Source organism: Micrococcales bacterium (genome assembly GCA_016703125.1).
Taxonomy (GTDB): Bacteria; Actinomycetota; Actinomycetes; order S36-B12; family UBA10799; genus JADKAV01.
In genome coordinates, this window is sequence record JADJCR010000002.1 from 228,029 (window position 1) to 341,496 (window position 113,468).

General features: G+C 69.2%; 102 protein-coding genes, 4 tRNA genes, 1 other RNA gene and 11 pseudogenes (2 of these 118 running past the window's edge). 54 read left to right on the plus strand and 64 right to left on the minus strand.

The window, feature by feature from the left end; all coding sequences use genetic code 11:
• Positions 1-2,866: pseudogene (locus IPG68_02760) on the minus strand (DUF3427 domain-containing protein) (it extends 184 nt beyond the left edge of the window).
• A 469-nt stretch (positions 2,867-3,335) separates the two neighbouring features.
• Here IPG68_02760 and IPG68_02765 point away from each other — a divergent pair.
• A complete protein-coding gene (locus IPG68_02765; protein ID MBK6762254.1) occupies positions 3,336-3,836 on the plus strand; it encodes an isoprenylcysteine carboxylmethyltransferase family protein in 501 nt (166 codons plus the stop codon).
• 12 nt (positions 3,837-3,848) lie between these two features.
• Here IPG68_02765 and IPG68_02770 read toward each other — a convergent pair whose 3' ends face one another.
• A complete protein-coding gene (locus tag IPG68_02770) occupies positions 3,849-4,286 on the minus strand; it encodes a hypothetical protein (GenBank protein ID MBK6762255.1) in 438 nt (145 codons plus the stop codon).
• Between IPG68_02770 and IPG68_02775 the strand changes: the two genes are divergently transcribed.
• The 5 genes and pseudogenes from IPG68_02775 (at position 4,285) to IPG68_02795 (ending at position 8,019) form a co-directional block, all read left to right on the plus strand.
• Positions 4,285-4,980, plus strand: a complete 696-nt coding sequence (locus IPG68_02775) for a TetR/AcrR family transcriptional regulator C-terminal domain-containing protein (protein MBK6762256.1) — start codon at positions 4,285-4,287, stop codon at positions 4,978-4,980. The genes IPG68_02770 and IPG68_02775 overlap by 2 nt on opposite strands.
• A 17-nt stretch (positions 4,981-4,997) precedes the next feature.
• Positions 4,998-5,660: a TetR/AcrR family transcriptional regulator C-terminal domain-containing protein gene (locus IPG68_02780; protein ID MBK6762257.1), complete on the plus strand. Its 663-nt coding sequence runs from the start codon at positions 4,998-5,000 to the stop codon at positions 5,658-5,660.
• Positions 5,661-5,720: 60 nt separating this feature from the next.
• On the plus strand, positions 5,721-6,425 hold the full coding sequence (locus IPG68_02785) for a hypothetical protein (protein ID MBK6762258.1): 705 nt from the start codon (positions 5,721-5,723) through the stop codon (positions 6,423-6,425).
• 177 nt (positions 6,426-6,602) lie between these two features.
• Positions 6,603-7,295, plus strand: a complete 693-nt coding sequence (locus tag IPG68_02790) for a DUF4386 family protein (GenBank protein ID MBK6762259.1) — start codon at positions 6,603-6,605, stop codon at positions 7,293-7,295.
• A gap of 192 nt (positions 7,296-7,487) precedes the next feature.
• A pseudogene (locus IPG68_02795) lies at positions 7,488-8,019 on the plus strand (hemolysin III family protein).
• A 307-nt stretch (positions 8,020-8,326) separates the two neighbouring features.
• Here the strand turns inward: IPG68_02795 and IPG68_02800 are convergent.
• The gene (locus tag IPG68_02800; GenBank protein MBK6762260.1) at positions 8,327-8,566 is read right to left on the minus strand and encodes a hypothetical protein; all 240 of its coding nucleotides are present in this window, start codon (positions 8,564-8,566) and stop codon (positions 8,327-8,329) included.
• 212 nt (positions 8,567-8,778) lie between these two features.
• Here IPG68_02800 and IPG68_02805 point away from each other — a divergent pair.
• Positions 8,779-9,311: pseudogene (locus IPG68_02805) on the plus strand (Uma2 family endonuclease).
• Positions 9,312-9,351: 40 nt separating this feature from the next.
• On the opposite strand, the gene IPG68_02810 reads toward IPG68_02805, so the two are convergent.
• Positions 9,352-9,427 (minus strand) — tRNA-Arg (locus tag IPG68_02810).
• 153 nt (positions 9,428-9,580) lie between these two features.
• On the opposite strand from IPG68_02810, the gene IPG68_02815 reads away from it, so the two are divergent.
• The 9 genes and pseudogenes from IPG68_02815 to IPG68_02855 all read left to right on the plus strand — a co-directional run bounded on the left by IPG68_02815 (position 9,581) and on the right by IPG68_02855 (position 19,371).
• Complete coding sequence (locus tag IPG68_02815) at positions 9,581-10,693, plus strand: hypothetical protein (protein ID MBK6762261.1); 1,113 nt, start codon at positions 9,581-9,583, stop codon at positions 10,691-10,693.
• A pseudogene (locus tag IPG68_02820) lies at positions 10,690-13,242 on the plus strand (multicopper oxidase domain-containing protein). Before IPG68_02815 ends, IPG68_02820 begins: the two are co-directional and overlap by 4 nt.
• A 31-nt stretch (positions 13,243-13,273) precedes the next feature.
• Positions 13,274-13,945, plus strand: coding sequence for a TetR family transcriptional regulator (locus tag IPG68_02825; protein MBK6762262.1), 672 nt, complete (start codon positions 13,274-13,276; stop codon positions 13,943-13,945).
• Between the two features lie 73 nt (positions 13,946-14,018).
• The gene (locus tag IPG68_02830) at positions 14,019-15,557 is read left to right on the plus strand and encodes a DHA2 family efflux MFS transporter permease subunit (protein MBK6762263.1); all 1,539 of its coding nucleotides are present in this window, start codon (positions 14,019-14,021) and stop codon (positions 15,555-15,557) included.
• Between the two features lie 140 nt (positions 15,558-15,697).
• Positions 15,698-15,985 (plus strand): hypothetical protein, encoded by a 288-nt coding sequence (locus tag IPG68_02835; protein ID MBK6762264.1) that lies wholly within the window; start codon positions 15,698-15,700, stop codon positions 15,983-15,985.
• A 29-nt stretch (positions 15,986-16,014) separates the two neighbouring features.
• Positions 16,015-16,746 carry a fasciclin domain-containing protein gene (locus tag IPG68_02840; protein MBK6762265.1) on the plus strand — a complete coding sequence of 244 codons (732 nt, stop codon included), beginning with the start codon at positions 16,015-16,017 and terminating at the stop codon, positions 16,744-16,746.
• A 70-nt stretch (positions 16,747-16,816) separates the two neighbouring features.
• Positions 16,817-17,716 (plus strand): ABC transporter ATP-binding protein, encoded by a 900-nt coding sequence (locus IPG68_02845; protein MBK6762266.1) that lies wholly within the window; start codon positions 16,817-16,819, stop codon positions 17,714-17,716.
• Entirely contained in the window at positions 17,713-18,555 is an 843-nt protein-coding gene (locus IPG68_02850; GenBank protein MBK6762267.1) for an ABC transporter permease, read from the plus strand. Before IPG68_02845 ends, IPG68_02850 begins: the two co-directional genes overlap by 4 nt.
• Before the next feature lie 306 nt (positions 18,556-18,861).
• Complete coding sequence (locus IPG68_02855) at positions 18,862-19,371, plus strand: lytic transglycosylase domain-containing protein (GenBank protein ID MBK6762268.1); 510 nt, start codon at positions 18,862-18,864, stop codon at positions 19,369-19,371.
• Here the strand turns inward: IPG68_02855 and IPG68_02860 are convergent.
• The 4 genes from IPG68_02860 to IPG68_02875 form a co-directional block, all read right to left on the minus strand.
• Positions 19,368-20,225: a hypothetical protein gene (locus tag IPG68_02860; protein MBK6762269.1), complete on the minus strand. Its 858-nt coding sequence runs from the start codon at positions 20,223-20,225 to the stop codon at positions 19,368-19,370. The genes IPG68_02855 and IPG68_02860 overlap by 4 nt on opposite strands.
• Positions 20,218-20,667: a YiiD C-terminal domain-containing protein gene (locus IPG68_02865; protein ID MBK6762270.1), complete on the minus strand. Its 450-nt coding sequence runs from the start codon at positions 20,665-20,667 to the stop codon at positions 20,218-20,220. Before IPG68_02865 ends, IPG68_02860 begins: the two co-directional genes overlap by 8 nt.
• A gap of 3 nt (positions 20,668-20,670) precedes the next feature.
• Complete coding sequence (locus tag IPG68_02870; protein ID MBK6762271.1) at positions 20,671-22,107, minus strand: serine hydrolase; 1,437 nt, start codon at positions 22,105-22,107, stop codon at positions 20,671-20,673.
• A gap of 418 nt (positions 22,108-22,525) precedes the next feature.
• Positions 22,526-22,616 (minus strand) — tRNA-Ser (locus tag IPG68_02875).
• Between the two features lie 42 nt (positions 22,617-22,658).
• Between IPG68_02875 and IPG68_02880 the strand changes: the two genes are divergently transcribed.
• Positions 22,659-22,745 (plus strand) — tRNA-Ser (locus tag IPG68_02880).
• 14 nt (positions 22,746-22,759) lie between these two features.
• Here the strand turns inward: IPG68_02880 and IPG68_02885 are convergent.
• The 5 genes from IPG68_02885 to IPG68_02905 form a co-directional block, all read right to left on the minus strand.
• The gene (locus IPG68_02885; GenBank protein ID MBK6762272.1) at positions 22,760-23,176 is read right to left on the minus strand and encodes a DnaJ domain-containing protein; all 417 of its coding nucleotides are present in this window, start codon (positions 23,174-23,176) and stop codon (positions 22,760-22,762) included.
• A 64-nt stretch (positions 23,177-23,240) separates the two neighbouring features.
• Complete coding sequence (locus IPG68_02890) at positions 23,241-24,569, minus strand: bifunctional diguanylate cyclase/phosphodiesterase (GenBank protein MBK6762273.1); 1,329 nt, start codon at positions 24,567-24,569, stop codon at positions 23,241-23,243.
• Positions 24,500-26,518 (minus strand): PAS domain S-box protein, encoded by a 2,019-nt coding sequence (locus tag IPG68_02895; GenBank protein ID MBK6762274.1) that lies wholly within the window; start codon positions 26,516-26,518, stop codon positions 24,500-24,502. The genes IPG68_02890 and IPG68_02895 overlap by 70 nt, the downstream gene beginning before the upstream one ends.
• Positions 26,519-26,668: 150 nt before the next feature.
• Complete coding sequence (locus IPG68_02900; GenBank protein ID MBK6762275.1) at positions 26,669-27,208, minus strand: hypothetical protein; 540 nt, start codon at positions 27,206-27,208, stop codon at positions 26,669-26,671.
• Positions 27,115-27,591, minus strand: a complete 477-nt coding sequence (locus tag IPG68_02905; GenBank protein ID MBK6762276.1) for a hypothetical protein — start codon at positions 27,589-27,591, stop codon at positions 27,115-27,117. The genes IPG68_02900 and IPG68_02905 overlap by 94 nt, the downstream gene beginning before the upstream one ends.
• Positions 27,592-27,660: 69 nt before the next feature.
• Here IPG68_02905 and IPG68_02910 point away from each other — a divergent pair, with 69 nt between their 5' ends.
• The gene (locus IPG68_02910; protein MBK6762277.1) at positions 27,661-27,915 is read left to right on the plus strand and encodes a hypothetical protein; all 255 of its coding nucleotides are present in this window, start codon (positions 27,661-27,663) and stop codon (positions 27,913-27,915) included.
• Here the strand turns inward: IPG68_02910 and IPG68_02915 are convergent.
• Genes IPG68_02915 through IPG68_02925 form a run of 3 tightly spaced genes read right to left on the minus strand, consistent with a single transcriptional unit; the run spans position 27,878 to position 30,610 of the window.
• Positions 27,878-28,393 carry a GNAT family N-acetyltransferase gene (locus IPG68_02915; GenBank protein ID MBK6762278.1) on the minus strand — a complete coding sequence of 172 codons (516 nt, stop codon included), beginning with the start codon at positions 28,391-28,393 and terminating at the stop codon, positions 27,878-27,880. The two genes, IPG68_02910 and IPG68_02915, sit on opposite strands and share 38 nt — an antisense overlap.
• Entirely contained in the window at positions 28,390-29,874 is a 1,485-nt protein-coding gene (locus IPG68_02920; protein MBK6762279.1) for a long-chain fatty acid--CoA ligase, read from the minus strand. The genes IPG68_02915 and IPG68_02920 overlap by 4 nt, the downstream gene beginning before the upstream one ends.
• A gap of 31 nt (positions 29,875-29,905) precedes the next feature.
• Positions 29,906-30,610 (minus strand): hypothetical protein, encoded by a 705-nt coding sequence (locus IPG68_02925; protein ID MBK6762280.1) that lies wholly within the window; start codon positions 30,608-30,610, stop codon positions 29,906-29,908.
• Positions 30,611-30,692: 82 nt separating this feature from the next.
• On the opposite strand from IPG68_02925, the gene IPG68_02930 reads away from it, so the two are divergent.
• Positions 30,693-31,136 carry a GNAT family N-acetyltransferase gene (locus IPG68_02930; GenBank protein ID MBK6762281.1) on the plus strand — a complete coding sequence of 148 codons (444 nt, stop codon included), beginning with the start codon at positions 30,693-30,695 and terminating at the stop codon, positions 31,134-31,136.
• Between the two features lie 11 nt (positions 31,137-31,147).
• Complete coding sequence (locus IPG68_02935; GenBank protein ID MBK6762282.1) at positions 31,148-32,320, plus strand: DUF2183 domain-containing protein; 1,173 nt, start codon at positions 31,148-31,150, stop codon at positions 32,318-32,320.
• Positions 32,321-32,382: 62 nt separating this feature from the next.
• Here IPG68_02935 and IPG68_02940 read toward each other — a convergent pair whose 3' ends face one another.
• From IPG68_02940 to IPG68_02955, 4 genes are read right to left on the minus strand one after another with little or no spacing between them, the layout of a single operon-like run.
• Positions 32,383-33,102: a matrixin family metalloprotease gene (locus tag IPG68_02940; protein ID MBK6762283.1), complete on the minus strand. Its 720-nt coding sequence runs from the start codon at positions 33,100-33,102 to the stop codon at positions 32,383-32,385.
• 25 nt (positions 33,103-33,127) lie between these two features.
• Positions 33,128-33,928, minus strand: coding sequence for an exodeoxyribonuclease III (xth, locus tag IPG68_02945; protein ID MBK6762284.1), 801 nt, complete (start codon positions 33,926-33,928; stop codon positions 33,128-33,130).
• A 44-nt stretch (positions 33,929-33,972) separates the two neighbouring features.
• A complete protein-coding gene (locus tag IPG68_02950) occupies positions 33,973-35,259 on the minus strand; it encodes a DUF3459 domain-containing protein (GenBank protein MBK6762285.1) in 1,287 nt (428 codons plus the stop codon).
• Positions 35,260-35,262: 3 nt separating this feature from the next.
• The gene (locus IPG68_02955) at positions 35,263-35,811 is read right to left on the minus strand and encodes a LemA family protein (GenBank protein ID MBK6762286.1); all 549 of its coding nucleotides are present in this window, start codon (positions 35,809-35,811) and stop codon (positions 35,263-35,265) included.
• Between the two features lie 17 nt (positions 35,812-35,828).
• On the opposite strand from IPG68_02955, the pseudogene IPG68_02960 reads away from it, so the two are divergent.
• The 3 genes and pseudogenes from IPG68_02960 to IPG68_02970 all read left to right on the plus strand — a co-directional run bounded on the left by IPG68_02960 (position 35,829) and on the right by IPG68_02970 (position 40,393).
• Positions 35,829-36,308 (plus strand): annotated as a pseudogene (locus tag IPG68_02960) (DUF2207 domain-containing protein).
• A gap of 34 nt (positions 36,309-36,342) precedes the next feature.
• The gene (locus IPG68_02965; protein ID MBK6762287.1) at positions 36,343-37,587 is read left to right on the plus strand and encodes a DUF2207 domain-containing protein; all 1,245 of its coding nucleotides are present in this window, start codon (positions 36,343-36,345) and stop codon (positions 37,585-37,587) included.
• 127 nt (positions 37,588-37,714) lie between these two features.
• Positions 37,715-40,393 (plus strand): penicillin acylase family protein, encoded by a 2,679-nt coding sequence (locus IPG68_02970; GenBank protein MBK6762288.1) that lies wholly within the window; start codon positions 37,715-37,717, stop codon positions 40,391-40,393.
• A gap of 175 nt (positions 40,394-40,568) precedes the next feature.
• Here IPG68_02970 and IPG68_02975 read toward each other — a convergent pair whose 3' ends face one another.
• On the minus strand, positions 40,569-41,864 hold the full coding sequence (locus tag IPG68_02975) for a fibronectin type III domain-containing protein (protein MBK6762289.1): 1,296 nt from the start codon (positions 41,862-41,864) through the stop codon (positions 40,569-40,571).
• A 189-nt stretch (positions 41,865-42,053) separates the two neighbouring features.
• Positions 42,054-42,142, minus strand: a tRNA-Ser gene (locus tag IPG68_02980).
• Positions 42,143-42,182: 40 nt separating this feature from the next.
• Between IPG68_02980 and ffs the strand changes: the two genes are divergently transcribed.
• Both ffs and IPG68_02990 read left to right on the plus strand, forming a co-directional pair.
• An RNA gene (ffs, locus tag IPG68_02985) (signal recognition particle sRNA small type) lies at positions 42,183-42,279 on the plus strand.
• A gap of 44 nt (positions 42,280-42,323) precedes the next feature.
• Positions 42,324-44,258, plus strand: coding sequence for an FUSC family protein (locus tag IPG68_02990; GenBank protein MBK6762290.1), 1,935 nt, complete (start codon positions 42,324-42,326; stop codon positions 44,256-44,258).
• Between the two features lie 6 nt (positions 44,259-44,264).
• Here IPG68_02990 and IPG68_02995 read toward each other — a convergent pair whose 3' ends face one another.
• Complete coding sequence (locus IPG68_02995; protein ID MBK6762291.1) at positions 44,265-45,215, minus strand: hypothetical protein; 951 nt, start codon at positions 45,213-45,215, stop codon at positions 44,265-44,267.
• Between the two features lie 68 nt (positions 45,216-45,283).
• Between IPG68_02995 and IPG68_03000 the strand changes: the two genes are divergently transcribed.
• From IPG68_03000 to IPG68_03010, 3 genes and pseudogenes are all read left to right on the plus strand, one after another.
• Positions 45,284-47,107 carry a DNA polymerase III subunit gamma and tau gene (locus IPG68_03000; protein ID MBK6762292.1) on the plus strand — a complete coding sequence of 608 codons (1,824 nt, stop codon included), beginning with the start codon at positions 45,284-45,286 and terminating at the stop codon, positions 47,105-47,107.
• A gap of 3 nt (positions 47,108-47,110) precedes the next feature.
• Positions 47,111-47,721, plus strand: a pseudogene (recR, locus tag IPG68_03005) (recombination protein RecR).
• Complete coding sequence (locus IPG68_03010) at positions 47,714-48,286, plus strand: DUF5063 domain-containing protein (protein ID MBK6762293.1); 573 nt, start codon at positions 47,714-47,716, stop codon at positions 48,284-48,286. Before recR ends, IPG68_03010 begins: the two are co-directional and overlap by 8 nt.
• Here IPG68_03010 and IPG68_03015 read toward each other — a convergent pair.
• A complete protein-coding gene (locus IPG68_03015; protein ID MBK6762294.1) occupies positions 48,283-49,212 on the minus strand; it encodes an alpha/beta fold hydrolase in 930 nt (309 codons plus the stop codon). The genes IPG68_03010 and IPG68_03015 overlap by 4 nt on opposite strands.
• Positions 49,213-49,435: 223 nt before the next feature.
• On the opposite strand from IPG68_03015, the gene IPG68_03020 reads away from it, so the two are divergent.
• From IPG68_03020 to IPG68_03030, 3 genes are read left to right on the plus strand one after another with little or no spacing between them, the layout of a single operon-like run.
• Positions 49,436-49,864, plus strand: a complete 429-nt coding sequence (locus IPG68_03020) for an NfeD family protein (GenBank protein MBK6762295.1) — start codon at positions 49,436-49,438, stop codon at positions 49,862-49,864.
• A 21-nt stretch (positions 49,865-49,885) separates the two neighbouring features.
• Entirely contained in the window at positions 49,886-50,761 is an 876-nt protein-coding gene (locus IPG68_03025; GenBank protein ID MBK6762296.1) for an SPFH/Band 7/PHB domain protein, read from the plus strand.
• Entirely contained in the window at positions 50,762-51,457 is a 696-nt protein-coding gene (locus tag IPG68_03030) for a PIG-L family deacetylase (protein MBK6762297.1), read from the plus strand.
• A 13-nt stretch (positions 51,458-51,470) separates the two neighbouring features.
• On the opposite strand, the gene IPG68_03035 is transcribed toward IPG68_03030, so the two are convergent.
• Positions 51,471-52,349, minus strand: coding sequence for a hypothetical protein (locus IPG68_03035; protein MBK6762298.1), 879 nt, complete (start codon positions 52,347-52,349; stop codon positions 51,471-51,473).
• Positions 52,350-52,417: 68 nt separating this feature from the next.
• Here IPG68_03035 and IPG68_03040 point away from each other — a divergent pair, with 68 nt between their 5' ends.
• Together IPG68_03040 and IPG68_03045 are read left to right on the plus strand one after the other, a co-directional pair.
• Positions 52,418-53,377 (plus strand): GNAT family N-acetyltransferase, encoded by a 960-nt coding sequence (locus IPG68_03040; protein ID MBK6762299.1) that lies wholly within the window; start codon positions 52,418-52,420, stop codon positions 53,375-53,377.
• A 46-nt stretch (positions 53,378-53,423) separates the two neighbouring features.
• Complete coding sequence (locus IPG68_03045; GenBank protein MBK6762300.1) at positions 53,424-54,104, plus strand: hypothetical protein; 681 nt, start codon at positions 53,424-53,426, stop codon at positions 54,102-54,104.
• A 6-nt stretch (positions 54,105-54,110) separates the two neighbouring features.
• Here the strand turns inward: IPG68_03045 and glpK are convergent.
• A pseudogene (glpK, locus tag IPG68_03050) lies at positions 54,111-55,600 on the minus strand (glycerol kinase GlpK).
• A 157-nt stretch (positions 55,601-55,757) separates the two neighbouring features.
• Between glpK and IPG68_03055 the strand changes: the two are divergent.
• The 3 genes from IPG68_03055 (at position 55,758) to IPG68_03065 (ending at position 57,835) form a co-directional block, all read left to right on the plus strand.
• Positions 55,758-56,534 carry a VOC family protein gene (locus IPG68_03055; GenBank protein ID MBK6762301.1) on the plus strand — a complete coding sequence of 259 codons (777 nt, stop codon included), beginning with the start codon at positions 55,758-55,760 and terminating at the stop codon, positions 56,532-56,534.
• 17 nt (positions 56,535-56,551) lie between these two features.
• Positions 56,552-57,337 carry a VOC family protein gene (locus IPG68_03060; GenBank protein MBK6762302.1) on the plus strand — a complete coding sequence of 262 codons (786 nt, stop codon included), beginning with the start codon at positions 56,552-56,554 and terminating at the stop codon, positions 57,335-57,337.
• A 75-nt stretch (positions 57,338-57,412) separates the two neighbouring features.
• Positions 57,413-57,835 (plus strand): hypothetical protein, encoded by a 423-nt coding sequence (locus tag IPG68_03065; GenBank protein ID MBK6762303.1) that lies wholly within the window; start codon positions 57,413-57,415, stop codon positions 57,833-57,835.
• Positions 57,836-57,841: 6 nt separating this feature from the next.
• On the opposite strand, the gene IPG68_03070 is transcribed toward IPG68_03065, so the two are convergent.
• The 5 genes from IPG68_03070 to IPG68_03090 form a co-directional block, all read right to left on the minus strand.
• Entirely contained in the window at positions 57,842-58,948 is a 1,107-nt protein-coding gene (locus IPG68_03070; protein MBK6762304.1) for a homoserine O-acetyltransferase, read from the minus strand.
• 3 nt (positions 58,949-58,951) lie between these two features.
• Positions 58,952-60,268, minus strand: coding sequence for a bifunctional o-acetylhomoserine/o-acetylserine sulfhydrylase (locus IPG68_03075; GenBank protein MBK6762305.1), 1,317 nt, complete (start codon positions 60,266-60,268; stop codon positions 58,952-58,954).
• 246 nt (positions 60,269-60,514) lie between these two features.
• Positions 60,515-60,766, minus strand: coding sequence for a hypothetical protein (locus IPG68_03080; GenBank protein ID MBK6762306.1), 252 nt, complete (start codon positions 60,764-60,766; stop codon positions 60,515-60,517).
• A 103-nt stretch (positions 60,767-60,869) separates the two neighbouring features.
• On the minus strand, positions 60,870-61,337 hold the full coding sequence (locus IPG68_03085; GenBank protein MBK6762307.1) for a D-tyrosyl-tRNA(Tyr) deacylase: 468 nt from the start codon (positions 61,335-61,337) through the stop codon (positions 60,870-60,872).
• Complete coding sequence (locus IPG68_03090; GenBank protein MBK6762308.1) at positions 61,337-62,011, minus strand: hypothetical protein; 675 nt, start codon at positions 62,009-62,011, stop codon at positions 61,337-61,339. The genes IPG68_03085 and IPG68_03090 overlap by 1 nt, the downstream gene beginning before the upstream one ends.
• A gap of 715 nt (positions 62,012-62,726) precedes the next feature.
• On the opposite strand from IPG68_03090, the gene IPG68_03095 reads away from it, so the two are divergent.
• Positions 62,727-64,139 carry an MFS transporter gene (locus tag IPG68_03095; GenBank protein MBK6762309.1) on the plus strand — a complete coding sequence of 471 codons (1,413 nt, stop codon included), beginning with the start codon at positions 62,727-62,729 and terminating at the stop codon, positions 64,137-64,139.
• Between the two features lie 19 nt (positions 64,140-64,158).
• On the opposite strand, the gene IPG68_03100 is transcribed toward IPG68_03095, so the two are convergent.
• The 8 genes and pseudogenes from IPG68_03100 to IPG68_03135 form a co-directional block, all read right to left on the minus strand.
• The gene (locus tag IPG68_03100; GenBank protein MBK6762310.1) at positions 64,159-64,536 is read right to left on the minus strand and encodes an SHOCT domain-containing protein; all 378 of its coding nucleotides are present in this window, start codon (positions 64,534-64,536) and stop codon (positions 64,159-64,161) included.
• Between the two features lie 94 nt (positions 64,537-64,630).
• A complete protein-coding gene (locus tag IPG68_03105; protein MBK6762311.1) occupies positions 64,631-64,876 on the minus strand; it encodes a hypothetical protein in 246 nt (81 codons plus the stop codon).
• A 69-nt stretch (positions 64,877-64,945) separates the two neighbouring features.
• The gene (locus IPG68_03110) at positions 64,946-65,611 is read right to left on the minus strand and encodes a uracil-DNA glycosylase (protein ID MBK6762312.1); all 666 of its coding nucleotides are present in this window, start codon (positions 65,609-65,611) and stop codon (positions 64,946-64,948) included.
• The gene (gene cydC / locus IPG68_03115; protein MBK6762313.1) at positions 65,608-67,224 is read right to left on the minus strand and encodes a thiol reductant ABC exporter subunit CydC; all 1,617 of its coding nucleotides are present in this window, start codon (positions 67,222-67,224) and stop codon (positions 65,608-65,610) included. The genes IPG68_03110 and cydC overlap by 4 nt, the downstream gene beginning before the upstream one ends.
• The gene (cydD, locus tag IPG68_03120; protein ID MBK6762314.1) at positions 67,221-68,837 is read right to left on the minus strand and encodes a thiol reductant ABC exporter subunit CydD; all 1,617 of its coding nucleotides are present in this window, start codon (positions 68,835-68,837) and stop codon (positions 67,221-67,223) included. The genes cydC and cydD overlap by 4 nt, the downstream gene beginning before the upstream one ends.
• A gap of 43 nt (positions 68,838-68,880) precedes the next feature.
• Complete coding sequence (locus IPG68_03125) at positions 68,881-69,759, minus strand: hypothetical protein (GenBank protein ID MBK6762315.1); 879 nt, start codon at positions 69,757-69,759, stop codon at positions 68,881-68,883.
• Positions 69,756-70,981: pseudogene (locus IPG68_03130) on the minus strand (aspartate aminotransferase family protein). Before IPG68_03130 ends, IPG68_03125 begins: the two are co-directional and overlap by 4 nt.
• Positions 70,978-72,234 carry a C69 family dipeptidase gene (locus IPG68_03135; protein ID MBK6762316.1) on the minus strand — a complete coding sequence of 419 codons (1,257 nt, stop codon included), beginning with the start codon at positions 72,232-72,234 and terminating at the stop codon, positions 70,978-70,980. Before IPG68_03135 ends, IPG68_03130 begins: the two are co-directional and overlap by 4 nt.
• Positions 72,235-72,411: 177 nt before the next feature.
• Here IPG68_03135 and IPG68_03140 point away from each other — a divergent pair, with 177 nt between their 5' ends.
• Complete coding sequence (locus IPG68_03140; protein ID MBK6762317.1) at positions 72,412-73,047, plus strand: response regulator transcription factor; 636 nt, start codon at positions 72,412-72,414, stop codon at positions 73,045-73,047.
• A 2-nt stretch (positions 73,048-73,049) separates the two neighbouring features.
• On the opposite strand, the gene IPG68_03145 is transcribed toward IPG68_03140, so the two are convergent.
• Both IPG68_03145 and IPG68_03150 read right to left on the minus strand, forming a co-directional pair.
• A complete protein-coding gene (locus IPG68_03145; protein ID MBK6762318.1) occupies positions 73,050-74,216 on the minus strand; it encodes a cation:proton antiporter in 1,167 nt (388 codons plus the stop codon).
• A gap of 90 nt (positions 74,217-74,306) precedes the next feature.
• Positions 74,307-74,882: a hemerythrin domain-containing protein gene (locus tag IPG68_03150; GenBank protein ID MBK6762319.1), complete on the minus strand. Its 576-nt coding sequence runs from the start codon at positions 74,880-74,882 to the stop codon at positions 74,307-74,309.
• Between the two features lie 569 nt (positions 74,883-75,451).
• Here IPG68_03150 and IPG68_03155 point away from each other — a divergent pair.
• Positions 75,452-76,447, plus strand: coding sequence for a SpoIIE family protein phosphatase (locus IPG68_03155; GenBank protein MBK6762320.1), 996 nt, complete (start codon positions 75,452-75,454; stop codon positions 76,445-76,447).
• A 150-nt stretch (positions 76,448-76,597) separates the two neighbouring features.
• On the opposite strand, the gene IPG68_03160 is transcribed toward IPG68_03155, so the two are convergent.
• The 4 genes from IPG68_03160 to IPG68_03175 form a co-directional block, all read right to left on the minus strand.
• On the minus strand, positions 76,598-77,782 hold the full coding sequence (locus IPG68_03160) for an ANTAR domain-containing protein (protein ID MBK6762321.1): 1,185 nt from the start codon (positions 77,780-77,782) through the stop codon (positions 76,598-76,600).
• Complete coding sequence (locus IPG68_03165) at positions 77,779-78,099, minus strand: STAS domain-containing protein (GenBank protein ID MBK6762322.1); 321 nt, start codon at positions 78,097-78,099, stop codon at positions 77,779-77,781. Before IPG68_03165 ends, IPG68_03160 begins: the two co-directional genes overlap by 4 nt.
• 116 nt (positions 78,100-78,215) lie before the next feature.
• Positions 78,216-79,985: a SigB/SigF/SigG family RNA polymerase sigma factor gene (locus IPG68_03170; protein MBK6762323.1), complete on the minus strand. Its 1,770-nt coding sequence runs from the start codon at positions 79,983-79,985 to the stop codon at positions 78,216-78,218.
• Between the two features lie 243 nt (positions 79,986-80,228).
• Positions 80,229-80,735, minus strand: coding sequence for a hypothetical protein (locus tag IPG68_03175; protein MBK6762324.1), 507 nt, complete (start codon positions 80,733-80,735; stop codon positions 80,229-80,231).
• A gap of 99 nt (positions 80,736-80,834) precedes the next feature.
• Here IPG68_03175 and IPG68_03180 point away from each other — a divergent pair, with 99 nt between their 5' ends.
• Positions 80,835-81,299, plus strand: coding sequence for a TIGR00725 family protein (locus tag IPG68_03180; GenBank protein MBK6762325.1), 465 nt, complete (start codon positions 80,835-80,837; stop codon positions 81,297-81,299).
• Between the two features lie 73 nt (positions 81,300-81,372).
• On the opposite strand, the gene cydB is transcribed toward IPG68_03180, so the two are convergent.
• The 3 genes from cydB to hisC all read right to left on the minus strand — a co-directional run bounded on the left by cydB (position 81,373) and on the right by hisC (position 85,132).
• Positions 81,373-82,428, minus strand: a complete 1,056-nt coding sequence (cydB, locus tag IPG68_03185) for a cytochrome d ubiquinol oxidase subunit II (protein ID MBK6762326.1) — start codon at positions 82,426-82,428, stop codon at positions 81,373-81,375.
• Positions 82,429-82,438: 10 nt separating this feature from the next.
• Positions 82,439-83,851: a cytochrome ubiquinol oxidase subunit I gene (locus IPG68_03190; GenBank protein ID MBK6762327.1), complete on the minus strand. Its 1,413-nt coding sequence runs from the start codon at positions 83,849-83,851 to the stop codon at positions 82,439-82,441.
• A gap of 177 nt (positions 83,852-84,028) precedes the next feature.
• Complete coding sequence (gene hisC / locus IPG68_03195) at positions 84,029-85,132, minus strand: histidinol-phosphate transaminase (GenBank protein MBK6762328.1); 1,104 nt, start codon at positions 85,130-85,132, stop codon at positions 84,029-84,031.
• A gap of 37 nt (positions 85,133-85,169) precedes the next feature.
• On the opposite strand from hisC, the gene IPG68_03200 reads away from it, so the two are divergent.
• Complete coding sequence (locus IPG68_03200; GenBank protein MBK6762329.1) at positions 85,170-86,684, plus strand: SpoIIE family protein phosphatase; 1,515 nt, start codon at positions 85,170-85,172, stop codon at positions 86,682-86,684.
• A 2-nt stretch (positions 86,685-86,686) separates the two neighbouring features.
• On the opposite strand, the pseudogene cobA reads toward IPG68_03200, so the two are convergent.
• A pseudogene (gene cobA, locus IPG68_03205) lies at positions 86,687-87,903 on the minus strand (uroporphyrinogen-III C-methyltransferase).
• Between the two features lie 86 nt (positions 87,904-87,989).
• Between cobA and IPG68_03210 the strand changes: the two are divergent.
• Positions 87,990-88,532, plus strand: a complete 543-nt coding sequence (locus tag IPG68_03210; protein ID MBK6762330.1) for a DUF4126 domain-containing protein — start codon at positions 87,990-87,992, stop codon at positions 88,530-88,532.
• Here the strand turns inward: IPG68_03210 and IPG68_03215 are convergent.
• Together IPG68_03215 and IPG68_03220 are read right to left on the minus strand one after the other, a co-directional pair.
• Positions 88,529-89,878, minus strand: coding sequence for a protein kinase (locus IPG68_03215; GenBank protein ID MBK6762331.1), 1,350 nt, complete (start codon positions 89,876-89,878; stop codon positions 88,529-88,531). The two genes, IPG68_03210 and IPG68_03215, sit on opposite strands and share 4 nt — an antisense overlap.
• 81 nt (positions 89,879-89,959) lie before the next feature.
• Positions 89,960-90,691 (minus strand): DNA glycosylase, encoded by a 732-nt coding sequence (locus tag IPG68_03220; protein ID MBK6762332.1) that lies wholly within the window; start codon positions 90,689-90,691, stop codon positions 89,960-89,962.
• 211 nt (positions 90,692-90,902) lie between these two features.
• On the opposite strand from IPG68_03220, the gene IPG68_03225 reads away from it, so the two are divergent.
• The gene (locus IPG68_03225) at positions 90,903-92,924 is read left to right on the plus strand and encodes an NADPH-dependent 2,4-dienoyl-CoA reductase (GenBank protein MBK6762333.1); all 2,022 of its coding nucleotides are present in this window, start codon (positions 90,903-90,905) and stop codon (positions 92,922-92,924) included.
• Positions 92,925-92,961: 37 nt separating this feature from the next.
• Here the strand turns inward: IPG68_03225 and IPG68_03230 are convergent, their stop codons facing one another.
• The gene (locus tag IPG68_03230; protein ID MBK6762334.1) at positions 92,962-93,702 is read right to left on the minus strand and encodes a hypothetical protein; all 741 of its coding nucleotides are present in this window, start codon (positions 93,700-93,702) and stop codon (positions 92,962-92,964) included.
• A 157-nt stretch (positions 93,703-93,859) separates the two neighbouring features.
• The gene (locus IPG68_03235; GenBank protein ID MBK6762335.1) at positions 93,860-94,168 is read right to left on the minus strand and encodes an antibiotic biosynthesis monooxygenase; all 309 of its coding nucleotides are present in this window, start codon (positions 94,166-94,168) and stop codon (positions 93,860-93,862) included.
• Positions 94,169-94,208: 40 nt separating this feature from the next.
• Between IPG68_03235 and IPG68_03240 the strand changes: the two genes are divergently transcribed.
• From IPG68_03240 to IPG68_03250, 3 genes are read left to right on the plus strand one after another with little or no spacing between them, the layout of a single operon-like run.
• Positions 94,209-94,793, plus strand: a complete 585-nt coding sequence (locus IPG68_03240; GenBank protein MBK6762336.1) for a helix-turn-helix transcriptional regulator — start codon at positions 94,209-94,211, stop codon at positions 94,791-94,793.
• Positions 94,790-95,476: a hypothetical protein gene (locus IPG68_03245; GenBank protein MBK6762337.1), complete on the plus strand. Its 687-nt coding sequence runs from the start codon at positions 94,790-94,792 to the stop codon at positions 95,474-95,476. The genes IPG68_03240 and IPG68_03245 overlap by 4 nt, the downstream gene beginning before the upstream one ends.
• 44 nt (positions 95,477-95,520) lie before the next feature.
• Positions 95,521-96,342, plus strand: coding sequence for an EamA family transporter (locus tag IPG68_03250; GenBank protein ID MBK6762338.1), 822 nt, complete (start codon positions 95,521-95,523; stop codon positions 96,340-96,342).
• A 410-nt stretch (positions 96,343-96,752) separates the two neighbouring features.
• Here IPG68_03250 and IPG68_03255 read toward each other — a convergent pair whose 3' ends face one another.
• Positions 96,753-97,265, minus strand: coding sequence for a hypothetical protein (locus IPG68_03255; GenBank protein ID MBK6762339.1), 513 nt, complete (start codon positions 97,263-97,265; stop codon positions 96,753-96,755).
• Positions 97,266-97,333: 68 nt separating this feature from the next.
• Between IPG68_03255 and IPG68_03260 the strand changes: the two genes are divergently transcribed.
• Positions 97,334-98,791 carry an NAD(P)/FAD-dependent oxidoreductase gene (locus IPG68_03260; protein MBK6762340.1) on the plus strand — a complete coding sequence of 486 codons (1,458 nt, stop codon included), beginning with the start codon at positions 97,334-97,336 and terminating at the stop codon, positions 98,789-98,791.
• Between the two features lie 8 nt (positions 98,792-98,799).
• Entirely contained in the window at positions 98,800-98,943 is a 144-nt protein-coding gene (locus tag IPG68_03265; GenBank protein ID MBK6762341.1) for a hypothetical protein, read from the plus strand.
• A 9-nt stretch (positions 98,944-98,952) separates the two neighbouring features.
• Here the strand turns inward: IPG68_03265 and IPG68_03270 are convergent, their stop codons facing one another.
• Positions 98,953-99,531 carry a DUF2889 domain-containing protein gene (locus IPG68_03270; GenBank protein ID MBK6762342.1) on the minus strand — a complete coding sequence of 193 codons (579 nt, stop codon included), beginning with the start codon at positions 99,529-99,531 and terminating at the stop codon, positions 98,953-98,955.
• 114 nt (positions 99,532-99,645) lie between these two features.
• Here IPG68_03270 and IPG68_03275 point away from each other — a divergent pair, with 114 nt between their 5' ends.
• The 3 genes from IPG68_03275 to IPG68_03285 are packed head-to-tail and all read left to right on the plus strand — an operon-like array spanning position 99,646 to position 102,380.
• Positions 99,646-100,173, plus strand: coding sequence for a hypothetical protein (locus IPG68_03275; GenBank protein MBK6762343.1), 528 nt, complete (start codon positions 99,646-99,648; stop codon positions 100,171-100,173).
• 50 nt (positions 100,174-100,223) lie between these two features.
• Positions 100,224-101,462, plus strand: a complete 1,239-nt coding sequence (locus IPG68_03280) for a glycosyltransferase family 4 protein (protein MBK6762344.1) — start codon at positions 100,224-100,226, stop codon at positions 101,460-101,462.
• 9 nt (positions 101,463-101,471) lie between these two features.
• Positions 101,472-102,380, plus strand: a complete 909-nt coding sequence (locus IPG68_03285) for a hypothetical protein (GenBank protein ID MBK6762345.1) — start codon at positions 101,472-101,474, stop codon at positions 102,378-102,380.
• A 109-nt stretch (positions 102,381-102,489) separates the two neighbouring features.
• Here the strand turns inward: IPG68_03285 and IPG68_03290 are convergent, their stop codons facing one another.
• Both IPG68_03290 and IPG68_03295 read right to left on the minus strand, forming a co-directional pair.
• Positions 102,490-105,672, minus strand: coding sequence for a hypothetical protein (locus IPG68_03290; GenBank protein MBK6762346.1), 3,183 nt, complete (start codon positions 105,670-105,672; stop codon positions 102,490-102,492).
• A 174-nt stretch (positions 105,673-105,846) separates the two neighbouring features.
• The gene (locus IPG68_03295) at positions 105,847-106,185 is read right to left on the minus strand and encodes a helix-turn-helix transcriptional regulator (protein MBK6762347.1); all 339 of its coding nucleotides are present in this window, start codon (positions 106,183-106,185) and stop codon (positions 105,847-105,849) included.
• Positions 106,186-106,405: 220 nt separating this feature from the next.
• On the opposite strand from IPG68_03295, the gene arsM reads away from it, so the two are divergent.
• Positions 106,406-107,260, plus strand: coding sequence for an arsenite methyltransferase (arsM, locus tag IPG68_03300; GenBank protein ID MBK6762348.1), 855 nt, complete (start codon positions 106,406-106,408; stop codon positions 107,258-107,260).
• Between the two features lie 29 nt (positions 107,261-107,289).
• Here the strand turns inward: arsM and IPG68_03305 are convergent, their stop codons facing one another.
• The 7 genes and pseudogenes from IPG68_03305 to rpsF all read right to left on the minus strand — a co-directional run bounded on the left by IPG68_03305 (position 107,290) and on the right by rpsF (position 111,978).
• Complete coding sequence (locus IPG68_03305; protein ID MBK6762349.1) at positions 107,290-108,234, minus strand: pyridoxal-phosphate dependent enzyme; 945 nt, start codon at positions 108,232-108,234, stop codon at positions 107,290-107,292.
• A 77-nt stretch (positions 108,235-108,311) separates the two neighbouring features.
• Positions 108,312-109,663, minus strand: a pseudogene (gene dnaB / locus IPG68_03310) (replicative DNA helicase).
• A 223-nt stretch (positions 109,664-109,886) separates the two neighbouring features.
• Complete coding sequence (locus IPG68_03315; GenBank protein ID MBK6762350.1) at positions 109,887-110,330, minus strand: low molecular weight phosphotyrosine protein phosphatase; 444 nt, start codon at positions 110,328-110,330, stop codon at positions 109,887-109,889.
• 60 nt (positions 110,331-110,390) lie between these two features.
• Positions 110,391-110,836, minus strand: a pseudogene (rplI, locus tag IPG68_03320) (50S ribosomal protein L9).
• A gap of 8 nt (positions 110,837-110,844) precedes the next feature.
• Positions 110,845-111,090, minus strand: a complete 246-nt coding sequence (locus IPG68_03325) for a 30S ribosomal protein S18 (GenBank protein MBK6762351.1) — start codon at positions 111,088-111,090, stop codon at positions 110,845-110,847.
• Positions 111,091-111,153: 63 nt separating this feature from the next.
• A complete protein-coding gene (locus tag IPG68_03330; protein MBK6762352.1) occupies positions 111,154-111,636 on the minus strand; it encodes a single-stranded DNA-binding protein in 483 nt (160 codons plus the stop codon).
• 54 nt (positions 111,637-111,690) lie between these two features.
• Positions 111,691-111,978, minus strand: coding sequence for a 30S ribosomal protein S6 (gene rpsF, locus IPG68_03335; protein MBK6762353.1), 288 nt, complete (start codon positions 111,976-111,978; stop codon positions 111,691-111,693).
• A 269-nt stretch (positions 111,979-112,247) separates the two neighbouring features.
• On the opposite strand from rpsF, the gene IPG68_03340 reads away from it, so the two are divergent.
• Positions 112,248-112,682 carry an aromatic ring-opening dioxygenase LigA gene (locus IPG68_03340; protein ID MBK6762354.1) on the plus strand — a complete coding sequence of 145 codons (435 nt, stop codon included), beginning with the start codon at positions 112,248-112,250 and terminating at the stop codon, positions 112,680-112,682.
• Between the two features lie 64 nt (positions 112,683-112,746).
• On the plus strand, positions 112,747-113,468 hold the 5' portion of the coding sequence (locus tag IPG68_03345; GenBank protein ID MBK6762355.1) for a peptidoglycan bridge formation glycyltransferase FemA/FemB family protein. Its footprint extends 400 nt past the window's final position; only the first 722 of its 1,122 coding nucleotides appear in the window; the start codon lies at positions 112,747-112,749; its stop codon lies off the right edge, out of view.

A 113,468-nucleotide genomic window follows, 5' to 3' on the forward strand; every position in this document is an offset into this window, starting at 1 on the left:
CCTTCGGCGGTGTGGTTGAGGTAGCGCTGTCCTGCTGGGGAATCCACGCGGGTCGTGTTCTGCGACTCCCAGTGGAACTTGTCCGGCGCGACCGCGTAGTCCCGGTACATCGTGCTCGGCGAGAAGTCGGCCTCGCTCTTGCGCAGGTTCACCAGCAGGGCATCCGTGCGCGCGGATTCCGCCCACACCACACCCGTGGCATGACCCCGTGCCGACCGGGTCCACCCGGCCCAGTCCAGTCCCGCGAGGATCTCCTCCCTGCGGTACCGGGCGTGGCTGAACATGGGCACGTCCTGCAGCCCCTCGCCGAGCGGCAGCGGGTTGAGCCGGGCGCGATCCAGGCCGAGATCCAGCACCTCGCGGGCCTCGGCGCAGAAGGCCGGGTGAGCACGCAGGTGCGACAGGCCCGCCGCATAGGACGCGAACCCGCCCCGATCGGGCCAGAGGGTGAAGAACAGCATGCGCGCGAGGCGCTGGTCCCACGGGCTGAGGTCCTCGTAGCGCTCAGCATCTGGCGTCAACAACCTTGCGTACACGCCAGCGCGCGCCGGGTCGTCGACGTGGATGAGTGCCGACAGCCGCTTGAGCACGGCTGATTCATCCGGGCCGGCGGCCGGAGTCGGCAGTCCTGCACCCCTGCGCAATGCCGTCCACGTACCACCGCCGCGATAGATGTCCACCAGGTCGCGCCCCGACTCCTGCAGGAACTGCGCCAGCGGCAGGTCGCCGTACGACCGGACCTCCGCGACCAGACCTTTGGTCGTGAGCCGCAGTTGCTGGCGGACGTTGTCCAGGACGATGTCCTGGGCCACCCGGTCGAGGACCATCTGCGAACCGGAGGGCAGGAAGGGGAAGCCCTGCTCGATCTGGCGTTCCAGAGCCTTGCGCCCGACCCCGACCAGCGCCCGGTACCGCACGTCGAACCGGAACTCCCGGCGCTGCTGGCCGATGAAGTCCAGCGCGGTCAGCACCGCCTTGCCCTGCGACCTTCGCAACCCGCGACCCAACTGCTGCAGGAAGACCGTCGCGCTCTGCGTGGGCCGCAGGAACAGGACGGTGTCGACCTCGGGGATGTCGAGGCCTTCGTTGAACAGATCTGCGGCGAACAGGGCGTTGACCCGCACATGGCGCAGCGCGTCGAGCGCATCCGCCCGGTGATCCTCGCGCGTGCTGCCCGAGACCGCCCGCGCCGGGATGCCGGCCTCGGTGAACACCCGCGCCATGTACTCCGCGTGCGCGACCGACACGCAGAACCCCAGTGCCCGCATCCGGTGGACGTCCGTGACCTTGTCGCGCAACTCCCGCAGCACCTTCAGCGCGCGGGCGTCGTTGCCGGTGTAGACACGGTCGAGGCCGGCGGGGTCGTACGCGCCACGCTTCCACTCGATGCCCGTCAGGTCGACGTCATCGGCCACGCCGAAGTAGTGGAACGGAACCAGCAGATCATCCGAGAGCGCGTCCCACAGGCGCTGCTCGTACGCCGTGCGGTTGTCGAAGAAGCTACGGACGTCCACGCCGTCGGCGCGTTCCGGGGTGGCAGTCAGGCCGAGCAACTCGCGTGGGCGCAAGTGGTCCAGCAACCGCCGGTACGTGGCCGCCTCCGCGTGGTGGAACTCGTCCACCACCACCACGTCGAAGTGATCCGGGGGGATGGTCTCCACGCCGAGGGACGACAGCGACTGAACGCTGGCGAAGACATGCCGCCACTGCTCGGGGCGGCGGCCCGCGACGAAGGGCTCGCCGAACGTGGCATCAGCCAGCACCTCGCGGTAGGTGTGCAGGGACTGCTCGAGGATCTCCTTCCGGTGGGCGACGAACAGCAGGCTGGGTCGCCGGCCGGGATCATCGACGAGCCCGCGGTAGTCCAGCGCGGCGACAACTGTCTTGCCGGTGCCCGTCGCTGCCACGACCAGGTTGCGGTGCCGGTCGTGGATCCGCCGCTCGGTCTCCAGGGCTTCGAGGATCTGCTCCTGGTGGGGGTACGGCCGGACCTCCAGCCCGGACAGCATGATCCGGGAGTGCCCCGTCCCGCCGCCCCCGGCGCGTGCCAGGGCCTGGGACAGGTGGTCACCGTCTGCGTCCGGATCGTAGTCGGTGAAAGCCGGGTCGGACCAGTAGGTGTCGAACGTGGCCCCGAACTTCCGGATCAGCTGCGGGGTTGCGACCCCGGAGAGCCTCACGTTCCACTCCAGCCCGTCCACCAGCGCCGACCGCGACAGATTCGAACTACCGACGAAGGCCGTGTCAAATCCGGAGTGGCGGCCGAACAGCCAGGCCTTGGCGTGCAGGCGGGTGGAGGCCTCCTCGTAGGTGATCCGCACCTGTGCCCCGAAGCGCCGGACCAGTTCGTCGAGGGCGCGCCTCTCCGTGGCACCCATGTACGTCGTGGTGATGACCCGCAGCGGCACACCCCGGTCACGCAACGCGGCCAACTGCTCCTCGATGACCCGCAACCCGTGCCACTTGATGAACGCGCAGAGCAGATCCACACGGTCGGCGCTGGCGAGTTCCGACCGCAGTTCGGACCCGAGAGTGGGTTCCTCGGGGGCATTGGTGAGCAGCGCCGCGTCCGACAGCGGCGTGATGGGCCGGACGATCTGTCTGTCGCCCAATCCCCACTGCGGGTCAAGGCGATCAACTGCCGCAACCGCTGCGCCACGACCGCCTCGTCGTCGTTCAGCAGCGCCAGAACCTCGTTGACCATGCGGACTCGCAACTGCTCATCCGGGGTGTCCGCGAGCGAGCGGCGGATCAGATCCGCGACGTGCCGGGCCAGCACCTCCGGGGCATCAGCGGGATCGATGAGTGGGAAGGCGGGTTCCAGGTCGATGCCCGACAACCTCCGCGTCAGCCCGGCGGTCTCCAAGGAGTCGTCGACCCCTCAGGCAGCTCCCCCATGGGCCGAAGCTTCCCAGAACCCGCGGTCACGCGTCCACGTGGAGACGCCCCAGCGCGGGCTGCCGAGGCGCGTTCCACTGCGAGGTTGGAGAACGGCCACTAGGTTGGACAATCCCGCATCGCGTGTCTCCTCCAACGCGGTGAACGGAGCCAACCTCGTGCGCCGGCGGCGATCCCCGACTGCCAAGGCCGGCGCCAGACGGGGCAACACGCACCGCCGCCGTCCCGGGGACGCGGGGGGCGGAGCCGGGGCCGGGTCCCGGGGGGGGAGGGGAACAGGGGCGGCCCGAAGCCCCCGGGGGGGGCCCCCCGGGCCCCGCCCCGGCTGGGGGCGGGGGGCCCCCCGGGAGGGGGGGGGTGCGGCGGCGCGGCGGCGCCGAGGCCGCGCCCGGGCGCGGGCCCGGGCGCCCCCGGGGGGATGCCAGGATGGAACCGCGATGACCCATCACCCCTCCCCGTGGCGTCATGTCCGGGCGATCCTGCAATTGCCCTTCGTGGTCACGGTGCTGGTGCCGCTCTGCCTGTTACTGCTCGGTCCCGCATCCGGGTCGACCTCGTGGATCTGGCGACTGCTGGGCCTGGCCCTGATCCTCGCCGGTCTCACGCTGATCGTGACAACGGTCCGGTTGTTGGCGCGCTCGGGCGGCGGGACCCTCGCGCCCTGGGACCACACCGTCCGGCTCGTGGTGGCGGGGCCCTACCGGTACGTCCGCAACCCGATGATCACGGGAGTGTTCGCGGTGCTGCTCGGGGAATCACTGCTGTTCGGCAGTACTGCGCTGCTCCTCTGGTTCGGCGGGTTCGTCCTCGTGAACGTCGTCTACATCCGCTTGTCGGAGGAGCCAGGCCTGCGCCGACGTTTCGGTAAGGACTACGACGTCTACGCCGCCAACGTGCCGGCCTGGTTCCCCCGCCCGACGGCCTGGGACCGGGGGTGAGGTGGCGCCACGTCACGACCGCGCGACGTGCCAGGTCCAGGCGTGCACAGCGACACCGACCAGCAGGGCCACCTCGACGGCGCTGCCCAGCAGGTAGTAGTGGTTCGCCTCGCCGACTGCGCTGCCCACGATCGTCAGAGCGTAGCCGACGGCCAGCACGAGGTTGGTCATGCGCGAGATGCGTGCCGGCAGGGCGAGGCTGAGGTACACCATCAGGGCGGGCAGCACGATGTATGCGGTGGTGGCCAGCAGGAACGGCTGGTTGATCGCGAAGCCGCTCAGCCGGCCTGCTTCGATGTCGGCGCGGACATCGGCGCGGTACAGGCTGAAGAGGTCGACGTAGACGAACACGAACAGCATGGACGTCCACAGTGCGGAGATCTTGAGCCGGACGCTCACGGCAGCTGGTGCGGCAACGGCACTCGGTGGGGTCTTGATCTGGGTGGACATGGTGACTCTCCTTCTGGCTTACTTAGTAATCCTACTCCTACTTAGTAAGCTTGTCCATGTGGATACCGGATCGCGCAAGCCTCTGACCCGGGAGCGGATCTTGCGCGCCGCGGTGGACGTGGCCGATCGCGAAGGGCTCGGCGCCCTCACAATGCGACGCCTGGGCACCGAACTCGGCGTCGAGGCGATGTCGCTGTACAAGCACGTGGCCAACAAGGACGCCATTCTCGACGGGGTCGTCGAGCTCATCGGCGGTGAGATCGAGACACCCAGCGACGCGACCGACTGGAAGGACGCCATGCGCCGGCGTGCAGTCTCGGCGCGGGCGGTCTTCGCCAGCCACTCGTGGGCGATAGGCCTGCTCGAGGCACGCGGCTCGATGGGTCCGGCAACCATGCGCTCCCTGGACGTGATGCTCGGCGTCCTGCGCTCGGGCGGGTTCGCCATCGACGACGCCGCCCACGCCATCTGGATGCTCGACAGTTTCGTGTACGGACACGTCATCCAGGAGGCCAGTCTCGCGGCGCAATCGGCGGCCCAGCTGCCGGCCGGGGAGGACCACCCGAATCTGGAGGCGTTGCTGGTACGGGCGCGGGCATCGGAGTTCAGCGTGGATGCTGAATTCGACTACGGCCTGGAACGCATCCTCGCGGCACTCGAACTCCCCCGACGGCGGTCTAGACTTACGCCATAAGTCGAAGGAGTACGCAGATGGCCGACGGCGACCAGGCGGACCGCCTCCCGCTCACCCGCACCCGCATACTGCACGAAGCCGTGAGGCTGGCCGACGAGGACGGCCTCTCCGGACTGTCGATGCGACGGCTGGGGCAACGCCTCCAGGTGGAGGCCATGTCGCTGTACAACCACGTGGCCAACAAGGACGACCTGCTTGACGGCATGGCCGACCTCGTGTCCGCCGACTTCGCCGTCCCGACGCCCGGTGACCACTGGCGCACAGCGCTGCAGCGCAGCGCCACCTCGGCCCACGACGTCCTTGTGCGCCACCGATGGGCCGGCACTGTGCTGGAGTCCCGGTCCAACCCCGGGCCCGCCCGGCTGCACTACCTCAACGGGGTGGTGGGGGTCCTGGTCGACGCAGGCTTCCCGATCCAGATGGCCTATCACGCCTTCCTCACGCTCGACAGTTACATCTACGGCTTCGCGTTGCAGGAGGTGGCGGCACCGGCCGCACCCGAGCATGCGGCCCAGGCCGCCGAGGACTTCGTCGCCGGGCTGCCTGACGGCGAGTACCCGCACCTGGTGGCCATGGCGGAACTGGTGATGGCCCCCTCATATGACGCGAGTTCGGACTTCGACGTGGGACTGACGATGATCCTGGACGCCATCGAGCTGCGACGATCCCAGACGGGTTGACGTACTTACGCCGTAAGTGTCATACTTACGGCGTAAGGCAATACCGCTTGGAGGTGCGAAATGATCACTCACAAATCCGCATCACGCTCCACCGGCTTCGCTGCTCTCTATCTGGCTGCAGCGCTGGTGGCCGCGATGATCTACTTCCTCGTCGGCACCGACTACCCGTCGGTGACAGATCCTGTGGCCAAGGTCGACCTGCTGCTGAAGAACCAGTTCGGCATCTACGTCATGTACCTCATCGCGTACGTCGGGTTCGGTCTCGCGCTGTCCGTCCTCGCGCTGGGGCTGCAGACGAAGCTGGCGGCGACGTCCCACGCGGCCGCTCGCGTTGGCGCGGCGATCGGTCTGATCTGGGCAGGCATGCTCATCGCCAGTGGCGTGGTCTACATCGTCGGCATGGCCTCAGTGGTCGATCTGCACGCCACCGACCCGGCAGCGGCCGTCACCGCCTGGCAGGCCATCGAACCGGTCGCGCTCGGTCTCGGCGGCGCCGGCGGCGAGGTTCTCGGTGGGACCTGGGTGCTGCTGGTGAGTCTGGTCGCACTGCGTGGACACCAACTGCCCACCTGGCTGACCTGGCTGGGCCTGGTCGTCGGCGCTGCAGGGATCGTCTCCACGGTGCCGGGTCTGGCTGGCGTGGCGGTCGGCTTCGGACTGCTGGTCATCGTGTGGTTCGCGGGACTCGGCATGACCCTGCTGCGGGAGCGTTCCGGGACCAGCCCACAGGCGCACTCCGCGTCGCTGGTCGGCGCAGCCAACTGACCCCAGCCACCATCCTCGCGGACCCCGGTGAGCATCACCTCGGCGTGACGCTCACCGGGGTCCGGCACTTCCGCGCCGCCAAAGCGGCATGATCGGTGGTAGCGGCCCGTGCGGTGGAGGACAACGATCCAGACGCCGCCGGTTCGGATGAATCGCCCCGACTGCAAGAGGTGTGACATGGACGTCCGTACCCAGCCCGACCCCGGACTGCAACGCACGGGCGGCCTCGCTGCCCTCTACATTTCCGCCGCCTACCTGGTGGCGATCCCCTACTTCGTCCTGATCGTGGACTACCCCAGCGTCACCGACTCGGCGAGCAAGGTGGACCTGCTCGTGGCCAACACCACCAGCCTGCAATGGATGCACGTCGTGTGCTTCGAACTCGTCGCACTCGCAGTGGTCGTCGTGACGGTGGCGCTCTACCGCCGGCTCGCGCCCGCCGCCCGCCCACTGGCCCAGTTGGGGGCGGCCGTGGGATTGGCGTACGCTGCACTGCTGCTGGCCAGCGTGCAGGTCTACATCTTCGGAATGAACGCTGTCGTCAGCCTGCATGCCACGTCCCCCGAACAGGCCGTGGCCGCGTGGCAGGCGATCGAGCCGGTCGCAGAAGGCCTCGGCGGCTCCGGCGGCCAGATCGCCGGTGGCGTCTGGGTGCTGGTCGTCAGCGTGACCGCTAATCGCGCCGGGGCGCTGCCAGCGGCGCTGATCTGGCTGGGAGGCGGGACCGCAGTGTTGGGAATTCTGTCGACGGCGCCGGGGCTGGGAGGCCTTGAGGCCGCGTTCGGATTGCTGCAGATCGTGTGGTTCCTCTGGCTCGGGATCGCGCTTCTGCGGGCGCCGACGGCCGCGCGCCACGTCACCTCCGAGTGAACTGACCGGCCCCGCACGCCCTACGGTCTGCGGCCTGGAAAACCCGCCTCCCGAACCTACGGTATCGTAGGTTTCGTGGCCGCAGCCCTGAACACCTCTGAGGTCAAACCGCGTCTGCGCGGCTGGCTGCACTTCGGGGCGGCGCCGCTGTCCTTCGTACTGGGGCTGGGGCTGCTGGCGGTGACGCCCACAATGGCCGAACGGGTCGCCGTGGCCCTATCTATGTGTTCACGACCGTGATGCTCTTCTCAGTGAGCGCGTCGTACCACCTCGGAGCCGGCAGCCCGAAGGTGAACGCCCTTCTGCACCGCCTGGACCACGCCAACATCTACCTGTTCATCGCCGGCAGTTACACCCCCTTCGCCGTGGCCCTCGGCGGAACTCAGGGGTGGGTGATCCTCTCGCTCGTGTGGTCGATCGCCGCGATCGGTCTCATCGCCCGTGTCGCCTGGCGCGCGGCACCGCGCTGGCTGGCGGTCGGCTCGTACATCGGACTCGGCTGGGTGGCGATCTTCTTCCTGCCTGGCCATCGCAGGCGTTCGGAGCGGTGGTGGTCCTACTCATGGCCCTCGGTGGGCTCTTGTACACCGCCGGGGGCGCGGTCTCCGCCCGCCCGACCCCGACCTTCCATGAAAGCTGGTTCGGCTTCCACGAGTTGTTCCACGCGCTGACGATCGCCGCGTTCCTGGCGCAGTTCATCGCTATCGCGCTCACCGTGACCTGAGCACGCCCGCTTCTGCGGCCCTCGTTGGGGTTGCTCACCGCGTTTGAGAACCCACAACTACAACCCCCAACCGGGACGGGATTGGCCCTCCCGTGAAGGTTACGAGCGAACCCACACGACCGGCGGGTGTGAAGTACTGGTGTGGGTGCTCACCCTCAAACCGGTTCGGCAGGCGATCCCCTGCCGAGCCTGCTGCTGGCCACCGACTTGGGCTTTCCGCTGCTTGGTGGTACCCAACCGTAAGACCGCTGGTTCAGGCGCACGGAGTACGCGTGTGCGCTCAGCGATGCGGCCTCGTGACCATCTCTCACGGCCGAGGTGGGGCGCCGTCCTCCGTGGTACGCCGCACATTCTCCTGCCGCTGGCGCTCTTCGACGACGACCTGATGCCCCGGCTGGAAGATCTCAGCCATGGGCCCGAAGGCCGCCGCGGAGGCCGAACCGGACGTGGGCTTGAGTTTTCGGTAGTAGATCCAGCCCCGACGCTCGGCGGCCAGGAGCAACCTGTCCAGGACAAGCGCCACAATGGCCAGAACGACCCACTTCACAACTCCAGGCTAGCCACCGACGCCGCCAGGGTGCGCCGCCAAGCCAGCCTGTGGTGCGTTCTCACGTGCCGAACATGGGGGAACACGCCATCCCACTACATCCTTGCCCGTGGTCGGCCGCGACGAGGATGACTCACCAGCGCCTGTGGACGAGCGCTGACTCGAATCGTCTGATCCCGGCAGTCTGGACGAGTGGAAACGAAGGAGGCACCATGTCAATCATGGCCATCATGCTCACCCGCGACGACCTCGACGCGTTGCCCGACGACGGCCTCCGGCACGAACTCATTGACGGCGCATTCGTCATGACCCCGCCGCCCGGACTGCCACACCAGAGCATGGTCGGAGAACTGTACATCGCACTTGTGAACGCAAGTAGCGGGACCGGCCTCAAGGTCGTCCTCGCACCGTTCGCCGTCGCTCTGGGCCCGAACGTGGTCGAGCCCGACCTTCTCGTCGCACCCAAAGAGGCATTCACCCAGCGGGACCTGCCCACCGCCCCACTGCTTGCCGTCGAGGTGCGTTCCCCGTCCACGGGGTGGCTGGACGAGGGCCGCAAACGCACGCTCTACGAGGAGTACGGGGTCGCGTCCTACTGGCTGGTCGATCCACGACCACCATCACAGTCCTCGAACTGTCGACAGGACGCTACTCGCAGGTGGCGATGGCTACCGGCGACCAGACCATCGGTTTGACCGCCCCGTTCCCGATCAGGCTCAACCCGGCGGAACTCGCGCAGATCTGAGCCAGAACACCGAAACCCCTGGTCATCCCAAGGGACTCCTTGGCGCGCCCGAAGGGATTCGAACCCCTAACCTTCTGATCCGTAGTCAGATGCTCTATCCGTTGAGCTACGGGCGCTCTTGGCCAGTGTATCGCCGTCGGCCGACTGATCCCGATCGGGATGCAGCAAGGACCTCGGCGGCCACCTCCGAACGACGGACAACCGGGTTCTCTGTGGTTAGCAGATATCGCGCTGACGCCGCCGACGAGGGATTTACTACAGTAGATCCTATGGTAATTCGCTCCCGGCTGGCTCTACTCGTGCCCGGTGGGCTGGCGTTGCTCCTGGGGCTGGACGCAGCATTGCTGCTGTTGGATCTCCCGGCCCCGTTGACCTGGGAGCGGCTGCCCGACGCGCACGGCCTACTGCTGACCCTTGGCGCGGTCGGGACCTTGGTATCCCTCGAGCGGGCAGTGGCACTCAACCGCTGGTGGGGCTTCCTTGCCCCCGCGGGGCTGGGGCTCGGTGGGCTGAGCCTCGTGACCCGGGTGCCCATCGCGGTCTGCGGCTCGCTTCTCACCCTCGGCGCAGCCGCTCTGGTGGCCGTGTACGTGGCGTTGTGGCGCCGTCAGCCGGCAGATGCGGTGGTCGTCCAGGCCGGCGGAGCGGTCATGGCCGTGTCGGCCGCGCTGCTCTGGTGGGCGGGGGTCCCGGTGCCGGTGCTGCTGCCATGGCTGGCCGGCTTCCTGATCCTCACGATCCTGGGTGAACGGCTGGAACTGGCGCGGATCGCCATCGACGCGAGGGCGGCGGCCACCACCGCCCTGCTCGCGGGTCTGTTCTGCATCACGACGCTGGCTGCGCTGCTGTGGCCGGTGCCCGGATATTTCGCACTCGGGGCTGCGCTGCTGGCCCTCACCGGATGGATGGCCAGCCACGACGTCGCCCGACGGACGGTGCGGGGAACGGGACTCCCGCGCTATATGGCTGCGTGCCTGGTCGCCGGATACGCCTGGCTGGGGGTCACGGGGGCCATCTGGCTGGTCGGTGGGGCACAGTTCGACGGCCCCGGTTACGACGCCGTCGTGCACACGGTCTTCCTCGGGTTCGTGATGTCGATGGTGATGGCCCATGCGCCAGTGATCCTGCCGGCGGTCCTGCGCGTGCAACTGCCGTACCGCTCTGCCATGTACGTCCCGGTGGTCCTGCTGCACGCGTCGTTGCTGCTGCGGGTCGTTCTGGGCGACGGTTATGGCGTCGCGTGGGCATGGCGGCTGGGCGGTGCGATGAACATCGTGGCGCTGCTGGGATTCGTGGCCGTGGCCGTGTGGTCGGCGATCACTGCCCCCGCGCGCGAACCTGACCGACGGCGCGCCCCGGCATCTGCAGGAACGCAGCCATGAACCGGACTTCCTGGCACCTGCGGGCCAACGCGGTAGTGGTGGTCTGGCTCGTCGCCGTCGTCGTCGTAACGCTGATCCACCCCTTCATCACCTGGTCCGGGTGGCTGCTGGTCCACCTGCTGGGACTGGGAGCGCTCAGCAACGCGATCCTCATCTGGAGTTGGCATTTCACCGCCGCACTGGTTCGCCTCAGCGACGACGTCATGCGCAAGGGGCAGGTGCCGAGGCTGGTGTTGTTCAACGCCGGCGCCGTCGTCGTCATGGCGGGTGTCGTGAGCGCCAGCCCACCCGCCGTCGTGGCCGGCGGGGCGACCGTGGCGCTGGTGGCAGTCTGGCACGCCGTCGCCCTCTGGCGTCGCATGCGGGCGGCCCTGCCTTCACGGTTCCGTCTGACCGTCCGCTACTACGTCGCGGCGGGGGCATGCCTGCCGGTCGGCGCCGTGTTCGGGGTCCTGCTCACCCGCAACCTCGGGGCGGCCTACGAACGGGTCGTGCTCGCCCACGCCCTCGTCAACATCCTGGGCTGGATCGGTCTGACCGTCATCGGCACACTCGTCACGCTGTGGCCGACCATGCTGCGCACGCGCATCGCCGACCGTGCCGAACTCGCGTCCCGCCGGATGCTGCCCGTGCTGATCGGGGGCCTGCTCCTGGCGACCGCCGCCGCGCTGTGGGGGAGTCCTCTATTCACCGCCGCCGGGTTGCTGGTCTACCTCGGCGGCTTCCTGGCCGTCGCGGCGCCCCACCTCGAGGAGGTCCGGCGGAAGGCGCCCCTGGACTTCAGCACCGGTTCCACCCTGGCGGCGGTGGGCTGGTTCGCGGGATCGCTGCTGCTGATGGCTGCGGCCATCGCCACCTCGTCGGACTGGTCGCAGGCGCTGGCCCGCGCGGGCCGGTTCACCGTGCCCGTGCTGGTGGGTTTCGGCGCGCAAGTACTGGTGGGTGCGCTGGCCTACCTTGTGCCTGTCGTGCTGGGCGGCGGCCCGTCGCCGGTGCGCCGCACGACTGCGATCATGGGGCGCGCCGGGTGGGCGCGACTCGTCGCCACCAATCTGGGCCTGGTTCTGTGGCTGCTGCCCGTGCCGAGCCCGGTCGCGGTTCTCGTCTCCGTTGTGGTCCTGGTCAGCCTGGCCGCCACGGTCCCACTCATGGTGTGGGCGGCGGTTTCGGCGCGGCGCACCCGGGGGCCCTCACCGTCGGGCCCGTCGGTGGGCAACCGGCAGCGCGTCGCCTCGGCGGCTGTGGGCCTGGCGGTCGTCCTGCTCGCCGCTGTGGGGGCGTGGCCCTCGACCCGGCGGGGGCCGGCAGCAGCACCGCAGCCAGCGCCGACGCCGGGGTGGCCCCCACCGGGAACACGACCAGCGTCGACGTGCGCATCGAGGGGATGCGGTACGTACCCGCCACCGTCGAGGTCCCTGCCGGCGACCGGCTGCTCATCACCGTGCACAACACCGGCGACGACCGGCACGACCTGGTGCTCGAGACCGGCGCCCGCATCCCCCGCATCGCGCCCGGCGAGCTGGCCATGCTGGACGCCGGCGTCGTGGGCCGGTCCCTGGACGGATGGTGCTCCGTGGCCGGTCACCGGCAGATGGGGATGGTGCTGGAGGTGCAGGTCATCGGCGGCACGGATCACGACCACACGTCACCGGCGACCAGTGCGGTCCGCCAGCGCCGCCGACGGCCTCGACCTGATGGCCGACCCCGGCCCGGGATTCACCCCCCGCGACCCCAGGCTCGCGCCGGCCGACCAGGCGAAGGTCCACCGGCTCACCCTCACCGTGCAGGAGGTCGAACGGGAGGTCTCCCCCGGCGTCACGCAGCGGCTGTGGACGTTCAACGGCGCCACACCCGGGCCGGTGCTGCGCGGGCGCGTGGGGGACGTTTTCGACATCACCCTGGTCAACGACGGCAGCATCGGGCACTCCATCGACTTCCACGCCGGCGCACTCGCCCCCGACCGACCGATGCGAACCATCCAACCCGGGGAGTCCCTGCGCTACCGATTCACCGCGACCCGCGCCGGCATTTGGATGTACCACTGTTCGACAATGCCGATGTCGATGCACATCGCCAACGGCATGTTCGGTGCGGTCATCATCGACCCGCCGGGCCTGCCCGCGGTCGACAAGGAGTACGTGCTGGTGCAGTCGGAGATGTACCTGGGCCCGCAGGGCGAGCCGGCCGACCCTGCGAAGATCGCCGCAGAACGCCCCGATCTCGTGGTCTTCAACGGGTATGCCAACCAGTACGACCACGTGCCGTTGGCCGCCCGGGTGGGACAGCGGGTGCGGATCTGGGTGCTGGCCGCGGGTCCCCAGCGGGGCACGTCGTTCCACGTCGTCGGCGGGCAGTTCGACACCGTCTGGCGGGAAGGCGCGTACGACCTGCGGCGAGGCCGGAGGACGGGCGCTCAGTCGCTGGGACTGACCCCGGCCCAGGGTGGTTTCGTGGAACTGACGTTCCCGCAGCCCGGTCATTACCCGTTCGTCACGCACGCCATGGTGGACGCCGAGCGGGGCGCGCACGGCATCGTGCACGTGCGCTGAGGTTCCCCCCCATTCGCATGGCGCTGAACGAATGTTTAGCATATTGAACGTGCGTTCAGAGTCCGATCTCGTCGCCCCGATTCGTATACGCGACGCCGCCCTCGTGCGCTTCGGCACCGATGGCTTCGCCGCCACGTCGGTCCGCACGATCGCCGCCGACGCCGGCGTCTCACCGGCGCTGATCCTGCACCACTTCGGTTCCAAGGACGGCCTGCGGGAGGCCTGCGACTCCTACGTGTTCGGCTTCTTCCGGCGCATGGCCCAGCACACAGGTCAGGTCCAGCCATCTGACAACGACTTCACCGAGGAGGCCATGGCCATGCTGCGCTACGTGATGCGGCAGGCCAGCGAGGACTCCCCCCGTGGCAACACCCTGATAGCCGACATCATCGAACTGACCAGGCAGTCCCTGGCCGCGCAGACGTCGAGCGGGCACATCCGCCCCAGCGCCGACCCGGACATGCGCGCCGCGGTCCTCGTGATGCTGCGGCTGGGTCCGCTTCTGTTCAGCGGCGCGATGCAGCAGGCCACCGGCGCGGATGTGCTGACCGCCGACGGCCTGCGCCGCATGTACCGCACGATCCTGGAGATCCTCGGCTCTGGCATCTACCTCGGACCCGCTTCCCCTGACGAAGAGCCGCCGCTGGAACTGGCCCAATTCTTGCGCTCCGACCCCCCCACAGAAGGAAGCGACCGTGACTGACACGACCAACCCCCCGGCACTGACCGGCCGCAAGCGCTGGGTAGCGCTGCTGTTCCTGTCCTTGGGCGTGGCCATGATCATCCTCGACGGCACCGTGGTGAACGTCGCGATCCCCACGATCGTCAAGGATCTGCAACTCACCACCACTGACGCCGAATGGGTCAACTCGGTGTACGCGTTGCTGTTCGCGTCGCTGCTGCTACTGTCCGGGCGCCTCTCCGACATCTTCGGCCGGCGCCTCATGTTCGTCGGTGGCGTGACCCTGTTCGCCCTGGCCAGCGTGCTGGTGGCTTCGTCGGGGACCTCCTCCCAGCTGATCGGCGCGCGGGCGCTGCAGGGCGTCGCGGCGGCCATGATCCTGCCCGCGTCCCTCTCGGTGCTCAACGCGGTGTACCGCGGCAAGGACCGGGCCATCGCCTTCGCCGTCTGGGGCGGCACGATCGGCGGCATGGCTGCCCTCGGCCCGCTGGTCGGTGGCTGGCTCACGACCTACGCCAGCTGGCACTGGGCCTTCCTGATCAACGTTCCGATCGCGATCGCGGTCGTCATCGGCGTCCTGCTGCTGGTGCCCGAGACCCGCGACAACCTCGATGCCCGGGGGATCGACCTGCCGGGCGCCCTGCTCGGAACCCTGGGCCTCGCATCGCTGGTGTTCGCATTGATCGAGGGCCAGAACTACGGGTGGCTCACCCCGAAGAAGCAGTTCAGCGCGGCCGGCTGGACATGGCCGTTCGACAACATCTCGGTGGCCGGCGTGGCCCTGCTGCTGGCCGTGATATTGCTCCTGCTCTTCGTGTGGGTTGAGGCCCGTCGTGGGGACGCGGGCAAGGTGGCCCTCGTCGACCTGGGTCTGTTCCGGATCCGGACCTTCGGCACGGGCAACGCCGTGGCCGCCATCGTCAGCCTCGGCGAGTTCGGGCTGCTGTTCATCCTGCCGCTGTTCCTGCAGTCGGTCATCGGCTACGACGCCCTGGAGACCGGGGTGATCCTGCTGGCGCTGGCCGCCGGATCCTTCGTCGCCAGCGGGGCCAGCGCGGGCATGGCCCGGCGGATGGGGCCGGTGCCCGTGCTGCGGATCGGCATGGGCCTGGAGGTCGCCGGTGTGCTCTACCTCGCCGTGGTGCTGTCGCCATCTGTGACTGGCTGGGTGCTGGCGCCGGGGTTGTTCTTCTACGGCATGGGCGTGGGCTTCGCGACCGCCCAACTGACCGGCGTGATCCTGTCGGAGGTGCCGGTGGCGGAGTCGGGCATGGCGTCGGCGATGCAGTCCACCTCCCGGCAGGTGGGTGCGGCGATCGGCACCGCGCTGCTCGGTGCCGTGCTGGTCAGCGGCCTGGGAAGCATCACCTCGGATCTGACCGACCGCGGCGTGCCGCAGGAGGCGGCGCAGCAGGTGACCGAGATCGTGCAGCAGAGTGCTGGGACGGCCGTCACCGCCCTGCCGTCCCAGCCCAACGGGCAGGTCCTGTTCGAGGGTGCCTCCGAGGGATTCGCGGCGGCTGCCAAGCAGGTCGGCTTCGTGGCCGGGTTCCTCATCGCGCTCGGACTGCTCGCCGCGTTCTTCTTGCCGCGGGATGCGGCCCGGACGGAGGCGGCGGGCTACGGCGAATGATGTCCGGATTTGTCTACTGATCAAGCCCTGTCGGCGAGCGCCCCCCACGGAACCGGGTCATCGACCATGATCGCTGAACAAATCCGGACACGAAGCACCCGCTACCCGCCGCATCGCTGCCAGTGATCGACCATAGAGGGGTGCTGGAGGACCTCAAACGCCGGATGAGCAAGGCCGACCTGCCCGATCCCGTGTTCGCCGTGCTCGGCGCCGTAGACATCGCTCTGCGCGCCCCGGGCGCGGCCGGGCGCTACTACGGGCAACTGGTCGAACACGGCCATGCGCGCCTGGTCGAGGTCGGCACCGAGCGCGCCGTGCGCAAGCGGGTCAGCCGAATGGAGCAGGCAGTCACCCCGACGGCTCGCCGCTGGGCGGTCCGGCACTCGCAGCGGCAGCGGCGTTTGCGTCGCACGCGCACATCCGTATGAACGTTTCAGATCCGTTGCATCCATCTGCAGTGGAGATCACGAAGTCCCTGGTGTACGGCTCGGCAGGAGGTCGCGGCCGCTCACGAAGGGAAACCACCATGGGACTACGACGACGCTTCTCCACCGCCGTGGCGGCCTCTGCCGCCGCCGTCGGAATGGGGATCGGCCTCGCTGCACCGGCCCCCGCGCTGACGTCTGACGAGACGAACAACTTCCTCGGGCAACTGACCAAGACGTACAACGACCCCGCCGGCCCTGCGGACAACAACCCGTACGACTTCGACATCGTCACCCAGTTCGCCCTCGACACCGGCGCCACCGGAGTGCTCGCCGGGCTCGACGGGTTCACGCTCTTCGCCCCCAACGACCGCGCCTTCGAGGTGACCGCCAACAACCTCGGTCTGCTGGGCAAGAAGTACCGCTACTCCGCCAAGGTCGATGAGAAGCGCGTCTACGAGGCCCTCAAGCCTCTGGGCAACGACGTGATCACCGAGATCCTGCTCTACCACGTCATCCCGAACGCCAAGGTCACCGGCAAGCAGGTGCTCTCGGGACCGTTCACGCAGCGGGTGGAGATGGCCAACAAGGAGAACCTGCGGATCACCGTGTTGTCCCGCAGCGCCAGGTTCCCGGTGATCGTGCTGGGTGACAAGGACGGCCGCGCGCTCAACGACCTGGTGGTGCGGCCCGATGTGATCCAGACACCCAACACCGTGGTCCACAGCGTGAGCGACGTGCTCCTGCCCGACCTCGAAAACTGACGTCCACGATGCCGGCGGTGGGTGCCACGCCCACCGCCGGCATCGTGCCGTGCGGGCGTACCCTGGAGTTATGGGCGGGCCAGACATGGCCCTGCGGCTCCAGGGCCTGACCAAGTTCTACGGGAGCCAACGTGGTGTCGAGGATCTGACCCTCGACGTGAAGCCCGGTGAGGTGTTCGGATTCCTGGGACCGAACGGCGCCGGCAAGACCACCACGATCCGCATGATCCTCGGGCTCCTGCACCCCACGCGGGGCAGTGGGCAGGCGCTGGGACACGACATCGTCGCCGATTCCGTGGAACTGCGCGTGCAGCTGGGCTACCTGCCGGGCGATCTCGCGCTCTACGACCGTATGCAGGGCCGGGACCTCCTCGCGTTCATCGCGCGGATGCGCGGCGGGGTTCTGCCAGCGAGATATGAGGAACTCGCCGAACGGTTCCAGGTGGACCTGGACCGGCGGGTCAAGGACCTCTCCCGCGGCAACCGGCAGAAGATCGGGGTCGTCCAGGCCTTCATGCACGCGCCCCAGTTGCTGATCCTCGACGAGCCCACCAGCGGCTTGGACCCCGTGGTCCAGCAGGAGTTCCAGCGCCTGGTCCGCGAGACCGTGGAGTCCGGCGCGACGGTGTTCCTGTCCTCGCACGTGCTGGCCGAGGTGGAACTCATGGCCGACCGGGTGGGCATCGTGGTGCAGGGCCGGCTCGTGGTGGTCGACAGCGTGGACATGCTGCGCGAACGCGCAGCCCGGCGGGTGGAACTTGACTTCCCGGCGGTGCCGCCCGATCTCAGCGCAGCACCGGGCGTCCAGCGGTTCGAGGCCCGCGGCGCGACAGCCACGTGCTGGGTGTCCGGGCCGGTCGGACCGTTGCTCAAGGTGGCCGTGGATCACGGCGTGGTCGACATCCACACCCACGACCCCGACCTCGAAGACGCGTTCCTGGGCTTCGTCTCGGGGGGTGAAGGATCATGACTGCCATCACCGTCAGGGCCGTCCCAGCGGCGGTCCCCCAGGTGCTGACCCTCACGATGCGCACGGTGAGTGAGCGGTGGCGCTCCACGTTCGGATGGGGCCTCGGCCTCGTGCTGATGGCGGTGCTGCAACTGGCGGTCTACCCGTCGGTCGCGAAGTCGTCAGCGAGCATGCAGGACTTCGTCAACGAGTGGCCCGAGGCGTTCCGCCAGGCCTTCAACCTCGATGCCTACACGACAGGTGCTGGATTCCTCAACGCCGAGATGTTCTCGATGATGGTCCCGCTCGTGCTCATCGCCGTGGCGGTGAGCGGCGCGGCGGCCGCCACCGCGGGCGAGGAGGAGAGAGGCACCGCCGACCTGCTGCTGTCGCTTCCCGTCAGCCGCGGACGGGTGGTGGTCGCCAAGGTGCTCGCAACCGTGATCGCCGTCCTGCTGGTGGCTGCGGCCACCCTGCTCACGATCGCGGTCGGGGCACCGCTGGTGGACTTGGAGGTGGGGCTCGGCGAGCTTGCGGCGGGTGTGCTGATGACGGTCCTGCTGGCGCTCTTCTTCGGGGCGGTGGCATTGCTCGTGGCGGCGGCGACCGGCAAGCGCATAGTGGCCCTCGGGACCGCCGTCGGCCTCGCGCTCGGAGCCTTCCTCCTGAACGCGCTGGCTCCCATGGCCGACTGGCTGGAGCCCTGGCAGAAGGCCTCGCCGTTCAACTGGGCGCTGGGCGACAACCCGCTGGTCAACGGGGTGGATGCGGTCATGGCCGGAGTGTTGGCGGTGGCTGCCATCGCGCTGGTCGTCATCGCGCACGTCGCGTACCGGCGCCGCGACATCGGCGGGCGTTGAGGCCCAGGGCGGGGGGGGGGGGGGGGGGGGGGGGGGGTTGCGGGGCCGCCCGGCCCGGGCGGGTCAGGATCTACGAGTCGCCGACGGGCCCGAACAGGAGGTACTCCCACCGCTTGAGCAGCGGTGCGGGCTTGGCGCCGATACCTTTCGCCGGCTTCTTCCGGTCGCCGGCGCGAGGGCGCGAGGACGACTGCTCCGCACGACAGCGCCAGGCCTGCGGCCGTCAGAACGCGAAGCGTGGTGAACATCACCCGACTGTACCCGGGGCCGGAGTGCGCGGGCGTGGGCCGAACCTACGATTGAAGGGTGCGACGCGTGGCTGTGGTGTTCGCCGCGGCGCTGGCCCTCGCGGCGTGCTCCGCCGACCCTGACCGGGTGGTCCCCCGCGAGTACCGCAAAGCCATCAAGCAAGCTGCCAAGCAGTGTCCGGAGCTGACCCCCAAACTGCTGGCCGCGCAGATCGACCAGGAGTCGGGGTTCAACCCGGATGCGGTCTCTAGCGCAGGCGCGGAGGGGATCGCGCAGTTCATCCCGGACACGTGGGAGGTCTGGGGGGAGGACCTCGACGGCGACGGCGTGGCATCGCCGTACAACGCCCTGGAGGCCATCGACGCGCAGGCACGCCTGATGTGCTTTCTGGTGTACGAGGCGAACACGTCGGACATCGACGGCGACCCGATCGACCTCGCACTGGCGGCGTACAACGCCGGTTGGAGCCAGGTCGTGCGATACGACGGCATCCCGCCGTTCCGCGAGACCGAGGCGTACGTCGAGCGCATCCGCGACCGCGAGAAGACGTACCGGTTCCGGGGTTAGCCGCCGTCCACCCACCGCAGCACGCGCAGCGCCCGCAGGGTGTTCCACCGGCTCGGCCGCCCTGGCTGCTCCATGTCGAACCATGTGCGGCCCTGGTGCTTGTTCTGCAGGTTCCAGCGCCCGTCACGCTGCTTGGAGCGCACCAGATCGACGGCTTCGGCGAGCCGGTCGTCCCACGGATGCCCGCGCCAGTAGTCCAGCGCCCGCAGGACGTCATAGAACCAGTAGCACGGGAAGGAGAACCTGGTGAACGATGCGCGGATCACCTCGCCGGTCTGGTGGCTGCGGTACAGCCGGTGGCGCAGAAGGAACTCCCGGCCGGCACCTGCGGCCGAAGCCACCTCCGGCCGGTGTTCGAAGGGCGCCAGACTCTCCAGCACGCTCAGGGTCGTGTGCATCGAGGAGTGCCGTTCACCCGATTCGCAGTTCCAGCCGCCGTCGGGCATCTGCGTGGTGAGTAACCGCTCCAGGGCCCCCGGCATGCCCACGCCGGCCTCCGTGGACATGGTGAGCATCATCGCTGTGACACACAGGTCGTCGTGGCTCGCCGCCCAGGGCCGGAAGATCCCGTCCTCCTCCAGCCCGCGGGCCAGCAGTACGCTCACGGACTCAGGCGCGGGCACGCCCAGCAGTTGGAGAACCTGCAGCGAGTAGAACGTCGAGACCCACTTCGGCGAGTACCACCCGGTTGGCCAGGTGCCGCCGGGGCCGCGGTGGCCCAGCAACTGCGCGCCCCAGCCCTGCACCGCGACCAGGTCCCGGGTCTGCTGCCACGGTTCGTCGAGCAAGTCCCGCTGCACCTGCCAGCCGATGGCCGGGTCGCCGTCGAGCAGCCAGGGCAGCGGGTCAGCCACGGTTGGGGCGCAGTTGGTAATGCGCCGTGCTGCTGACCACCGTCCGACCGTCGGCATCCTCCCCGTGCAGGTCGAGGGTGAACTCCGCACGGCCTTCGAGGTCGACCTGCTCGCCGAGCGCCCGCATCTGCGCGGGGTCGAAGCGCGCCTCCAGGGTCACGTCGGTGCGCGCCGCGGCCAGGAAGCGGATGTCCACCCCGGTGACGATGGGCGTGTACTTCATCGGGTCGAGCACACCGAGCGGGATCAAGCCCCCCGGCAACTCGCACAGACCGAACAGAGCACCGGCGTACATGGTCCCGAAGTGGTTGCCGTTGCCCTCGATCGGCACCCGCAGCCGGACCGACCCCGGCCCGACCTCTTCCACCACGACCCCCAGCCGGCCGATCGCCGGGACGGTCTGGTGGACGAACGCGGTGGCCTGCTCCGGCGTGATCTCCATGGGCTACTTCTCCGGCAGTGTCTGCAGCACGTCGCTGACGAACTGGCAGCCGTCGAAGGCGTCCTCGCCGTTGAACGTCCAGCCGAGCCGCACGATCACGGCGTTGTGGGACGGGACCATGGCCACGATCTGCCCCCAGTGCCCCTCCATCGAGACCATGTCCTCCGGCAGCCCGGGCGTGTCCTTGCACTCGCCGCCCACGGGGTTGGCCGGGATCCACGTCTGCGCACCGTAGCCTGCACCCTCCCCCTCGGGCAGCGCCGAGGTCCCGGCGAGTTCCAGCCAGCCTGCGGGGAGCACCTGCTGGCCGTCCCACTGCCCGTCGTTGAGCATCAGTTCTCCGAGCCTGGCCCAGTCGCCGACGCTTGCCCACAGGTATGACGAGCCGACCCACGTGCCGGCCGCATCGGTCTCCAACGTGGCCGTCTTCACGCCGATCGGGTCGAACAGCGCGCTCCTCGAGTAATCCCAGTAGTCGGTGTCGGACGGGAACTGCGCCTGGACGATCTGCGCCAGGATGTTCGACACCGCGCTGAGGTACTCCCAGTACGTTCCGGGCTCGTACTCCGAAGGGTGATCGGCGGCCCACGAGGCCATGTCCGGCTGGTTGTAGAGCATGTCCAGGACGTCGCTGCCGGGGTCGTAGCCCTCGTCGACCTTGAGCCCGGCCCGCATGAACATCAGATCGGCGAGGGTGATCTGGGCGCGCTGGTCCTCGCGCCACTGCGCGACCCAGTCGGGCGCCTTGCCCTCGGGGAAGGCATCGACCACCGGGGTCTCGATGTCGATGCCGGCCTCGGTGAACTTCTTGTAGGCCAGCATCGCGGCCACGGTCTTGGTCATCGACCAGCCGTGCAGCGCAACGTTCTCCTGGATGTCGGTACCGTCGCGGGCGAGCAGGAGTCTGCCGTCCTGCACGATCGCCACGCCGCGGGCATTGGCGCCCTGCGGATCCCCGGAGTCGGCGAACGCGTCGTCCACGACCTTCTTCAGCTCGGCGGTCTTCACGCCAGCTGGCCACTGGGCCTCCGGTACCGCGGCGTCGCCCTGCGGCCAAGGCACGGGGTTGTCCGGCGCTGCCTGGTACGGCACCGCGGTGGGATCGGCCGGGGCGTCGAGGACACAGCCACGCTTGCTCACCAGCGATGCCTGCCGCTTGAACAAGCCCAGGAACTTGCCAGTGACGTAGTGCTCCTCGGTGTTGATGTCCGTGGAGACCAGCCCGAACAGCAGGGGGCTGGCGGGGGTGACGTCCTGCTCCATGAGCTTGTCCACCTCGGCGGGCCGCCCGGCCACGAACGTCGCCGAACACACCGCCTTCGCGGCCATGCCCGCGCCGGTGGTGGGGATCTGCAGGTACCACAGGATTCCCGCGACGGCCAGTATGAGCAGCCCGACGATGATGCCGAGGGTGATCAGGATTCGCTTGACCCACTTCACGGTGGTCATCGTGGCAGAACCGCGGGGGTGGATGCCGGACCGGGGCGGGCGTGCCGGGCCGCGCGCACACAAGGCGGGAGCGAAACGGACACCCGGGAGCGAAGCAACCCGGTTCGATCACTCCCGCCCTGCGGCAACTCTCCCGCCCTGAGGTGAAGCAACGGCGGAGCGTCCCGGCGCCGGCGCGCGGACACCCGGGAGCGAAACGGACACCCGGGAGCGAACCGGACACCCGGGAGCGATGCAACCCGGTTCGATCGCTCCCGCCCTGCGGCAACTCTCCCGCCCTGAGGTGAAGCAACGGCGGGAGCGTGCCGGCGCCGCGCGCCGTCGGAACCGTTCCCCCTCCCAAATCCATGGGCCTGCCTCCGCGCACAGAAGAGGGCCCCGTCGTTTGGACGGAGCCCCTTCTGATGCGCGGAGGCGGCGGGATTTGAACCCGCGATGGGATTTGAGTCCCAAACCCGCTTAGCAGGCGGGCGCCATAGACCGGACTAGGCGACGCCTCCGCCGATCAGTGTACGGGGGAGGCTTTGCCACAATGCGGTGTGGGAGGGCTGTCCGAGTGGCCTAAGGAGACGGTCTTGAAAACCGTTGTGGCGGCAACGTCACCCAGGGTTCGAATCCCTGGCCCTCCGCAACATGTCCCCGCTCAACGGCGGCGGACCAGCCACCCCACGGTGGCGAGCACGGCCATGCCGCCGATGAAGAGCGGCAGGAAGTAGCGACCCGTGGCACCGGCCACCATGAACACCACCCCGGCGACAGGCAGCATCCAGAACAGTGTCCGGTTGAGCAGTCGCGGGGGCGGCAACGGGCTATGCGCGTGGCGGTCGTAGCCGGCCAGCAACACCGTGTGGTCTTCGGTCGGCAGGTAGGGGTTCGGTTCGGCTCCTGAGGCGTAGGCCTGCGCGCGCTCGGCGGCCCGCGTCAGTGCGCGGAACGATTCCTCGTCGCCGCCCGCGTCCGGGTGCAGCCGGCGGGCGGCAGCGCGATAGGCCGCCTTCACCTGCCCCGGACTCGCGGTGGCCGGAAGGCCCAGTTGCGCGAACGGGTCGCCACTGGCCATACCCACCAGCCTCACATGCCGACTGCGTTCGCGACAGCCCCCGGTCAAGCAGGGGAACCTGCCGCTACTTGATCGACGGGCCACTCCCGGGTCTCGGGGCGCCTGGTGCTTCCCGCTCGGCAAGCGCGCCGGCCCTGCCGTACAGCCAACCCTGGGCGAGTTCCCACCCCTGCGCGTGCAGGGCGTCGGCCTGCGCCTGCGTCTCCACACCCTCGGCGATGGTCAGCAGCCCCAGACCACGGGCCATCCCGAGCAGTCCGTGGGCCAGCCGGTGATGGGTGGAGGCGTCGGTCTCGACGCCTGCGGTGAAGGACCGGTCGAGCTTGAGCCCGCCGATGGGCAGGTCGCGCAAGTGGACCAGGGACGAGTAGCCCGTGCCGAAGTCGTCCACCCACCACGTGATCCCCAGTGCGGCCACGGCGCGCATGGCCTCGAGCACGTCGGGCGTGATCCGCAGCAGTGCGGTTTCGGTCACTTCCAGGTGCAGCCGCGCCGGGTCCACGCCGGTCGCGGCCAGCAGGCTGTCGACGTACCCGGGCAGTCCCGGGTCGGCCAAGGTGGCGGCGGAGAGGTTGGCGGCGACGTGCAGCGACGCGGGCAGGACGCCAAGACCCGTGAGCGCTCCGGCAAGCATGACCCGGTCCACCGCGATGATCAGGTCGCTCTGCTCGGCGGCGGGCAGGAACTCGCCGGGGGTCACGACGGTCCCGTCGGCGTGGATCCACCGTGCCAGGGCCTCGTAGCCGCGCACACGTCCCTCGGACAGGTCGACGATGGGCTGGAACCAGGGGCGGATCTCACCGGCATCCAAAGCCTCGTTGAGGCCGGATTGGATCGTGAGCCGCCGCCGCGCCTCGGCGGCCACGCCCGGGTCGAGGAACTCCCACCGCCGCCCACCGGCGTCGCGGGCCTGGTGCAAGGCGGTCGAGGCGTCGCGGACCAGCTCACCGGGTCGCCGCCCCGAGGCCAGGGCGATCCCCACGGACACAGTGATCGGGAACTCCTGGGCACCCAGCCGGATGTTGGTGGCGCCCGCGTCGCGCACCCGCACGGCCAGGTCGGTGAGCGCGGTGGTGTCGGCGTGGGTCAGGAAGATGCTGAATTCGTTGTCACCGCTGCGCGCGATGCCATCGCGCGTCCCGACCACTTCGACGAGCATCTCAGCGACGTCGATGAGTACCCGGTCACCTGCAGTGTGGGTGTACGCGGCGTTGATCTGCTGCAGGTTGTCCACCCCCACGGTGACGAGCGCGGCGTCCTTCCCGTCCTGCCGGAGGGTGTCGTCCAGCAGGGCGAAGAGCCCAGAACGGTTGAGCAGCCCCGTCAGCGGATCGTGGCGCGCTTCGAAAGCTGCCTGCAGACGCGTGCGCACCTCGTGGTCGATGTCACGCAAGCGTCGATGGTGCCGGCGGCCGAACCGCCGCGATCACTGACCGGGGTGCGGTGCAGCCGCATCCAGCGCCACGCGCCATGCCGATCGCACAGACGCACCTCCCCGCTGGTGGCATCCCACTGCCCAGAGGTGCCAGGCCGCAACGAGCCCTCGTCCTCCTCGTGCATCAGGTCCTTCATGTGCGTGCCGAGCAGTTCGGGGGGATCCCAGTCCAAGGCGTCGCGCACGGATGGGGACACCCACGTGATGACCCCGTCAGCATCGGTGCGCACGACCACGTCCAGCGCATGCTCGGCGATGAGCCGGAACTCCGCCTCCGCTGTCTCCAGGGCGCGGCGCGCCGCCACCCGGGCGCTGACCTCCCGCACCGTCCCGGTGCTGCCCGCTGTTCCTCCCGGATCGCGGAAGGGGCGGACGGTGACTTCGATCCACCGTCGCTGGCCATCCGCGTCGTGCACCGGGAACGTCTCGACCGTGGGAGCATCCCCGGACTCCGACCACAGCAGCCGCTCGGGCACCTCCGAGAGATCCGTCCCCCACAACTCGCGCACGTCGCGGCCGAGCAGTGCCTCCGGGCGGAATCCCAGCATCGACTCGACCGACGGCGACACCCAGGTCAGCACGCCGTCGACGGTCTGGAACACGACGTCCACGGAGTTCTCGACCAGCAGCCGGTACAGCGCCTCACTGTGGGCCAGTGCCTCCTCGGCGCGGACCTCGCTCGTGATGTCGCGCAACGACACGACCCGGCTCAGCAGATTGCCGTCCGGATCGCGGATGGCTCGCCCTGCCGCCGAGGTCCACGTGTAGCCACCGTCGGGCCGCCGGAACCGCACACGCATCATGAGGGCCTTCCCCCGGGGGGATGCCTCGATCGCGGCGGCGACCGCAGCGACGTCGTCGGGGTGCAGAAAATCCGCTCCCGAGCTGCCCACGAGTTGCTCCTGCCTCCAGCCCAGCACGGCAGCGCTCGACGGGGACACCCACTGGCACACCATGTTCTCGCCCAAGGAGAAGACCACGTCGGTGATGTTCTCGGCCAGCAACCCGAACTGCTGCTCGGCCTCTAAGCGCCGTCGGGCGTCCGCCAGGCGTTCCAGGCCGTACCCCAGGTCGGCGGCCAGGCCCTCCAGCATGACTTGGGCCAATCGTCCGAACTCCCCGGGGCGGCGCCCGTAGACCATGAGCGCACCGTGCATCCGGCCTGACACCCGCACCGGCAGTGTGATGGAACAGCAGATCCCGCGCTGCGCCACCGCCGCCCGCCACGGCAGGTACTTGGGGTCGTCGGCGAGGTCGTTGCGCACCTGCGTCGTCCCGGTTCGCAGGCCGATGCCCGTGGGGCCCTGCCCGTACGGGGAATCGGGGTCCCACGACACACACACCTGGCGGGTGTAGCCATGATCGTCCCCACCGACGGCCACCGGCTCGACCCGATGCTCCGGATCATCAAGGGGGATCCCGTACCAGGCGAAGGCGTACCCACCGGACTCCGCCACGGCCCGGCATGTCTGTTCAAGCAACTCCTCCTCACTGCCCGCCCGCACCAGCACCTCGTTGCAGGCCATGACCGTCAGGAACGCCTGCCGCACGGCATGGATCTCCTGCTCGTCACGCAGAGTCACGAGTTCGCCCGCCACAGCCCCCCCGGACCACAGCGGCAACTTGCGCGTGGCCAGTTCACGCCACTCCCCGTCGATGCAGCGGAACCGCACGGGGATCGGCTCGGCCTCCCCCCCGGACAGAGTCACCTGCCGCAGCTGATCCAGCGTGGATTGGTCATCGGGATGCACGATGGCCCGCATATCCGTGCCGACCAGGTCGCCCGCCGCATGGCCCAGCACGTCGGTGACCGCAGCCGACACCCACTGCACCCGGCCCTCGGCGTCGTTCTGGTAAACCAGATCCCTGACCGCACCCAAGGCCTCGTCCCAAGAAGTGGACGTCACGGCACCGTCCAGTGTGGCGTCACCCTGTGTCATCGCGGCCCCCGGGCAGTGATGGTCGGCGCCTCCAGGCTACGCCGAGCCCGCGTTTGAAACGTGTTGACGAACACGGCTCCCGCACGCCTGGATGCGCGAGGCCCTCGCCGCCCGCGCCTACAGTGACCGCTGCCCGAGGAAGGTCCGCAGGGCGAACGGATACGGCAGGCAGAACTGCAGCGACACCCGCGCGGCCGGTCCGATCGGCCAGCGGCGATCCGTGCCGCAGGCGCCGGTCTGGAGAGACGATCCCGGTCGGACGTGTGCCAGCAGGTTAGTGAACTCACCGGACCGGCCCGCCCGCGACACCAGCAGATCCGTGACGTTGAACGCCGGCACGCCGTCGACCGTGCCGGTGATGCACCCGATCCGCAGCAGCCCGAACCTGGGGTCGGCCTTGGACACCCATCCGTACGGCGCGAAGCCGTTCGGACCCAGTTCCTCCCAGTCGCAGTTCGTACTCACCTCGGAGAACGCCGGCTCCTTGACGGTCCGCAGTTCGAAGGTGTCGGGATCGAAGTACGGCTCGTATGCCGCGCGCAGCCCTGCGATCTCCCCCGCACTCATCGGCGTGCGGAGCGCGTCGATGTCGCGCGGGTGGCGGCAACGACCCGCGGAGAAGCGGTGGACCGGATCGAGGCCCAGGTCGTAGACCACGGCCGTGGGGGCTTCTTCTGTTTGCACAAGGTGTCGATCATGTCCCAGCGCGTGTCCCACGCACGGAGTACGTAGCGGCCGCCCCGTTTCTCCAGGATGGCGACGTAGGCCTCCTGCGGCCGGGGCACCAGATCCACCCGGAAGAACGTTCGGTTGACCCCGGAGCGGAACACGCCATGGCGAACGTTCGAGTAGCGGATGCCACCCACCCGCATGGTGACCTTCTTGCCCCGCACCGAGATGCCCGCGTAGGACGGGGCGGCTTTCGCTACAGCCCTGAGTACCTTGCGCTGTTGCTTGGCCGGCTCCTCGATCGCAGCATGGGCCGGGGACGCGGTGACTGCCGCGGCCACGCCGATCGCAAGAACTAGGCTGGCCTTCATCCGGCGAGTATTCCACGCAGGTCCGCCCACGGGCGAGGGCCACCGGACTCCCCGGGTTACCCTGCCCCTGTGACTCCCATCTGCGCCACGTGTGGGACCGACTTCGCGTGCTACGACTCCCGGCCCCAACCCGCCGCCGACGGCTGGTTCACCTGCCCCCGCCGGTGTGCGGTCTGCTCGGACTCGTTGCTCGACGGCTCGGCCGTCATGGAACACCCGGGCCTCGGGGCCCGCATCCACCTGGCCTGCTGCCCGGATCCGGAGGAACCGGACCCCTGGCCGGTCCTCAGCGGGCTGGACGTCGCTCCCACTGCTCGCGTGTGATTGCGTACTGCACGTCACCGGCCTCGTCGCCGGGGATGCGGTAGGGCCAGTCGGCTCGGAAACGACGGGATTCGACCATGCCCGCCTTCTCCATCACCCGGCGCGAGGCGGTGTGGGCGACTAGTGTCTCGGCCACGACCCGATCCGCCCCGAGAAGGGTGAAGGCGTGATCGATCAGTGCCAGCGACCCCTCCGTGGCGTACCCCCGGCCCCAGAACTCGCGCCGCAGCCGGTACCCCAGCTCGAGGTCGCCGGGCGACGACGGCCGCAGGTGGAACCACCCCACGAACCTGTCCCCCGCCCGCTCCACCGCGGCCCAATGGCCGCCCGCGATCAAGACCGGCAGATCCGCCGGCTGGAACTCCGGCACACCCCCGGTGACGAAGAACATCACCTCCGGGTCGGCGTCCAGGGCCACCAGTTCGTCGAGGTCGTCCTCGGCCAGCCCACGCAGCAGCAGCCGTGCGGTGTGGATCACGCCGGCGGGGTGATCTCCCGCTTGAGGATCTTGCCGGTCGGACCCTTGGGCAGCCCGTCGGCGAGGAACCAGACGACGCGCGGGTACTTGTACGCCGCGATGCGCTCCTTCACGAAATCGGCGATCTCGTCGGGGGTGGCGGTCATGCCGGGCTTGAGCGTGATGGCCGCGCCGATCTCCTCCCCGTACTCCGGGTCGGGCACACCCACGACCGCGGCCTCGGCCACCGCTGGGTGCTCGTACAGCACCTCCTCGACCTCGCGCGGGTAGACGTTGTACCCACCGCGGATGATCATGTCCTTCACGCGGTCGACGATGAAGTAGTACCCCTCCTCGTCGACCGTCGCGAGGTCACCGGTGCGGAACCAGCCGTCACGGATCGCCTCGGCGGTGGCGTCCGGGCGCTGCCAGTACCCCTTCATCACGTTCGGGCCCTTGATGGCGATCTCACCGATCTCACCGGGGGCCGTGTCGTTCCAGTCGTTGTCGATCAGGCGCATCTCGACATCGCGGATGGGCGTGCCGATCGAGCCCGCCTTGCGCTCCCGGTCGGCGTGGTTGAACGAGGCGATCGGGCTGGTCTCGCTCAATCCGTAGCCCTCCAGCAGGATCGCGTCGAACGCGGACTCGAACCCCCGCAGGATCTCCACCGGCAAGGACGCCCCGCCGGACACACTCACCCGCAGGCTGGACGTGTCATACGCGCTGTGCTCGGGGTGCTGGACCAGTGCGACGTACATCGTGGGCACGCCCTGCATGATCGTGACCTTGTCGCGCTGCAGGACCTCGAGGGCCTTGGTCGGGTCGAAGCGCGGGATGAGCGTGAGTGTCGCGCCGCAGGTCATGGCGGCGTTGAGCCCGCACATCTGGCCGAACGAGTGGAACAGCGGCAACCCGCCGAAGATCACGTCGTCGGGGTTGCCGTCGAACAGATCCACGGCCACCCCGACGTTGCTGAGAAGGTTGCTGTGGGTCAACTCCGCGCCCTTGGGCTTCCCGGTCGTCCCCGAGGTGTAGAGGATCACCGCGGTGTCGTCAGGAGCGCGGTCGGCTACCGCCGGCGCGGGCGCGTGCTGCGCCAGTTCAGCGGTGAAGTCGGCCCCCACCAGCACGCACGGCACACCGGCGGCCTCGGCTCCGGGCTGCGCCTCGGCGGCGATCCCGTCCCACGCGAACATGGCCTTGGCGCCCGAGTCGGTCAGGTAGAACTCGACCTCGCGGGACTTGAACAACGGGTTCATGGGCACGACGACCGCCCCCGCGCGCAGAATGCCGTAGTAGAGAACGGGGAACTGCGGGATGTTCGGCAACATGACACCGACGCGATCACCAGGCCCGACGCCGAGATCGGCCAGCCACCCGGCGGCCATGCTGCTCGCAGCGTCGAGCGCCGCGTAGGACAACTCGAGGTCGTCGAACTTGATGGCGATCTGGTTGGGCTGCGCGGCCGCCATGGCGACGAAATTATCGGCGAGGTTCATGGGCTCACCCTAAGCCGCCCCGGCGACAGCGCTACACGGTTCGGCAGAACGTGATCTCACCGGTCGAGGTATCGATCAGGGCAAGCGCGCCGATCGATTTCCCGGAAACCTGTTCGCGCTTCACCCGGACCACCGCGTCACCGCCGACGTTGGACCGGAAGGTCTTGCCGAACAGCGGTTGACTGCCCGGCACACATCCACCCGGCAGGGCCACCGTCCGGTACCGGGTGCTCGGCTGCAAGCCGCTGAAGGACTCGATCAACTGCCACAAGGCATTGGCCTCAGAGATCATGACCACGGCCTTCGGCCGATCGATCTTCATCGAGGCATTCTCCGGGCCGACAGAAATGGTCCGATTGGCGCAGGCGATGGTCCGCCCCGAAGCACGTTCGCGGATGGCCACCGACTTGATCGCGGTCGCATCAACCCGGATCTTGACCGGATCCCACGAGCGACCCTTCCCATCAGTGGTGAAGGAGCGAAGGGCCAAGTACGGGGAAGCGTCATCGCACCAGCCCCGCTTGCCCGACAACTGGTACCGGGTCTTCGGCTGCAGCCCGAACAGGTTGAATGCGAGGACGGCCTTCGCGTCCTGCTGGGTGACCGTCACCAGGCCCTTCACCGGGCCGCGGAAGAGGTACCCGCCGGATTGGCCGTTGAGCTCGAGCGGATGCGCGGGCGCTGTCACGCCGAGCGACGCACACAACACCACGGCAGGCAGCAGACGTCGGAACATGGCGGGCCTCCTTCGTATGCAGGGAGTCTAGGGCTCTCGCGGGGTGCGCTCCATCCCCCGAGCGGCCTACCCTGTCACCACCATGGACGTCCGCCTTGGCACCGCTGACGACGCCGATCTGATCGGCGAGTTGCTGCACGATTTCAACCGCGAGTACGACGAGCCGACACCGCCGCCCCGCGTGCTGGCCGAACGGATCCGCGAACTGCTCACCCTTGACACCGTTGTCCTGCTCGCCGACCAGATCGGGCTGGTCGTCCTGCGCTTCCACCCGTCCATATGGAGTGCGAACGACGAGTGCTACCTGGCTGAGTTGTACGTGCGACCGGCTGAGCGTGGCCGCGGCGTCGGGCAATCGCTGCTGGCTGCGGCACTGGTCACGGCCAAGGAACGCGGCGCCGACTACGTGCACCTGGGCACCACCGAGGACGACGTCGCAGCCCGCCATCTCTACAGCAAACTGGGCTTCCGGCGCACCGAGGGGGACGGCGGGCCGCTGATGTTCGTCTACGAGCGCGAGTTGTGAGCAGGGCTGGCATGCTGAACACCGTGGCCCACCTCCCCCGCCGGCTCACCTCCGGCCTGAACGCGAAGTTGCGCAGCCCCGAGACGGCTGCGGCTGTGGCGCAGATCGAGGGGAGACTCACGCGGCGCCGACGCGAGCAGAAGCTGGAGTCCGGCGCGTTCCGCGGCACGCACCTGGTGGTCTACCGCGGGTACGTGGCCGGCGGCGTGGCCAAGGTCCGGGTTCGGGTGGTCGAGGCGCCGGAACTGCCCGGCGACAGCCGCATCCCCTACTGGGGCACGGTCCAGTCGAACCTGCGCCGGCACGGTGCGCTGGCACTGGTCGGGGTCGAGGTGGAATTGCGGATCGGGAAGCACTCCGGCCGCGAGATCACGGACTCCCGCGGCTACGCCAACTTCTCCGTCCCGGTCCCACGCCTGCGCTCGGGGTGGCACGACGCATTCGCCGTGACGACCGCTATCGAAGGCGGCGATGCGGCATCCGGCGCTGGCCGGGTCCTCAAGCCCGCCGCCAAAGCCCCCTTCGCGGTCATCTCGGACATCGACGACACGATCCTCGTCAGCGGCCTGACCGAGGGGCTCACCGCGGTCAAGCAGGCACTCATGCGCGACGCCAACACTCGCAGCGCGGTGCGCGGCATGTCGTCGCTGTACCGCGGGCTGGCCCGCGGCGTCCCCGGTCCCGGCGGCGGGCGCAAACCGGAGCCGGCCTTCTTCTACGTGTCCACCGGCAGTTGGTCGTTCTACGAGATGCTGCAACAGTTCATCCAGCTGCGCGCGTTCCCGCAAGGCCCGATGTTCCTCACCGACTGGGGGCCCACGGAGCGCTACCTGCGGCGCAGCGGCGCCGAGCACAAACGGGTGGCCATCCGCCGGCTCTTCGAGTCGTACCCCGACACCTCGTTCGTCCTGATCGGCGACAGCGGCCAGCGCGACCCGCTGACCTACGAGGAGATGGCCCGGGAGTTCCCCGGCCACGTGCGCCTCATCCTCATCCGGCAGGTCGGTCCGGCAAAGGACGAGCGCAACGCCGAACTGGCCGCACACGCCACCGCGCTTCGCGGCGAAGGGATCCCGCTGTACTTGGTGCGCGACCCCGGGCACGCCGCGGATCTGGCCCATGCGCTGGATCTGGTCGACGAGGAGACGGTGCTCGAGGTGAACACCGAACTCGGACGGCGCTGACTTCGACGAAGGTGCGGAACACTGGCAACCGAACCCGGGCCCCTGCACCTTCGTCACACGGGTCAGAAGCAGCGCTGCTTGCCCAACTTCCGCAGGCCCCGCCGGTCCCCCGCGCCGAGCGTGTCCGGCCGGTCGGGCTGCAGCCGCGGGTACATCAGCTGGCGGGAGTCGCGCACATGGTTGAGACCCACGGCGTGCCCGAACTCATGCATGTACAGCGCTCGGACGACGTCCGGCGGACGCTGCGCGGGTGGGCGCGGATCGAATGGGGCGCGGGCGGCGTCAGTGCGCCGCGCCACGTCCACGGCGTCGATGACGACGTAGCCGTAGGTGACCTGAGCGGCTCTGCCGACCCTGCGCCACGAGATCCCGGCGACCCCGGCCACCGAACCGGCCAGGGTGCGTCCGTACCCGTAGCGGTTCCCACGGGTGGGACTGCCGTAGGTGATGATCAGGTCCACACCTGACGCAGAGCGTGGCTGCAGGCGCTGTGCGCGCGACCTGATCCGCCCCTCGTACCGGAACCGCATGCCCATCGCCGTGGCCACCTCGGCCACGGCCGACCGCCAGCGCGCCTCCTCGCGCCCGGCCCGCAGGCCCTTGCGCTTGGCGTACGTGAAGTCGATGCCGTACGTGACCGTCGTGCAGGGGTCCCAGTAGGCGCCTGGCTTCTGGGGGCTGCCGCCCGAGCGAAAGAACTTGTACCCCGGGCCGTCAGCACCAGCGGGGGAGGCCAGGGCCACCGCGGCCACCAGGGCGACACCCGTACCGATCACGCGCACCCTTCGACGGTACGCGCACCCGTCTTCACAACTGCAGGTCGGTGAGCAGCGGCGCGTGGTCGCTCGGCGGCGGCGTGCCCTTGGTCCCGGTCTTGCGCGCCTCGCGGTCGATGAACGTCTCCGTGACGGCCCCGGCGAATGCGGCGTTCGCGAGGATCAGGTCGATGCGCATCCCGAGGCCCTTGTGGAAGTTGCCGGCGCGGTAGTCCCAGAAGGTGAAGGGCTGGCCCTTGCTGATGGTCGGCGGCAAGTCCGTCAGACCGAGGTTCTCCAATTGCTGGATGGCCACGCGCTCCGGCTCGGAGACATGGGTGCTGCCGGCGAAGTCGGCCATGTCCCACACGTCGTCGTCGTGCGGCGCCACGTTGAAGTCGCCGAGGATCGCGAACGGCAGATCGCCGGCCGCCGGTGCCGCGGCGTAGCGATGCAGGGCGGAGAGCCAGCGGAGTTTGTACATGTAGTGCGGGTTGTCGAGGGTGCGGCCGTTGGGCACGTACACACAGGCCACGTGCACCCCGCCGCACACGGCAGCGACGAAACGCGGCTCCGGCGGACCGGAGTCCTCGGGGAAGCCCGGGACTCCCGGCAGGTCGGTGACGGGCCGTTCGATACCCACCCGTGAGAGGATCGCCACCCCGTTCCACCGGCCGTCGCCGCGATGCACCGCCTCGTAGCCGAGTTCGGCGAGTTCCTCGTAGGGGAACTGGGCGTCGGGGATCTTGGTCTCCTGCAGACACACGACATCCGGCTTCATGACCTGTAGCCACACCCGCATCCGGGGCATCCGGCTCGGCAGGGAGTTGACGTTCCACGTGACGATGCGCACCCGTCGATTGTCCCAGCCCGCGGTGACTGGCGGGACCGCGGCTGCTACTCGCAGACCACCCAGCCGTGGGCACGCACCGACATGCCGCCGTCCACCGACTCCGCCTCCCCGGCGAGGACCGTCCCCTGCACCGGCAGCACAACTGCGTCGTCGCCGAGATTCAGCGCCACCTGAAGGGCCCCACCCTCCCCGGCGGACCGGTAGACCAACTGCTCGTTGCTCAGGTACTCCACCTGCGTGCGCGCCCGCTCCAGCCATGAGTGCCGCCGCCGCAGGCCGATCAGTTCCTGGTGCAACCGGAACCACTCCCGGCCGAGGGTCGCCAGGTCACCCGGTCCACTGGGGAACGCCGGGCGCCCCTCGTCGTCGCCGCCGGGGCGGTCCTCCTTCACCCCGTGGAACCCCTGCTCGTCGCCGGCGTACACCGACGGGGTGCCGCCGAGGGTGAGCAGCAGGACCAGGGCGTGGGCGTAGTGCTCCGCCTCGTGCAACTTGCTCGCGATGCGCGTCACATCGTGGTTGCCCAGGAACGTCAGCGGGACGAATCGCTCGAGGAACTCGTTGTGCCGGCCGAGGGTCCAGTCGAGCTCGTAGAAGTTCCGGTCGTTCAGCGAACTCCAGATGGCCTTCCACAGTTCATACTCGGTCACCGAGTCCAACCCGGACTGCTCGACGTACTCCGGGTAGTCGCCGTGGATCATCTCGCCGACGATGTACGCGTCGGGGAAGCGCTCCCGGACGCCAGGCAGCACCCGGGCCCAGAACTGCGCCGGGATGGCATACGCAGCATCCAGCCGCCACCCATCGGCACCGCGCTGCAGCCAGTGGCACATCACCTCGACGACGAAGTCCACCACCTCGGGCGCGTCGTGGTTGAGCGTGACCAGGTCGCGGTGGCCCTCGAAGTGCTCGTAGTCCGGCTCGTCGCCGCCCTCGCGCCAGAACAGGCGGAACCACCGCCCGGCAGGGTCGTCCGGACCGGTCAGCGCCTGTTGGAACTGCGGGAACGCCCGGCCCACGTGGTTGAACACCCCGTCGAGCATGACCTTGATGCCGCGGTCGTGCGCCGCCGCCACCAGCGCGTCGAAGTCCGCGTCGTCACCGAGCCGGGGATCGATCCGGAAGTAGTCGAACGTGTCGTACCCATGGCTGGTCGAGGCGAACACCGGGCCGAGGGCCAGACCCGACGCCCCGAGCTCGATGAGGTAGTCCAGCCAGTTCGTCAGCCGTGGCAGGCGGTGCGCCACCTGCGGCTCCGCGGTCGTCGGCGCGTCCAGGAATCCCAGCGGATAGACCTGCCACCAGACGACGTGATGCACCCAGTCCGGCATGGCTCAGAAGCTCACTTGGGGGGCGGCTGCAGCGCCACCCTCGATCTCGAAGTACTCCGCCTTCTCCGCGCGCATGAGACCGGCCACGAGGTTGTCCGGCACGGAGGCGATCCGGGTGTTCCACTCGCGCACGTTGTCGTTGTAGTACTGCCGCGCGAACGCGACCTTGTCCTCGGTGTCGGACAGTTCGTCCTGCAACTGCCGGAAGTTCTGGTCGGCCTTCAGGTTCGGGTAGTTCTCGGCCAGTGCGAACAGCCGCCCGAGGGCCGCGGTGAGCACCTCCTCGGACTCACCGGCTGCCGCGGCACCCTTCGCGTTCACGGCGGCGGTGCGGGCGGCCGTGACCTCCTCCAGCGTCGTCTTTTCGTGCGCGGCGTAGCCCTTGACGGTGTTGACCAGGTTGGGGATCAGGTCGTGCCTGCGCTGCAGCTGCACATCTATCTGGGCCCACGCCTCCTCCACCTTGTTGCGCAACCGGACCAGGCGGTTGTACAGAACCACGCCCAGCCCAGCCAGGACGACTACGATCACAACGACGATGACAACGGCCACGAAGGCAGGGTAGCGCCATGCGGATCCCCAAGTTGCGGTTGTTCCTGGTGCTGCTGCTGGCAGCCGCGGTGGTGGCGGGCTGGTTCAGCGTCTTCCCGGTGCCGTTCAAGGACGTTTTCGGCGGGTCGGGCGAGAAGGTCACCGACACCTCGATCATCGACAAGTACCGGGTCGACTTCGCCTTGGAGTCCAGCGGTCAGCTCACCTCGACCGAGACCCTCGACGTCGAGTTCACCCAATACGGCAAGCACGGCATCTACCGCATCTTCGATACCCGGGACGCGCAGTACCGCAACGTCCAGCACCCGGTCACCGTGACCTCCGTGGACCGCAAGACCGGAGACGCCTGGCAGCCCGAGCCGTACGAGGTGACGCAGAACGGCGGCGGCACGATGACCATCCGCATCGGGTCGGCGAACCGGACCTTCGACCCGGGCATCCAGAAGTACCGCATCGTCTCGCAGACCAACAACGCGCTGACCCGGCCCAAGGACGGCCCGGAGGGCTGGGTCCCAGTGGTACTGGGATGTGGTGGGTTCGGGCTGGGCGATGCCGATGCGCGCCGCGCAGGTCACCGCCGCCACGCCCCCCACCGTGGCGCCGCCGACGTGCGAGGCCAGCGTGCCGTGCACCATCAGCGACGTGGACGGCGCGTACCGGATCAACCTGACCGACCTGCCCACCTACACGCCGATCACGATGAAGGCCTACTTCGCCGAGGAGGCCCCCGGCGTGCGGCGCACGCTGCGGCAGAACCTGATCCTTTTCGCGACCTTGGCCCTGGTCGGGCTGTCGCTGGCCCTCACCGGGCTGACCTTCGCCCGTTCCCGCGAGAAGCGCCCGACCATCACGCCGAACTTCCAGCCCCCCGGCGCGGATCCACTGGTGAGTACGTGGACCCTGCAGGAGTCGCCGTCGGACAAGGCCGTGCCGGCCGTGCTGCTCAACCTCGTTGCTCACGGTGTGGTCGACTTCGACACCGAGCAGCAGACGATGGCCGCCGACGGACCGGCGTGGATCCGACTCACGCGCACAGACGCGCAGATTCCGGACCTCGTCGGTTTCCCCGAGACTCTGGTGGCTCTGGGGTTGCAGGCACCGGGCGCCACCCGGTACATCAGCAAGAGCAGCGTCGAGGACGGCAAGATCCTGTCGAGTCTGGACGGGCAGATCGGCAGCAAGACCTCCGAACGGATCATCCGGGACGGCCTGGCCACCCGGGTGGGAGGTGCGGGGTGCGCACTGTCGTTCTCCTTCCTGGCGATCATCGGCGGCTTCAGCGCGCTCATCTGGCTGGACAGCGGGCTGATCGTCGCCACCCTGCTGCTGGTCGCGGCCGTCGCGGGACTGCTGATCAGCGGCCGTGACACCACCCGGCTGACCGACAGCGGCTCGGCCATGCGCGATGCCACCGCCGGCTTCAAACAGGTCCTGTCCACGCCGGCGTCCGTCGAGCGCTTCGACTACGCCGCCCGGGTGCGTCACTTCGACGAGTACTTGCCATGGGCGGTCGCCTTCGACTGCGCCGAGGAGTGGGCGCAGTCCTGCACCCCACCCCCGGGCAGCCCGGAGGCCACGGCCATGGCCGGCACCTCCCACCTCTACACCTCCCCGACGAATACGTCGGCGATGTGGGCACTGTCCACGGGGGTGGTAGCGGTTGAGGCCTCCGCGGTGGCCGCCTACCAAGCGACGCAGCAATCGTCGTCCAGTGGTGGTGGCGGAGGCGGCGGAGGCGGGGGCGGCTCCGGCGGTGGTGGCGGGGGCCACCCCTGAGCCTGCCGCCCAAGACCCAGGCGTCCGGCGCGCGGGACAGGAGAGGGGATGATGTGCGGGCAAACAGTGAACGCGGAGGCTCCAGGGGCGATACAGTGCGACCGGTCCTGAGATGAACGAGGTTCACATGCATCGAGCACTTCCGCGCTTCGCAGTCCCCATCGCCGTCATCACATCGCTGGTCCTGGCCGCGCCGGTCCAGGCCGATGGTCCCGGCACGTACGGCAAGAACGACGCGGGCGGCTTCCGCAATGTGCTGCCCCCCGGCCAGAATGGCCTGGACACCCTCGGCCAGATCCTCAACTTCCGCGCGAACGGGTCGCTGCCGAAGCACTGGGCCGACCAGCAGCCGTTGTACGACGGGTTGCTGTACGCCTCCCCCACCCTCACCGACGACCAGGTGGGCGACTACTACAAGGACGCCACGTTCGGGGTCAAGAAGAAGGACCGCGCCTCGACGGTCAAGCCCCGCAAGGGCGTGACGATCATCCGCGACAAGCAGTACGGGGTACCGCGCATCTACGGCGAGACCCGCAGCGACACCATGTTCGGTGCCGGCTACGCCTCGGCCAACGACCGCCTGTTCCTGATGGACGTGTTGCGGCACACCGGTCGCGCCGACCTCACGAACTTCCTGGGCGGTGCGAACCTCAACGCCGACGCCAGCCAGTGGCAGAACAACGCGTACACCGAGAAGGACCTGAAGCGGCAACTCGAAGCCCCCGCGCAGGGCAGCCAGAAGGAGTGGAACAAGCTGCGCAACGACGTGGAGAACTACGTCGACGGCATCAACGCGTACATTAAGGCCGCCCGCAAGATCGATCGCTTGATGCCCGGTGAGTACGCGGCAACCGGGCAGAAGGTCAAGGATTGGAAACTCACCGACGTCATGGCCACTGCGTCACTGTTCGGCGGCATCTTCGGCCGCGGCGGTGGCGCCGAGGTCACCTCGGCGATGATCGTGCGGGCGCTCGAAGCGCGCTTCGGCGTGGAGCAGGGCCGCGCCATCTGGACCGGTTTCCGTTCCAAGAACAACCCGGCTGCGCCCACGACGATCCCGCAGAGCTACCCGTACCAGACCGGTGACTCGTTCGCGCCGAAGGGACTGGCGCTGCCCGACCCGGGCACGCCGGTCACCCCCGCGAAGATCATCCACGGCGGGTCCACCACCTCCGCGCTGGCCACCGCCGACGACTCCGTGTCGATCGGCGATGCCATCCAGCAGGAGCAACTCGACGGCCACCACTCCAACTGGGAACTGCTGACCGCCAAGAATTCGACCAACGGCCGGCCGCTCGGCGTGCTCGGTCCGCAGGTCGGGTACTACCTGCCGCAGGTGCTCATGGAACTGGAACTGCACGGCCCGGGGATCGACGCCCGCGGTGCGTCGTTCCCCGGCGTGAGCATGTATGTGCAACTCGGCCGCGGCCGCGACTACGCGTTCAGCGCCACCTCCGCCGGGTCTGACAACGTCGACACGTTCGCTGAGGTCCTGTGCGGCGGCAGCAAGTACAAGTACAAGTACAAGGGCAAGTGCGTGAAGATGGAGAAGTTGGTCCGCGACCTGTCCTGGAAGCCGAACGCCATCGACTCGACACCGAAGGGTGAGGCCACGCTGAAGGTCTACCGGACGGTGCACGGCCTGGTGACGCACTACGGAACGGTCAACGGCAAGCCCGTCGCGTACGTCACGGCGCGCACCACGTACCTCCACGAGGCCGACTCCATCCTCGGGTTCCGGCGCTTCAACCAGCCCGACCAGATGAAGAACCCCAAGACGTTCCACAAGTCGGCCTCGAAGATCCAGTTCACGTTCAACTGGGCCTTCATCAACGACAAGCACACGGCGTACTACCTCTCCGGGGCGTACCCGAAGCGCGCGAAGGGCACGTCTCCGGACTTCCCGGTGCTGGGGACCGGGAAGTATGACTGGCAGGGCTTCGACGCGAAGAACTACACGATGGATCTGCTGGGCTTCTCCAAGCACCCGAAGACCAAGAACCAGCCTGTGATGGTGTCGTGGAACAACAAGCCGGCCAAGGACTGGGCCGCTGCCGATGAGCAGTGGGGCTACGGGCCGTTCTACCGTTCCAACCTCATCGAGGAGAAGTTGCAGAACGCGGTCAGCGGCGGCAAGCAGGCGACGCTGGCCCAGGTCGTGCAGGCCATGGAGGAGTCCGCCACGCAGGACATCCGCGCGGCCAAGCTCCTCACGACGGTATTCGAGGCCATGGGCACGGTGTCTGATCCGGACCTGGTGGCAGCCATCGACAAGCTCAAGGCCTGGATGGCTGACGGTGGGCACCGCCGCGACCTGGACAAGGACGGCGCTTTCGAGCACACCGCCGCGATCCAGATCCTGGACGCCTGGTGGCCGAAACTGCTGACCGCGCAGTTCGGGCCCGGACTCGGCGATGAGGCCTTCAGCGAGATCCAGCAGATGATCTCGTTCGGCGCTGTCACGAGCCGGCCGAGCGCGCCGGGCTTCTCGGACGGCTGGTGGGGCTACAGCGTGCAGGATCTGCAGCGCTTGCTCACCGGTCAGCCGCAACCCGGCGGCTTCCCGGTCACGTTCTGCGGCAATGGCGACGCCACGGCGTGCGCCACGGCGCTGCAGGAGTCCCTGAAGCAGGCACTGACCGTCACGCCGGAGCAGTTGTACGGTGCGGGGGCCTGCGTGTCCGATCCGCAGCCGTCGTGCTGGAACGCCAACCGGGCGCGGGTGACCGCCGGTGTGACCAAGCCCAATGTCTACCCGTTCCAGAACCGGCCGACCTTCCAGCAGGCGGTGAGCGTCGGCAAGTAGGCGCCGCGGGCGGGCGTTGTGATGAAGGTGCGCGCCCGCCGCGCCGGTTTGTGGCGATGGTGCGCGGTTGGCCGGTCGCAACCGCTCACCTTCGTGACAGGGGGCCCGGCGGACCGTGCACCTTCGTCACAGTGGGCCCCAACGCCACCCCCGAGTGTCGGGGTGCTGCAACATCTCACCCCAGCGTGATCCCCGTCGCCCGGGTGCCGCGACCAGCCACACCGTTCTTCACCGCCGTCACCCGCAGCCGGTAGTGATACCCGGTGCGCAGCTTGCGCAGTACGGTGCGCGGACGGTCGGTCAACCGCACCCGCAACCGGTCACGCCCGCCGTCCGGCCACCACGAGACGAGGTAGCGCACGTCGTCCCCGACCCTCCATGCGGGCCACCAGCGCAGGCGCAGCGCGCGCCGCTTGCTGATGACTCGGACGGCCGCGACGCGAGGCGGCGGACGCGTGATTCGCACCGTGCTGGAGAAGATGTCCTCAGCCACAGCGCTGCCCTTGGTGGCCTGTAGCCGGAACTCGTAGTCGTGTCCCCTGGCCAGCCCCGCCGCCGGCCATGTGTTCTTCTTCTCCACCGGGCCTGCCAGCCTGACCCACGGCCCACCGGCCGAGACGTCGCGCATCCAGATGTACGCGCCCGTCGCGCCCGGCGGATTCCGCCAGGAGAGGTGGGCGACACTGCGCTTGGCACTCACGGTGAGAGTGGCCGGCCGGCGTGGACCGTTCGGCACCTTCGGCAGGGGGCGCGGGTACGGCCTTCCGACTCCGAGCCCGGCCAGGGCATCAGCCACCGCCGCCGCCACCTTCACCTCGCCGCTGGCCGACAGATGCGCCGGGTCGTAGGTGTCGGTGTACTCGACGACGCCCTCCGGGAGGTCGGTCACAACGACCCGTGAACGCACCGAGTCCAGCGAAGTCGCCACGTCCGGCAGGCCTTCGTTGAGGGCCGGCACTCCGGTCAGCCAGGTCTGCGGGATCCGCGAGAGGACGATGTCCACGTCCGGGTCGGCGGACCTGGCCGCGGCCACGAAGGAGGCCGCCTGCGCCAGCACCGTTGCGGCTGGCTGCCAGTAGCCGAAGAAGTCGTTGACCCCGTAGGACACCACGATCACCTCGGGGCGATAGGTGGCCACCAGTTCCGCGACCGCGTACTTCTGGGCCACGTAGGCGGTAGCCCAATACGCGGCATGATCGGTGTCGAACGCGGGATCGACGTACTCCTGTGAGCCCGGGCTCATCTGCTCGGCATCCCATAGATCATTGCGCGGTCCCACGAAATCCACCGGCGTCCCCGCGGCCTCGAGGTGCTTCCACAACCGGTACCGCCAGGTCCAGTCACCGGCCGACCCCTGGGTCACCGAGTCGCCCACGAGCAGGACCCGCGTCACGTCCTCCCCGGCGGCAGCAGGAGCGGATGCGAGGGGCAGTGCGAGCGCAGCCACCACCGCAACGATCCGGAACCGCACGATCCGATCATGACGGCGCCGGTCGAGTGTTGTGCTGTTGTTCGGGAGTTGCTGTTTCCGGGTCCTGAACGCAGCTCGGCACTCGGCGGAGGATGCAGGAGCCGTCGGTCGGCCTCCCGAATCCATGGCCATGAATTCCGCGCAGTCAAATGGGGTCTCACGAGCACGCTCGAAGACCCCATTTGACTGTGGCGGAGGATAGGGGATTCGAACCCCTGAGGGCTGTTAACCCAACCCGCTTTCCAAGCGAGCGCCATAGGCCACTAGGCGAATCCTCCACCGACGATGGTACGGGTACGCCGCTGTGCGTATCCTGGGAGGGACCCCTCGTGCGGCGGCATCATGCCCAACTCCCCCAGGGCCGGAAGGCAGCAAGGGTAAGCGTGCTCTACCGGGTGCGCGGGGGGTCCCTTCATGCCCGCCGTACGCCGGCCATCGGGTGCTAGCGTCGCAAACACCATGGGTATTTCCGTCGCCCGCTGGATCCGTGCTACCGGGCCTCCGGACCTCGGCCAGGGGTTGCGCGGCGCGGCGGGTTGGTTCGCGTGCACCAGTGCCGGTCTCTACCTCGACCTTCCCGCGCTCGGCTTCATCGCCGGGATGGTCGCCTGGATCGTGGCGTTCTCCGACACCTCGGTCGGGCTCTCACCGCGATTGCGGGGAGGGCTGTTCCAGATGCTCTTCACCTCGGTCTGCGTCAGCTTGGCGGTGATGGCCAACCGATGGGAATTCGGGGTGCTGCTGGTCACCGCCGCGACCGGCGCCATCGTCGCGCTGTCAGCCGTGGGCGGACCGGCGACCGCCCGCCGCACATCGGCCTCGATGCTCGTCATCCTGCTGGCGGCCGGTGCCACCGGACTGTCCATGGATCCGGTCGAGGCGGGGGTCGCCAGCCTGGTCGGGGGCGCCCTCGCCCTGGCCCTGTCCATGCTCTCCGGCTTCGGCGGTCGCTGGCTGGGATCCGGCTCGCCGGCGGCCGCGCAGTTCGCCCGCGTGGCCGATCTGGTGGACCTGTACGCCGCCGGCGCCGATCCCCAACGCATCGCGCTGGCGCGCATCGCACTGTCCCGCGCCACCGCCGACGCGTACTCCGACGCTGCCATGTCGTGGCCTGCTTCGTACGGGCGCCAGACCGCCAGCCAGATCTCCCTGGCCAACTCGATCACCCAGCACCTCGCCAGCGCGATCGACTCCGAGGATCTGATGCGCAGGTCCCACGAGGACCTGCTCCTGGAGATGTGCTCCAACGTGGCCAGGACCTGCCGGCATGCCTGCCAGTTGCTCGTGGACAGACGCGGGGCGTATGTGTCCATCGGCACGACCCTGTACTCCATCGATCGCGTGATAGCCCTGTGGGAAGCCCTGAAACCCGGCGACGTCGCAGGTTCAGGTGCGCTGCACGACCTGCGAGCGGACATGTGCCGGGTCCCGGACATCCGTAACCTGGGCGGGTTGTCCGCGCGGGAGGTGCGCAGACGCTCCCAGCCCAGTTGGGTCGACTGGTTCGCCGGCGTGCGCTCCGATCAACTCCTGCGCCGGTACGCCATCCGGTACCTGGTGCTGCTCGTGCTGGCCGCGGGGGTTGCCTGGTGGTCGGCGATGCCCGACGGCTACCTCATCCCGATCACGTGCGCGCTCGTGCTGCGTCCCGATCTCAGCGGATCCGTGGAGCGGGTGGTGGCCTTCAGCGCGGCCGTTCTCGCTGGCGCTGCTGTGGGGGTGGTTCTAGGGGGGATCGCGGGGAGCCTGTCCGCGGTGCTGGTGCTGCTCACCACTGCCCTCATCTTCCTGGCGATCGGATACGCGCCCATGCTGTGGTGGGCCTTCCCCGCCGGGGTGACGGCTTTCATGATGTGCGCGGCGGGGCTGCTCCTGCCGCACGACTGGTCCAACCACGGGTGGCGGTTGATGGCAGCGGGGATCGGCGTTGCGATCGCCCTCGTGGGCGGCGCATGGATCCTGTGGCCGCAGCGGGCGGCGGCTCTGGTTCGCGAGACCTTCGCCCGCTCCCTGGACGCCTCTGCGGAGTACCTGGTCGACGTTGCCGAAGGTGCCGACGAGGAAGCGCTGCGGGCTCGTCGGCGCTACGCCTCCCGGGTGACTGCGGCTGCCGGCGCAGCCCTCGTGGAGTACGCCATGATGCCCTACCGCTCCCGTCACGTGCTGGCGTCGCTGCAGGCCACCCTGCCGAGTCTGCAGCGGACCTACGGCGCGGTCACGGAACTGGCTTCGCTGCGACACAGCGGCCGCCGCGTGCCTCCCACCCAGCAGACCGTCGCGCTGGTGCGGCAGACCGCCGATGACGTGCGCGATACACAGGTCGACCCCGGTACGGCCCTCGAGGGCGTGCGGGTGGCGATGGGTGACCTGTTGCGGGCGGCGGACACTACCTGACGCTGGTCAGGGGGTCCGGTTCTGAAAGCTCGGCCAGTAGGCGGCCTTCCGGGCACGCATGATCTCCCCGAGCGGTCGATGATCGGCCAGCGCCGCCCACGGGTCGAAATGGTCGGCCTCCACCTCGTCGGGATCGGCCAGTGCGTCGGCCTCCAGTACCGCGACGGTCTCCTTCGCCGACCGCCAGGGGGCCCGTCCGTCCTCGATGGGGGTGTCTTTCGGATCGGTGTAGAACTGCGCCTGCACATGCCAGCGCAGCGGTCCCCGCGCGATCCGGTCGCGCACATCCGCTCCCCAGTCCCGCCAGGCCAGCAGGTTGCGCGACGCGGAGAACGCACTGACGTGCACATGCGCTGCATAGGGCCCCCATGCCAGCGGCGCGCAACTGTGGAAGTCCGAGGTGGCGAACCCGCTGAAGGGTCGCGCCACCGCCGCGGCCTGCTTGAGCATCGCCATCGGGCCGCCGACCGCACCGTGCCGGGACACCAGGTGCTGCGCCAGTTCCTTCTGTCCCTTCGCCGCCGCCGGGACCATCGCCGCGAAGTCGCGCGAGTCCTCGAACCCGAAGGCCGGCCAGTTGATGAGCAGGAAGTCCTGCCGGTCCGTCATGGCGCCCAGCGCGCCCGGACCTTCGATCCCGCGCACCGAGAAGGTGAACCCACGGATGTCCGGGACCGGGTCGGCCTGCGCGACCATGGCGCCGTTCGACATGCGCACGACGACCGCGTGCTCACCGGGCTGGGCGAACAGGCCTTGGGCGGCGTGCTCCGGCAGTCCGCTCGGGACGATCAACCGGCCGGTGAGCGCGGCCACCGGTTTGCGGTGGAACGCCCGCCCCGGGCCCCTGCGCGCATTGATGCGGGACTGCAGCGCGACGATCACCGCGGCGAAGTCCGCGTGCCGCTGTTGCTCGTCGTCGCCGACGACTTCGGACCACGTGGTGCTCGGTTGTGCCATTGGCCCAGTCTGCCCCCAGGCCGGCCGACCCGGCACCGCGAGTCGCAGGCTGCGCTTAGGCTGGGGCGGTGGCCCTCGCCCTCTACCGCAAGTACCGCCCCGGAACTTTCGACGACGTCATCGGACAAGAACACGTCACCGAGCCGCTGAAGCGCGCCATCGACTCCGACCGGGTCCACCACGCGTACCTGTTCTCCGGGCCGCGCGGCTGCGGCAAGACGTCCAGCGCCCGCATCCTGGCACGGTCGCTGAACTGCGAGAAAGGGCCCACCTCCCAGCCCTGCGAGGAATGCGAGTCCTGCGTCGCACTGGCACCCAACGGGCCGGGTTCGCTCGATGTCATCGAGATGGATGCGGCGACCCACGGGCTGGTTGACGACGCCCGCGAACTGCGTGAACGGGCGATGTTCGTGCCGGCCACAAGCCGCTACAAGATCTACATCATCGACGAGGCCCACCAACTGGGACCGGGCGCTGCCAACGCTCTTCTGAAACTCATCGAGGAGCCCCCTGAGCATGTGAGGTTCGTCTTCGCGACGACCGAGCCCGACAAGATCATCGGCACGATCCGCTCGCGCACGCATCATTACGCCTTCCGGCTCGTGCCCACCCGCACCCTGGCCACCCACCTCGCGCGTGTCTGCGAAGCCGAAGGGGTACCCGCGGAACCCGCCGCGCTGGCGCTGGTCGCCCGCGCCGGCGAGGGCTCAGTCCGCGATGCGATGTCCATTCTGGGGCAACTGGTCTCCGGCACCGGCCCGGACGGGCTGACCTACCAGGCCGCCGTGCAGCAGTTGGGTGTCACGGACGCCTCGCTGCTCGACGACGTCACCGCGGCCATCGCCGCCGGCGACGTCGCGCGGCTGTTCGGGCGCATCGGCGACGTCGTCGACTCCGGCCACGATCCGCGCCGGTTCGTCGCCGACCTGCTGGAACGCTTCCGTGACCTACTCGTGCTGCACGTGCTCGGGGTGGAGAAGGCCGCGCAACTGGTCGACCTGCCCGAGGACCGGCTGCCGGAACTCGCGGAGATGGCCCGGGGGTTCGGCCGGGCCGAACTCAACCGGATCGCCGACGCCTTGTCAGACGCCCTCAGTGAGCTGCGCGGTGCCACCGCTCCCCGGCTGCACCTGGAACTGCTGATGTCCGAAGTGTGCCTGCCCACCGGCGCCAGCGATTCGCTGGACCTGCTGGCGCGCATCGACCGCCTCGAACGCCGGATGGAGACCGTTGCCGGGCGGGTGGCTGCCGGTGCGACCGCAGCCCAGCCTGCGCGCACCGAACCCCCGTCACCCCCCAAGACCCCGGACCCACCCCGCACTCAGCAGGCCACGCCGCCGGCCAAACCCGCAGTCGCTGCGACGTCGCCGCCGGCGAGCGGTGCCCGTCGACCTCCCGGGCCACCGCCCTCCCCGTCCACCCAGGCGCCTCCAGCGCCCGCCCCGGCGACACCCGCCCCCGCGCCTGCCGCCAGCAGTGACGTCCCGCTGGACAAGGTCATCGCCCTGTGGCCGCGCGTCCTCGACAAGGTGAAGGACAACAGCCGGGTCGCCTGGCTGCTGGTGCGCGACTGCCGACCCGTGTCACTGTCCAACGGGATCCTCGCGCTGACCCAGTCCAACGGCGGGGCCGTAGCGGCCTTCACCCAGGGCGGGCACGCCGAACGGGTGCGCCAGGCCATCCTCGACGAACTCAAACTCGACCTCACTGTCGAGATGACCCTCGGGCAGAACGCACCGGCACCCGCCGCAGCCGCGCCCGAGCCGATCCTGGACCCGGAGGATGCGCCCAGCGACGACGACGAGGCTGTCGAGGCCACGGTCGAGAACGGGCTGGAGTTGTTGCAGCGCGAACTCGGGGGGCGCAAGATCGCCGAATTCGACACGGAGTAGGCGATGTATCAGACCTCGTACGAGAACGTCCTGCAGGACCTCATCGACCAGTTGGTCCGCCTTCCCGCGGTCGGACCCAGGGCGCCCAGCGGATCGCCTACCACCTGCTGGAGGCCGACCGCGAGGAGGTGGAGGCGCTCGGTGCCGCCCTGCTGGCCGTGAAGGACCGGCTGAGCATCTGCGAGGTGTGTTTCAACACGGCCGAGGGTCCGTTGTGCCGGGTGTGCCGGGACGAGACCCGCGATCCGGCGGTGCTGTGTGTCGTCGAGGAGCCCAAGGACGTCATCGCGATCGAGCGCACGCGGGAGTTCACCGGTCGCTACCACGTGCTCGGCGGGGTGCTGGACCCCATGCGCGGGATCGGCCCGGACCAGTTGCACATCCGGGAGTTGTTCACCCGCCTGGCCGACGGCAGGGTCGAAGAGGTCATCCTGGCCACGGACCCGAACACCGAGGGTGAGGCGACCGCTGCCTATCTCGGGCGTCAGTTGGCCACCATCGGGGTGACCGTGACACGGTTGGCCAGTGGGCTGCCGATGGGTGGCGACCTGGAACTGGCCGATGAGGTGACGCTCGGAAGGGCGTTCGCAGGACGAAGGAGGATCGATGCCTGAGCTACCCGGCGACGAGGTGTCAGTGTCCGCCATGCCCACCCCGGTCGACGCGACGGCCCTCGAGATCGCAGACGAGATGGCCATGGCGGTCCAGGACTTCGTGGTGGCGGTCGAACGGGTCGCGGCCGGCGACCTCGGCGACAGCGCGATCGCGCTGCTGCTGCTGCACACATCACAGTTGGCCGCGCACGGAGCCCGGCTGGGTGCGCTGACCGACATCGTCCCGGAGGGCCGCTGGGAGCCCGACACCGGCGGTGAGCCCGAGGTGGACGGACTGCGGCTGCGGCTGTCCGACGTCTTCAGCCACGCCGACCGCTACCACCGCGTCGACGACCCCTACTTCCCGGTGCCGGAGATCGTGGAGGCCTCGCTGTCCGACGACCTGTCGGGTATCGTCACCGACCTCAACCACGGCTTCGGCCACTACGCGGCCGGCCGTCCCATCGAGGCGCTGTGGTGGTGGCAGTACGCGTACCTGTCGAGTTGGGGCGAGGACGTGCTCAACGCGCAGGCCGCGCTGCGCTCGATGATCTCGCACCTGCGCCTGGATCTCGAGACGCGCTAAGAGGTGTTCCTGGCCAGGAACTGCACCGCCGCCGGTACGTAGAAGGGCACGTCACCGCGGGCGTGGAACCCCACGTGTCCGCCGTGGCTGGTGAGGATCAGCCGGGTGGTGGGCAGGGCGCTCCAGTCCACGGACCGGTACGGCCCCAGCGGGACCATCGGGTCGTCCTGGGAGTGGATCACCAGCAGTGGAACCTCGATCTTGGGCAGGTAGTGGATGCTGGAGTTCACCTCGTAGTACTCCGCGGCGTCCCGCCACCCGTGCCGCGGGGCGGTCAGGGCGTTGTCGAAGTCGACCATGTTCTTGGCCGCCATGAGGGCCACCCGCTCCTCGGGGGTGTAGCGCGCGCCGGCACGCAGCGCCTCCCTGCGCAGGCTGCGCACGAGGAACTTCTCGTAGAACCCTCCGGCCCGGTGATGCAGGTGTTCGACGCTGACCGCCAGATCCAGCGGCGCCGACACGGCCACGCCGGCCAGCACCCCGGGGGTGTGCTCGCCGAGCAGTTTGATGGCGAGGTTGCCCCCGAGGGAGAAGCCCACCACAGCCACTGGCCGGTCCAGCGCCTCGATGACTGCGCGCACGTCCTCGGTCTTGCCGCCGTGGTACATGCCTGCGGCGTACTCACCGGTGCCCGCCCCCCGCAGATCCAGCCGGCCCACCGCGAACCCCGCACCCAGCAACCCTGCGGTCAGCAAGCGCACGTAGTCGGACTCCGCGCTGCCCCCGAGGCCATGGATGACCAGCACCAGCGGCAGGTCCGACCGCACCTCGTGCAGCAGCAGCGCCAACCGATCGCCGGTGCCGTCGGGCATGGGCACCAGCACCAGTTGCGGCTCGGGCAGGGGCACCCGGGCCGGCCGCAGCCGGCTACGGGTGGTCTGCAGGTGGGCATTGGCCCACCCTCGCCGCGGCACGAACGCATCCATTGGCCCTCAGGGTACGGCTCCCCGACCCCGACACCACAAGTGGGCGCGAACGGTCCTTCCGCGCCCACTTGTGGTGATGCTCCGGGTGGGCAAAGCACCCAAGAGTGGACATACCGGGCCCACAACTGGGCGTCATCGCCTGATACCCCCCTCGGGCCGCCCACTTGTGGCGGATTTCCCGCTGAGCCCCGCGCCCCATAGGCTGGGACAAAGGGAGGTGCCCGTGTCTGCAGCGGTTTTCTGGCTCATCGCCGCCGTCGTGTTCGGCATCGCCGAGGTCATGAGCCTCGACTTCGTGCTGATCATGCTCGCCGCCGGTGCGCTGGCCGGGGCCGGCGCTGCCGCAGTGGGTGCGCCCTTCATCGTGCAGGCCGGTGCGGCTGCCGCCGTCGCTGTGCTCGGCATCTTCGCGGTCCGGCCCATCGCCCTGCGCCACCTGAACTCCGGGCCTGCCGCGCTCACCGGGGTGGACGCCCTCATCGGTCAGCGCGTGACCGTGCTGGAGGAAGTCACCGCCGACAGCGGCCGTGTGAAAATCGGCGGCGAGATCTGGTCGGCACAAATGGAAGAAGCCTGGGACCCGATCCAAGAAGGCGCCACCGGAACCGTCGTCGAGATCCGCGGAGCCACCGCGATCATCCGCCCCTACTGAGGAGAACCCGTGAACGCAGCAATCGTCAGTGCCGTGGTGGTGCTGCTCGTCCTGCTCTTCCTGATCATCGTCATCGCCAAGACGGTGCGGATCGTGCCGCAGGCGCAGGCCTGTGTGGTCGAACGCCTCGGGCGATACAGCCGCACGTTGCAGGCCGGTCTGCACATCCTGATCCCCTTCGTGGACAAGATCACCTCCCGGCTGGACCTGCGCGAGCAGGTGGTGAGCTTCCAGCCCCAGCCGGTCATCACCGAGGACAACCTCGTGGTGAGCATCGACTCGGTCATCTACTTCCAGGTGACCGACCCGAAGGCCGCCACCTACGAGATCCAGAACTACATCTGGGGAGTCGAGCAGTTGACGGTCACGACCTTGCGCAACGTGGTCGGGAGCATGGACCTGGAAGCGACCCTGACCTCGCGCGACCAGATCAACAGCCAGCTGCGCGGAGTCCTCGATGAGGCCACCGGCAAGTGGGGTATCCGCGTGAACCGCGTCGAGCTGAAAGCCATCGACCCGCCGCCGAGCGTGCAGGAGTCCATGGAGAAGCAGATGCGCGCGGAGCGGGACCGGCGCGCGGCGATCCTCACGGCTGAGGGCTTCAAGCAGTCACAGATCCTCACCGCCCAAGGTGAGCAGCAGGCCACGGTTCTGCGGGCCGAGGGTGACAAGCAGTCCGCCATCCTGCGCGCCGAGGGCGAGGCCCTGGCGGTGCAGAAGGTGTTCGACGCCATCCACGCTGCCGATCCCGACCCGAAACTGCTCGCCTACCAGTACCTGCAGGCCCTGCCGGAGATCGCGAAGGGTGAGTCGAACAAGGTCTGGGTGGTGCCCGCGGAGTTGACCGGGGCGTTGCAGAACTTCGCCGGCGCGTTCCAGAACAAGCCGCCGGCGTAGATGGAACTGCTCGAGCACGCACCACACCGGGTGCTCGCGATCGTCGCCCACCCGGACGACATCGAGTACGGCGCCGCGGCTGCGGTCGCTGTGTGGAGCGCCGCCGGCGCCGACTGCAGGTACCTGCTGGCCACGCGCGGGGAGGCCGGGATCGACGGCATGGAGCCGGCCACTGCGGCCCGCGTGCGCGAGGAGGAGCAACGGCGCAGCGCGGCGGTCCTGGGTGTCGAGGTGGTGGAGTTCCTGGAGCATCCGGATGGAACGGTCCACGACGCCCTCGCGCTGCGCCGCGAATTCGCCGGTGCGATCCGGCGGCACCGTCCGGACACGCTGCTGCTGTTCAATCACCGCGAGTCGTGGTCGCCCGGGGCGCGCAACAGCGCCGACCACCGGATCGTGGGGGCGGCGGCCCTGGATGCGGTGGCCGATGCCGGCAACCGCTGGATCTTCCCGGGCGCCGCGCCGCACTCCGCGAAACTGGCCCTGGTGGCCGGGTCGCCGCAGGCCACACATGTACTGGACGTGTCCGCCGGCGTGGACCTGGCCGTGGCGTCGCTGCGTGAGCACCGCGCCTATCTGGAGGGGCTGGGCGAGCATCCCATGGCCGACCCCGAGTTCCTGCGGGCCTTCCTGGAACAGACCGGCGCGAGGGTCGGGGTGCCGGCGGCCCTCGCCGTGGAGGTCTGGCGGTTCTGAGGCGGGCCCGCTGTCACGCCGGCAACTGGTAGTTGTCGAAGAACTCCCACATCAACCGGGAGGCGTCGACGCTCTGCGTGGTCTTCCCCAGCTGCGGTGCGATGGCATCGGCGATGAACTCCGCCGCGCCCGGCCAGGTGTGCCCACCGCCGCGCACGCGGTAATACTCCACGTCGGCACCGGCGTCGCAGTCGGTCCATTCCCGCAGCGTGACGTCCTTGCCCGCCTTCTGCACCGTGTCCGCCGTGCACCCGTTGTGCTCGGCCCATTCGGCCATGGCCACCGGGACCGCCGGCAGGTCCACATCCTCGCCCTGTGGCTGTCCGCCCCGGAAGGGGACGACCTGGTCGGCGGTGCCGTGGAAGTAGATGATCGGTGCCGGCGGGGTGGCGGCGCACTGCGGCTCGTACAGCGTGAGCGCGACCCCGCCGAACGCCGCGAACTTGCGCTCTGGCGCGCAGGCCAGGGCGAAGGTCATCGCCGAGCCCATCGACATCCCGGAGGCGTAGGCGCGGGTGGGATCCATACACGGCACCGCCGCACCGACCGCGCGCAGATACGCGGCATCCCGGCCCCCGAACTGCCACCGGCCGCCGATGGCCTGCGGGGCCACGACCAGGAACCGCCCCTCCTCCGCGACCTGCTCGAAACCGGTGAGCAGCAGTTGCTGCTGGGCGTTGGAACCCCGGCCGTGGAACGTGAACACCACCGGCGAGGGGTTGCGGAAGTCGGTCGGGACGTGCAGCAGGAAGGAGCGCTTGCCCACTGTGACCTCCCGGGTACCGGGCGGCCCCGGGTCGCAGGTGGGGGCCGGCTCCGGCTCCGAGGTCGCCGCCCCGCCCGAACACCCCGCGAGCAGGACCACCAGAACCAGCCACATCGCACGCTTCACAGGTCCATACTCGACCCCCGGGGAAACCTCCGCGCGCGAAGCCCCTCACCTGTGGTTGCCTGTCGGTCGTGTCCAACCTCGCCATGCATGCCACCCGGGTCCCGCCGGGGTTGCGGGTGACGCAGGTGGCCGACGACCACCTCGACCGTCTCGTGGAACTCGGCCGCGATGTGGAGTCGGCCGCTTTCGGTGTCACGCAGTGCAATCGCACCGAGATGCTCGGGGCGCTACGGGCCCCGGAACTGCACGGCGCGCGCGGAACCGTCGCGCTGTGGGACGCCGACCGACTTGCCGCCGTGGCGCTTGCGTACGACGCCCTCGAGCACGCATCTGGGCTGTACCTCGACCTGTTCATCCACCCCGAGGCGCCCGCCCGTCAGGACGTCGCGACCTGCCTGCTGTCAGCTGCTCGGGCCTACGCGGCCGCGCTCGGCCCGCCGGAGCCGGCCTGGGTGAAGTCGGAGAGTTTCGACGGGGACACCGACGTGGAGGCCGCATTCGGCGACCTCGGCTACGAGCAGCACCGCGTGTACCTGCGCATGCGTCTGGACTTCGACGCGGCGCCGGTCGCACCCGAACCACCGACCGGGATCAGTGTGCGGACGATGGTGCAGTCCGACTGGGAAGCGATCCACGACGTCATCACCACGGCGTTCTTGGACCACTACGACTTCCACCCCGAGCCGTTCGAGGTCTTCCGCGAGAACTTCGTCGACGAGACCACCGACTTCGGGCAGTGGCGGCTGGCCTTCACCGGGGACCGCTGCGTGGGGCTGTGCCTGGGCAGCAAGCGGTACGCGGCCCACCGCCTCGGGTACGTGGCCAGCCTGGCCGTACTGCGGGATTACCGGGGCCGGGGGATCGCCCGGTTCCTGCTGCATGATGCGTTCGCGCGCGACGCCTCGCTCGGCTACGCGGGGACGTCCCTGCACTGCGATGCCACCAACCCCACCGGGGCCACCGCGCTCTACGAGAGCGTCGGCATGCTGCGCGACCAGCGCTACACGGCCTGGCGCACCCGCCTGTGACCACCCGCCGTTGGACACATGCTGCGTGATTGATCAGAATGCGACCGTGGATGAAATCGTGCGGGACCCGCAAGTGGACGTACAGTTGCGCAACGTCGTGGACGGCCTGGTCAATCACACCGGTGGGGCGATCCCCCGGGAGAACCTGGCGGCCATCGTCGACGACCTCTACGCGAAGCTGGCACGCGACGCGAAACTGACGACCTACCTGCCGGTGATCGTCGGCCGGGCGGCCCTCCAGCGCGTCCGCGCGGAGCAGGCTGACGCCAGTCGCACGCTACTGACCAAACCCGAGGTCCTCATCGTCTGCCAGGACAACATCGGGCGCTCCCAGGCGGCCGCCGCCCTCCTGCGCTACTACGCCCCCGGCATGCTCTACATCGTCTCGGCCGGGGTGGCCCCCAAAGGTCACGTGCTCACCGAGGTGACCGAGGGGCTGGCGTCGCGCGGTGTGCACCTCACGGACCCGCCTCAGGCCTTCGCGCCGTCCATGCTGGACGACGCCGACCACCTGATCATCGTGGGGGACACCACCGCTGACGCACTGCCGGAGCGCGAGGGTGTGGAACGCATCGAATGGCGCGCCATCAGCCACCTCGAAGGCCTGCCCCCGACTGACGTGGCCGAGGTCCTCGTGCAGATCGACCTGCGGGTGCGCGAGGTCCTGGCCACCTGGTTCCCGGACCTCGACCTCGGCGAGCCGGTCATGCAGCAGACTCCCGCCTGAGGGGGATCACCCGTTGCCGGTGGGCACCCAGTCGAACGTACGGGTGACCGCCTGGCGCCACCGCGTGAACAGCCGCTCGCGGTCCTCGACGGACATCTCCGGCTCCCACCGCTTGCCCTCGGCCCAGTTGGTCCGGATCGCGGTTTCGTCCTCCCAGAAGCCCACGGCCAGTCCGGCGGCGTACGCCGCCCCCAGCGCGGTCGTCTCGATCGTCCGCGGGCGCACCACCGGCACGCCGAGGATGTCGCACTGGAATTGCATGAGCAACTCGTTGAGCACCATGCCGCCGTCGACCTTGAGGGTGGTCAGACGCACGCCGCTGTCGGCCTCCATCGCCTGGATCACCTCGCGGGACTGGTACGCGGCTGCTTCCAGTGCGGCCCTGGCGATGTGACCTTTGTTGATGAAGCGCGTCAACCCGACGATGGCCCCCCGGCATCGCCCCGCCAGTAGGGCGCGAACAACCCGCTGAAGGCCGGCACGAAGTAGCAGTCGCCGTTGTCATCCACCGACCGCGCGAGCGTCTCCGCCTCGGGAGCCTCGTCGATGATGCCGAGATTGTCCCGGAGCCACTGGATGAGGCTGCCGGTCACCGCGATCGACCCCTCGAGGGCGTAAATCGCCGGTGCCGCGCCCAACTTGTAGCAGACGGTGGTGAGCAGGCCGTTGTCGCTGAGGACCTTCTCGGTCCCGGTGTTCAGCAGCAGGAAGTTGCCGGTGCCGTAGGTGTTCTTCGCCTCCCCGGGGCTCAAGCAGGCCTGACCGAAGGTGGCCGCCTGCTGGTCGCCGAGGATGCCCGCGATGGGCACGCCGCGCATCGACGCCGGGCTGAGCACCTCGCCGTACACCTCCGAGGAACTGCGGATCTCCGGCAGCATCACGCTGGGCACGCCCACGGCCTCGGCCAGGCCCGGGTCCCACTGCAGCGTGTCGAGGTTCATGAGCAGCGTGCGGGAGGCGTTACTGGGGTCGGTGGCGTGAACCCGGCCGTTGGTGAGGTTCCACAACAACCACGTGTCGATCGTCCCCATCAGCAACTCACCGGCCTCTGCCTGCGAGCGGGCGCCGGGTACGTTGTCGAGGATCCACCGCACCTTCGGGCCGCTGAAGTACGTCGCCAGCGGCAGCCCGGTGGTCGCCCGGAAGCGCTGCTCCCCGACCGTCTCGGCCAGGTCGTCGCAGATCCCCTGGGTGCGGGTGTCCTGCCAGACGATGGCGTTGTACACCGGCAGACCCGTGGTCCGGTTCCACACCACCGTGGTCTCACGTTGCTGCGTGATGCCCACAGCGGTGATCTCCGACAGCGAGAGGTTGGACTTCCCCAGCGCGCCACCCATCACCTCGCGGGTGTTGTGCCAGATCTCCATCGGGTCGTGCTCCACCCATCCCGCGCGCGGGAAGATCTGTTCGTGTTCCCTCTGGTCCATGGCCAGCGGGGTGCCGCCGGCGTCGAAGATGATCGCCCGGCTGGACGTGGTGCCTTGATCGATGGCCATGATCGTCACTGGGTACCTCCACTCGTAGGCACAAACCTAGTGGCCCGGCCCGTCGGACGCAGGATCTGCCGGGGCCCCGCTGAGACTGGCCGTTCGACCCTTGCGCCGATGTCCCACCCCCTGCGTAGCGTGGGCAGCGCAGAGGAGAGGAGACATCATGCGGTACACGAATGGGCTGTTCGGCTGGGTCGACGTCATGACCCGGGACCCCCGGCGCGCAACGGAGTTCTACGAGGGGCTGTTCGGCTGGACCCACACCGACCAGCCGACCCCCATGGGTCCGCCGTACACCCAGTTCTTCAAGGACGGCAAGCTGGTCTGCGGGCTGAGCCCGATGATGCCGGGGGTGCCACCGGAGGTAGGCGCCTTCTGGAACTCCTATGTCCTGGTCGAGGACGCCGACGACACCGCAGCCAAGGCCGAGGCGGCCGGCGGCAAGGTCACGATGCCACCGATGGACGTGATGGACCAGGGGCGGATGGCCATGCTGGCCGACCCGTCCGGGGCGGCGTTGGGGCTGTGGCAGCCGGGTAGCCACGAGGGCGCGGACCTGTTCAACGAACCAGGCTCGCTGACCTGGAACGAGCTGCAGACGCGCGACCTCGAGACTGTCCTGCCCTTCTACGAGACGGTCTTCGGCTGGGAGTGGGCCGACGGCCCCGACGACGGATACAAGGTGGCGAACCTCCCCGGCAAGCCCGGCGAGGACAAGTCCAACGCCGGCGCCATGTCCATGCCACCGGGCGTGCCCGACGAGGCCCCCAACCTGTGGATGGTCTACTTCGCCGTGTCGGACTGCGACACCTCAATGGCGGCCGCCCAGGGCCTCGGTGCCCAGGTGTTCCTGCCGGCGATGCAGATGGGGCCCGGGAGGTTCGGGGGCTTGATCGACCCGACCGGCGGGATGTTCCTGGTGGGGTCCTTCGGGGGCTGACCGCATAACCTGGGGTCATGCTTCATACCCCTGGGATGTTCGGCTGGGCCGACACGTTCACCTCGGACGAACAGCGGGCTCGCACGTTCTATTGCGGGCTGTTCGGCTGGCATGCCGTGGATCGCACCGAGGACATGGGGGCGCACTACACGCAGTTCTTCCTCGACGGCCAACTTGTCGCGGGGATGAGCCCGATGCCCCCGGAGATGTCCGCGGAGGGCCTGCTCCCGCAGTGGGTCTCGTACGTGATCGTGGACGACGCCGACGCCACCTGTGAACGCGTCCGCAGCGCTGGCGGCCAAGTGATGATGGCCGCCATGGACGTCACCGACCAGGGCCGGCTCGCAAACATCATGGACCCCAGCGGCGGGCTGCTCGGCATCTGGCAGCCCTACGCCCACCAGGGCGCCGATGTGCTGAACGAACCCGGCACCCTGACGTGGAACGAACTGCAGACCCGGGACCTGGCCGCCGCCATGCCCTTCTACGAGCAGGTCTTCGGCTGGGAGTGGACCGATGGGACCGCGGGGCACAAGGCGGGGTACAAGGTCGCCCATCTTCCCGGCAAGCCGGGCGACGACCAGACCAACGCCGGCGCCGAGGACATGCCGCGCAACGTCCCCGAGGAGATCCCGGCCGTGTGGCAGGTGTACTTCGCCGTGACTGACGCGCAGGCGACGGTAACCACCGCGCTGGACCTCGGTGGCAAAGTGTTCGTCGCGCCCCACGAGACCGCCACCAGCGTGGTGGCGGGCATCCTCGACCCCAACGGTGGGCGCTTCTACGTCGTGTCCGAGCGCTAGTCCAGCCGGGTACGCGCCCGGTTAACTATCGGAACCCGCCTTGACGTACGGGCGGTGCCATGGGGGGATGGAGCCATGAAGCCATGGCGTCAGACAGCAGCATCTGTCTTCACGGCCTCTGCAGTCCTGCTCACCGGGCAGGTGGCCGGAGCGACCACACCACCGGCACCGGTCGCACAGGGCGCGCGTCAAGGATTCCGGGCCGCCGCGCAACTGGCGGCCGACGGGTACCGCGAGGAGCGCCGGCGCATTCTCATGAGCTACCGCGACGCGACGCGCGCGGCACACCGACGACTGCGCCTGGCGCTGCTGGACGCCACCACCGATGCCGAACGTGACGCCGCCTGGAATGTGTACGCCGCCGAGACCGCGCCGCTGCGCGCTGCCGCGCATGCCCGGATGCAGGATGCCCGGGCGACGTTCCGCGCGGCCGTGGAAGCGGCCCGCAAGCAGTTCGGCGTAACCGGTACCCCGAGCACCTACGCGACGATGCGCTGAGCGTTGTCAGCAGGGGGTGGCCGTGGGGGCCAGCAGGTCAGACACCACGCGGCCGATCGCATCGTCTTCGAGCAGGAATCCGTCGTGGCCGAACGGTGACTCGACCACGTCGAGGTCCACGCCCAGTTCGTCGGCGAGTTCTTGCTGTAGGTACAACGGGTAGAGCCGATCCGACGTGATGCCGACGACCCGCGTGGGCACCTGCACCCGGCGCAGCACATCCGCGCCCCGGCCGCGGTGGATGTCGTGCAGACTCATCGCGTCCGACAGTGCGACGTAGCTGCCGGGGTCGAAGCGGCGGGTCAACTTCTCCGCCTGGTGGTCCAGGTAGGACTGCACCGCGAAGCGCCCATCAGACAACGCATCCTCGCCAAGCTGGTGATCCCGGCCGAACCGGGCGGCCAGCTCACGCTCGGTCCGGTAGGTCAGATGCGCGATCCGCCGGGCGATGCCCATGCCGGTCAGGGGGCTGCGGCCGGTGGCGTAGTAGTCGCCGCCCTGCCAGTCCGGGTCGGCCTGGATCGCCTGGATCTGGATGTTCTGTGTCGCGATCTGGTCGGCGGTGGCCGCCGCCGAGGTCGCCATGACCAGAGCCGTGCCCACCCGCTCGGGATGCTGGACGATCCACTCCAGCGTGCGCATGCCGCCCATGGACCCACCCATGACGGCGGTGAAATGGTCGATGCCGAGGGCGTCGGCCAGAGCAACCTCCACGGCCACCTGGTCGCGGATCGTGATGCGCGGCCAGCGCGAACCGTAGGTGGCTCCGTCCGGCGCAGGCGTCGACGGCCCGGTCGTTCCCTGACACCCGCCGAGCACGTTCGACGACACCACGAACCAGCGCCGGGTGTCGATCGCGTTACCGGGACCGATGAGAGCGTCCCACCATCCGGCGGTCGGCTGCCCTGGGCCCGTCGGCCCGGCAGCATGGGCGTCGCCGGTCAGGGCGTGCTGCACCAGTACCGCGTTGTTGCCGTTGTACGTTCCCCACGTCTCGTAGGCGACGCGCACCTCCGGCAGGTGGGCGCCGAGCTCCAGATCCATCGCACCAAGATCGGCGAACCGCCGCCAGGCAACTGGATCCCCCTCGCGCCACCCGCCGGAGGTGCTCATCGCTCAGGCCTCTTTCGCTGCGCGGAACCCCGCCTCGAGGTCGGCCAGGATGTCGCTGATGTTCTCGATCCCGACCGCCAGCCGCACCAGGCCGGGCGTGACACCGGCAGCCGCCTGCTCCTCCGGGCTCAACTGCGAGTGCGTGGTCGATGCCGGGTGGATCACCAGGCTGCGGACGTCGCCGATGTTGGCCACGTGGCTGTGCAGTTCAAGTGCCTCGACGAAGCGCTTGCCCGCCTCGATGCCACCGACGATCTCGAAGGCCAACACCGCGCCGGTACCGTTCGGGGCGTACTTGCGACCCGTCTCGTGCCACGGGCTGCTCGGCAGGCCCGCGTAGTTCACCGACTCGACCTCGTCGCGGCCCTCGAGCCACTCGGCGACGGCCTGCGCATTCTGCACATGCCGCTCGACCCGCAGGCTCAACGTCTCCAGACCCTGCGAGATGAGCCAGGCGTTGAACGGCGCGACCGCGGCCCCGAGATCGCGGAGCAACTGCACGCGCGCCTTGAGGATGAACGAGAGGTTCGCACCGAACTGCGAACCCACACCGAGGTCGCGGGCGTAAACCAGGCCGTGGTAACTCGGGTCGGGCTCGTTGAAGTTCGGGTAGCGCTCGGGGTACTGCGCGTAGTCGAATGTGCCACCGTCCACGATCACTCCGGCGACCGCCGTGCCGTGCCCGCCGATGTACTTCGTGGCCGAGTGCACCACCACGTCGGCGCCCCACTTCAGGGGCTGCACGAGGTAGGGGGTCGCCACGGTGTTGTCCACGATCAGCGGCACCCCGAACTCGTGGGCGACCTTCGCGATCGCCTCGATGTCGAGGATGTCGTTCTTCGGATTGGAGATGCTCTCCCCGAAGAAGGCCTTCGTGTTCGGCTTGATGGCATCCCGCCACGACTGCGGGTCGTCCGGGTTCTCGACGAACGACACCTCGATGCCGAACTTCGGCAGGGTGTAGTGGAACAGGTTGTAGGTACCGCCGTAGAGACTCGGGCTGGACACGATGTGGTCGCCGGCCTCGGCCACGTTCAAGATCGCGAGGGTCTCGGCAGCCTGACCGCTGGCAACCAGCAGGCCCCCGACGCCGCCCTCGAGGGCAGCGATCCGGTCCTCCACCGTCGCCTGGGTCGGGTTCATGATCCGCGTGTAGATGTTGCCCAGTTCCTTGAGGGCGAACAGGTTCGCGGCATGAGTGGTGTCGTTGAAGGTGTAGCTGGTGGTCTGATAGATCGGTAGGGCCCGCGCGTTGGTCGCCTCATCGGGCGTCTGGCCGGCGTGGATCTGCTTGGTTTCGAAGGACCAGGCGTCGCTCATGGATGTGTTCCTTTTCTGATTTCGGTCGGTGCCGGAGTCGGAATCAGCCCGGGCGCTTCACGCACCGAAAAAGGAAAAGCCCCGGGCTTCTCGCCGGGGAACGCAGTGACGTCGCTCAGGCCCCGACGATGGAGATCATTCGGCAACACATACACATGAGCCGGCCGTTCATCGTCGAAACCCTCCTTCCGGTGCGTTGTGCAGAAGTCTGACACAGAGTGGACGCAGCGCGGAAGGGGGGTCCGGTCATTCGCCGATGCCGAGGCCCTTGTGGGTGCGGGTCAACGTCTCGTACAGGTCGCGGATGCGGGTGTGGGCCTCGTCCGGGGTCATCTTGCCGGCGGTCTCCAGAGCGCAGACGTACGCCACGCGCTGGGCGAACTCCTGCAGGTTGGAGTCGAAGGCCAGGTTCTCGGGGCTGAAGTCCCCCTGATACCGCGCGCCGGGGGTGCCGGACCCATCCTTGGCCGGGGACTCAGTCCCCCTGTGATCGGTCACGTGCTCCTCCGGTCTGCGGCGGAACAGCCACGTCCATCCGAACAGGTCCATGGCTCTCCAACCGCGACGTTCAGGGCGAATCTACCCTGCGGACGGGCCGTCTTCACACCTCGAACAGAACCGTTATGGGCCCGTCATTGGTCAGGCGCACCTGCATGTCGGCGCCGAACCTGCCTGTCGACACCTGCGCGCCCGCGCTGCGCAGGGCCTCGGCGAAGGCGTCCACCAGCGGTTCGGCCACCGGGCGGGGCGCGGCGGCGTCCCACGTCGGGCGGCGGCCCTTCCCGGTGTTGGCGTACAGGGTGAACTGACTGATCACCAGCAGGGGCAGGCCGAGATCGGACGCCGAGAGTTCCACCGGACCGCCCGGCGGCACGCAGACAGCAGACAGGCGGTCGCGATCGAAGAGGCGGGCGCCCCAGACCTTGTTCGCAAGCCGGGCGGCCAACTCCGGGGTATCGGTGTGCGTCACGCCCACGAGGACAACCAGCCCGGGGCCGTCGAAGCCACCCACGACCTCCCCAGCCACGCCGACCGACGCGCCGTCGGCGCGCTGCACGAGTGCGCGCATCAGATCCCGGGCCGGCGCACGACCCGCCCGGCCATCCGGGTGGCGGCTCCGGGGAGGGTGCGGATGGAATCCACCGTCGAGGTGGCCAACACCCCGGTCAGGTCGGTCGGGTCGATCTGCGCCAGCGCATCGGCCACCACCGCATTGAAGTCGACCTTCTCCAGGACCCGCTCCAGCGTCACCCTCTCCACGAGGGCGTCCATGTCCACTTCGCTGAGCACCACGTTCATGTCCACACGCGACAGCAGTTCGGCGGTGGTCTCCGGGCCCACCGTGGCCAGAAACTCCGCGGCGACCTCGGCCCGCTCGGCCTGCTTGCGCTGGAACTGCTGGTCCAGATCGCTGAGCCAGGCGTGCAACAGGCGGACCGGGCGGTCGGTGAACTCAACGTGGGACGCCATCGCCGACGCACGGTTGAAGTAGTGCTCGAGGTGGGCCACCACGTCGAACAGGGTGGACTGCAGCGCCGCGGCGAGGCTGGCCGCAGCGCCCGGCAGCACGGCGATGAGATCCGTGAGGGTGACCACTTCGGGTTCGCGGGTCTCGCGGGATGCCGCGGGCGCCATGCGGGAACGGGTGTAGCCGGAGGCGAGCGAGGCCAGCCCCATACCCAGCGACGACCACCGTTCCAAGTCGTCGAAGACCGCACCACTGAGCCCTGGTCGCTTTCCCATTCCTCCATGGTGCACCTGCCACGTTGCTGCGGACTCAGCCCGCCCCGGCGAAGCGCCTGCGGGAGGGACCCCGGTCCAGCCCAAGGCGGGAGCGCCGTCCAGCCGAAGGCGGGAGCGCCGTCCAGCCGAAGGCGGGAGCGAAACGGACACCCGGGAGCGAAAACGACCGGCCGCATCACTCCCCGACGTCCGCACCTCTCCCCGCTACAGACAGCGCGCACCCCACACCCGGCCCAGCCCAAGGCGGGAGCCAGACACCCGGGCCAAGGCGGCCGACGCCGCACCCCCGCTACAGACAGCGCGCACCCCACACCCGGCCCAGCCGAAGGCGGGAGCGCGGCCCAGCCGAAGGCGGGAGCGAAACGGACACCCGGGAGCGAAAACGACCGGTTGCATCACTCCCCGACGTCCGCACCTCTGGCCGGCGGGGCGCCGTGCGGGGGGGCGGGGGCGCCCCGAGCGGGGTTGGGACAGCCGCAGGCTGCTACCATGACGCCGGGACCTCTAGGACCAGCACCTTCCAGCCATGGGGTGTCTCCCCGCTGCAGACAGCGCGCACCCCACACCCGGCCCAGCCGAAGGCGGGAGCGAAACCACCGGGCGCATGACAGCGCGCACCCCACACCCGGCCCAGCCCAAGGCGGGAGCGAAACCACCGGCCGCACACCTCCCGCGACAGCAGAGGCCGCGCCCGCGCAGCCCCTACCCTGTCGTCATGACCCTCACCCTGTCCTCGGCCGCCGGTCGGCGAGCACTGGGGGCCAGCGTCGTGGGATCGGGCATGGCCTTCCTCGACGGCACGATCGTCACAGTCGCCGCACCGCACATCACCGAGGACCTCGGGGGCGGATTCGCAGCCATGCAGTGGGTGCTGGACGGCTACCTGCTCACCCTCGGGGCCCTGGTACTGGTGGGTGGCTCGCTGGGCGACCTGCTGGGCAAACGCCGCGTCTTCCTCACCGGCATCGTGGGCTTCGCGGTGGCCAGTGCCGCGTGCGGGCTCGCCCCCACCATGGCCGCGCTGGTGGTGGCCCGCATGATCCAAGGTGCCTGCGCTGCCCTACTGGTGCCCACCTCGCTGGCTCTGCTGAACTCGGTGTTCACCGGTGGCGACCGGGGCCGGGCGATCGGGGCGTGGTCGGGGCTGTCGGGCATCTTCACGGCCCTCGGCCCGTTCGTCGGAGGCGCCTTGGTGGATGCCTTCCCGTACGGCTGGCGGCTGGCCTTCCTCATCAACCTGCCGTTGGCGCTACTGGCGGTGTGGTTGGCCCGGGCGGTCCCGGACGAGGTAGGCAACCGCACCCGCGGACCCCTGCTGGCACAACTGGACCTGGCGGGGGCAGCCCTGGCCACCGTTGGGCTCGGATTGGTCGTCGGACCGCTCATCGAGATCCAGAGGCTGGGGGCACTCGCCTGGGCAGGGGTCGGACTCGGGCTGCTGCTGCTGATCGGGTTCGTGGTGCTCGAGGTGCGCCGGGAACGTACCGGCCAGCCCCCGCCGATGCTGCCGCCGGCCATCTTCGCGATCCGCACCTTCAGCGTGGCCAATCTTGTGACCTTCGTCGTGTACGGGGCGCTGAGTGCGGCGACGTTCCTGCTGACGATCTACCTGCAACTGTCGCTGGGGTATTCGGCGCTGGCCGCGGGGGCCGCCGGGCTGCCGATCACCATCCTGCTCGCCCTGGGGTCGGCGCGGGTAGGGGCGCTGGTCAGCCGGTTCGGACCGCGGTGGTTCCTCGTCGCCGGGCCGGCGCTCATGTCCGCCGGGCTGGTGTGGATGGGTGGGCTGCGGCCCGGTGACGGTTACGCAGGATCGGTGCTGCCGGCCCTTGTGCTTTTCTCGGTGGGCCTGGTGCTGGTGGTGGCGCCGGTGACCACCGCGGCCCTGCTGGATGTCGGCCCGCAGCAATCCGGAACGGCCTCGGGGGTGAACAACGCGGTGGCGCGGGTGGCCGGGTTGCTGGCGATCGCGGTGCTGCCCGCGGCGGCCGGCATCAGCACCGGCGGGGGCGGGCTGGAGTCGGGCTACGCGGCGGCCCTGCGGATGTCCGCGGCGCTGTGCCTGGTGGGGGCGGCGGTGGCCCTGATCGGGTTCCGGAAACGCAACGACGCCCCCCACCAGCGGTGAGGGGCGTCGCGCGCCTAGTTCAGGAAGCCAGGGCCTTGGCCTTGAGCTCCTGGAACTCCTGGTCGCTGATCACACCCTGATCGTGCAACGCCTTGGCGTTGGCGATCTGGGTCGCCGGATCCGCGTTGCCCGACACCTGCTTGATGTAGTCAGCCTGCGCCTGCTGGATCCGGGCGGCCTCATCAGCGGAGCGCTGGGCCATTCCCTTCCCACGGGCGATCAGGTAGATCAGACCGGTGAGCCACGGGATCAGGATCAAGGCGACGATCCACACCGCCTTCAACCAGCCGCTCAGGTCGCGGTCGCGCATGAGGTCACCGACGATGACGAAGATCAGGATCAGGTACGCCATGAAGATGAACGCGAACCAGATGTACTGGAGAACAGTACCGTCCATTAACTACTCCTTGTGAGTGTGATGCCCACATCCGGGCACGTATCGATTCTAGATACCCGGGTACTCAACCTTGATCACCCGTCGCAGGTGAGCCTCACGCGTCGTACTCCTGCACCTCATCGGACAGCAGGGTCTCGTTGCCCTCGGCGTCGATCGCGGTGACGGTCTCCTCCACGAACGAACTGCCGTCGGCCGCTTCCACCGCCACCACGTCGTCGATGACCGCCTCGCCGGTATCAGTGTCGATGGCCGCCACGACGTCCTCCGCCACGACGTCGCCCTCGTCGGTCACCTCCGCGGTGAAGGCCTCGACGACCTCGAAGTTGTCGTTCTCGCTCATGTGATGTCCTCTCGTCCGGGGAACCCGACAGTACGCCTGTGGACGCGGCCTCCGCGCAAGGAAGTTGCACTACGGCAACGTCCAGTCGATCGGCTGACCGCCCTGCGCAGCGAGGGCCGCGTTGGCCCGGCTGAAGGGGCGCGACCCGAAGAACCCGCGGTGCGCGGACAGTGGGCTGGGGTGGGCGCTGGTCAGCACGGGCACGTCGTGGTCGCGCAGGATCGGCGTGAGAGTCTGCGCGTCCCGACCCCACAGGATCGCGACCAGCGGCCGGTCCCGGGCCGCCAGCGCGCGGATCGCATGCTCGGTGATCGGCTCCCAGCCCTTGCCGCGGTGCGACGCCGGGCGGCCCGGCGCCACCGTGAGCACCCGGTTGAGCAGGACGACCCCACGCGATGCCCACGGCCGCAAGTCCCCGTTCGACGGCTGCGGCACCCCGAGGTCACTGACCAGTTCGGCGTAGATGTTGATCAGGCTCGGCGGGAGGGGGCGCACGTCCGGGGCGACGGCGAAACTCAGTCCGATCGGGTGTCCGGGGGTCGGGTACGGGTCCTGCCCTACGACGAGCACCTCGGCAGCGTCGAAGGGGTACGTGAAGGCGCGCAGCACATCCGTACCAGCGGGCAGATAACCCGGCTGGGAGCGCAGGAAGTCGCCCATCGAACGGATCTGCGGTTCCACCGGGGCCAGTGCCGCGGCCCACCCCGGGTCGAGGATCTCGGCCAGCGGCTTCATCGGGCACCCACGTCCACATGCGCGTCGAGCCAAGGGATCGGTTGATGCGTGATGACGACCAGCGAGCGCCCCGCACTGACCGCCTCTATGGTGGCCAGCACGCCTGCCGCCGTCGGGGGGTCGAGGTGCTCGGTCGGCTCGTCCAGCAGCAGGACGGGGTGGTCGGCCAGGACGGCGCGGGCCAGTCCGAGCCGCTGGCGCTCCCCTCCGGACAGGGTTGCGCCGTGCTGGCCGACCGGTCGGTCCAGCGCCAGTGGCAGGCCGACCGCGCCCAGTGCCGCAAGCAGTTGCTCGTCGGTGGCGTCCGGTTTGGCCATCCGCAGGTTGGCCGCGACATCGGCGTCGAAGACATGGGGGATCTGCGGGGTCCACAGCACCTGCCCGCGCACCTCGTCGCCGGCCCGATCCCGCAGTTCCACCCCGCCGAGCGTGGCCGACCCGGTGTACCCGAGGTAATCGGCCAGCACGTTGAGCACCGTCGACTTGCCCGAGCCGGACTCCCCGACCAGCCCGATGCGCCGGCCCTGCGGCAGGTCGAGGCTGACGTCAGAAACAGCTACCGGCCCGGTCGGGTAGGAGGCGGACAGTCCGGTCACGGCGATGTCGCTGCCCTGCGCCGCGATCGGTGCCGACGGTTCGGCCACCGGCGCCGTGGCGTCGAGGATCTCCACGAGCCGGCGGGCAGCAGATCGGACCCGGATGGCAGCCAGTGCCGAGGGGGCGAGCACGGCCACGGCCTCGTAGGCGGCCAGGGGAAGGAGCACGACAACGGCCAGGTTCACCCCGCGCAGATCCCCGGAACGTACGGCGGGTACCGCGACCAGGATCATGCCGATCACCGCTGCCCCCTGGATCAGGATGCCCAGCGCGGAGGACAGCGCGGAACCCACGTCTGTCCGGCGCATCGCCGCAGTGAGGCGCCCGTCGACCTCGCCGATCCGCCGACCGTACTCGTCGTCGGCGCCGAGCACCATGAGTTCCGGCCCGGCCTGCAATGCGGTGAGGACCTCGGCCGACAACTCCGCCTGCAGGGGTGCCTGTGCCGCCTGGCCGCGCCCGGACGACCAGATGATGACCGCGGGCACCGCGATCCCGCCCAGCAGCAGGGCCACAGCAAGGATCACGCCGGTGACAGGCAGCAACCACGCCGTCAGGATCACGGAACCGGTGCCGACAAGGATCGCGGAGAACACCGGCAGCATCACGCGCAGACTCAGGTCCGACATCGCCTCCACGTCGTCGACCATGCGCCGCAGCAGGTCACCGCGTTTGAACGCCGGCAGGCCGGCCGGGGCCAAGGGGATGAGCCGCTCGTACAAGGCGACCCGCAGGTCGACCAGAGACCGGAAGGCGGCCTGATGGCTCACCAGCCGCTCGGCGTACCGGAACACCCCTCGGCCGATGCCGAAGGCCCGCACGCTCACCACGGCCACCTGCAGGAACAGGATCGGTGGGCGCTCCCAGGCACGTGAGATCAGCCATGCGCTGGCAGCCATCAAGGCCACGGAACTGCCCAGCGCCAGCGCACCGAGTACGGCGGCCCACCACAAGCGTCCGGAGGCCGGGCGGTAGATCTGTCGCAAGCGGGTCACCGCCGGGTCGCGCAGGATCACACGACCACCCCCACCGCGATCGTGTGGTCGGCGATGTCGTTGATCGCCGAACGGTGACCGACCACGACAACCGTGGCATCCACCTCACGCAGGACGTCCACGATCGCCCGCTCGGACTGCGGATCGACCCCGGCGGTCGGCTCGTCGAGCATGAGCACGCGCGACCTTCGTAGCAACGCCCTGGCCAGCGCGATGCGGCGTGCCTGCCCGACCGAGACCGGCCGGCCGCCCTCTCCGATGACCGTGTCCAGGCCGTCGGGCAGCGCCTCGACCCACTCGGCCAGCCGGGTCTGCCGGAGCACCTCGGCGGTGTCGGTGTCCTGTCCCATCGTGAGGTTCTCCCGCAACGTGGCGGGCAGCAACTGCGGGCTCTGCGGCACCCACGCGATCTCCCGCCACCACTGCCGCACATCGACGTGCGCAAGGTCCTGCGAACCCACCAGCACCCGGCCGCTACGGGCGGGAAGGAAGCCGAGCAGGGCGTTCAGCACAGTCGTCTTACCGGCACCGGAGGGCCCGTTGATCACCGTGATCCGGCCCGCCGGGATGGTGGCCGTCAGGTCCATGACCACCGGCTGTTCGTCGTACCCCAGCGTCACCGACTCCAGGGTGATGTCCGCGTCCGGGGTCGCCAGGTCCGCCGTGCCGGTGGTGGGCGGCTGCTGCTCCAGGACCGCGAACACGCGGTCGGCGGCGTCTGCCCCCTCCGCGGCGGCGTGGAAGTGCTGCCCGACCATGCGCAGCGGCAAGTACACCTCCGGGGCGAGGATGAGTACCGTAAGCCCCGCCATCAATGTCATGTCCCCGGCGACCAGGCGGACACCGATCGACACTGCGATGAGGGCCACGGACAGGGTCGACAGCAGTTCCAGCACCAGCGCGGACAGGAACGTGATCCGCAGTACCCCCATGGTGGCCCGGCGGTGTTCCTCCCCCACCGCCCGGATCTGCCCGACCTGGTGCTGCGCCCGGTTGAAGGCCTTGAGTGTCGGCAAGCCCTCGACGACGTCCAGGAAGTGGTTGCCGAGCACGGACAACCATCGCCACTGCCGGTCAACCCGGGACTGACTCACCCAACCCACGAGGACCATGAACACGGGGATCAACGGCACGGTGAGCGCTACGATGACCGCCGCCAGCACATCCTCGGTCAGGATCGCCGTGCCCACGATCAACGGCACGACCACCGCCAGCACCAACTGCGGCAGGTAGCGGGCGTAGTAGGCCTCCAGAGCGCCGACCCCGCGCACCAGCAACTGGGCCAGCTCACCGGTGCGCTGCGTGGACAACCAGGCCGGTCCGAGGCCCATCATGTGCCGCCACGCCGACATCCGCAGCTCACTGATCGCGGTGGCTGCGGTCCGGTGGGCCAGCCATTCGGCCAGGAACGCGACCAGGGCGCGCAGGCCGATCACCACCGCCAGCCGCACCACCTCGGGCATGACCCCGGCGAGGTCGGCGCCTTCGGTGAAGACCCGCACGATGACCCCGGCGATGAGGAACGCCTGGGCCACGATGAGCAGGGCTTGGACAGCCTGGACCACGACGCTGGCGACCAGGAAGGTGCGCGTGGAACGGGCGTACACGAGCAGCCGCCGGTCGAATCCACGCACGCCTGTCAGCGTACGCAAGTGACTCCGGGGCGCAGCGGTGGTGCTAGCGCTTCACCTTGCCCGGGAGGATGAAGTCGTAGTCTCGCCGGAACAGCCGCCGGGACGCCCGGTCCAGTCTCCGAACCCGTAGGAACAGTTCGAGGGTTGCTGCATCCTGCTTGTAGTAGTCGTCGACCTGCGAGCGGGCGATGGGCTCGAGGTCGTGCGCGTCGAGCCACTCGTTGGCCGCCACGATCGCCTCAGGCAGGCGGGTGGCCGCGGATTCCTTGTGGAAATTGCCCAGCAGGTCCACGGCGACCAGTCGCGGCTGGAAGTAGTCGTCCATGTACTCGGTCATCGCGCCCTTGCGGCGGTAGTACGCCCGCAGCCCCGGCGGGATCGCCGACAACAGGATCTCGTGGTCGAACAGGTACCGGCCACCGTCGCGCACGAACGGGGTTCCGACGTCCAGCAGCACCGGATCTGCGGGTTCGGTGAACGACCAGTTGGACAACTGCGCGTCGATGGCGACCTCGGGACGGTCACTGCGCTGCGCCAGAGCCCACACCCGGTCCATCACCTGCTGGATGGCCGCCGCCAGTTCCGGCTCCCCGGCGGTGTGCAGGATGGCGTTGCCCAACTGCCCGACCAGCGGCTGGACGAGGTAGACCACCGGTGGGCGTGTTGGCCGGTCGATCAGCACGATCTGCGTGTCGAGCACCCGGATCCCGCTGTCGCGCACCGCGTCGATGTAGTCCCGGACCAGCTCGCAGTATCGCTGGGCCATCGCGTGATCGGCGAACCCCGACATGCGTTTGGCGACCTGGCCCTCCAAACCGGGCACCAGCAGCGCAGCGGAGATCTCCCCATACGCCAGAATCCGCACCCCTGCCGGGTGGGCCGGGTCCAGGCCCGTCTCCAGCCGCTCGAGGACCTCCTTCACAGCGCCACCGCGGCCGCGCACGCCCGGTCGAAGGCCGCAAGGACCTGCTCGCGATCCGCGGTGGTCATGAGCAACCCGGGCTTGACCTGCAGCACGCTGCGGTCGAACCCGGCGAACATGGCCCACACCCCCTGGTCGAACATCAGCCGGGTCATGAGCATGCCCCCCGCCTCGTGGGCGAACCGCACCCCGATGATCAGTCCGGTCTGGCGCACCTCGCGGACCCACTGCGGGTAGGCCCGCTGCAGCGCGGCCAGCCCCTCCCGCCAGGCCTCGATGGCAGCAGCCAGGTCGGGGATGGCCCGCTCGGTGAGGTCGAGCACCCGCTCAGCCACCCGGCACCCCGGTTCAGCGCCGCCGAAGGTCGACACGTGCGCCCACCCGTCGGTCTGCAGCCACTGCCCGGCCCGGTCATTGAGCAACGTGGCCGCGATCGGGTAGATGCCCCCCGAAAGCCCCTTTCCGGTCACGAGGATGTCCGGCTGCACACCGAAATGACCCACCGCCCACATCTGCCCGCTGCGGCCGAGCCCGGTCTGCACCTCGTCGGCGATGTACAGCGCACCGGCGTCGTCGCACAGGCGGCGTACCGCCGGCAGGTAGTCCGCCGAGGGCCGCGGGAACCCCGCGGTGGCCGGCACGGTCTCCAGGATCACGGCCGCCGCCGGCTCCTGCAGAGCCAGGGCCAGCGCCTCGGGGTCGTCGAACGGCACCCGGGCCACGTCAGGGTCGGTGGACAGGAAGGAACTGGCTGCCTGTTCGTCACCGGCGGCCAGCGCCAGACCGGTATGTCCGTGATAGGCGTCAGTGATGGCCACGATGCGGCGCCGACCCGTTGCCCGCCGCGCGCTCTTGAGCGCGAGGTCCACGGCCTCCCCGCCCCGCTGGCGAACACCGCGTACTGCATGCCGGGGGTCAGGCTCACCAGCCGCTCGGCCAGCGCAGCACGCTCGGTGCTCGGGAAGTGATGGTTGCCGATGTCCAGCGTCTCCAGCGCCTGCCGGAGCGCTCCGATGACCTCCGGGTTGCGGTGACCCAGGTTGTAGACACCCCCGTTGAGATGGATGTCGATGAGTTCCCGGCCGTCGACGTCCCAGATCCGGTAACCCTCCCGACGACCGATCACCAGGTCGATACCGGCCCCGGTCAGGAACCGCACCCGGTCCGGGCACAAGTACTGCTCGGCCAGCGCAAGGGTCCGCTGCTTGGCCGCCGACGTCATGTCATCCCCGCGAGGTCGTCCCAGGACCGCCAGGCCCGCCGGTACAGCGCCGGGTTCTTCCCCGCCGGAACCGCTGCCATCGCCTGCAACCACTGCTCCTCAGCGGCATCGGCCGCCGCGAAGCAGTCGGCGGTGAACCCGGCCCGATCGGAGGCAGATTGCGCCTGCGTGCGGAACTGCGCCTCGAGGTCGTCGCGCAGTTTCGCGTAGGTGGCGATGCGCTCCGGGTAGTTCTGCAGCGTCGCGCGGTGCAGCACCTCATGGCGCCACCACCGGGTGCTCGGGTCGAACCGCTTGCCCGGTGCGGGCCCGGCCGGCAACCCGCCGGCGAACCACACCGGCTTGAAGACCGAGGTGCACGGAGCGGAGGTGCCGGTGAGCCACACGGTGATGTCGTCGGCAGTCACGTGCGACACCATCGAGCCGGTCGACTGGGCCACCCGGATCGGACCGGGGCCGGCATGGGCGCACACCGTCTGGCCGGTCACCCCCTTGGCCGGTGTCCACCCCTGCTCGGTGTCCCCGTGGTCGCGAAGCAGTCGCATCGCCGCAGCCACATCGATGTGTCCGCGCTGGGCGGCGAGGCTGTCCGAGGTCCGGCACTGCCGGGCGGCGGAGTCGGAAAACCTGGTGTAGAGGAAATCGGAACGGTCCGTGACCGCAACATCGCGCAGCCCCGGCGATGCCCGTTCGACACGCCCGAGGGTCAGCCCGTTGCTGATGGACCCGCTCCGGTCGACGCGCTGAGCCGCCCAGTCGCGACCGACCGTCTCCAGGATCCAGGCCTGCGTGCGGTCACTGATGAGGAAACTGTTGTCGTAGAACAGTTTGTGGGTGTGTCCAGCCTGCCCGCCCTGGCCGTGCGCCACGAGCAGGGTAGTGATGACCTCCACCGCCTCATCGGACGTCGCGGCGCGCTCGAGCCCGAGGCGCAGCAGATCCATGCCGAGCAAGCCGGGTTGCTTCTCCCGCGTCGCTTTCGTGAACACCGCTTCGTTGCCGATCGAGACGCCGTGCTCGTTGACGCCCATCTCGGCACCCCAGAGCCAGTAGGGCTTGGACAGCACCACCGCGTTGGTGTGCCGGACCTGTGCGATGTCGATGTAGGTCGCGCGCACACGGTGCTCGTCGTGGTCGGCCGCCGGCAGCAGCACGATCTCGTGGGCTTCATTGGGCTCGCGGTCACTGTTCTTGCCCAGGATCACCGAGCCGTCAGTGGTCGCGCTGGGCAGAGAGACGAACGTGTCGCACATGGGCTCATTGTGCGCCCGTGACGCCCGTGCGGGCACAGGAATGGAAAAGGGGGCGCACCCCCCCGCAATGCGCCCCCCGCCATTCCCAGAGTCACCCCACGACCCGGGGACTGGCCAGCCCGGCGTGTCCCCTCATATGGGGACAGACTTTGTTAGGCCACTTGACATAATAGCGCCGTGCTGGGGGAGACCGTGCGGGTAGCCATCATTGATGACCATCGCCTGTGCAGTGAAGGCCTGCGGGCCTGGCTGTCGGCCAACGTCCCGGAGGTGCTGGTCGTGCACGTGGGCACCGACCCGCAGGCGGCGCTGGCCCTGGTGGACTCGTTCGACGTGGTGCTCCTGGACCTCGAACTCGGGGCCACGGCCCCGCCGGCCGCGCTGTCCGTGGAGTTGTTCATCGGAGCCGGCGTGCAGGTGATCCTGCTGACCGGCGCGGTTCGCGGCAACGCCCTGCGGGAGGCGCTACTGGCCGGTGCCGGCGGCTATGTCACCAAGGCCGCCGAGCCGGTGGAACTGGTGCGGTTGCTGGAACAGGTGTCCCACGGCGAGTACCGCATCACCCCGGAGTTCGCAGCCGCGCTCAGCAGTGTCAACGCCCCCGAGCTGTCGGCCCAGGAACTGCGGGCGCTGCGGCTCTACGCGCAGGGACTCACGCTGCGGCAGGTCGCCCGACGGATGTCCGTGTCCCACTACACGGCCAAGGAGTACCTCGACCGGGTCCGTGCGAAGTACCAGGCCATGGGTCGCTCGGTGCGGACGAAGGCCCAGATGCAGGCAGCCGCACAGCAGGACGGGCTCCTCGAGCTCTGAGCTCAGCGGGAGGCGACCGATTCCGGTTCGGGTGCGGGCTTCAGCGAGGTCGCCAGGAGAGGGAACACCACGACCGACAGCACTCCAGCGCCCACCAGGGCCGCAGCGTTCTCGGGGAGCATGAGCCCGGACTCGGTGCCCACGTCGGTGAGGGCCACCAGCAGCGGCAGCGCCGTGGCCGTCAGAAACACCATCTGCCACCGCCGCCTGCGGTCGAGCGTACGGCGGTACATCAGCAACTGCGGCAGGCCGCGCACGGCGAACAGCAGACCGAAGAACAGCAGCAGTCGCAGGGGGTTCTGCACGATGGAGTCGATGTCCAGCTTCATCCCGGAGGTCACGAAGAAGATGGGGATGAACACCCCGTAGCCGACCACCTCGAGTTTGCGCTCCAAGGACTCCGCGGAGACCGGAGCCCACTGTCGCAGCACCACGCCGGCCAGGAACGCCCCGAGTACCACGTCCAGTCCGAAATCATCGGCGACGAGCACCAGTCCGGCGAGCAGGACCATCGTCCACCGCAGAGTGTTCTGCCCGGTCGACTCCTCGGCGAGCATGAACTTCTCACCCCACCGGCGACCCTTGACGAAACGGATGAGCCACAGGGCGATGAACGTGGCGATCGCCATCCCCACCAGGGCGAATACCCCTTCGATCGGCCCGGCGGAGGTGAGCAGCAGCGCCATCGCCACGATCGGGAGGAACTCCCCCGCAGCGCCTGCGGCAAAGATGTACGGACCGAGCGGACCGGACATCATGCCGGTTTCCCGCAGGATCGGCAGCAGGGTGCCCAGTGCGGTGGTAGTCAGGCCGATGGCGATCGCGATGAAGTCGTTGACGACACCCGTCTCGTACAGAAGCGCGGTGACCACCAGACCCAGCGCGGCACTGAGGAACCAGGAGCGCAGCGCGATGCGGCCCGCCGGCTGGCGCAGCAAAGCCAGATCCAGCTCGTAGCCGGCCAGCAGGAACAGGAAGGACAAGCCGATCGTGGAGAGCAGGGACATGTCGTCGGGGTTGGCACGGGCCAGCAACTCCGGGCCGATGATGATCCCGCCGATCAGCATGAAGACCACGCCCGGAAGCCGCGGACCGGGCAGGATCTTGACGACCAGCGGGGCCAGCGCCCCGACCAGCACGACCCAGAACAGCGACGTGAGCGGATCCATGCCGATCACTGTGGCAGATCAGCGCGCCCTCCCTGAACGCCCATGGCCGCCCGGGCAGGTTCGCCTATCCATTCTGGCGACGGCGGCAGGTCAGGGTGTGATGCGCCCGGACAGCGCGTCCCGCAGCCGGTCGACCATGCCGACCCCGGGGCCGACCACCTTGTGGAAGAGCTCGCTGTGCGGCGCGCTGGGATGTGGGCGGGTGGGGGCGAGCTTCTCGGCCAGTTCGACCTTGGCACGCAGCTCGACGAGCTCGTCGGCCGGGATCTTCTCACGCAAGCGGGGGAACTGCTCCTCCTCCTCGTCCTGCACATGGTCGGCGAGAATGGCTCGCAGCTGGTCGACGACCTCTACGAATCTCTTGTCCTCGGGCTCGAGACCCTCGAGTTCCTTGAGGGATTCCTCCAGTTGCTGGTGCTCGACGATGTCGTGCTCCACCAGCTCCTCGCCATCGTCGAGGTACTCCCGCATCGCCGGATACACGTACATCTCCTCGGCGACCGAGTGTCGCACCAGGCTCGCGATGACCACGTCGGCGATGTCACGGGGGTCGAACTCCCGGGTACCGGGCATGCTGAGTTGGTCTAGCAGGTCCTCGACCTCCCGGTGTTCCTGGGTGAGCAGGTCGAGGACGTCCTGCTCACCACCGGTGCTGTCGGTGCTCATGTGGCCTCCCAGTGCGGTGGATGGTTCATCGCGGTTGGTGCCCGGGAGCCCGCGGTCCATACCCGGTGCACGAACCCCCGGAGATGCCGGGAGGGTGCCGCCACACCCTCCCGGCAGCCGGGCGGGACGCGATGCCCACCCGGCATGTCTCTACCCGCGTGCCCGTGGCACAAACCCGCGGGATACGCCGGCCCTGACGGGGTACATGGTCGGTGTACGCGCCAACTCCTGCGTCGAGGCACGGAGCCGGCGGACGATATCCTCAGGCGAACCGGCTGACATCTAGGGGGTCCCGACAGTGGACGAGACGGCACCCCGGTACCGGTGGGCGGGCCTGGGTATCGCCCTGGGGTGCCTCGCCGCACTGGCACTGCTGGTCGCCCAACTCGACGGGGTGCTGATCGTCACCCTCGCGCTGGTGGTCGTGGCCGCAGGCTTGTTCATCGGTCCGGCCCGCACCGCCATCCTCGCCGCCGTCACCAGCGCCGTGGGAGTGGTGCTCGCCTTCAGCCTCGACATCGACCTCAGGGCCTATCGGCTCATCGGCATCGGGGGGGAGCCTGCTCGGGGTGGCTGTCGCGTGGGCGATCGACCGGCGGCTGCGCCACATACGGCGCATGACCCGCACGCAGAGTGCGATCTTCGACGCCGTTCCGGACGCTCTGCTGGTGCTCGACGACCAAGGGTGCGTCGTGGCCGCGAATCACGCGCTGGCCGGGCTCGTCCCCGGGGCACATGTTGGGCAGCGCGTGCACCCCCTGCTCGGGCATGTACTGGCCACCGGCGTGGATTGCGGCGGTGGCTGCATTCTGGACGACCCCTCGTCGCTGGACCGTCCGGTGGAGGTCGTCGACGGGGAACGTCTGCGCACCGACGATCGTGACGTCCACATCGAGTACACCGCCGGTCGCGTCGATGAACACCACTGGGTGGTCAGCCTCCGGGACGTCGGCGCGCTCGTGGCCGCGGATGAGGACCGCCGCGTTCTGCTCGAGGCCGCCACCCGCCAGCGGGAGCAGGAGATCCTGTTGCGGGCCCTGGGTTCGCCGCAACTGTCGTCGTTGCCCGAGGTCGGCGGCGTGGACCTCGACATGTTCAACGTCACCACGGGCCGCGAAGCACCGAACGGCCGCGACATCGTCGACGTCACAGAACTGCCGGACGGCCGTGTACTGATCCTGATGGTGGATGCCCAGGGGTCCGGTGTCATCTCCGTGCGCGACGCGTGGAAGGTCCTGTACGTCGCACGCGCCTACTTCACCTCCGGCGTTGCGCTCGCCGACCTCGTGTCGCGTACGGCGACGACTCTGGCCGCCGAGACCGAGCCCCCGAAGGCATCCGTGCTGGCGGCGGTCCTGGACATCCGCAGCGGCGAACTCGAACTCGCCAGCGGCGGGCACCCACCGGCGCTGATCGTCCATGAGGACGGGTCCACGGCGTGGGTGGAGGCCAGCGGTCGCGGGGTGGGGCGCCACGTCCCGGCTCCCAGAGCACTGCCCGCGCGCTGCTCTCCCTACGGACTCCCTGATCCTGTACACCGACGGGGTCGTTTCCGGCACCCGTGACGTGGTGGCCGGCCTGTCCAATCTGCGCGCGTCGGCCACTGCCCTGCGCCGCGTGCCCACCGAGGGTTGGGCGCGCGCGCTACTGGAAGCGGTCCTGCCCACCGAGCCGGCGGGCGGTGACGCGACCGTGCTGCTGTTACGTCTGGCGGATCACGCCGGCAGGGCCCGCCACAACAGGGCGATCCTCTGACCGAGCCTGACCGCGCGCACGATGCTCCCCGGCGATCCCCAGGGTGCCGGGGACTGCTGAGTGATCGTCGTCGACCAGGCGCCACCGGTCCGGGCCAGACCCATCAGTGCCTCCCTGGTGCCGTCCTGGGCCATGAAAGGCCAGATCTCCAGCACCCGGCGTCCCAGCCACGCCTGCCCGCCGGCGACGCCGGGCTCGACATCCTGCACCACCAGGCCGCTGGGCACCCCTTGCGAATCGACCACGACGTCCAGGAGTAGCCACGGGTCGAGGTGCAGTCCCATCAGCGCGTTGAGCCACTCCAGTTCCGGATCGCTGGCGCGCAGGTTCCGCATCAGTAAGGGGGCCACCCGCTGCACGGCTCGGGTGATCGTCTCGCGGCGGGCGTCGTCGAAAGTCTGTCGGGTCCGCCAGACAAGGCCCACGACCCCGACCACCACCCCCTGGTCCGCCACGGGGATCGTCGCGGTGGCCTCGAACGCGACGGAGGCGGCCTGGGACAGTTGGGGGTATTCCCGGAGCCGCTCATCACGATCCCCCCAGAACAGCGCCACCTCGTCGAGGACCGATCGCACGAAGGGGATGTCCGTGCTCGGCGGAACGCTGCGCCAGGAGCTCGCGAGGTCGCTGGGGACGTTCACCTGCCCGACCAGCCGCAGGGAGCCGTCGGGGCTGGTCCGGTAGATCGTCACAGCGGCCACGTCGTGCGGCTCGAGCAGATCCAGCACGAGTTCCGCGGCCTCGTGCCCGGTGTCCGTGGACGAGGCCACCGCGTCCATGATCGCGGTGACCACTCCGGCTCTCACATCCGGCTGCTGCCGCAAGGTCCGCCAAGTGCTGGAAGTCGCCGGCGAGACCGGCAGCTGCTCCTCGAGGAGCCGGTCACCGAGTTCAGCGTCCTCCGCCTCCGGGATCGCCACCCCCACCACAGTGGCGGCGACTTCGACGACCCGGACGTTGTGCTCCTGGGACATGCTGCGCAGGCGCTCGAACGCCTCGTCCAGGGTGATCCCGTGACGCTCCACGAGCACACCTTTGGCCTGTTCGATGACCGCGCGCATCCGCGCCGAGGCGCGCAGGTCGCGGACTTCCTTGCCCAGCGCCGCGACGGTCTGGGCCAGAGGCGCCTCCGGATCCGGTTTCATGAGGTGTCATCACCCGGGTCGCCGCCCACAAGGTCGAGCAGACCTGCGATTCCCAGGATGATGCGCACGTTCGGCGAGGCTCCCTCCATCGTGATGGTGGCGCCCCGGTCGACGGCTGCACCCATGACCATGCCCACCAGATCCACCCCGGCCGGATCGAGGTACGTGCAATCCGCCAGGTCCACGACGAGCGCGGTGAGTGCCGGGTGCGTCGTCACGAGGGGCCGCAACCGATCGGCGTCGGCCTGCCCGACCTCGCCGACGAGCCTCAGCGTCGCGGTACCGTCGGCGATGGTCAGGCTGGAGACTTCAGCCATCCCCGACCTCCCTCGTCACCTGACCCGTTCCCCAACGGACACCCCGACGGATACCGCGACATCGTAACAACGCAGGGTTGCGGCACGGGCGTGCCGATCCGTGCGCATGGCGGGTCTCAGGCCGCTGCGCGGACGGCACGGTCGGGCGCTGCACCATCCTCGGACCAGGCCTTCGGCAATGGCACATCCTGCGTGATGTGGTCGCGCAGGGCAGCCAGCGTGCGGGTGATCAGCCGTGACACGTGCACCTGTGACAAGCCGAGAACCTCGGCGATCTCCGACTGCGTGCGCTCGCCGAAGAAGCGCATCTGCAGGATCTGCCGCTCCCGCTCGGGCAACCGGCTCAGGGCCGTGCGGACTGCCTCCCGCAGCTCCACGTACTCCAGGTCGCCGTCCACATCGCCTACCAGATCGCCGAAGGCCTCGTCCCCACCCTCGCCCATGGGGTGATCCAAGGACTTCGAGCTCATCGCCTCGCCCCTGGCCTGCACAGCCTGCAGGCCCTCCTGCTCCAGCAGGCCCAAGTGTTCGGCGATCTCAGCGGAAGAGGCGTCGTGGCCGTGGGTGGCACGCAACTCGTCGGCGGCCTTCTGGACCTTCAGGGTCGCCTCCTGCAAGCTGCGCGGGACACGAGCCGCCCAGGCGTGGTCACGGAAATGCCGGCGTAACTCCCCGAGGATGGTCGGCACGGCGAACGAGTGGAACTGCGTGCCGAGTTCCGGGTCGAAACGCGCGGCAGCGCGCACCAGTCCCAGCGAGGCGACCTGGATCAGGTCCTCCAGTCGCTGCCCGCGCCCGGCGTACCGGTGCGCCAGTTGACGGGCCAGAGGCAGGTAGTCCACGGCCAACACCCGGCGCTCCGGCGTGAGCATGGGAGTCGAGCGCTCTTCGGGCTGCGGGTCCGCCAGCACGTCCCGGTAGACGTTCAACACCCGCGCACCCAGCGCAGGCTGTTCGTGCAGCGCTTGCAGCCGGACGCCGGCTCCTGCACCCAGACCGCCACACCGGAGTGGATCGGCGAGCAGTTCTCGCACCGCGCGGCCCAGAGCACGGGGGCCACGGTCCACGTCGATGAGCGCCCCCGTCGCACCCGCGACGATGTGGTCGAGGTGGGCCCCGGTGGCCACGGCCAGCGCGGCGACCCCGTGGCTGGCCGCCTCCAGGACAAAACCGCCATGGCGTGCGCCGTCCGTACCGGCCAGCAGCAGTGCCGCGTTCTCCCAGACCCGTGTCCGGTGTTGCCCGCGCAGCCCGGGTCGGTAACTGATGCGCTCGTGCACGCCGAGACTCTCGGCCAGGTGGCGCATGCGGGTACGGGTGGTGTCAGGCAGCCGGCTCAGCACCACCAACCGGTGGGACGGCCAGTAGGGCATCGAGCGCACTGCGGCATCCAGGCCCGGCCCGCTGTCCAGGCTCACCACATGCGCCGGGATCTCGGTGTCGTGCGTACGTGCCATGGGCGAGGGGACCGCCATCACACCTGGGGACAGTGTTGGTACGCCCCGGCGCCGCCAGGTGTCCTGCTCCGCCGAGGACAGGGGCAGCACGGCGTCCACCTCCCGGGCCAGTGCCCGCTCGAGGTCGTTGGGGCTGGGAGTCTCGTCGAATGTGGCGACCACGGGCACTCCAGGCGGCCGGGCGGTCAGTGCCGCCATCGTGGCCACGACCCCCACCGCATGCACGACCTGCGGGCACCGCTGGCGCCAGGTCTCGCGCAGGTGCTCGGTGCAGGCGGCCACCGCTTCACCGAGATCGGGCTCGGCGGGGCCTGTGTCGGCCAGGACCTCGGCGCCAGCCCGGCGCAAGGAATCGGCCAGAGCTTCCACAGCGGTACGCGGAAGGCGCGACGTGGCGGTCAAGGGACGGGAAATCAGATGTACGAACATGAAAGAACCTCGCTCAACAAGGGCGGTGAGCGACGTGGCCTGCTCATCTGAAGCGCACGTCGTGAGGGAGACATACTTGCGGCCCGCAAGGGGCAGGGATTGCATCAAGCGGAAAAGGTGCCCGGCTTCTGCAGGCCCGCTTGCGTTTGCGCCACGTCTCTGGACGCATGAACGACACTACATGCATTGCACGTACGTGTAAAGACTGAACTCGCCGCGCGAACGGGTGAGCGTCCGGACGGCTCAGTCAGTGATGCCGCGGACCTGCAGGGCGTGCTGCAATTGCGCCTGGGTCATGTGGGACCGGTCCTGCACGCCGGCCCGTCGCGCGAGTTCGTACAACTCGGTCTGGGAGCGTTGACGGCGCCGCGGCGCACCTGCGCGGCGCAGCGACTCATCGCGCCGCACCCGGAAAGCCCTGCCCATACGGCGGCGCCGGCCAGCCTCCACGGCGGCCAGCACCGGTACGACCTCCGCCTGCTCGACCGCGATGACCAACTCGGCGGCTTCGACCAGATCCTCGCCACTCGGCGACTGCCGGGACGTGATATCGAGCAGACGACCGAGGCCCTCGTCGGTCGGGACCATCGGGTACACCTCCGTGCCGGCCGCCACCACGTGGGCCAGCAGCGCGGCTCGCAGGTCGGCGACCGGGTCGCTCAATCCCCGCCGCGGGCGGCCGCACCGGTCGATGAGCCGGCGCAGGCGGCGGTGTTCTGAGCCCAGCACCAGGGTGATGTCCACTGCCATGCCCGACCCGTACCCCGCGGCCCTGCGGACATACGGCGAGGCCGTGCCTCGACTTCCGGGTCACGCAGGACGATCATGGGCACGGGGGAGGTGGATGTGATGTTGACCATTGCCGTGGTGGGCCCAGCGCAGGCGCCGCCACAGGTGCTCTCGCAGGCCGAGGAGGTCGGACGGCTGCTGGCCGCCTGCGGCCATGTCGTCGTGACCGGCGGTCACGGTGGGGTCATGGAGGCGGCATCCCGGGGAGCGGCCATCTCCGGTGGCCTGGTGCTGGCACTTCTGCCCGGCAGCGAGCGCGACGCCAATCCATTCGTCACCCTGGCCCTGCCCACCGGCTTGGGGGAGATGCGCAACGCCCTGCTCGTGCGCGTCGCCGATGCGGTGGTCTGCGTCGGCGGCAGTTGGGGCACGCTCAGCGAGGTGGCCCTGGGGCTGCGGACGGGGGTGCCGGTGGTGATGCTGCACGGGTGGTCGCTGCCAGCCGGACCGGTCCTCGCAGACTCTCCCCAGGACGCGGTACGCACGGCCATCGACCTGGCCACCCGTTACCGCGGATTGCGCTGAGGCTGCGACCTGGCGGCTACCCGGCGGACATGGCGAGGCGGCAGGACCCCTCGTCCTGCCGCCTCGTGCTGGATCAGGCTCGGACCTTCTCGCCCGGCAGATCCAGCGATCCCTCCCCGGCATCAGTGATCTGGGACGGCGACACGCGCTTGCGGAACACCCAGTACGTCCAGCCCTGGTAGGCCAGCACTATCGGGGTGAACACCACAGCGACGATCGTCATGATCTTCAAGGTGTAGTCGGTGCTGCTCGCGTTCCAGATCGTCAGCGACAGCGCCGGGTCGTTCGACGCCGGCATGACGTTCGGGTACAGCACGCTGAACAGGTAGATCACGGCACCGCCGAGGGTGATCGCGCTGAACAGGAACGACCAGCCCTCACGCCCGGCGCGGTTCATGGCCAGCCCCGCCAGCCACGCCACGGCCGCGACGACCACCAGCGCCCACGTCCACGCCTTGTCGCTGTAGGCCAGTTGCGTCCAGAGCAGGAAGATCACGGCGATGACCGTCGCGACCAGCCCCACCTGCCCGGCCACGCGGTTTGCGCGCACCCGGATCTCACCGTCGGTCTTCAGCGCGAGGAAGACCGCGCCGTGGGTCATGAAAAGGGTCAGGGTCGTGAGTCCACCGACCAGCGCGTACGGGTTCAGCAGGTTGAAGAACCCCCCGTCGTACAGGCTGTTGCCGAACGCACCGGCCTTCATCGGCACGCCGCGCACGATGTTGGCGAAAGCCACGCCCCACAGCAGCGCCGGGAGGAAGGATCCGACCACGATGGCGATGTCCCACCGCTTGCGCCACACCGAACTCGAGCGCTTGCTGCGGTACTCGAAGGCCACGCCGCGCAGAATCAGGCCCACGAGGATGAGCAGCAGAGGCAGGTAGAAGCCGCTGAACAGAGTGGCGTACCACTCCGGGAAGGCGGCGAACGTGGCGCCACCGGCGACGAGCAACCAGACCTCGTTGCCGTCCCACACCGGGCCCAGCGTGGTGAGCATCGTGCGCCGCTCGGCCTCGTTCTTGCCGATCACCGGCAGCAGAATGCCCACACCGAAGTCGAAGCCCTCGAGGACGAAGTAGCCCACCCAGAGCACCGCGATGAGGATGATCCAGACTTGTTGGAGTTCCATGGCCATCTCCTCAGTAGGTCACGGTCAGCGGCCGGTCTTCGCCGACCTTGTCCGGATAGGTGTGCTCGACGGAATCGGGTGGCCCGATCTTCACCGCCCTCATCAGCAGGCCGACCTCGACCACCGCCAGCGCCCCGTACAGCAGCGTGAAGACGACCACCGAGATCCACACCTGTAGCGCCGAGACGGTGGGACTGACACCCATGGAGGTCGGCATCAGACCGAAGACCACCCACGGCTGTCGCCCCATCTCCGTGAAGATCCAGCCGGTCGACGATCCCAGCAACGGCATGGCGATACCGAACAGCGCCAGCCGTGGGAACCACTTGGTTGTCGGGGTCCGGCCCTTGCGGGTGACCCACAGCAGCCATATCGCGATGAGCACGCCGACGAAACCGGCACCCATCATGATCCGGAAGTTCCAGTAGGCCATCGGGATGTTGGGCTTGTAGCTGTCGAGGCCGAACTGCTCGCCGAACTGCTCCTGGTACTGCGCCTCCAACTGGTTGATGCCCTGCACCTCACCGTCCCAGCTGTGGGTGGCCAGCAGGGACAGCCCGTGCGGGATGGTGAGGCTGAAGACCTCCTCGGAACCGTCCAGGGTCCCGATGGTGAACACGCTGAACGGCGCCGGCGCCGCGGACTCCCACAGCGCCTCCGCCGCGGACATCTTCATCGGCTGGATCTCGACCATCTTGGTGGCCTGCATGTCGCCGGTCAGCCCGACCCCGATGAAGGCCACGATCGTCGTGATGGCGCCCAGCTTGAGGGTGGAGCGCATCACGTCGGTCGCGCGGCCCTTGAACAGCACCCATGCGGAGATGCCGGCCACGAACAGGCCCGCGACCATGAAGGACATCGTGATGACGTGGGTGAACGTGATGACGGCCAGCGGCTGGAAGAGGACTTGGCCGATGTCGTTCATCTCCGCCCGCTGGGTCTGCGGGTTGAACTCATAACCGACCGGGTGCTGCATGAACGAGTTGGCGGCCAGGATGAAGTAAGCGCTGATCAGCGTCCCCGTCGCGGCCAGCCAGATCGTGGCCAGGTGCAGCTTCTTCGGCAATCGGTCCCAGCCGAAGATCCACAACCCGAGGAAGGTGGATTCCAGGAAGAACGCCAGCAGGCCCTCCATGGCCAGCGGCGCTCCGAAGACATCCCCGACGAACCGGCTGTAGTCGCTCCAGTTCATGCCGAACTGGAACTCCTGCACGATGCCGGTCACAACCCCCATCGCGAAGTTGATAAGGAACAGTTTCCCGAAGAACTTCGTGGCCCGAAGCCACTTCTCGTTGCCCGTGCGCACCCACGCCGTCTGCATGCCGGCGACCAGGAAGGACGTTCCAATGGTGATCGGCACGAAGAGGAAGTGGTACACGGTGGTGATGGCGAACTGCCATCGCGACAGATCCAGCGCGCTCATACGCGCAAGTCTGGCGTAAGCACTGTGTAAATTCCACCCATCGTAGGCTTACCTAATGGGCCGGATAGGGCCCCGATCGCCGCGGATTCCGTCGCAGTTCCGCGTGATTGCGCGCGGATCTGGCAACAAACGGCGGAGTGTGTGATCCGTCACATATCCCGGCCCGCACACGGGTTGTCACTGTGGGTAATCCCCGCGTGCCATCACCCGGTTGGCCGGCCCACCGCCCAGGGCCTCGAGCACCCGGTCGTTGGCCTCGCGAGGACCCACTGACACCCGGATCCCCTCCCCGGCGAACGGCCGCACGGTCAGCCCGTGGCGCTCCAGGTGCGCGGTCACATCCGCGGCATCGGGGGTTCCCACCCACACGAAATTGGCCTGGCTGTCCGGCACGGTCCAACCGGTGGCCCGCAGCCCGGCAGCCAACCGGTCGCGTTCTGCCACCGTCGCCGCAACCGTGCGGTACATGTGGGCCAGGCCAGCGGGCTGCAGGGCGCGGGTAGCGGCCGCCTGCGCCGGCCCGGAGACGCCGAACGGCGTGGCCACCTTGCGCATCGCGGCGATCACCTGCGTGCTACCGATCCCATAGCCCACCCGCAGCCCGGCCAGTCCGAACGCCTTCGAGAACGTCCTGAGCAGGAGCACATTCGGGTGGGCCTGCGCGATCTCGAGCGCGCACACCGCCTCCGGGGCCGTCACGTACTCGTGGTACGCCTCGTCGATCACTACCAGTAGGTCGTCCGGGGTGTTGTCCAGCAGCCACAGCACCTCGGCGTGGGTCAATGCCGGGCCGGTCGGGTTGTTCGGGGTGCACAGGAACAGCAATCGGGTGCGCTCACCGACCGCCGCGGCCAGCGCTTGCACGTCGTGGCGGGCGGCGGCCGTCAGCGGGACGGTCACCGGCCGGGCGCCGCTGATCGCAGTCACGATCGGGTAGGACTCGAAGGACCGCCAGGCGTACACGACCTCGTCACCGGGATCCGCGGTGATCTGCACCGCGTTCTGGCACAACGACACCGACCCGCAGCCGACCGCCAACCGATCGGCACGAACCCCGGTGTACTGCGCGAGCGCGGCCAGCAGCTCGGTGCTGCCCGGGTCCGGGTAGAGGTGCACAGCGCTGTCCGGAAGGGTGGCCAGCACGCTCTCGTGGGCACCCGCCGGATTCTCGTTGGAGGACAGCTTGTAGGTGACCAGATCCGTCCGGGGTGCCGGGCGCTGACCGGCCCGGTATTCGGGCAGGTCGGTCAGCATCTCACGCAGGCGCACACCATCGGCCATACGGTCTCCTCGGTCTCTTACCAGTAGCGTGCCACTCGTGACGTTGCGCGCCCGTATCTGGCTCCTGCTGCTGGTCGCGCTCACGATGGTCCTGCTGGCCGCCTTCGCGTTGCGCTCGGGGTACACGACCGTGGCCGGCACAACCACCACCGTCTCGACCCGGTTGCAACCAGCCTCCGACTCCGTGGCCGCCTTGAACACCGCGCTGGCTGAGATGGACTCCTCGGTCACGTCGTACGCCCTCACCGGCGACGTCACCGAGCTGGGCACCTACGTCGAGGGCTCTGCGCAGGCGACAGCCGAGTTCGAGAACCTGCGCGTCCTGCTGGCAGGCCAGCGGGAACTGTCCCGGCTGCTGCGCGAGACCATCCACGCACACGGCACCTGGAAGCGCCAAGGCACCCGTCCGATCATCGAGGCCACCCGCACCGGGGACCGGGAGCAGGCCCGTCAGCTCGTGCGATCGGGCACCAGCCGCAACCTCTACAACGACGTTCGGACGTACACGCGCACTCTCGACCAGGAGATCCGCGACCAGGCCGCCCGGGCCCAGCGGACCCAGCAGGAGCAGTTCGTCCGCCTGTCCCGCATCCTCAACGTCAGCATCCTGCTGTTCTTCGGGTTGCTCGCGGCCTTCTCGACGCTGCTCCTGCGAGGGGTGCTGCGCCCGCTGAAGGAGTTGCAGGTGCAGTTGGTGGACGTCGCGCAGGAGAGCAACCACGAGACGCCCATCGCGGCCTCCGGGCCCCCGGAGTTGCGTGACGTCGGGCAGGATGCCGAAACGATGCGGCGCGAACTCGTCCGGGAGGTCGACAGTGCCCGGCAGGCCCACGAGGGCCTCGCCCAGCAGAGCCCGGTGGTCGCGGCGATCCGGGCCGAACTGTCCGACAGCCACGCGCAGCCGGTCGAGGGTCTCGACGTCGCGGGTGTGCAGGAGCCTGCCGAAGGAGTGCTGGCTGGGGACTGGTGGAGCGCGCAGGTGCTGCTCGACGGTCGACTGGCGATCACGCTCACCGACGTCAGCGGCCACGGCCCCGAGCCGGGGATGGAGGCCCTGCGGCTCAAGCACGTACTGGAGCTGTCCTTGGCGCAGAACGCGGATCCGGCGACCGCCCTGCGGCTGGCGGCTGCCGGATTCCGGACCGCCGCCCGCTTCGCCACCTGCATCATCGCCGTGATCGATCCGCGCACCGGCGACCTCACCTGGGCCAACGCCGGACACCCCCCGGCGTGGCTCGTGAGCGGAGACACGACCGCTGAACTGACGACCACCGGTCCCCTGCTGAGCGTCCTGGGCGGGACGTGGACCAACCACCGGGCGTCGATGCCCGTCGGGACGTTGCTGGTGCTGTGGACCGACGGCCTCACCGAATCCCGCGACGGCCACGGCGTCGAACTCGGGGACGACGGACTCGCCGGACTCGTGGCCGGCGCGATGGCCACCGAGGCGACGTCGGCGGGTTTCGTCGCGTATCTGCTGGCGGCGGCCCGCGCCCGTGCGCTGGACTGGCGGCGCGACGACGTCACCTGCGTGGCGGTGCGGCGGGCTTGAGGTCAGTCGGCGATGAGTCCGGCGGCCTCCGACACCCCGGCAGTATCCCCGAACCGGTCGTGCAAGGCAGCCACCTCACCGATGACCACGATCGACGGCGCGCGGACACCCTGCTCCTGCGCCGCCACGACGACCGTGCCCAGGGTGGCGGAGATGGTGCGCTGTTCGGGGTCCATCCGCGCTCCACGATGGCCGCCGGGGTGGTGGCCGGACGTTGCTGCGAGAGGACGTCGACGACCATCTGCAAGGACCGCACGCCCATGAGCAACACGATAGTGATCTCCGGCGGGATGCCTGCCAGATGGGCGACCAGCGACGGGTCCTCCCCGTGCGCGGTGGCAACGATGAAACCGGTCGCCATGCCCCGATGGGTCACGGGGATGCCGGCAGCCGCAGGAACCGCCACCGCGCTGGTGACGCCCGGGACCACCTCGACCTCGACTCCGGCATCCAGGCAGGCGGCCAGCTCCTCCCCGCCGCGGCCCAGCACGAACGGGTCGCCGCCCTTGAGGCGTACGACCCGGTTGCCCGCACGTGCCTCGGCCACCAACAGGGCGTTGATCTCGGCCTGTCCGACCGTGTGGTCGCCTGGGCTCTTGCCGACATGGATGACGCGGGCCGCGACGAGGTCCAGCGCCGCCCGGGGCGCCAGGCGGTCCACCACCACGACATCGGCGGCCTGCAGTAGGTTGCGCGCCCGGATGGTCAACAGTTCCGGGTCCCCCGGTCCCGCGCCCACCAGCGCCACCTTGCCCGGTCCCGGTCGCCGCGGCCGCAGGTCGACGGTGGCCAGGGCGCTCGTCAACGCCTGCTTCACGGCGCGGGCCCGCTGCGGGTCACCGCCTCCGGACACCGCCACCTGCACACCGTCCGGTCCGGGCACCGGCGAAGCCGTCCACGCGGGGGACTGATCAGCGTCGGCGGCGTCGATGCACCAGATGCGCCGGACTTCGGCCTCGTCGCGGACCTGCCGGTTGACCCCGGCCGGGGCGCATGCCTGCACCAGCCACACGCCGTCGAGGTCGCCGGCCCGGAACTCCCGGCGGTGCGTCTGGACGTCGGCCGCGGCGATGCCGTCGGCGATGCCGGGCGCCACCACGACCACGTCGGCGCCCTGCGCCAGCAGGCTCAGCACGCGGCGGGAGGCCACCTGTCCGCCACCGACGACCAGCACGCGCCGCCCGGCGAGGCGCACGAAGAGCGGATACACGACTTCGATGCTACGCAGGCGCCGGGCGGGCCCGTGGATGGTCACAACCACGAGGACGGCCTTACCCTGATCGCGTGGATCTCGCCTCCGCGATTCTGACCGGCCTCGGCCTTGCTGCCGCCGCCGGCCTGAACGCGTACATCCCGCTGGTGATCGTGGGCTTCCTGCAGTACTTCGACGTCGTGGATTTCGGGTCGCCGTTCGACAACCTCGCCAATCCGTGGGTGCTCGGTGTACTGGTGGTTCTCCTGCTCGTCGAGGTCCTCGCCGACAAGATCCCTGCCGTCGACTCGGTCAACGACGTGATCCAGACCGTGGTGCGCCCCGCCGCGGGTGCCGTCCTGTTCGCGGCCAGCACCAGTCTGGGTACCGACATCCCGCCGGTGGTCTCATTGATCGCCGGGCTCATCACCGCCGGCACAGTGCACGGTACGAAGGCCGCCGTGCGCCCGGTGCTCAACGCGGGTTCGGCCGGCGTCGCTGCGCCGGTCGTGAGCACTGGGGAGGACATCGTGTCCACGGCGCTGGCTTTCGCGGCGATCCTCGCCCCGTTCCTGGTGCTGCTGGCACTCGTGGCCTTCGTGTGGTTGGTCGTGCGGTGGTTGCGCAGGCGGCGGCGCGAACCGCTGCCGGGCTAGGAAGCCTCGACCACCAGCACCGGGTTGCCCGGTTGCCAGGCATCCTGGCTGGACAGGGTCACCGACGTGCTGCCCCCGGCCGGCACCTCGCCGGTGGAGCCGGACGCGACGGCCACCGCCTTGCCGTCGACGTAGTAGTAGACCGTCAGTTCGGTGCTGGCAGCCCGGTCGCCGGAGTTCACGACCGTGCCGTTGATGACCAGCTTCCCGTTGTCCTGCGTGATCGCGTACTGCGACAGCAGCCAGTCGCCCGAGCGCAACTGGTCGGAACCCGGGAAGGCCGGTGCCTGCTGCACGCCTTGCTGCTGCGCGGGCTGACTCTGCCGGTCTGACGGTGCCGGGGTGTCCCCGCCGGAGTTGACGGCGCTGACGCCCAGGTAGCCGACGACGGCCGCCAGCAGGCCGGCTGCGACCACCGCCGCGGGCTTGTGCCATGACAACGAGGTTCGGCTGGCGGTGGCACCCGCGGGCCGGATGGGCTGGGTCGTGTGTGCCGGGGGGGTCAGGGACACGGTGCTGTCCGCGTGGGCGTCCACGCTGCGGGCGATGTCCAGCACCTCGCGTGCGCTCGGGCGCCGTTTCGGATCCTTGGCCAGCATCCGCCCGAGCAGCGCCCGCCGGGTCGGGTCGATGCCGGCGAGATCGGCCTCGCCGCGCTGGATGTTCATCAGCACGGCGACGGTCGCCCCCTGCCCGAAAGGCGGCCGGCCAGTGGCCGCGAAGGCCAGCAGCGAACCCAGGGAGAACACGTCACTGGCTGCCGTCAGTTCGGAGAGGTTGGCTTGCTCCGGTGACAGCCAGGCGGGGCTGCCGGTGACGATGCCGGTTGCGGTCAGCGACGTGGCGTCCTCGGGGTGCGCGATGCCGAAGTCGATGAGGACCGGGCCGCGCTCGGAGATGATGACGTTCGCGGGCTTGATGTCCCGGTGGGCGATCCCGTGGATCTCCAGCACGGCCAGCGCTTGGGCCAGACCGCGGGCGAGTTCCCACCAGCGTTCGGACGTCAGCGGACCCCAGATCGACACAGCGTCCCGCAGGTTCGGACCCGGTATGTACTCGGTGGCCAGCCACGCCGGGGTGCCCGCGATGTCGGCGTCGAGGAAACGGCTGATGTGGGCGTCGTGCACCGAGCGCAGGACCTGCGCCTCACGCTCGAAGCGGGCTGCGACCTGCGGGTCGTCGAGCAGCCCGGGTCGCACCACCTTCACCGCCGCGACGTCCTCGCCGTGCACGGCCTTGTAGACCACGCCCATGCCGCCGGACCCGATGCGCGATTGAACTTCCCATTTCCCCAGGCGCCGGGGATCGACGTCGGTGAGTTGTGCTGCGGGCGAGCCGTTCAGCATGGCAACTCCTTGGCGCGGGGGACCTCACCAGTGTACGTCCGCGGCCGACAGGCGCCCCGGGAGCAAGCCGGGTGAGAATCGTCACCCCGGCTGGCAGGTGGGACACCAGTACGTGATGCGGTCGCGCGGGGGGCGGCCGACGCGGCCGCTGCGCACCACGGTCCCGCAGACCCGGCACGGTTGACCGGCGCGCTCGAACACCGCCATCCGGGGCCGCCGCCCGGTGACCGAGGCCTGCATCTGCCCACGGATCCCGGCCAGTGCGGGCGCGAGGTCGACCTCCCCGACCGGGGCGTACGGGGAGGTCCCGGCGGCGAACGCGAGTTCGGCGGCCCACATCGTGCCCAGCCCGGCGATCACGCGTTGGTCCAGCAGGGCCTCGACCACCGGTCGGCCGGCAGGCAGACCCATGGCCGGGTCGAACTCGTCGGCGAGGATGTCCGGGCCGAGATGGCCCACCCATCGCGACTCCTGCGCCGTCGGAGCAACCTCCACCATCGCCAGGCGCACCCCGATGGCTGCGGTGTCGGCGGTGCGCAGGACGACCCGGATCTGGTGGCCCGGCCCGGTGCGCAGGTCCGCCGGCCCCGTCACCCACTTGCCCTCCATGCGACGGTGGCTGTGCAGGGTCAGCCCCGCGTCGGTGCGGGTGAGCAGGTGCTTGCCCACCGCCTCGGTACCGACTACGCACTGGTCGCGCAGGTCCACCGTGGCGAAGCGCGGCACGCGCAGGTCGGCCTCGACCAGTACCCGGCCGGCAAGCGCGCGATCGAGCGTCTGTGCGCTACGGCGCACCGCATCACCCTCCGGCATGCCCCCATGGTCCCCCGCCCACGCCACGGCGCCGCATCTCGCTGTCCGGTTCTGACTACTGATCAAGTCCCCGAACGCCGACACGCCGCCGGATTCGCCAGTTCCGCAGCGTGTCGCGATTTTCAGAAAGCAAATCCGGACGCGGGCCTGCGGCCGCGGGCCGCGCGACCGGGGTCACTACGCTGAGGACGTCGCCTGCCAGGAGCCACTCATGCCCGAATCGCCCTATCCGCACCTGCTCGCCCCGCTCGACCTCGGTTTCGTCACGCTGCCCAACCGCGTACTCATGGGCTCCATGCACGTCGGCCTCGAGGAGGCCGCTGACGGCTTCGAGCGGATGGCCGCCTTCTACGCCGAGCGCGCCCGCGGCGGGGTGGGGCTGATCGTGACCGGTGGCATCGCCCCCAACGGGGAGGGCCGGCCCTGGCAGATGGGAGCCGCCCTCACCACCCCTGCGGAGGCCGCCCAGCACCGGATCGTCACCGAGGCGGTGCATGAAGCCGGCGGGCGGATCGCGATGCAGATCCTGCATTTCGGCCGGTACGCCTACCACCCGGAACTGGTGGGCCCGAGCCCCATCCAGGCGCCGATCTCGGCCTTCGTCCCGCACGAGATGACCGCCCAGACGATCGAGAAGACCATCGCGGACTTCGCCCGGTGCGCGGCGCTGGCCCAGGACGCCGGGTACGACGGCGTGGAGATCATGGGCTCCGAGGGCTACCTCATCAACGAGTTCATCGCCGAGCGGACCAACCAGCGCACCGACGAGTGGGGCGGCTCCTACGCCAACCGGATGCGTTTCCCGCTCGAGATCGTGCGCCGGGTGCGGGAACGGGTGGGCGACGACTTCATCATCATCTTCCGGCTGTCCATGCTCGACCTTGTCGAGGGCGGCTCCACACTGCCCGAGGTGGTCGATCTGGCCCAGGCGCTGGAGGCCGCCGGCGTGACGATCCTCAACACCGGCATCGGCTGGCACGAGGCGCGCATCCCGACCATCGCCACCAGCGTCCCCCGCGCCGCGTTCACCTGGGTGACCGAGGAACTCAAGGGCAAGGTCGGCATCCCCCTGGTCACCAGCAACCGGATCAACACCCCGGAGGTGGCCGAGCAGGTGCTCGCGTCCGGGCAGGCCGACATGGTGTCCATGGCGCGGCCTTTCCTGGCCGACCCCGAGTTCGTGAACAAGGCGGCCGCCGGGAAGGCCGACCGGATCAACACCTGCATCGCGTGCAACCAGGCCTGTCTGGACCACACGTTCCAGTTGCAGCTCACGTCGTGCCTGGTGAACCCGCGGGCCTGCCACGAGACGGTGCTGACCATCGAAGCGGCGACCACACCCCGGCGGATCGCGGTGGTCGGATCCGGGCCCGGTGGCCTGGCCGCGGCCGTCACCGCCGCCGAGCGCGGGCACGAGGTCACGCTGTTCGAGGCCGACGACCAGATCGGCGGGCAGTTCAACTACGCCGCCCAGATCCCCGGCAAGGAGGAGTTCCACGAGACGCTGCGGTACTTCCGCAACGCGCTGGTGGACGCCGGGGTGACGGTGCGGCTGGGCATCCGGGCAGGAGTCGAGGATCTGACCGATTTCGACGAGGTTGTGCTCGCGACGGGGGTGGCCCCGCGCATTCCGGACGTGCCGGGGATCGACCACCCCAAGGTGCTCACCTACTTGCAGGTCCTGCGCGACCACGTCGAGGTGGGCAAGACGGTCGCCATCATGGGGGCCGGCGGTATCGGGTTCGACGTCGCGGAGTACCTCACCCAGGCCGGGCCGAGTGCGACGCTGGAGCCCGGCCTCTTCTACGCCCAGTGGGGCATCGACCGCACCCACACCCACCGCGGCGGACTGGTGCCGGCCCAGCAGGAGGCCCCCGCCCGGCAGGTGACACTGTTGCAGCGCAAAGCCACCAAGGTCGGGAAGGGCCTGGGCAAGACCACCGGCTGGATCCACCGCACGGAACTCAAGAAGCGAGGCGTGCAGATGGTGCCCGGCGTCACCTACCTGGGGATCGACGACGCCGGCCTGCATTTCGAGGTGGACGGGCATCCGCAGGTGCTGGACGTCGAGACCGTCGTGGTGTGCACAGGGCAGGAGCCGCAGCGGGAGTTGCTGGACGGGCTGCATGCGGCCGGCGTGCCGGTGCAGGTGATCGGCGGAGCGGACGTGGCGGCTGAACTCGACGCGAAACGGGCGATCAAGCAGGGAACCGAGGTCGCGGCCGCGCTGTGAGGGTTTCCCGGACCGACAGCCGCGGAACCGAGCGAGGTCAGCGGATGACCCGGAAGGTGTCTTTGGCCGGGCTCGGGTCGAGGTTGCCGGCCGCGTCCTTCGCACGCACCTTGAAGGTGTGTTTGCCAGCCGGGACTTTGTAACTCTTCGGCGTACCGCACGCCTGCCAGGAGCGCTTGTCGAGTTTGCATTGGAAGCGCGGGTCCGCCTCAGTGGACGTGAAGGCGTATGTGACCTTCACCCGCACCGACTTCGCCACGACGCGGTTCTTCGGGTGCTTGGTGATGTTCGTGTTCGGCGCGGTGGTGTCCCGTGGCGGTGTCGCCTGCGTGCTCGCCGACCAGGTGGGCCCGTCGTACCAGTCGATGTTCTCGGAGTTCGGGCAGTCGATGCTGGCCAGGTCGATCGTGCCTACCACGCCTTGGCCCGCGTCGAAGACCCCCGTGATCCGCAGTGCCGACCCGCGCTTGCAGGAGGGTCCCGGAAACACTCCGAATGACGGGTACACGACCTCGTAGGTGAATCGATGGTCGACGATCGAGGCGCTCTTGCTGGTCACATCGATCGCATACGGGACGTCGTAGACGGTGAGATTCTGCACTGAACTGCCGGTCGCCGACACATCGAACCTGATGCGTGGCCCCGGCGGGGAATCCTCGTCACGGGTCCCTGAATGGTCTCCTGTGTAGTTGGCTCCGGGAATCTGGGCCGCAGCTTGCACGGCGAAGACGCCCAGACCCACGCCGACACAACTGGCGATCACGAGCGCCTTCCGCACACGGTCAACGCCCCTGCTGGTTCGCATTGGACCGCCCTCCCCCCGGAAAGCAAATGCACTATTGAACTCATTCCCAGTCTACTCGCGTGGCATCAACCGTGGGCGGGATCAGGCTGGGGCAAATGAGGGCCCCCGGCCCGTCGAGCCGGCCGCAGGTTCAGGCCAGCTCGAGGCGGCCGTCCCCGTAGGTGGTCATGACCTGGGAGATGACGATCTCGTAGCCGTCGTACCAGCGGGCGTACTCCTTCTTCGCCTGCAGGTGCGCGGTGGACCGGGAGAAGTCCTTCAAGTTGTCCAGGTGCTCCCAGCGGTAGACGGCGTTGCGCACCAGTCCGTCGGCAGATTGCCAGTTGCGCACACCGATGTAGCCCGGTGTCGCTTCTGCGGCGGCGGCAATCTGCGCGTCGAGCCGGTGGAAGTCGTCGTCGTAGGTGCCCGGCTGGAAGATGAAGGCGATCTCGTACACGGTGTATCACTATACCTTAGAAGTGCAGTACACTGCACTCATGGATGAGGCCGCCTCTCTGGGAGTGCTGATCGGCGAGCGCGTGCGCAGCGAACGCAAGCGCCGCACGTGGACGCTGGACCAGCTCGCCCAGCGCTCCGGGGTCAGCCGCCGCATGCTCGTGACCATTGAACAGGGCGGCACCAACCCCAGCATCGCCACCCTGCTGCGGCTCAGCGACGCGCTCGGCGTAGGGCTGCCGGCGCTCGTCGCACCCGGGCCGACCAGCAGCGTCACCATCAACCGCAAGGCCGACCGCAAGACGCTGTGGAACAGCGAGGCGGGCGGGGCCGCCTACTTGACCGCCGGGACCGCCGCGCCGGAGGTGCTCGAGTTATGGGACTGGCACCTCGGCCCCGGGGACGACTACCGCGGCGAGGCACACTCCCCGGGCACCCGCGAGCTGCTGAGCGTGCTCAAAGGCACCGTCCGGCTCACCGTCGCGGGCGAGTCCTGGGACCTGCGTGTCGGCGACGCTGCCTCGTTCATCGGTGATGTCCCGCACGGTTACGCCAACCCCGGCACGTCTCCCGCCCGCTTCGCACTCACCGTCTTCGAACCCCCCAGAACAGGAGCCGAACGATGAACGCCACCCTGCAGAACGCCCACATCGACGCCGCGGTCCGCGAGTTGCGCCCCGACTACCGCGTCCTGCTGATCGTGGCCGACGGACTGACCGGTGACTTCGACGCCTCTGGCCCGCTCGAACAAGCCGAGGCCCACGCACGTGCGCTGCTGGCGGACTCGGCTGTGGAGAACCTCCCCCACATCGCCGCGTGGCGGGAGGCGTTCCGCAGTTTCGGCGCGAAGCCGCAGCGGACCCGCAACAGCCTCGAGGCACTCACCCGGCGCGCACCGGACGGTCTGCCGCGGATCAACGCCCTGACCGATGCCTACAACGCGATCTCGGTCCTGCACCAACTCCCGGTAGGCGGCGAGAACCTCGACGCCTACCGCGGCGCGGCGCGGCTGGTCCGGGCGACCGGCGAGGAACCCTTCGAGACCGTGGCCGGCGGGGAACCGGCCATCGAGCACCCGAAGCCCGGCGAAGTGGTCTGGCGTGACGACGCGGGGGTCACCTGCCGCATCTGGAACTGGCGGCAGTGCACGCGCACACAACTGCGGGATGACACGCGGCGGGCGCTGTTCATCCTCGATGCGCTGGCCCCCATGGACGACGACAAGCTCATGGCCGCCGGGGACCACCTGCAGGCCGTCCTGCGGACCGGATCGCCGGGGGCCGTCACCGGCTCACGCCTCGTGCGATGAGTCTGAGCGACCGGGTACCGGCCTGGACACTGGCCGTCACTGCCATGTTCAGCGTGCAGATCGGCGCGGCCTTGTCGGTGAGCCTGTTCGACGAGGTCGGTGCCGGCGGGACGGCCTGGTTGCGCCTGACCGCGGGTGCAGTCATCTTCCTGCTCATCAGTCGGCCCAAGGTGCGGGGCATGGGCTGGCCCGACATCCGGGCGGCACTGGCACTGGGCGTGGCCACCGGGATGATCACTGTCAGTTTCCTGACCGCGATCGAACGGATCCCGCTGGGTACCGCGGTGGCCATCGAGTTCCTCGGCCCGCTGACCGTCGCGGTGATCCGCAGCCACCGCCGGTCGCTGCTGGTGTGGCCGGCCGTGGCGCTCGTGGGCGTGCTGCTGCTCACCGAACCCTGGCAGGGGACCGTCGACCCGGTGGGGATCGCACTGGCCGCCGTTGCCGCGTGTGGCTGGGGGACGTACATCGTCCTCACGCAGCACATCGGCGACCGCTTCTCGGGCCTGCAGGGGCTGTCGATCACCATCCCGGTCGCGGCAGTGACGGCTGCTGTCATCGGCGTCCCGCAAGCGGCTGGCAGCATCACGTGGCCGATCGTGGCCGCGGCGTTCGGCCTGGCGCTGCTCCTGCCCGTCATCCCGTTCTCACTGGAGATGATCGCCTTGCGCCGGCTCACTACCGCCGCGTTCGGCACGTTGATGGCCCTCGAGCCCGCGTTCGGCCTGCTCCTGGGCGTGTTGGTCCTCTCCCAGATCCCGCACCTGGGCCAAGTAGTGGGAGTGGCACTGGTCGTGATCGCGGGCATCGGCGCGGAGCGCTCGGGGCATCGGGAGTCCGACCCGGCGGTTCCGCTCATCGAGTGAGCTTGTGTCACGAAGGTGCACGGTCCTCACGCCGCATTGACTCGAAGGTGCGGGATCCCGATCGGTGGAACCCGCACCTTCGTCACAGAACGCCCGCGGTAACCCGTACCTTCGTCGCACGGGGGACAGCGGCCCCATCGACCGTCACGATGGTGCCGCGACCGGCGGCGGCTGCTGGCCATACCGGTCAGCCGTAGGCCCGTCTCTGCACCCGGGAGTAGCCTGCCAGCACCTCCGGGCGCGCCTCGGCCTCGAACACCCTCGCCGCTGTCACACCGGGACAGTCCGTCGCGTTCCAGGACGGCAGGCGCCCGGTCAGCGCCCACGCCGCCTGCCGGGCTGCCCCGGCGGCGACGTACTCACCATGACGAGGAACAGGATCACGCCGATGCCGTAGAAGGCGAACCCGGTCAGAACGGCCAGCGTGTCCCACTGCGACAGGTGCGGCACGAGGGGGCCAGTGCGAGGGGCACGAGCAGGTTCATGACCGGCGGGATCAGCCAGCCGCCGTTGACCCCTTCCAAGCCGTTCGTCCCACGCAACATGGCCACCGACCAGGCCAGGCCCAGGGCGACCGCGATGATCGCGCCGACCACCAGCAGGACGCCGTCGACCCACAAGCCCGCCGGTGCCCAGCCCGTCCGGCCCCAAGCTGTCGCCAGGACGAGCAGCCCGGCCGGAAGGGTGGCAAGCATCGCCCCGTGGGCGGGGTCGGAGAGCTCAGCGTCGAGATCCGCCCGCGATCGCAGTCGCGCGGCGTATGGGGGCAGCAGGACCACGGCGAGCACGGACGCAACGACCAGGAAGACCTGCGAGCCCCACCGCAGCCAGTCCGCCTGCCAGGTCACCGACTGCACCGATAGCGCCAGGGCCAGCGCCCCGGTCCCCATCACCGAGCCGTACCAGGCCGGGTGCCGTTTCATCGTGCCCGCCCCTCCTTATACCCCCTCAAGGTATGATACTCCCGGGTTACGGAAACCGGAGGATCGCCATGGCACGAACCGTCGTCCTAGGAGCCGGCATCGCAGGGCACACGGCCGCACTGCACCTGCGCCGCCTGCTGCCCAAACAGCACGAGGTCGTGGTGGTCAGTCCGAACTCCGAGTGGAACTGGATCCCGTCGAACATCTGGGTCGGCGTCGGCCGGATGAGCACGAAGAAGGTCACCTTCCCACTGGCCCCCATCTACCGGCGCAAAGGCATCGAGTTCCACCAGGCGATGGCCGTTGAACTGCATGGCGAAGGCAGTCCGGACCTGCCCCGCCCGCACGTCACAGTCAACTACACCGACCCGGCCAGGCAGGGCCAGACCGCGCGCCTGGAGTACGACTACCTCGTCAACGCCACAGGTCCCAAACTCACGTTCGAGGCGACCCCGGGACTGGGACCGGACGGCAACAGTTGGTCGGTGTGCACCGCCAGCCACGCCGAGGAGACCGCCCGCGCCCTCGCCCGGTCGATCGCGAAACTGAAGCAGGGGCAGCCGCAGACCTTCCTCATCGGCATGGGTCACGGCACCTGCACGTGCCAGGGTGCGGCGTTCGAGTACACCTTCAACGTCGAGCACGAACTCGTCGAGGCGGGGGTGCGCGACAAGGCCGAGGTCATCTACATCACCAACGAGGCCTCCCTGGGTGACTTCGGCATGGACGGCATGAATTTCGGGACCAAGGACGGCATCGTGCCCAGCCGGATGTTCACCGAGTCGCTGTTCCAGCAGCGCGGCGTGAAGGCGATCATGGCCGCCCACGTGGAGCGGGTGGATCCGGGGGTGGTCCACTACGAGTTGCTGGACGGCACCAAGGGGGAGCAGCGGTTCGACTTCGCGATGCTCCTGCCGCCGTTCCGCGGCGCGGACCTGAAGGCCTTCGACGCCCAGGGCGAAGACGTCACCGCCGACGTCTTCGCGCCCAGCGGTTTCATGAAGGTCGACGCCGACTACACCCCGCGGCCCTACGAGCAGTGGACAGCGGCCGACTGGCCGCGCACGTACCAGTCGGTGAAGTACGACAACGTGTGGGCCGCGGGCATCGCCTTCGCACCCCCGCACCAGATGTCCAAGCCCCGCAAGACCCCCAACGGCACCATGATCGCCCCGGCCCCGCCGCGCACCGGGATGCCGTCCGGGGTCATCGGGCGCGCAGTCGCTCAGTCCATCGCCGAGCGCATCAAACACGGCGGCGCCGGCAAGGTGCACACCGCGTCAATGGCGGAGATGGGTGCGGCCTGCATCGCCTCCGCGGGGACGGGTTGGCGCAAGGGCCAAGCCGCCGCCATGACGGTCTTCCCGATCATCCCGGACAAGACGAAGTACGGCGAGTACGGCCGGGACACCAAGGAGACCTACGGTGAGATCGGCCTGTCCGCGCACTGGATGAAGGTCGTGCTGCACTACATGTTCATCTACAAAGCCAAAGCCCGTCCGTTCTGGCACCTGATCCCGGAGTGAGGTCCGACGTGGAGAATCTGACGACGTTCCCCGATGCCCCGCTTCCCGACGACAAAGAGGTGAAATTCCGGCGCAACCTGCTGCGCCAGGGCTGGCGCTTCGCGGTGCTCAACCTGAAGATGATCACGATGGTGACCAAGGGCCACCACTGATCGGCTAGGTCACAGCGGGAAGTCGGCCAGCACCGGCACGGGGTACGGCGTCGTGCCGGGCACCCAGCCGGCGTCGAGTTTCTGCTCCCCCACGCCGCCGGCTGCCCAGATGTGGCAGGTCCCCCGCAGGAACGGAAGCACCGTCCGCAAACGACCCTCATCGCCCTCCCGGCCCGGGTTCTCGCGGACCCGCCCGGAGAACGCCGCCTGCACCAGAACCGGCGCCATCGCCCGGGCCAGTTCACGCAAGTGGGTGCAGCCGGCCGGTCCGCCCAGGCGATCCCGCATGGCCTGCGTCCAGCCCCGGCCCACCTGAACGCCGACCAGTTGTTGGTAGGCCGCAGCGATCTGCGGGCACTCGGTGTGCGGGTAGGTGTGGAACCGGACATCGACGGTCTGCACCGTGAAGTCGGTCCGCGAGACCGTCGCCGACAGTTCCAGGTCGTGCACGATGGGCAGATCCTCGGGACGCTGCGCCCATGGGCGTTCGTCGCGCAGCCGACCGATCACCTCGACTGAACCCTCGGGACCCGGGTACACGTCGAAGACCACGCTGCGCCGGTGGTCCGGGATCCGCTGTTCAGCCACCGGCACAGGCTATCGGCGTGGCGTTGCCGAACCGAGACCAGGCGTTCAGCCGTCGTTCAAGGACCGTTTCCGGGGCCGTCGAACGGTCGGCCTAGCGTGAAAGCGGAGGCAGTCATGACGGTTCACTCAGTCTCGATCGGCCACGGTGCGCTCGCTGACTACGCACTACTCTTCGCAGAGGCCTGCGAGGTCCTTTCCGATCTGGCACAGAGCACGGCCGAGTCCCGTGCGGACGACTACGAGGCCCTGCAAGCGATCCACGCGGAGGGGGCCGACCTCCACTCCGGGGTGATCGTTCCCGACACGCTGCCGGGGTTGCACACCCTGCCCACGGCCCTGCGCGAGATGTTCGCCGACATCATGCTGCTCGGGGATCTGATGTACCGCGTGCCGCAAGCGGCTCCCCGGGTCGAGGACCTGCTCCTCATCGAGGAGATCGCCGACGCCCTGTCCACAGCCTTGGAGCACCTCGAAGACGCAGCGCGAGTGGACGAGCAGGCCGCCCGGATCGCCGACCGTGCTCAGAAGTTGTGTGTCACCGAGCCGTACCACGCAGACACCCCGCTGGGCCGGCTGCTCTCCGCTGTGAGCGCAGCGCGCTCGGGCCTTGATGCGCTGGTGGCCGGGATGCCCGTCGCCTGAGGCCAGCGGGCCAGCGGCGCCCCTCCCGGCCTGCGGCTAATGTCCGAGGTGTGCGCATCTTCATCTGGCACGGCTACCTTCTGCACGGCACCGGCTCGAACGAGTACACGCGGGCGCTGGCGCGGACTCTGGCGGGGCAGGGCCACCAGGTCACGGTCTTCTCCCAGGACCCCGATGCCGCGCAGATCGACCTCGGGGGGGCCGTCGTCGTCCGGCCGTCGCTGCCCGGTCGGCTGCCGGTGTTCGTCCTCGACCGCTACCCCGACATGGAACCGGCCCTGCTCGGCGATTGCAGCCGCGAGGAACTCGACGCGTTCGTCGAGGCCAACGCCGCGGCCCTGCGGGACCACGGACCAGCTGATCTGCTGATCGCGAACCACGTTCTGCTGGGCGCTCCCGTGGCGGCGGCCAGCGGGTTGCCGAGCCTCGTGAAGGCGCACGGCTCAGAACTCGAGTACGCCATGCGCGCCAACAGCACGCTGTGTCAGTGGGCGGCGAGGAGCCTGCAGCAGTGCCTCGGCGTCATCGCCGGTTCCGAGCACATCAAGGCCGTCGTCACCGACCTGGGGGGGACCGATCCGCAGGCCATCACCGTCATCCCGCCCGGAGTCGACACCGACTTCATGCGTCCGCTTCCGCGCGAGCAGGCGCTGGCTGGACTCCTCGCCGAAGCCCGCGCGGACGTTCCGGGTGGGGAACGGCTGCCCGATCCGGGCAACGCCGGACGGTTCGCGCAGTTCCTGCGCACCGACGACCACCCCTGCGTGGTCTACGTCGGGAAGTTGAGCCACGAGAAGGGCGTGCCCCTGCTGGTGGACGTGCTCACGGAACTGGACTTCCGGGCCGTCGTCGTGGGTTTCGGCCCGGCTCGCGCGGCGGCGCAGGCGGCCGCCGGCGACCGGATCCTGTTCACCGGGCCTCTGCAGCACCGGCATCTTCGGTATCTGTGGCCGCTGATGGACGTCAGTGTCGTGCCGTCCGTGTTCCCCGAGGCGTTCGGCATGGTCGCGGCGGAGGCCGCCGCCTGCGGGTGCCCGCCGCTGGTGGCCGACCACAGTGGACTGGCCGAAGTCGCCGCCGGGCTGCGCCGGTTCTACCCGCCCGGATTGCGCGACATCACCACGTTCCCCGGCGGCGACGCCCCGGCCCTGGCGCGGAAACTGCAGCTGTACGCCGGGCTTGATCCTTCGCAGCGCGCGGAACTGGCCGCCGCCGCCAGGGTCGCGGCCGTTGAGCTGTGGAGCTGGGACACCGTGGCTCACCACGTCATCGAGGCGGCGGACCTCTAGCCTGCAGGCATGGAAGATCGGGCTGCGGCGGCGCTGGCGGCCTCCCATCGATCAGCGCAGAACGCCCTGCGGCCGGGCAGCGGCGTGGTGCGCCTGGTCGCCCATCGAGGGTCCGGCCACGCCTTCAACGACCCGGCCGGGCCGCCCGAGAACACCCTTGCGGCCGTGGCCTACGGCTACGCACAGGGCGCCGACGCGGTTGAAGTGGATGCCTGGCGCACAGCGGACGGACAGGTGGTGCTGTTCCACGACGAGACCAGCGATCGCACGACTGACCGTCCGGGGTGGACGATCGCGAAGGCCTCGTACGCGGATCTGCTCACTGCCAGCGCAAAGGCGTGGAAGGGCCAGGGCTGGGCGGGCGCTGGGATCCCGACCCTGACCCTGTGCGCCGAGCTCGTGCCGCCCGGCCGGGCGCTGGTCGTGGAGGTCGAAGAGGGTCCACAGGTCGTGGCCGATGTGCTCGCCGCGGTCGCACCCGCGGACCTGGCGACTGAGCAGGTCATGTTCATCTCGAAGAACCTGGACACGGCTGCAGAGGTCAAACGACAGTCGCCGGATCACCGCACCTTGTGGATCGTCGACACCACCCCGCGCTGGCAGGTCGGCGGCTGGACACAAGGCCATCGCCGGGGTGCCGACAGCCATCGCACCGGGTACGACGAACCGACGGACTGCCACTGGCTCGTGGAACGGGCGCACGCATGCGGCCTCGACGGCCTGGACACCCTCTTCGCCTACCCCCCTGACCTGCCGACCGCGGTGGCGGACGCCGGATTGCTGTGGATGGTGTGGACCGCCAACGACCCCCGGGCGGTCGACCTCTGCCTGCGCGACGGGGTGTGGGGGGTGACCACCGACAACACCGCGGCGGTGCGCCAGTGGCTGCACGCCGCGGGGGTCACGACAGGGTGGTGACTGCGACGAAGGTGCCCAGCCTCCCGCCGCTCTACGACGACAGTGCTGGGTTCCACGTCGACGACCCCGCACCAGCGTCACAAACCACCCTCCAGCCCCCGCACCTTCGTCACAAGGACCGCCGGGCGCGCGAGGTGTCGTGCAGCGTCGCCGCCTGCGCCCCGGACGTCAGCAGGGTCGCCCTGGCCACCACCCGGTAGGTGCCCTTGGCCAAGCGCGGGAGTTTCCACCGCAGCGTCTTTCCCCGCCGCGGGGTGGCGTAGGCGACGGCCTTGCGAGCCACCACGCGCTGCCCCTTCAGCACCCGCACGACCAGGCCCGCCGATGACGGCACGACCGGCCGGACCACCCGGAATGCGACCTTCACGCGTTTGCCGGTGAACGTCGGCGCGGAGACCAGCACACGAGTGCGCGTGCGGGAGCGGTCCTTCAGCGTGCGCGTGGTCCGCTTTCCCTTGTCCAGGACGACCAGGCGCACCGAGTTCAACGATCCCCATTCCGGCGTCGCCCTGACCGTAGCGCCACGAGGGATCTTCACCGGTGCCGACGTGAAGCGGTCGACCCCGCGGCGATCCGTGTCTGTGAACTGCAGCCGCAATGTGGTGGCCGGCCCGTCGTGCCGCAGGACCAGGGTGCCGCCCTTGCTGAAGTCCGCGGTCTCCGAGCCGCCGTCGAAGGTACGCAGCAGCAGGCTCGCCGAACGCTGATGCCCGCGGCGGTCCGACGCCAGGTCCAGCTGCAGCCGGCGGTCCTTCGTCCCGCTGAAGGTCACCGTGCCGGAGCCGGGGTCCGAACTCAGCGCGTCCGTCACACCGGCCGCCGTGGGCACGTCGCGGACCCCGGCCACGAACCCTTTGCCGGTGGTGAACTGCGAGTAGGTGCCCTTCGCCGCGCCCTGCACCGTGTGGGAGACACTCGTGCCGGGCGGCGCCACCAGGAAACCCGCCGAGCCGGGCACCGCGGCGGCGTCCTGCACCGGCAGGAACTCGGCATCGGCGGGCAGGTCGGTCACGCTGGCCGCGCCCGCGGGTGACCCGAAGATCGTGATGCTCTGCAACGCGTTGAGTCCGGGCAGCGACGGGTCGTCCGGGATGACGCTCAGCGGCACGGTGAAGAAGTCGCCCCCTCCCCCACTCCAGGTCTCGCTGCCCATAGGGAACTCCCACCGGTCCTTCGCGGCGTCGATCCGGATGACGCCACGGTCGATCTCGCGGTAGTAGTGATCGGCGGGATTGCCGTCCTCCGAGGCCAGGAACGGCACGTTGTTGTCGTACACGTACACGAACACCGAACCGTCGGACTGCTCCTCGATGTCATAGGCCGTGACCACGTGCCCGCTCAAGCCGTTCTTCAGCGAGATCCCGGGGTAGCGGCCAGCGGCCAGTTCCGCACGGATCACCGACAACTGGTTGGGCAGGTCCCGCTCCCGGCCCAGGTAGGCGACGAGGAACTGCGCCGTGCCCTGCCCCGCGTGCCGGCCGTCCAGCCATGTGCCCAGCGCGGCGTTCGGCCCGGTGCTGCTGGGCAGGTCGTGGTTCACCGTCACCCCCGGCGCGAACTTGCTGTGCCGGACCTTTCCGGCGAGCAACTCCTGCAGGGTTCGGTTGATTCCGAAGCAGTGGCCCCCGGAGGCCTTCAGCGCAAGGTTGAGCACCCCCCACACGAGATACGCGACCGGGTCGGGCACACCCGTGGGTATGGGGCAACTCCCCAGCGGCCAGCACGGATTGACCTCGATGAACATGTCGCGCTGACCGACGAGGTCGGTGAGTTCGCCATAGGAGAGCCAGCCGTAGGCGTAGTTGCCGAAGGCGAACCCGTCGTGGTTGCGAACGGTATGGACCGTCAGATCGTTGGTGCTGCGGTATTTCGGGCCCGCCAGCGGCACGATCGTCACCGGGCCGCTGGTCGCGGTCCGGGGAATCCGGAAGGTGAGGCTCCGGCCGTCCGCAGCGACCTCCGCGTCCACTTCGGCCCGATCGTTGCCGACCTGCACCTTCGTGCCAGGGCAGAACCCGGTGCCGTCCACCCGAATGCGATCGCCCGGGTCACGCCGGCGCGGGGCCCACCCGGAGGTGTCGGCAACCGTCGCCGAGTCCACCGCGTCGGCCACCTGCAATTGGAGGTTGCGCGAGGGGTAGCCGGGGCTGCTGGCGGTGAGGTTCACGTTACGCACCGACCCGAGGGCCGACGTCCGCTGCAGTCGCAGCGTGCGTTCGGCGATGAGGTTGCCGCCAGGCGGGATCGTCGAGCCTGGCAGTATCTGGGCGGTCGGTCCGGTGGTGGTGGCGGACACCGTGACCGTGCCGGGAAAGTCGATGTTGCGCCGTACCCGCACCGGGATGTCGGTGGGAGCGCAGGCGCCGAGCCGGAACAGCGGACCGCCCACCACGGACAGTTCGAAGTTGGTCCGGACCACCAGCGAGGTGGCGGCCGTGCGCGGTCCTGGCGCGACGGCGGCGTTGCCCTGCGGATCGGCCGTGACGGTCAGTTCGACCGGCTGTTCGAAGGCCATCACGTCATCGCTGGCGGTCAGCCGCATGGTGGTGCTGCTCCCGGTTCCAGGCACCGGATCAGGGAGGAACTGCGCCGTCACCCCCGCGGGCAGCCCGGCTACCGACATGTCGACCGGACCGCTGGAACCGTTGAGCCGCGTCAGCCCGATAGGGATGTCGAGCGTCGACCCCTGCCGCAGGCTGTTGACCTGCGCGGGGGCGGAGACGCTGAGGTCGGGCAACGAGTCGTCCGGAAACTCGAACGTCAGGTCGTCGAAGCCCAGGGTGGAACCGGCGGCGCCCGGGCCGGTCACCGCAAGGAAGAAGTAGGCGATGTCGGGGGCCGCACTGGTGACCCGGACCTGGGACGTGAAGCCGCTGGCAGTGATCGGCACCGCCTGGCTGACCCCGGCAACGGAGTTGTTCGCGCGGTAGGCGATCAACTGCGCGGACACGGCCTGCGGAGAAGCAGTGAACAGGCCCGCAAACACGGTCACCGCCGACGCCGTGCGGGTGAGCCGCCCGGTCATCCCCGGGGTCACCAACTCACAGGTCTGACCCGTGTCCGGGTAGCACACGTCGATGCCGACGTCCGCGGCCACTGTCCCGGAACGGGCCTGCCCGGGGGCCGATCTGCGGAAGGGCCGGAAACCGGGATCGTCCGCCACGAACCGGACGAAGCCCGACGCCTCGTACTGCGTGGTCACGGGCGTCCCCAGCGCCGGGCCGGTCTCGAAGTCGATGGTCACGGTGTCGGCGGCTCGGGCGGGGGTGACCGGTCCCAACAGTGTGGCCACGAGCGCCAGGGAGGTCAGAGTCGCCAGTCGTCGGGCAACTCGTGCCCACGGTCTTCCGGGCACCATCGTCGCCATGGCGTTGCGCCTTCCCGCGCCGGACGGCGGCGATGGCGCACGGCGCAAGTTTCGCGCGCGCTGTGACGGCGGTCAATGGCCGGTTCGGCTGACGTCGGGTCAGGCGAAGACCTGCCCCAGGGCCCGGATGCCGTCCTCGTTCGCGCGGAACCAGGCCCACTGACCGCGTTGTTCGCGCGTGATGAGCCCGGCGTCGGTGAGCACCTTCAGGTGGTGGCTCACGGTCGGCTGCGAGAGGCCGACAGGATCGTTGAGATCGCACGCGCAGCACTCACCGGCAGATCGGATGAGGGCCAGCAGTTGCAGGCGAGCCGGCTCGGCGACCGCCTTCAGGACCTTGGCCAGGGCCTCGGCCTCGGGACGGTCGATGGGCACACCCAGACCATCGGGGCAGCAGGCAGCGATGTCGGTCGGCGCGCTGATGAATCTCGCGGGCATCGTGATCGGCCTCTCCTGGATTGACAATGATCAATATATCGGCGTAGCGTTCATATTGACAACCATCGATGTGAGGGGCCTCGTGCGTCAACAGATCGACCCTGTGGACACCGCGTCCCGCTGGGCTGGGGGTCGACGCCGTGCGGGGCATCCGCGATGACATCCGCGGGCGCAGCGAGGCACTGATCGCCGAGATCGCCCCCCATTGAAGGAGGAGACGATGACCGACAGCGCTATGCACGAGGTGCGCGAGAACGTCCGGGAGCACTACGCGCAGGCCGCGAAGTCGGCATCCTGCTGTGGCAGCCCGGTGGAGGGTGGCTCGCAGGTGTTCGGGATCTCGCAGTACGAAGATGTGACCTCGCTGCTTCCCGAGGAGGCGATCATCGCCTCGCTGGGGTGCGGGAATCCGACGGCTCTGGCCGACCTGCGGCTCGGGGATATTGTGCTGGACCTGGGCTCCGGCGGCGGCATCGACGTGCTGCTGTCCGCCCAACGCGTGGGACCCACCGGCAAGGCGTACGGCCTGGACATGACCGATGAGATGCTCGAGCTGGCACGAAGCAACCAGCGCAAGGCCGGGGTGGACAACGTCGAGTTCCACAAGGGCCACATCGAAGACATCCCGCTGCCCGACGACAGCGTGGACGTGATCATCTCCAATTGCGTCATCAACCTGTCCGGCGACAAGAACGCCGTGTTCCGCGAGGCGTTGCGTGTGCTGCGGCCAGGCGGTCGGCTGGCGGTGTCCGACGTAGTGCTCAGTCGGCCGCTTCCAGACGAGTTCGCGTCGGTCACCGCGCTGTGGACCGGCTGCATCAGCGGCGCGCTGACCGAGCAGGAATGCCTCGACGGCCTGACCGGGGCGGGCTTCGAGCAGGTGTCGGTGGAACCGACGCAGGTCTTCGACGCTGCCGCGCTCGAGGGTCTGGCTGCCGATGTCGCGCAGGCCGACCTACCGGCGGGTCTGGACGTGGCCACAGCGATCCGGGGCCTGGACGGGGTCATCCGCTCGGCGTCGATCCGCGCGGTGAAGCCGTCCGTGGCGCCCGCAGACTCCTGCGAGACTGCTTGATCCGGCGCGGGCCGTCAGCGCCGGGTTGCTCATGCGGTCAGGAGTTCGCAGAAGCGCTCGGCGGTGATGTTGCGCCCGGTGATGACGAATACCGTCGGCTGGTCGGACGGGATGTCACCGGCGCGCGCGGCAGCAATGCCCGCGCCGGCGGAGCCCTCAGCGACAACGCCATGCTGCAGGGCGAGTTCGCGGACGGCGGCGCGCAGGCCCGGTTCGTCAGCCGCAATTACCGGAACCCGGCGTTCCCGCAGAATGGCCGGGGTGAGCGCGTCGGCAGCGATGTTGCCCGCGAGCCCGTCGGCGATGGTGGATCCGATCTCGACGTGGACCGGGTGCCCGGCCCGCATCGCTGTGGACACTGCCCGCGACGCGCTGGCCTCTACGCCGACCACACTCTCTGATGGGGCGCCGAGTGCCGTGCCGGCGGCGAGTCCGCCGCCGCCGACGGGAACCACGATCCTGAAACCAGGGGGGACATGGTCGGCGATCTCGCGGGCGATGGTCGCCTGTCCGGCGATCACGTCCGGGTCGGCGTAACCCGATACGAACTGGGCACCGCTAACCTCGGCGATCGTCAGCGCCGCTTCCTCGGCCGCGTCGTAGCCGGTCCCGATCAGCCGAAGGTCGATGTCGAACCCGCGCAGCGCCTCTATCTTGGCCGCCGATGCGGTCTCTGGCACGACGACCGTCGCCGGTGTGCCCAGGCGGGTCGCGGCGAACGCGACCCCCAGGCCGTGGTTGCCCGCCGAGGCCGTCACGACCGGCCGGCCGTCACGCGCAGCGGCGGCGACAGCGGCCAGTGCGCCACGAACCTTGAACGATCCCGTCGGTTGCAGGCCCTCCAACTTCAGGAACGCCGGAGCGGCGAACCCCGCCAGGTCCACCCGCACCAAGGGCGTGGGGTCCAGGTGCGCCCGCACGACGGCAGCTGCATCTGCCAGGCGTGCCTCCCAGTTGACAGAGCCCGCATCCATGGTGCCTCCGTTCATGACTGTCTGCGACCTCGCTTGACGGCGGGGTCTCCAGATGCACGAAGGTCGCGCACGCCTGGTCAGCCCCGGTGCATGTCAACGAACCGGCTGTAGTGGCCCTGGAACGCCGTGACGACCGTGGCGGTGGGGCCGTTGCGGTGCTTGGCGACGATGATGTCCGCCTCCCCCATGCGCGGTGAGTCCTTCTCGTAGGCGTCCTCCCGGTGCAGCAGGATCACCACGTCGGCGTCCTGCTCGATCGACCCGGACTCCCTCAGATCGCTCATCATCGGCCTGCGGTCGGTGCGTTGTTCCGGGCCACGGTTCAACTGGCTGATCGCCACCACCGGCACCTCGAGTTCCTTGGCGAGCAGGCTTCAGGGCGCGGGAGAACTCCGCGACCTCCTGCTGGCGCGACTCGACCCGTTTGCCCGAACTCATCAGTTGCAGGTAGTCGACGATGATGAGGCGCAGGTCGTGCTGCTGCTTAAGCCGGCGGCACTTAGCGCGGATCTCCATCATCGACATGTTCGGGGAGTCGTCGATGAACAGCGGAGCGGACGACACCGCCGACATCGTGTTGACCATCCGGGTCCATTGCTGCTCGTTCAGCGAGCCCGAGCGCATGTGGTGCAGCGGCAGTTCCCCCTGCGCGGACAGCAGCCTCATCACGATCTCGTTGCGGCTCATCTCCAGGCTGAAGATGGCGCTGGTCAGCCCGTGTTTGATGCTGCAGGACCGAGCGAAGTCCAGACCCAGGGTGGACTTGCCCATCGCCGGGCGGGCCGCGACCACGATCATCTGGCCGGTGCAGCCCGTTCGTCAGTTTGTCCAGGTCGATGAAGCCAGTGGGGATGCCGATGATGTCACCGGTGTGGTTCTGGATCGATTCCAGTTCGGTGTAGACCCCGTCGAGCAGGTCGGATAGCGGCGCGTAGTCCTCCGCGGTCGTGCGCTGCGTGATCTCGTAGACCGCCGCCTGCGCGCGATTGATGAGTTCCTCGACCTCACCCTCGCCGGAGAATCCGGTCTGCACGATGCGCGAACCGACCTCCACCAGACGTCGGCGCATGGAGGCGTCGCGAACGATCTGCGCGTAGTACGAGGCATTCGCCGTGAGCGGTGGTGAAGCGACGAGGGTGTGCAGGTACGGGGCGCCACCGATGCGCTGGAGCTCGCCCGAGGCCATGAGGCCGGCGCTGACCGTGATGGCATCCGCGGGTTCACCCCGCGAATACAGGTCGAGGACGATCCGGAAGACGGTCTGGTGGGCGGGGGTGTAGAAGTCCTCCTCGCGCAGCCGCTCCACGACGTCGGCGATCGCGTCCTTGCTCAACATCATGGCGCCGAGCACGCACTGCTCAGCCGCGATGTCCTGGGGAGGGGTGCGTTCGAAGGCGGCGGGGGCCGCGGGCTCCATATCCAGGCTCATGAACCTCTTTGTAGCGACTGGGTATGACAGGCACGCCGACTTCCGCGCAGGTCGGTCCGGGGGGCTGTGGACAGCCGGGTGCACGAGTTGTGGACGTGGTGCGTGGGATAGCTTTCACAAGTTGTGGAAAACCTGGGAGTATCGGACTTTGTGATCTCAAGAACTTGCCTCTGATCAGGCAGTTTACCCATTTGTAACGTGTGGAAAGAACTTGGATATCCGTTCAGGGCAGGTTCTGCAGGTGGGCCCGGATGCCCGGAACTGCCGCCTGTACCATGGCCACCACCTCGTCGAAGTCGTCCGCAGTGCCGTAGTACGGGTCGGGCACCTCGGTATCCTCGGCGGTCGGATCGAACGTGCGCAGCAGTCTCGCCTGCACCCCCATGCGCTGCAGGTCGCGCAGGTTCGCGGCATCCATGGCCAGGACCAGGTTGCTACCGGCCAACGCCTGCGGGCTGGCCTGCCTGGCAGTGTGCTCGGACGCGTACCCCGCGCGGGCGAGGGCGGCCGTTGCCCGCGGGTCGGCGCCGTCGCCGACGTGCCAGCCGCCGGTGCCCATCGAATCGACCTCGACGTCAAGGTCGCCCAGCTCGTCGGCGAGCACCGCAGCGGCGATGGGTGAGCGGCAGATGTTGCCCAAACACACAGTGGTGATGCGGATCGTCATGATGCTCCAGACATGCTTACGGCCCCGAGCGCACGTGCACCCGGGGCCGTAACGCAGGATTCAGGCAGATACCACGTTCACGGTCACCTGAGCCACCACATCCGGGTGCAGGGAGACCCGCACCGGGTAGGCGCCCAGGGACTTCACATGACCATCGATCTCGATCGCTCGCTTCTCGACCAGCGGGCCACCGGCGGCCTTGATGGCCGCGGCGATGTCGCTGGTGGTCACCGAACCGAAGAGCCGTCCAGTGTCCCCTGCCTTCGCGGTCACGCTCACCGTGAGTGCCTCGAGCTGCAGACGGACCTCATCGGCGTGCTCGCGACCGCGGATCTCGCGGGCTCCGCGCGCACGTTTGATCTGGTCGATCTGCTTCTCCGCGCCCCGGGTCCACCGGATGGCATACCCCCGCGGCACGAGGTAGTTGCGGCCGTAGCCGTCCTTCACCTCGACGATGTCGCCGGGGCTCCGAGATTGTCCACATCTTGGGTCAGGATGATCTTCATGATGCTCCTCAGCGGGCGGTCGACGAGTACGGCAGCAGAGCCATCTCGCGGGCGTTCTTGACCGCCTTGGCGATCTCCCGCTGCTGCTGCACCGTCACCCCGGTGACGCGGCGGGCACGGATCTTGCCGCGGTCGGAGATGAACTTGCGCAACAGCGCGACGTCTTTGTAATCGACCGTGTCGACGCCAGCGGCTTTGAGCTGGTTCGCCTTCTTCTTGATCGGCTTGACGGGCCGGGGTGGCTGCTTTGCCATTGTGGTGCTCCGATGTGTCGGGCCCGGCCGGTCGGCCGGAATGGGATGGATGAATGGAAGTGCTTAGAACGGGGGTTCGTCGACCGCGCCGCCCCAGGCGTCCCCACCACCGGCGGGAGCGCCCCAGGGGTCCCCGCCACCGGACGGCGCAGGAGCCGCACCGGCGTCGGCGGAAGAACCACGGCTGGTCCTCTGGATACTGGCCGTTGCGTACCGCAGCGCCGGGCCGATGTCATCGATGTCGACTTCGTAGACCGTGCGCTTCTCACCCTCGCGGGTCTCGTACGAACGCTGCTTGAGCCGGCCGATGACGATCACGCGCATGCCCTTGCGCAGGGACTCCGCGACGTTCTCGGCGTACTGCCGCCACACGGTGCCGGACAGCCAGACGGTCTCGCCGTCCTTCCACTCCCCGGAGGCGTTGTCCCGGTTGCGGGGGGTCACCGCGATGCGGATGCTCGCGGCCGCCACCCCGGACGGGGTGAATCGCAACTCCGGGTCGGCAACCATGTTGCCCACCAAGGTGATCTGGGGTTCACCGACCATTGTTCAGACCTTTCGTCGTTCGTTCTTCGAATAGTGACGCGGGGGTACGACGACTCAGGCGGCGCGCCGCAGGACCTTGGTGCGCAGGACGGCCTCATTGAGGTTCAACTGGCGATCCATCTCGGCCACGGTCTGCGGGGTGCAGGTCAGTTCCAGCACCACGTAGATGCCCTCGGACTTCTTCTGGATGTCGAAGGCCATCCGACGCCGGCCCCAGATGTCGACGTTGTCGACGGTGCCCTTGTCCTGGCGCACGACGTTCAGGAAAGCCTCCAGGCTGGGCTGAACTGTCCGCTCCTCGAGATCGGGATCGAGGATGATCATCACTTCATAGGGACGCAACTGCGACCACCTCCTTTGGACTCAAGCGGTCACGGGCCTTCCGTGACAGGAGGTCTAGGCGTCTGCGTGGTGACGACCACGCCCTCCCAGGGTACCGGACGATGTGATCCGGGTCAGCCGCGGTGTGGACAGCGGTGGAGAACCGCCCCCCGACCGGATACCGCACGCCGCCGACCCCTGCCGGTGCGCCTAGCCCACCCTGTCCTCCGACCCGGACAGACTCGCATCCGTGGCCGCCCGCCCGGGCGGCCAGTACAGGAGGGAAGAGTATGACGACAGACACCACGACTCGCGGGGCGGACGGCGGCGTGAAGGTGGTCGGGATCCTGGTCCTGGTCGCCGGCATCATCATGATCGTCGCTGGTGCCGTGACCTGGGCCTCGGTGTCCAGCCATCTCAAGAACGAGCGGATCACGGTGTCCGAGGACGCCGCCAGCCAGGCCGGCAAGCAGGTCGCCGGACCGCTGACGGCCTACGCGGAGGCCGAGGTCATCCAGAAGCACGCGCTGGAGGCCACCGGCGGGAAGACCTACGCCGAACTCGACCGGGAGGACCCCCTGCGCGAGGTGGCGATGACCGGCTCGTTCCTGCGGGCATCCCTGTTCAGTTCGGTCATCGCCTTCGGGGTGGCCGCCATGGCGATCGGCCTGGGAGTGGTGAACGTCCTGCTGGGATGGTCCCTCACGCGCCTGGCCAAGCGCTGATCCACCGGGGCCCGCGCGGGTTGCACCGGCCACTCGCGCGGGCCCCGCTGCGTAGACTCGCGGCGTGACCCTTGCTGTGCAGCCCATAGACACCGCGACCCACCGGGCCTTCGTGCAGGCCCAGCCGTCGGTGTCCTTCCTGCAGACCCCCGCCTGGGCCGGTGTCAAGGCCGAATGGGACAGCCAGTCCGTGGGCTGGTTCGACGGCGCGGACCTCGTCGGAGCCGCGCTGGTGCTCTACCGGCAGGTACCCCGGGTCAAGCGGTTCCTGGCCTACATCCCGGAGGGGCCGGTGCTTCCCTGGGACCGCGTCGTCGCAGACCCCGAAGCCTGGTTCGCCCCGTTGCTGGACCACACCAAGGGCAGGGGGGCCTTCGCCCTGAAGATGGGTCCGGCGGTCGCGACCCGCCGCTGGCACGCCGAGACGGTGAAAGCGGCCATCGCCGATGACACGGTCACCCGGCTCGGCGACGTGCCCGCCGACGAGGACATCCCCACCGGCCTGCACCTGCAGCAGGCGCTACGGGCGGCGGGCTGGCAGCAAGAAGCGGGCGGGGGCGCCGGCTTCGGAGATGTGCAGCCCCGCTACGTCTACCAACTCCGACTGGCCGGTCGCAGCACCGATGACGTCTTCGCCGGCTTCAATCAGTTGTGGCGCCGCAACATCCGCAAGGCGGAGAAGAGCGGCGTGGAGATCACCGAAGGCACGCGCGATGATCTGGCTGCGTTCCACCCGGTGTACGTGGAGACGGCGGCGCGCGACGGATTCACCCCCCGCGGCTTGAG

What these genes read in the sequence shown, in the direction of transcription:
- IPG68_02765 (MBK6762254.1), top strand. Translation starts at nt 3,336, where the DNA reads ATGACCCATCACCCCTCCCCGTGGCGTCATGTCCGGGCGATCCTGCAA.
- IPG68_02775 (MBK6762256.1), top strand. Translation starts at nt 4,285, where the DNA reads ATGGTGACTCTCCTTCTGGCTTACTTAGTAATCCTACTCCTACTTAGT.
- IPG68_02770 (MBK6762255.1), bottom strand. Translation starts at nt 4,286, where the DNA reads ATGTCCACCCAGATCAAGACCCCACCGAGTGCCGTTGCCGCACCAGCT.
- IPG68_02780 (MBK6762257.1), top strand. Translation starts at nt 4,998, where the DNA reads ATGGCCGACGGCGACCAGGCGGACCGCCTCCCGCTCACCCGCACCCGC.
- IPG68_02785 (MBK6762258.1), top strand. Translation starts at nt 5,721, where the DNA reads ATGATCACTCACAAATCCGCATCACGCTCCACCGGCTTCGCTGCTCTC.
- IPG68_02790 (MBK6762259.1), top strand. Translation starts at nt 6,603, where the DNA reads ATGGACGTCCGTACCCAGCCCGACCCCGGACTGCAACGCACGGGCGGC.
- IPG68_02815 (MBK6762261.1), top strand. Translation starts at nt 9,581, where the DNA reads ATGGTAATTCGCTCCCGGCTGGCTCTACTCGTGCCCGGTGGGCTGGCG.
- IPG68_02825 (MBK6762262.1), top strand. Translation starts at nt 13,274, where the DNA reads ATGTTTAGCATATTGAACGTGCGTTCAGAGTCCGATCTCGTCGCCCCG.
- IPG68_02830 (MBK6762263.1), top strand. Translation starts at nt 14,019, where the DNA reads ATGATCATCCTCGACGGCACCGTGGTGAACGTCGCGATCCCCACGATC.
- IPG68_02845 (MBK6762266.1), top strand. Translation starts at nt 16,817, where the DNA reads ATGGGCGGGCCAGACATGGCCCTGCGGCTCCAGGGCCTGACCAAGTTC.
- IPG68_02850 (MBK6762267.1), top strand. Translation starts at nt 17,713, where the DNA reads ATGACTGCCATCACCGTCAGGGCCGTCCCAGCGGCGGTCCCCCAGGTG.
- IPG68_02865 (MBK6762270.1), bottom strand. Translation starts at nt 20,667, where the DNA reads ATGGAGATCACGCCGGAGCAGGCCACCGCGTTCGTCCACCAGACCGTC.
- IPG68_02885 (MBK6762272.1), bottom strand. Translation starts at nt 23,176, where the DNA reads ATGGCCAGTGGCGACCCGTTCGCGCAACTGGGCCTTCCGGCCACCGCG.
- IPG68_02905 (MBK6762276.1), bottom strand. Translation starts at nt 27,591, where the DNA reads ATGAAGGCCAGCCTAGTTCTTGCGATCGGCGTGGCCGCGGCAGTCACC.
- IPG68_02920 (MBK6762279.1), bottom strand. Translation starts at nt 29,874, where the DNA reads ATGAACCTCGCCGATAATTTCGTCGCCATGGCGGCCGCGCAGCCCAAC.
- IPG68_02925 (MBK6762280.1), bottom strand. Translation starts at nt 30,610, where the DNA reads ATGTTCCGACGTCTGCTGCCTGCCGTGGTGTTGTGTGCGTCGCTCGGC.
- IPG68_02930 (MBK6762281.1), top strand. Translation starts at nt 30,693, where the DNA reads ATGGACGTCCGCCTTGGCACCGCTGACGACGCCGATCTGATCGGCGAG.
- IPG68_02935 (MBK6762282.1), top strand. Translation starts at nt 31,148, where the DNA reads ATGCTGAACACCGTGGCCCACCTCCCCCGCCGGCTCACCTCCGGCCTG.
- IPG68_02950 (MBK6762285.1), bottom strand. Translation starts at nt 35,259, where the DNA reads ATGCCGGACTGGGTGCATCACGTCGTCTGGTGGCAGGTCTATCCGCTG.
- IPG68_02970 (MBK6762288.1), top strand. Translation starts at nt 37,715, where the DNA reads ATGCATCGAGCACTTCCGCGCTTCGCAGTCCCCATCGCCGTCATCACA.
- IPG68_02990 (MBK6762290.1), top strand. Translation starts at nt 42,324, where the DNA reads ATGGGTATTTCCGTCGCCCGCTGGATCCGTGCTACCGGGCCTCCGGAC.
- IPG68_02995 (MBK6762291.1), bottom strand. Translation starts at nt 45,215, where the DNA reads ATGGCACAACCGAGCACCACGTGGTCCGAAGTCGTCGGCGACGACGAG.
- IPG68_03010 (MBK6762293.1), top strand. Translation starts at nt 47,714, where the DNA reads ATGCCTGAGCTACCCGGCGACGAGGTGTCAGTGTCCGCCATGCCCACC.
- IPG68_03015 (MBK6762294.1), bottom strand. Translation starts at nt 49,212, where the DNA reads ATGGATGCGTTCGTGCCGCGGCGAGGGTGGGCCAATGCCCACCTGCAG.
- IPG68_03030 (MBK6762297.1), top strand. Translation starts at nt 50,762, where the DNA reads ATGGAACTGCTCGAGCACGCACCACACCGGGTGCTCGCGATCGTCGCC.
- IPG68_03055 (MBK6762301.1), top strand. Translation starts at nt 55,758, where the DNA reads ATGCGGTACACGAATGGGCTGTTCGGCTGGGTCGACGTCATGACCCGG.
- IPG68_03060 (MBK6762302.1), top strand. Translation starts at nt 56,552, where the DNA reads ATGCTTCATACCCCTGGGATGTTCGGCTGGGCCGACACGTTCACCTCG.
- IPG68_03065 (MBK6762303.1), top strand. Translation starts at nt 57,413, where the DNA reads ATGAAGCCATGGCGTCAGACAGCAGCATCTGTCTTCACGGCCTCTGCA.
- IPG68_03070 (MBK6762304.1), bottom strand. Translation starts at nt 58,948, where the DNA reads ATGAGCACCTCCGGCGGGTGGCGCGAGGGGGATCCAGTTGCCTGGCGG.
- IPG68_03075 (MBK6762305.1), bottom strand. Translation starts at nt 60,268, where the DNA reads ATGAGCGACGCCTGGTCCTTCGAAACCAAGCAGATCCACGCCGGCCAG.
- IPG68_03085 (MBK6762307.1), bottom strand. Translation starts at nt 61,337, where the DNA reads ATGCGCGCACTCGTGCAGCGCGCCGACGGCGCGTCGGTCGGCGTGGCT.
- IPG68_03090 (MBK6762308.1), bottom strand. Translation starts at nt 62,011, where the DNA reads ATGGGAAAGCGACCAGGGCTCAGTGGTGCGGTCTTCGACGACTTGGAA.
- IPG68_03095 (MBK6762309.1), top strand. Translation starts at nt 62,727, where the DNA reads ATGACCCTCACCCTGTCCTCGGCCGCCGGTCGGCGAGCACTGGGGGCC.
- IPG68_03100 (MBK6762310.1), bottom strand. Translation starts at nt 64,536, where the DNA reads ATGGACGGTACTGTTCTCCAGTACATCTGGTTCGCGTTCATCTTCATG.
- IPG68_03105 (MBK6762311.1), bottom strand. Translation starts at nt 64,876, where the DNA reads ATGAGCGAGAACGACAACTTCGAGGTCGTCGAGGCCTTCACCGCGGAG.
- IPG68_03110 (MBK6762312.1), bottom strand. Translation starts at nt 65,611, where the DNA reads ATGAAGCCGCTGGCCGAGATCCTCGACCCGGGGTGGGCCGCGGCACTG.
- IPG68_03135 (MBK6762316.1), bottom strand. Translation starts at nt 72,234, where the DNA reads ATGTGCGACACGTTCGTCTCTCTGCCCAGCGCGACCACTGACGGCTCG.
- IPG68_03145 (MBK6762318.1), bottom strand. Translation starts at nt 74,216, where the DNA reads ATGGATCCGCTCACGTCGCTGTTCTGGGTCGTGCTGGTCGGGGCGCTG.
- IPG68_03150 (MBK6762319.1), bottom strand. Translation starts at nt 74,882, where the DNA reads ATGAGCACCGACAGCACCGGTGGTGAGCAGGACGTCCTCGACCTGCTC.
- IPG68_03160 (MBK6762321.1), bottom strand. Translation starts at nt 77,782, where the DNA reads ATGAAACCGGATCCGGAGGCGCCTCTGGCCCAGACCGTCGCGGCGCTG.
- IPG68_03165 (MBK6762322.1), bottom strand. Translation starts at nt 78,099, where the DNA reads ATGGCTGAAGTCTCCAGCCTGACCATCGCCGACGGTACCGCGACGCTG.
- IPG68_03170 (MBK6762323.1), bottom strand. Translation starts at nt 79,985, where the DNA reads ATGTTCGTACATCTGATTTCCCGTCCCTTGACCGCCACGTCGCGCCTT.
- IPG68_03175 (MBK6762324.1), bottom strand. Translation starts at nt 80,735, where the DNA reads ATGGCAGTGGACATCACCCTGGTGCTGGGCTCAGAACACCGCCGCCTG.
- IPG68_03180 (MBK6762325.1), top strand. Translation starts at nt 80,835, where the DNA reads ATGTTGACCATTGCCGTGGTGGGCCCAGCGCAGGCGCCGCCACAGGTG.
- cydB (MBK6762326.1), bottom strand. Translation starts at nt 82,428, where the DNA reads ATGGAACTCCAACAAGTCTGGATCATCCTCATCGCGGTGCTCTGGGTG.
- IPG68_03190 (MBK6762327.1), bottom strand. Translation starts at nt 83,851, where the DNA reads ATGAGCGCGCTGGATCTGTCGCGATGGCAGTTCGCCATCACCACCGTG.
- hisC (MBK6762328.1), bottom strand. Translation starts at nt 85,132, where the DNA reads ATGGCCGATGGTGTGCGCCTGCGTGAGATGCTGACCGACCTGCCCGAA.
- IPG68_03215 (MBK6762331.1), bottom strand. Translation starts at nt 89,878, where the DNA reads ATGCTGAACGGCTCGCCCGCAGCACAACTCACCGACGTCGATCCCCGG.
- IPG68_03220 (MBK6762332.1), bottom strand. Translation starts at nt 90,691, where the DNA reads ATGCCGGAGGGTGATGCGGTGCGCCGTAGCGCACAGACGCTCGATCGC.
- IPG68_03225 (MBK6762333.1), top strand. Translation starts at nt 90,903, where the DNA reads ATGCCCGAATCGCCCTATCCGCACCTGCTCGCCCCGCTCGACCTCGGT.
- IPG68_03240 (MBK6762336.1), top strand. Translation starts at nt 94,209, where the DNA reads ATGGATGAGGCCGCCTCTCTGGGAGTGCTGATCGGCGAGCGCGTGCGC.
- IPG68_03245 (MBK6762337.1), top strand. Translation starts at nt 94,790, where the DNA reads ATGAACGCCACCCTGCAGAACGCCCACATCGACGCCGCGGTCCGCGAG.
- IPG68_03250 (MBK6762338.1), top strand. Translation starts at nt 95,521, where the DNA reads ATGTTCAGCGTGCAGATCGGCGCGGCCTTGTCGGTGAGCCTGTTCGAC.
- IPG68_03255 (MBK6762339.1), bottom strand. Translation starts at nt 97,265, where the DNA reads ATGAAACGGCACCCGGCCTGGTACGGCTCGGTGATGGGGACCGGGGCG.
- IPG68_03260 (MBK6762340.1), top strand. Translation starts at nt 97,334, where the DNA reads ATGGCACGAACCGTCGTCCTAGGAGCCGGCATCGCAGGGCACACGGCC.
- IPG68_03275 (MBK6762343.1), top strand. Translation starts at nt 99,646, where the DNA reads ATGACGGTTCACTCAGTCTCGATCGGCCACGGTGCGCTCGCTGACTAC.
- IPG68_03285 (MBK6762345.1), top strand. Translation starts at nt 101,472, where the DNA reads ATGGAAGATCGGGCTGCGGCGGCGCTGGCGGCCTCCCATCGATCAGCG.
- IPG68_03295 (MBK6762347.1), bottom strand. Translation starts at nt 106,185, where the DNA reads ATGCCCGCGAGATTCATCAGCGCGCCGACCGACATCGCTGCCTGCTGC.
- arsM (MBK6762348.1), top strand. Translation starts at nt 106,406, where the DNA reads ATGACCGACAGCGCTATGCACGAGGTGCGCGAGAACGTCCGGGAGCAC.
- IPG68_03305 (MBK6762349.1), bottom strand. Translation starts at nt 108,234, where the DNA reads ATGGATGCGGGCTCTGTCAACTGGGAGGCACGCCTGGCAGATGCAGCT.
- IPG68_03315 (MBK6762350.1), bottom strand. Translation starts at nt 110,330, where the DNA reads ATGACGATCCGCATCACCACTGTGTGTTTGGGCAACATCTGCCGCTCA.
- IPG68_03325 (MBK6762351.1), bottom strand. Translation starts at nt 111,090, where the DNA reads ATGGCAAAGCAGCCACCCCGGCCCGTCAAGCCGATCAAGAAGAAGGCG.
- IPG68_03330 (MBK6762352.1), bottom strand. Translation starts at nt 111,636, where the DNA reads ATGGTCGGTGAACCCCAGATCACCTTGGTGGGCAACATGGTTGCCGAC.
- IPG68_03340 (MBK6762354.1), top strand. Translation starts at nt 112,248, where the DNA reads ATGACGACAGACACCACGACTCGCGGGGCGGACGGCGGCGTGAAGGTG.